Source organism: Streptomyces sp. NPDC096311, assembly GCF_044763085.1.
Taxonomy (GTDB): Bacteria; Actinomycetota; Actinomycetes; order Streptomycetales; family Streptomycetaceae; genus Streptomyces.
This window is the reverse complement of the sequence record NZ_JBIWFN010000004.1, coordinates 1-113,700: the sequence shown is the minus strand read 5'-3', so window position 1 is coordinate 113,700 and position 113,700 is coordinate 1. Positions and strand designations below refer to the sequence as shown.

107 protein-coding genes and 1 pseudogene (1 of these 108 only partly in view) are annotated in these 113,700 nt (G+C 70.3%); 63 read left to right on the top strand and 45 right to left on the bottom strand.

What is annotated here, in order from left to right:
- On the top strand, nt 1-372 hold the 3' end of the coding sequence (locus tag ACIRA5_RS12115; protein WP_403689971.1) for a YihY/virulence factor BrkB family protein. Its footprint begins 588 nt before the window's first position; only the last 372 of its 960 coding nucleotides appear in the window; the start codon falls outside the window, past its left edge; it ends in the stop codon at nt 370-372.
- Here the strand turns inward: ACIRA5_RS12115 and ACIRA5_RS12110 are convergent.
- Nucleotides 326-1,636 carry a D-alanyl-D-alanine carboxypeptidase family protein gene (locus tag ACIRA5_RS12110; RefSeq protein WP_403689968.1) on the bottom strand — a complete coding sequence of 437 codons (1,311 nt, stop codon included), beginning with the start codon at nt 1,634-1,636 and terminating at the stop codon, nt 326-328. The two genes, ACIRA5_RS12115 and ACIRA5_RS12110, sit on opposite strands and share 47 nt — an antisense overlap.
- 202 nt (nt 1,637-1,838) lie before the next feature.
- Here ACIRA5_RS12110 and ACIRA5_RS12105 point away from each other — a divergent pair, with 202 nt between their 5' ends.
- From ACIRA5_RS12105 to ACIRA5_RS12090, 4 genes are all read left to right on the top strand, one after another.
- Nucleotides 1,839-2,081 carry an SCO4848 family membrane protein gene (locus ACIRA5_RS12105; protein ID WP_054233715.1) on the top strand — a complete coding sequence of 81 codons (243 nt, stop codon included), beginning with the start codon at nt 1,839-1,841 and terminating at the stop codon, nt 2,079-2,081.
- A gap of 60 nt (nt 2,082-2,141) precedes the next feature.
- Entirely contained in the window at nt 2,142-3,425 is a 1,284-nt protein-coding gene (locus ACIRA5_RS12100) for a metallophosphoesterase (RefSeq protein WP_403689966.1), read from the top strand.
- Between the two features lie 147 nt (nt 3,426-3,572).
- Entirely contained in the window at nt 3,573-5,129 is a 1,557-nt protein-coding gene (locus tag ACIRA5_RS12095) for an ABC transporter substrate-binding protein (protein WP_403689963.1), read from the top strand.
- A 112-nt stretch (nt 5,130-5,241) separates the two neighbouring features.
- Entirely contained in the window at nt 5,242-5,682 is a 441-nt protein-coding gene (locus ACIRA5_RS12090) for an ATP-binding protein (RefSeq protein WP_403689961.1), read from the top strand.
- 1 nt (nt 5,683) lies between these two features.
- Here ACIRA5_RS12090 and ACIRA5_RS12085 read toward each other — a convergent pair whose 3' ends face one another.
- The 3 genes from ACIRA5_RS12085 to ACIRA5_RS12075 all read right to left on the bottom strand — a co-directional run bounded on the left by ACIRA5_RS12085 (nt 5,684) and on the right by ACIRA5_RS12075 (nt 10,171).
- Nucleotides 5,684-7,756 (bottom strand): sulfatase-like hydrolase/transferase, encoded by a 2,073-nt coding sequence (locus ACIRA5_RS12085; RefSeq protein ID WP_403689958.1) that lies wholly within the window; start codon nt 7,754-7,756, stop codon nt 5,684-5,686.
- A gap of 178 nt (nt 7,757-7,934) precedes the next feature.
- Nucleotides 7,935-9,485 (bottom strand): ATP-binding protein, encoded by a 1,551-nt coding sequence (locus tag ACIRA5_RS12080; protein WP_403689955.1) that lies wholly within the window; start codon nt 9,483-9,485, stop codon nt 7,935-7,937.
- Nucleotides 9,482-10,171 carry a response regulator transcription factor gene (locus tag ACIRA5_RS12075; RefSeq protein ID WP_403689952.1) on the bottom strand — a complete coding sequence of 230 codons (690 nt, stop codon included), beginning with the start codon at nt 10,169-10,171 and terminating at the stop codon, nt 9,482-9,484. The genes ACIRA5_RS12080 and ACIRA5_RS12075 overlap by 4 nt, the downstream gene beginning before the upstream one ends.
- A gap of 187 nt (nt 10,172-10,358) precedes the next feature.
- Between ACIRA5_RS12075 and ACIRA5_RS12070 the strand changes: the two genes are divergently transcribed.
- Complete coding sequence (locus ACIRA5_RS12070; RefSeq protein ID WP_403690696.1) at nt 10,359-12,767, top strand: MMPL family transporter; 2,409 nt, start codon at nt 10,359-10,361, stop codon at nt 12,765-12,767.
- On the opposite strand, the gene ACIRA5_RS12065 is transcribed toward ACIRA5_RS12070, so the two are convergent.
- The 16 genes from ACIRA5_RS12065 to ACIRA5_RS11990 all read right to left on the bottom strand — a co-directional run bounded on the left by ACIRA5_RS12065 (nt 12,760) and on the right by ACIRA5_RS11990 (nt 27,602).
- Nucleotides 12,760-13,368, bottom strand: a complete 609-nt coding sequence (locus ACIRA5_RS12065) for a Uma2 family endonuclease (RefSeq protein WP_403689949.1) — start codon at nt 13,366-13,368, stop codon at nt 12,760-12,762. The two genes, ACIRA5_RS12070 and ACIRA5_RS12065, sit on opposite strands and share 8 nt — an antisense overlap.
- A 76-nt stretch (nt 13,369-13,444) precedes the next feature.
- Nucleotides 13,445-14,215, bottom strand: coding sequence for a TetR/AcrR family transcriptional regulator (locus ACIRA5_RS12060; protein WP_403689946.1), 771 nt, complete (start codon nt 14,213-14,215; stop codon nt 13,445-13,447).
- Between the two features lie 11 nt (nt 14,216-14,226).
- On the bottom strand, nt 14,227-14,733 hold the full coding sequence (locus ACIRA5_RS12055) for a thiol-disulfide oxidoreductase DCC family protein (protein WP_403690695.1): 507 nt from the start codon (nt 14,731-14,733) through the stop codon (nt 14,227-14,229).
- A gap of 5 nt (nt 14,734-14,738) precedes the next feature.
- Nucleotides 14,739-15,149, bottom strand: a complete 411-nt coding sequence (locus tag ACIRA5_RS12050; RefSeq protein ID WP_067366694.1) for a hypothetical protein — start codon at nt 15,147-15,149, stop codon at nt 14,739-14,741.
- 109 nt (nt 15,150-15,258) lie between these two features.
- Complete coding sequence (locus ACIRA5_RS12045; protein WP_403689942.1) at nt 15,259-15,672, bottom strand: VOC family protein; 414 nt, start codon at nt 15,670-15,672, stop codon at nt 15,259-15,261.
- A 4-nt stretch (nt 15,673-15,676) separates the two neighbouring features.
- On the bottom strand, nt 15,677-17,140 hold the full coding sequence (locus ACIRA5_RS12040) for a phytoene desaturase family protein (RefSeq protein WP_403689940.1): 1,464 nt from the start codon (nt 17,138-17,140) through the stop codon (nt 15,677-15,679).
- Entirely contained in the window at nt 17,137-19,227 is a 2,091-nt protein-coding gene (locus ACIRA5_RS12035; RefSeq protein WP_403689937.1) for a protease pro-enzyme activation domain-containing protein, read from the bottom strand. Before ACIRA5_RS12035 ends, ACIRA5_RS12040 begins: the two co-directional genes overlap by 4 nt.
- Before the next feature lie 148 nt (nt 19,228-19,375).
- Nucleotides 19,376-20,554: a M23 family metallopeptidase gene (locus tag ACIRA5_RS12030; protein WP_403689935.1), complete on the bottom strand. Its 1,179-nt coding sequence runs from the start codon at nt 20,552-20,554 to the stop codon at nt 19,376-19,378.
- The gene (locus tag ACIRA5_RS12025) at nt 20,547-21,587 is read right to left on the bottom strand and encodes a hypothetical protein (RefSeq protein ID WP_403689932.1); all 1,041 of its coding nucleotides are present in this window, start codon (nt 21,585-21,587) and stop codon (nt 20,547-20,549) included. Before ACIRA5_RS12025 ends, ACIRA5_RS12030 begins: the two co-directional genes overlap by 8 nt.
- Entirely contained in the window at nt 21,587-22,303 is a 717-nt protein-coding gene (locus ACIRA5_RS12020; RefSeq protein ID WP_403689930.1) for a DUF5819 family protein, read from the bottom strand. Before ACIRA5_RS12020 ends, ACIRA5_RS12025 begins: the two co-directional genes overlap by 1 nt.
- Nucleotides 22,304-22,506: 203 nt before the next feature.
- Nucleotides 22,507-22,872 carry a hypothetical protein gene (locus ACIRA5_RS12015; RefSeq protein ID WP_067366680.1) on the bottom strand — a complete coding sequence of 122 codons (366 nt, stop codon included), beginning with the start codon at nt 22,870-22,872 and terminating at the stop codon, nt 22,507-22,509.
- Nucleotides 22,873-23,507: 635 nt separating this feature from the next.
- Entirely contained in the window at nt 23,508-24,287 is a 780-nt protein-coding gene (locus tag ACIRA5_RS12010) for a succinate dehydrogenase iron-sulfur subunit (protein ID WP_075028383.1), read from the bottom strand.
- Nucleotides 24,287-26,041: a succinate dehydrogenase flavoprotein subunit gene (sdhA, locus tag ACIRA5_RS12005; RefSeq protein ID WP_403689926.1), complete on the bottom strand. Its 1,755-nt coding sequence runs from the start codon at nt 26,039-26,041 to the stop codon at nt 24,287-24,289. Before sdhA ends, ACIRA5_RS12010 begins: the two co-directional genes overlap by 1 nt.
- A gap of 24 nt (nt 26,042-26,065) precedes the next feature.
- Nucleotides 26,066-26,557 (bottom strand): succinate dehydrogenase hydrophobic membrane anchor subunit, encoded by a 492-nt coding sequence (locus tag ACIRA5_RS12000; RefSeq protein ID WP_054233701.1) that lies wholly within the window; start codon nt 26,555-26,557, stop codon nt 26,066-26,068.
- A 5-nt stretch (nt 26,558-26,562) separates the two neighbouring features.
- Nucleotides 26,563-26,943, bottom strand: coding sequence for a succinate dehydrogenase, cytochrome b556 subunit (sdhC, locus tag ACIRA5_RS11995; RefSeq protein WP_079064942.1), 381 nt, complete (start codon nt 26,941-26,943; stop codon nt 26,563-26,565).
- Between the two features lie 146 nt (nt 26,944-27,089).
- The gene (locus ACIRA5_RS11990) at nt 27,090-27,602 is read right to left on the bottom strand and encodes a 2-oxo-4-hydroxy-4-carboxy-5-ureidoimidazoline decarboxylase (RefSeq protein ID WP_403689923.1); all 513 of its coding nucleotides are present in this window, start codon (nt 27,600-27,602) and stop codon (nt 27,090-27,092) included.
- A 357-nt stretch (nt 27,603-27,959) separates the two neighbouring features.
- On the opposite strand from ACIRA5_RS11990, the gene ACIRA5_RS11985 reads away from it, so the two are divergent.
- The 10 genes from ACIRA5_RS11985 to ACIRA5_RS11940 all read left to right on the top strand — a co-directional run bounded on the left by ACIRA5_RS11985 (nt 27,960) and on the right by ACIRA5_RS11940 (nt 36,972).
- The gene (locus ACIRA5_RS11985; RefSeq protein WP_403689921.1) at nt 27,960-29,612 is read left to right on the top strand and encodes a glycoside hydrolase family 20 protein; all 1,653 of its coding nucleotides are present in this window, start codon (nt 27,960-27,962) and stop codon (nt 29,610-29,612) included.
- 121 nt (nt 29,613-29,733) lie between these two features.
- The gene (locus tag ACIRA5_RS11980) at nt 29,734-30,459 is read left to right on the top strand and encodes a DUF4328 domain-containing protein (RefSeq protein ID WP_403689919.1); all 726 of its coding nucleotides are present in this window, start codon (nt 29,734-29,736) and stop codon (nt 30,457-30,459) included.
- Between the two features lie 123 nt (nt 30,460-30,582).
- On the top strand, nt 30,583-31,086 hold the full coding sequence (locus ACIRA5_RS11975; protein WP_403689916.1) for a hypothetical protein: 504 nt from the start codon (nt 30,583-30,585) through the stop codon (nt 31,084-31,086).
- Nucleotides 31,087-31,161: 75 nt separating this feature from the next.
- Nucleotides 31,162-31,785, top strand: a complete 624-nt coding sequence (locus ACIRA5_RS11970) for a hypothetical protein (protein ID WP_403689913.1) — start codon at nt 31,162-31,164, stop codon at nt 31,783-31,785.
- A gap of 135 nt (nt 31,786-31,920) precedes the next feature.
- Entirely contained in the window at nt 31,921-32,316 is a 396-nt protein-coding gene (locus ACIRA5_RS11965) for a hypothetical protein (RefSeq protein WP_352049104.1), read from the top strand.
- Between the two features lie 112 nt (nt 32,317-32,428).
- Nucleotides 32,429-33,901, top strand: a complete 1,473-nt coding sequence (locus ACIRA5_RS11960; RefSeq protein ID WP_403689910.1) for an MFS transporter — start codon at nt 32,429-32,431, stop codon at nt 33,899-33,901.
- A gap of 149 nt (nt 33,902-34,050) precedes the next feature.
- Entirely contained in the window at nt 34,051-34,641 is a 591-nt protein-coding gene (locus tag ACIRA5_RS11955; RefSeq protein WP_403689907.1) for an RNA polymerase sigma factor, read from the top strand.
- A gap of 85 nt (nt 34,642-34,726) precedes the next feature.
- Nucleotides 34,727-34,930 carry a hypothetical protein gene (locus tag ACIRA5_RS11950; protein WP_403689904.1) on the top strand — a complete coding sequence of 68 codons (204 nt, stop codon included), beginning with the start codon at nt 34,727-34,729 and terminating at the stop codon, nt 34,928-34,930.
- A gap of 327 nt (nt 34,931-35,257) precedes the next feature.
- Complete coding sequence (locus tag ACIRA5_RS11945; RefSeq protein WP_101400261.1) at nt 35,258-35,932, top strand: RNA polymerase sigma factor; 675 nt, start codon at nt 35,258-35,260, stop codon at nt 35,930-35,932.
- Nucleotides 35,932-36,972: a hypothetical protein gene (locus ACIRA5_RS11940; protein WP_403689900.1), complete on the top strand. Its 1,041-nt coding sequence runs from the start codon at nt 35,932-35,934 to the stop codon at nt 36,970-36,972. The genes ACIRA5_RS11945 and ACIRA5_RS11940 overlap by 1 nt, the downstream gene beginning before the upstream one ends.
- Before the next feature lie 367 nt (nt 36,973-37,339).
- On the opposite strand, the gene ACIRA5_RS11935 is transcribed toward ACIRA5_RS11940, so the two are convergent.
- Nucleotides 37,340-38,197 carry a L,D-transpeptidase family protein gene (locus ACIRA5_RS11935; RefSeq protein WP_403689898.1) on the bottom strand — a complete coding sequence of 286 codons (858 nt, stop codon included), beginning with the start codon at nt 38,195-38,197 and terminating at the stop codon, nt 37,340-37,342.
- Nucleotides 38,198-38,425: 228 nt separating this feature from the next.
- On the opposite strand from ACIRA5_RS11935, the gene ACIRA5_RS11930 reads away from it, so the two are divergent.
- From ACIRA5_RS11930 to leuE, 3 genes are all read left to right on the top strand, one after another.
- Entirely contained in the window at nt 38,426-40,006 is a 1,581-nt protein-coding gene (locus ACIRA5_RS11930) for a methylmalonyl-CoA mutase (RefSeq protein ID WP_403689896.1), read from the top strand.
- A gap of 99 nt (nt 40,007-40,105) precedes the next feature.
- Nucleotides 40,106-40,678, top strand: coding sequence for a Uma2 family endonuclease (locus tag ACIRA5_RS11925; protein WP_403690694.1), 573 nt, complete (start codon nt 40,106-40,108; stop codon nt 40,676-40,678).
- Between the two features lie 50 nt (nt 40,679-40,728).
- On the top strand, nt 40,729-41,382 hold the full coding sequence (gene leuE / locus ACIRA5_RS11920) for a leucine efflux protein LeuE (protein WP_403689894.1): 654 nt from the start codon (nt 40,729-40,731) through the stop codon (nt 41,380-41,382).
- 101 nt (nt 41,383-41,483) lie between these two features.
- On the opposite strand, the gene ACIRA5_RS11915 is transcribed toward leuE, so the two are convergent.
- Nucleotides 41,484-42,911 (bottom strand): FAD-dependent oxidoreductase, encoded by a 1,428-nt coding sequence (locus tag ACIRA5_RS11915; RefSeq protein ID WP_403690692.1) that lies wholly within the window; start codon nt 42,909-42,911, stop codon nt 41,484-41,486.
- Between the two features lie 124 nt (nt 42,912-43,035).
- Here ACIRA5_RS11915 and ACIRA5_RS11910 point away from each other — a divergent pair, with 124 nt between their 5' ends.
- Nucleotides 43,036-43,686, top strand: coding sequence for a TetR/AcrR family transcriptional regulator C-terminal domain-containing protein (locus tag ACIRA5_RS11910; protein ID WP_403689892.1), 651 nt, complete (start codon nt 43,036-43,038; stop codon nt 43,684-43,686).
- Nucleotides 43,687-43,700: 14 nt separating this feature from the next.
- Here the strand turns inward: ACIRA5_RS11910 and ACIRA5_RS11905 are convergent, their stop codons facing one another.
- From ACIRA5_RS11905 to ACIRA5_RS11895, 3 genes are all read right to left on the bottom strand, one after another.
- Nucleotides 43,701-44,885: an acyltransferase family protein gene (locus ACIRA5_RS11905; protein ID WP_403689890.1), complete on the bottom strand. Its 1,185-nt coding sequence runs from the start codon at nt 44,883-44,885 to the stop codon at nt 43,701-43,703.
- A 165-nt stretch (nt 44,886-45,050) separates the two neighbouring features.
- Nucleotides 45,051-46,385: an alpha-2,8-polysialyltransferase family protein gene (locus tag ACIRA5_RS11900; protein WP_403689889.1), complete on the bottom strand. Its 1,335-nt coding sequence runs from the start codon at nt 46,383-46,385 to the stop codon at nt 45,051-45,053.
- Entirely contained in the window at nt 46,382-47,362 is a 981-nt protein-coding gene (locus ACIRA5_RS11895; RefSeq protein WP_403689887.1) for a glycosyltransferase family 2 protein, read from the bottom strand. Before ACIRA5_RS11895 ends, ACIRA5_RS11900 begins: the two co-directional genes overlap by 4 nt.
- A 198-nt stretch (nt 47,363-47,560) precedes the next feature.
- Between ACIRA5_RS11895 and ACIRA5_RS11890 the strand changes: the two genes are divergently transcribed.
- From ACIRA5_RS11890 to ACIRA5_RS11830, 13 genes and pseudogenes are all read left to right on the top strand, one after another.
- Nucleotides 47,561-48,868: a DUF6716 putative glycosyltransferase gene (locus ACIRA5_RS11890; protein WP_403689884.1), complete on the top strand. Its 1,308-nt coding sequence runs from the start codon at nt 47,561-47,563 to the stop codon at nt 48,866-48,868.
- A gap of 74 nt (nt 48,869-48,942) precedes the next feature.
- Nucleotides 48,943-50,175, top strand: coding sequence for an N-acylneuraminate cytidylyltransferase (locus ACIRA5_RS11885; protein ID WP_352049114.1), 1,233 nt, complete (start codon nt 48,943-48,945; stop codon nt 50,173-50,175).
- A gap of 14 nt (nt 50,176-50,189) precedes the next feature.
- Nucleotides 50,190-51,128 carry an N-acetylneuraminate synthase family protein gene (locus ACIRA5_RS11880; RefSeq protein ID WP_099920991.1) on the top strand — a complete coding sequence of 313 codons (939 nt, stop codon included), beginning with the start codon at nt 50,190-50,192 and terminating at the stop codon, nt 51,126-51,128.
- Nucleotides 51,129-51,208: 80 nt separating this feature from the next.
- Nucleotides 51,209-52,288 (top strand): hypothetical protein, encoded by a 1,080-nt coding sequence (locus ACIRA5_RS11875; protein WP_403689882.1) that lies wholly within the window; start codon nt 51,209-51,211, stop codon nt 52,286-52,288.
- Between the two features lie 184 nt (nt 52,289-52,472).
- Nucleotides 52,473-52,769 (top strand): annotated as a pseudogene (locus ACIRA5_RS11870) (phosphate ABC transporter ATP-binding protein); the annotation flags it as partial.
- A 229-nt stretch (nt 52,770-52,998) separates the two neighbouring features.
- A complete protein-coding gene (locus ACIRA5_RS11865) occupies nt 52,999-53,622 on the top strand; it encodes a Uma2 family endonuclease (protein WP_403690691.1) in 624 nt (207 codons plus the stop codon).
- A 93-nt stretch (nt 53,623-53,715) separates the two neighbouring features.
- Nucleotides 53,716-54,150, top strand: coding sequence for a WXG100 family type VII secretion target (locus tag ACIRA5_RS11860; RefSeq protein ID WP_403689879.1), 435 nt, complete (start codon nt 53,716-53,718; stop codon nt 54,148-54,150).
- A 66-nt stretch (nt 54,151-54,216) separates the two neighbouring features.
- Nucleotides 54,217-54,531 carry a WXG100 family type VII secretion target gene (locus ACIRA5_RS11855; protein ID WP_403689878.1) on the top strand — a complete coding sequence of 105 codons (315 nt, stop codon included), beginning with the start codon at nt 54,217-54,219 and terminating at the stop codon, nt 54,529-54,531.
- Complete coding sequence (locus ACIRA5_RS11850; protein ID WP_403689876.1) at nt 54,531-56,279, top strand: RNase A-like domain-containing protein; 1,749 nt, start codon at nt 54,531-54,533, stop codon at nt 56,277-56,279. Before ACIRA5_RS11855 ends, ACIRA5_RS11850 begins: the two co-directional genes overlap by 1 nt.
- A gap of 45 nt (nt 56,280-56,324) precedes the next feature.
- Nucleotides 56,325-56,924: a hypothetical protein gene (locus tag ACIRA5_RS11845; protein ID WP_403689874.1), complete on the top strand. Its 600-nt coding sequence runs from the start codon at nt 56,325-56,327 to the stop codon at nt 56,922-56,924.
- 40 nt (nt 56,925-56,964) lie between these two features.
- A complete protein-coding gene (locus ACIRA5_RS11840; RefSeq protein ID WP_403689870.1) occupies nt 56,965-57,324 on the top strand; it encodes an RNase A-like domain-containing protein in 360 nt (119 codons plus the stop codon).
- A gap of 13 nt (nt 57,325-57,337) precedes the next feature.
- Nucleotides 57,338-58,027 (top strand): contact-dependent growth inhibition system immunity protein, encoded by a 690-nt coding sequence (locus ACIRA5_RS11835; protein ID WP_403689868.1) that lies wholly within the window; start codon nt 57,338-57,340, stop codon nt 58,025-58,027.
- 1 nt (nt 58,028) lies between these two features.
- On the top strand, nt 58,029-58,526 hold the full coding sequence (locus ACIRA5_RS11830; RefSeq protein ID WP_403689867.1) for a hypothetical protein: 498 nt from the start codon (nt 58,029-58,031) through the stop codon (nt 58,524-58,526).
- 10 nt (nt 58,527-58,536) lie between these two features.
- Here ACIRA5_RS11830 and ACIRA5_RS11825 read toward each other — a convergent pair whose 3' ends face one another.
- Nucleotides 58,537-58,725, bottom strand: coding sequence for a DUF397 domain-containing protein (locus tag ACIRA5_RS11825; protein WP_403689865.1), 189 nt, complete (start codon nt 58,723-58,725; stop codon nt 58,537-58,539).
- A gap of 101 nt (nt 58,726-58,826) precedes the next feature.
- Between ACIRA5_RS11825 and ACIRA5_RS11820 the strand changes: the two genes are divergently transcribed.
- The 10 genes from ACIRA5_RS11820 to ACIRA5_RS11775 all read left to right on the top strand — a co-directional run bounded on the left by ACIRA5_RS11820 (nt 58,827) and on the right by ACIRA5_RS11775 (nt 70,566).
- Nucleotides 58,827-59,081, top strand: coding sequence for a type II toxin-antitoxin system RelE/ParE family toxin (locus ACIRA5_RS11820; protein ID WP_403690689.1), 255 nt, complete (start codon nt 58,827-58,829; stop codon nt 59,079-59,081).
- 536 nt (nt 59,082-59,617) lie between these two features.
- Nucleotides 59,618-60,904 carry an amidohydrolase gene (locus ACIRA5_RS11815; protein ID WP_403690688.1) on the top strand — a complete coding sequence of 429 codons (1,287 nt, stop codon included), beginning with the start codon at nt 59,618-59,620 and terminating at the stop codon, nt 60,902-60,904.
- Nucleotides 60,905-61,207: 303 nt separating this feature from the next.
- Complete coding sequence (locus ACIRA5_RS11810; protein ID WP_403690687.1) at nt 61,208-62,275, top strand: BMP family protein; 1,068 nt, start codon at nt 61,208-61,210, stop codon at nt 62,273-62,275.
- Nucleotides 62,276-62,745: 470 nt separating this feature from the next.
- Nucleotides 62,746-63,795, top strand: coding sequence for a BMP family protein (locus ACIRA5_RS11805; RefSeq protein WP_403689862.1), 1,050 nt, complete (start codon nt 62,746-62,748; stop codon nt 63,793-63,795).
- 264 nt (nt 63,796-64,059) lie between these two features.
- The gene (locus ACIRA5_RS11800; RefSeq protein ID WP_403690685.1) at nt 64,060-65,721 is read left to right on the top strand and encodes an ABC transporter ATP-binding protein; all 1,662 of its coding nucleotides are present in this window, start codon (nt 64,060-64,062) and stop codon (nt 65,719-65,721) included.
- Nucleotides 65,718-66,845 (top strand): ABC transporter permease, encoded by a 1,128-nt coding sequence (locus ACIRA5_RS11795; RefSeq protein WP_403689860.1) that lies wholly within the window; start codon nt 65,718-65,720, stop codon nt 66,843-66,845. Before ACIRA5_RS11800 ends, ACIRA5_RS11795 begins: the two co-directional genes overlap by 4 nt.
- On the top strand, nt 66,842-68,104 hold the full coding sequence (locus ACIRA5_RS11790; RefSeq protein WP_403689858.1) for an ABC transporter permease: 1,263 nt from the start codon (nt 66,842-66,844) through the stop codon (nt 68,102-68,104). Before ACIRA5_RS11795 ends, ACIRA5_RS11790 begins: the two co-directional genes overlap by 4 nt.
- Nucleotides 68,101-68,514 carry a cytidine deaminase gene (locus ACIRA5_RS11785; RefSeq protein ID WP_403689856.1) on the top strand — a complete coding sequence of 138 codons (414 nt, stop codon included), beginning with the start codon at nt 68,101-68,103 and terminating at the stop codon, nt 68,512-68,514. Before ACIRA5_RS11790 ends, ACIRA5_RS11785 begins: the two co-directional genes overlap by 4 nt.
- Before the next feature lie 88 nt (nt 68,515-68,602).
- The gene (locus tag ACIRA5_RS11780) at nt 68,603-69,886 is read left to right on the top strand and encodes a thymidine phosphorylase (protein ID WP_403689854.1); all 1,284 of its coding nucleotides are present in this window, start codon (nt 68,603-68,605) and stop codon (nt 69,884-69,886) included.
- Nucleotides 69,887-69,981: 95 nt separating this feature from the next.
- On the top strand, nt 69,982-70,566 hold the full coding sequence (locus tag ACIRA5_RS11775) for a Uma2 family endonuclease (protein ID WP_403690684.1): 585 nt from the start codon (nt 69,982-69,984) through the stop codon (nt 70,564-70,566).
- Between the two features lie 64 nt (nt 70,567-70,630).
- Here ACIRA5_RS11775 and ACIRA5_RS11770 read toward each other — a convergent pair whose 3' ends face one another.
- Nucleotides 70,631-71,551 (bottom strand): AEC family transporter, encoded by a 921-nt coding sequence (locus tag ACIRA5_RS11770; protein ID WP_403689851.1) that lies wholly within the window; start codon nt 71,549-71,551, stop codon nt 70,631-70,633.
- 145 nt (nt 71,552-71,696) lie between these two features.
- Here ACIRA5_RS11770 and ACIRA5_RS11765 point away from each other — a divergent pair, with 145 nt between their 5' ends.
- Nucleotides 71,697-72,083, top strand: a complete 387-nt coding sequence (locus ACIRA5_RS11765) for an STAS domain-containing protein (RefSeq protein ID WP_403689849.1) — start codon at nt 71,697-71,699, stop codon at nt 72,081-72,083.
- Here ACIRA5_RS11765 and ACIRA5_RS11760 read toward each other — a convergent pair.
- The gene (locus ACIRA5_RS11760) at nt 71,985-72,974 is read right to left on the bottom strand and encodes a sigma-70 family RNA polymerase sigma factor (protein WP_403689846.1); all 990 of its coding nucleotides are present in this window, start codon (nt 72,972-72,974) and stop codon (nt 71,985-71,987) included. The genes ACIRA5_RS11765 and ACIRA5_RS11760 overlap by 99 nt on opposite strands.
- A gap of 354 nt (nt 72,975-73,328) precedes the next feature.
- Complete coding sequence (locus tag ACIRA5_RS11755; RefSeq protein ID WP_403689845.1) at nt 73,329-74,618, bottom strand: MFS transporter; 1,290 nt, start codon at nt 74,616-74,618, stop codon at nt 73,329-73,331.
- A 62-nt stretch (nt 74,619-74,680) separates the two neighbouring features.
- Here ACIRA5_RS11755 and ACIRA5_RS11750 point away from each other — a divergent pair, with 62 nt between their 5' ends.
- On the top strand, nt 74,681-75,643 hold the full coding sequence (locus ACIRA5_RS11750; RefSeq protein ID WP_403689842.1) for a LysR substrate-binding domain-containing protein: 963 nt from the start codon (nt 74,681-74,683) through the stop codon (nt 75,641-75,643).
- Between the two features lie 90 nt (nt 75,644-75,733).
- Here ACIRA5_RS11750 and ACIRA5_RS11745 read toward each other — a convergent pair whose 3' ends face one another.
- Nucleotides 75,734-76,495, bottom strand: a complete 762-nt coding sequence (locus ACIRA5_RS11745; protein ID WP_352049144.1) for an alpha/beta hydrolase — start codon at nt 76,493-76,495, stop codon at nt 75,734-75,736.
- A gap of 112 nt (nt 76,496-76,607) precedes the next feature.
- Between ACIRA5_RS11745 and ACIRA5_RS11740 the strand changes: the two genes are divergently transcribed.
- Together ACIRA5_RS11740 and ACIRA5_RS11735 are read left to right on the top strand one after the other, a co-directional pair.
- Nucleotides 76,608-77,723, top strand: a complete 1,116-nt coding sequence (locus tag ACIRA5_RS11740; RefSeq protein WP_403689839.1) for an adenosine deaminase — start codon at nt 76,608-76,610, stop codon at nt 77,721-77,723.
- A 180-nt stretch (nt 77,724-77,903) separates the two neighbouring features.
- The gene (locus ACIRA5_RS11735; RefSeq protein WP_095852927.1) at nt 77,904-78,257 is read left to right on the top strand and encodes an ATP-binding protein; all 354 of its coding nucleotides are present in this window, start codon (nt 77,904-77,906) and stop codon (nt 78,255-78,257) included.
- Nucleotides 78,258-78,360: 103 nt separating this feature from the next.
- On the opposite strand, the gene ACIRA5_RS11730 is transcribed toward ACIRA5_RS11735, so the two are convergent.
- The 5 genes from ACIRA5_RS11730 to afsQ1 form a co-directional block, all read right to left on the bottom strand.
- Nucleotides 78,361-78,561 carry a PspC domain-containing protein gene (locus tag ACIRA5_RS11730; RefSeq protein WP_054233643.1) on the bottom strand — a complete coding sequence of 67 codons (201 nt, stop codon included), beginning with the start codon at nt 78,559-78,561 and terminating at the stop codon, nt 78,361-78,363.
- A gap of 118 nt (nt 78,562-78,679) precedes the next feature.
- Nucleotides 78,680-79,231 carry a VanZ family protein gene (locus tag ACIRA5_RS11725; protein ID WP_403689836.1) on the bottom strand — a complete coding sequence of 184 codons (552 nt, stop codon included), beginning with the start codon at nt 79,229-79,231 and terminating at the stop codon, nt 78,680-78,682.
- 141 nt (nt 79,232-79,372) lie between these two features.
- Nucleotides 79,373-80,011 (bottom strand): hypothetical protein, encoded by a 639-nt coding sequence (locus ACIRA5_RS11720; RefSeq protein WP_403689833.1) that lies wholly within the window; start codon nt 80,009-80,011, stop codon nt 79,373-79,375.
- A complete protein-coding gene (locus tag ACIRA5_RS11715) occupies nt 80,008-81,678 on the bottom strand; it encodes an ATP-binding protein (protein WP_403689830.1) in 1,671 nt (556 codons plus the stop codon). The genes ACIRA5_RS11720 and ACIRA5_RS11715 overlap by 4 nt, the downstream gene beginning before the upstream one ends.
- Nucleotides 81,576-82,253 (bottom strand): two-component system response regulator AfsQ1, encoded by a 678-nt coding sequence (gene afsQ1 / locus ACIRA5_RS11710; protein WP_352049150.1) that lies wholly within the window; start codon nt 82,251-82,253, stop codon nt 81,576-81,578. The genes ACIRA5_RS11715 and afsQ1 overlap by 103 nt, the downstream gene beginning before the upstream one ends.
- 309 nt (nt 82,254-82,562) lie before the next feature.
- On the opposite strand from afsQ1, the gene ACIRA5_RS11705 reads away from it, so the two are divergent.
- Nucleotides 82,563-83,315 carry a SigE family RNA polymerase sigma factor gene (locus ACIRA5_RS11705; protein WP_403689827.1) on the top strand — a complete coding sequence of 251 codons (753 nt, stop codon included), beginning with the start codon at nt 82,563-82,565 and terminating at the stop codon, nt 83,313-83,315.
- 219 nt (nt 83,316-83,534) lie between these two features.
- On the opposite strand, the gene ACIRA5_RS11700 is transcribed toward ACIRA5_RS11705, so the two are convergent.
- Nucleotides 83,535-84,161, bottom strand: coding sequence for a uridine kinase (locus ACIRA5_RS11700; RefSeq protein ID WP_403689825.1), 627 nt, complete (start codon nt 84,159-84,161; stop codon nt 83,535-83,537).
- A 221-nt stretch (nt 84,162-84,382) separates the two neighbouring features.
- On the opposite strand from ACIRA5_RS11700, the gene ACIRA5_RS11695 reads away from it, so the two are divergent.
- Nucleotides 84,383-84,799 (top strand): hypothetical protein, encoded by a 417-nt coding sequence (locus ACIRA5_RS11695; protein WP_403689822.1) that lies wholly within the window; start codon nt 84,383-84,385, stop codon nt 84,797-84,799.
- Nucleotides 84,800-84,836: 37 nt separating this feature from the next.
- Here the strand turns inward: ACIRA5_RS11695 and ACIRA5_RS11690 are convergent, their stop codons facing one another.
- The 3 genes from ACIRA5_RS11690 to deoC are packed head-to-tail and all read right to left on the bottom strand — an operon-like array spanning nt 84,837 to nt 88,142.
- Nucleotides 84,837-85,745 carry an aldehyde dehydrogenase family protein gene (locus tag ACIRA5_RS11690; protein WP_403689821.1) on the bottom strand — a complete coding sequence of 303 codons (909 nt, stop codon included), beginning with the start codon at nt 85,743-85,745 and terminating at the stop codon, nt 84,837-84,839.
- Nucleotides 85,738-87,186 (bottom strand): aldehyde dehydrogenase family protein, encoded by a 1,449-nt coding sequence (locus tag ACIRA5_RS11685; RefSeq protein ID WP_099920961.1) that lies wholly within the window; start codon nt 87,184-87,186, stop codon nt 85,738-85,740. Before ACIRA5_RS11685 ends, ACIRA5_RS11690 begins: the two co-directional genes overlap by 8 nt.
- Before the next feature lie 5 nt (nt 87,187-87,191).
- Nucleotides 87,192-88,142 (bottom strand): deoxyribose-phosphate aldolase, encoded by a 951-nt coding sequence (gene deoC, locus ACIRA5_RS11680; RefSeq protein WP_403689819.1) that lies wholly within the window; start codon nt 88,140-88,142, stop codon nt 87,192-87,194.
- 434 nt (nt 88,143-88,576) lie between these two features.
- Between deoC and ACIRA5_RS11675 the strand changes: the two genes are divergently transcribed.
- On the top strand, nt 88,577-89,218 hold the full coding sequence (locus ACIRA5_RS11675; protein ID WP_403689818.1) for a PH domain-containing protein: 642 nt from the start codon (nt 88,577-88,579) through the stop codon (nt 89,216-89,218).
- Between the two features lie 448 nt (nt 89,219-89,666).
- Here the strand turns inward: ACIRA5_RS11675 and ACIRA5_RS11670 are convergent, their stop codons facing one another.
- Entirely contained in the window at nt 89,667-90,428 is a 762-nt protein-coding gene (locus ACIRA5_RS11670) for a calcium-binding protein (RefSeq protein ID WP_403689816.1), read from the bottom strand.
- 600 nt (nt 90,429-91,028) lie between these two features.
- Between ACIRA5_RS11670 and ACIRA5_RS11665 the strand changes: the two genes are divergently transcribed.
- From ACIRA5_RS11665 to ACIRA5_RS11620, 10 genes are all read left to right on the top strand, one after another.
- Nucleotides 91,029-91,310, top strand: a complete 282-nt coding sequence (locus ACIRA5_RS11665; protein WP_403689815.1) for a hypothetical protein — start codon at nt 91,029-91,031, stop codon at nt 91,308-91,310.
- A gap of 233 nt (nt 91,311-91,543) precedes the next feature.
- Nucleotides 91,544-92,548, top strand: coding sequence for a phosphate ABC transporter permease subunit PstC (gene pstC / locus ACIRA5_RS11660; RefSeq protein WP_403689813.1), 1,005 nt, complete (start codon nt 91,544-91,546; stop codon nt 92,546-92,548).
- A 14-nt stretch (nt 92,549-92,562) separates the two neighbouring features.
- Nucleotides 92,563-93,879: a phosphate ABC transporter permease PstA gene (pstA, locus tag ACIRA5_RS11655; RefSeq protein WP_403689811.1), complete on the top strand. Its 1,317-nt coding sequence runs from the start codon at nt 92,563-92,565 to the stop codon at nt 93,877-93,879.
- Nucleotides 93,876-95,609, top strand: a complete 1,734-nt coding sequence (gene pstS / locus ACIRA5_RS11650; RefSeq protein ID WP_403689809.1) for a phosphate ABC transporter substrate-binding protein PstS — start codon at nt 93,876-93,878, stop codon at nt 95,607-95,609. Before pstA ends, pstS begins: the two co-directional genes overlap by 4 nt.
- Nucleotides 95,606-98,050 carry a hypothetical protein gene (locus ACIRA5_RS11645; protein WP_403689806.1) on the top strand — a complete coding sequence of 815 codons (2,445 nt, stop codon included), beginning with the start codon at nt 95,606-95,608 and terminating at the stop codon, nt 98,048-98,050. The genes pstS and ACIRA5_RS11645 overlap by 4 nt, the downstream gene beginning before the upstream one ends.
- Before the next feature lie 170 nt (nt 98,051-98,220).
- Nucleotides 98,221-99,219, top strand: coding sequence for a hypothetical protein (locus ACIRA5_RS11640; protein ID WP_403689805.1), 999 nt, complete (start codon nt 98,221-98,223; stop codon nt 99,217-99,219).
- Between the two features lie 176 nt (nt 99,220-99,395).
- Complete coding sequence (locus ACIRA5_RS11635; RefSeq protein WP_403689803.1) at nt 99,396-100,790, top strand: Ig-like domain-containing protein; 1,395 nt, start codon at nt 99,396-99,398, stop codon at nt 100,788-100,790.
- Between the two features lie 88 nt (nt 100,791-100,878).
- Nucleotides 100,879-101,820, top strand: a complete 942-nt coding sequence (locus ACIRA5_RS11630) for a sortase (RefSeq protein WP_403689801.1) — start codon at nt 100,879-100,881, stop codon at nt 101,818-101,820.
- 75 nt (nt 101,821-101,895) lie between these two features.
- Nucleotides 101,896-102,729: a phosphate ABC transporter ATP-binding protein PstB gene (gene pstB, locus ACIRA5_RS11625; RefSeq protein ID WP_382139711.1), complete on the top strand. Its 834-nt coding sequence runs from the start codon at nt 101,896-101,898 to the stop codon at nt 102,727-102,729.
- A 30-nt stretch (nt 102,730-102,759) separates the two neighbouring features.
- Complete coding sequence (locus ACIRA5_RS11620; protein WP_403689800.1) at nt 102,760-103,602, top strand: hypothetical protein; 843 nt, start codon at nt 102,760-102,762, stop codon at nt 103,600-103,602.
- 278 nt (nt 103,603-103,880) lie between these two features.
- Here ACIRA5_RS11620 and ACIRA5_RS11615 read toward each other — a convergent pair whose 3' ends face one another.
- From ACIRA5_RS11615 to ACIRA5_RS11600, 4 genes are all read right to left on the bottom strand, one after another.
- Nucleotides 103,881-105,119: a hypothetical protein gene (locus tag ACIRA5_RS11615; RefSeq protein WP_403689798.1), complete on the bottom strand. Its 1,239-nt coding sequence runs from the start codon at nt 105,117-105,119 to the stop codon at nt 103,881-103,883.
- Between the two features lie 187 nt (nt 105,120-105,306).
- Nucleotides 105,307-106,938: a phospho-sugar mutase gene (locus tag ACIRA5_RS11610; RefSeq protein WP_403689796.1), complete on the bottom strand. Its 1,632-nt coding sequence runs from the start codon at nt 106,936-106,938 to the stop codon at nt 105,307-105,309.
- A 260-nt stretch (nt 106,939-107,198) separates the two neighbouring features.
- On the bottom strand, nt 107,199-108,023 hold the full coding sequence (locus ACIRA5_RS11605; RefSeq protein ID WP_403689793.1) for a purine-nucleoside phosphorylase: 825 nt from the start codon (nt 108,021-108,023) through the stop codon (nt 107,199-107,201).
- A 163-nt stretch (nt 108,024-108,186) separates the two neighbouring features.
- On the bottom strand, nt 108,187-108,624 hold the full coding sequence (locus tag ACIRA5_RS11600; protein ID WP_075028313.1) for a gamma-glutamylcyclotransferase: 438 nt from the start codon (nt 108,622-108,624) through the stop codon (nt 108,187-108,189).
- 143 nt (nt 108,625-108,767) lie between these two features.
- On the opposite strand from ACIRA5_RS11600, the gene ACIRA5_RS11595 reads away from it, so the two are divergent.
- The 3 genes from ACIRA5_RS11595 (at nt 108,768) to ACIRA5_RS11585 (ending at nt 112,778) form a co-directional block, all read left to right on the top strand.
- The gene (locus tag ACIRA5_RS11595; protein WP_403689791.1) at nt 108,768-110,216 is read left to right on the top strand and encodes an NAD(P)H-quinone dehydrogenase; all 1,449 of its coding nucleotides are present in this window, start codon (nt 108,768-108,770) and stop codon (nt 110,214-110,216) included.
- Between the two features lie 167 nt (nt 110,217-110,383).
- Complete coding sequence (locus ACIRA5_RS11590) at nt 110,384-111,346, top strand: DeoR/GlpR family DNA-binding transcription regulator (RefSeq protein ID WP_403689788.1); 963 nt, start codon at nt 110,384-110,386, stop codon at nt 111,344-111,346.
- Between the two features lie 253 nt (nt 111,347-111,599).
- On the top strand, nt 111,600-112,778 hold the full coding sequence (locus ACIRA5_RS11585) for an AI-2E family transporter (protein WP_403689785.1): 1,179 nt from the start codon (nt 111,600-111,602) through the stop codon (nt 112,776-112,778).
- A 79-nt stretch (nt 112,779-112,857) separates the two neighbouring features.
- On the opposite strand, the gene ACIRA5_RS11580 is transcribed toward ACIRA5_RS11585, so the two are convergent.
- Nucleotides 112,858-113,700, bottom strand: an 843-nt coding sequence (locus tag ACIRA5_RS11580; protein WP_403689782.1) for a biotin/lipoyl-containing protein, incomplete at its 5' end; no start/stop codon positions are given.

Here is a 113,700-nt window from a genome sequence, read left to right as displayed (position 1 = left end):
ACCGACTTCCTGGTGCTCCTGTACGTCCTGACCCTGCTGCCCGGCGTCGAGCCGCCGCGCCACCGGCTCGTCGTCGCCGCGCTGATGGGCGCCGTCGGCTTCGAACTGCTCAAGCTGCTGCTCAGCAGCTATATGCGGGGCGTGGCGTCGAAGAGCATGTACGGCGCCTTCGGTGTGCCCGTCGCGCTGCTGCTGTGGATCAACTTCACCTCGAAACTGGTCCTGTTCTGCGCCGCCTGGACGGCCACGGGACATGCCGACACCGGCCCGAAGCAACGCGACCACGACCCCGACGAGCCCGCGGAGCCCGAGGACTCCGGGGAGGTCAGCGACGGCGGCGCATCAGGTCGGGGAGGGGCCAGCGACGGTTGACGAGGAAGACGGCCCCGGCGACCAGGGCGAGCAGACCGCCGGTGATGGCCAGGGCGGTCCCGATCCCGCTGGAACCGTCCTTCGCCGCCGCGGAGGCGGCCACCGGCGACGACGAGGCCTTGGCCCCCCGGTCTCCGGACGGCCCCGGCGTGTCGGCCCCGGCGGACGAGGTCGCACCCGCCTGCGCGCCGGTGTCGACGCCCTTCGGCGGCACCAGCTGACCCACCGGTGTGAGCTTGCCGGCCGCGCTGAAGCCCCAGTCGAGCAGTCGCGCGGCCTCCTTGTAGACCTCGTTGTGCTCGTCCTTCTCCGGGTTCATCACGGTGACCAGCAGCACCTTGCCGTTCCGCTCGGCGACACCGGTGAAGGTGGCGCCCGCGTTGGTGGTGTTGCCGTTCTTCACCCCCGCGATGCCCTGGTACGTGGAGACGTCGGTGTCACCGGTCAGCAGCCGGTTGGTGTTCTGGATCTCGAAGGACTCGCGGGTCTTCTTCCCCTTGTCGTTCTTCTTCGTCTCGCCCGGGAACTTAGCCCGCACGGTCGAGCAGTACTCCCGGAAGTCCTTCTTCTGCAGCCCGGACCGGGCGAACAGCGTCAGGTCGTACGCCGACGACACCTGGCCCGGCTGGTCGTAGCCGTCGGGGCTGACCACATGCGTGTCGAGGGCCTGTAGGTCCTCGGCGTGCGCCTGCATGTCCTTGACCGTCTGATCCACGCCGCCGTTCATCGCCGACAGCACGTGCACGGCGTCGTTGCCGGAGCGCAGGAAGACGCCGAGCCACAGATCGTGCACGCTGTACGTCTCCTCCTCCTTTATCCCCACCATGCTGGAGCCCGCGCCGATGCCCGAGAGGTCGGTGACGGCGACCTTGTGCTGCTCGGTCCTCGGGAACTTCGGCAGCACGGTGTCGGCGAAGAGCATCTTCAGCGTGCTCGCCGGGGGCAGCCGCCAGTGCGCGTTGTGGGCGGCCAGCACGTCGCCCGACTCGGCGTCGGTGACGATCCAGGAGCGCGCGGTCACCTCCTTGGGCAGCACCGGGGCGCCCGTGCCGAGATTCACCTGGGTCCCGGCCTCTCCCAGCCGCGCTCCGCCCACCGTCGACATGTTCGCCGGGGGAGTCGCGCTCGGGCTGGCCGTCGGTGACGGTGACGACGACGGCTTGTCGGCCGCGAAGACGGGGACCGTCGTCGTCAGCGAAAGGGACAACAGGGTGGCGGAAGTGACCAGCAGCGATCGCCGGATGGTCTTCTTGGTGGCGGGCACGGTCGAGAAATTACAGGGCGCGGGCCGGGAAGTCGCATCACCCGATGCTGGAGTCCCCTGGTCCCGGCCACCCCGACGGCCGGTCCCGGCCGGCGACGGCGATACTGGACCCATGCTGTGCCCACCCGGGGGACAACCCCCGGACCCCCGGCCGGTTGGGTCGGCTTCGGGTGCCCGGCATAGTGATGAAAGGTCCCTTCGCGTGAAACTCAGCCGCCCCGTCTCCTGGTTCCTGCTCGCCTTCGGAGTGTGGAGCTGGATCATCTGGGTCACTTTCGTCAAGAATTTGTGGAAGGACGGCAGCGGGCTCGCGTTCAACGACGCGGGGGATCCGACGGCGTACTTCTGGGTGCACCTGACGCTCGCCGTCGTCTCCTTTGTCTTGGGGACGGTCGTCGGTGGCATCGGGTTCCGCGGACTGCGCGCATTGCGCCAGACGTCATAACAACAGGGGACAAAAGAGGGACAACGGAACACAACGGCGGACAACGGGGGATACGGCGTCTTGGTCATCGTCTTCGTACTGGTGGGACTGCTCGCCCTCGCCGTGGTCGCGGGGCTGTACTGGTACGTGTGGCGCCGCCTGGTGCGCGACACGACGTCCGGTCCGGGTCTCGCCCGGCGCGCGGGCACGGTGGTCTTCGTCGCCGGGCCGGTGCTGATGATCGCCGCGGTCACCGCGGAGCGCGCCGGCGCGCCCTTCTGGCTCCAGCGGGTGCTGGCCTGGCCCGGGTTCCTGTGGATGGCGCTGTCGATCTACCTGCTGCTGGGGGTGGTGGCGGCGGAGGTCGCAGGACCGCTGCTGCGCCGGGTCATGGAGCGGCGCGCGGCCCCCGCGGCGGCCGTACCGCAACCGGCACCCGTACGGAACCCGGCACCCGTACCGCACACGGAGTCGGTGCCGACGGGAGCGGCGGCCCCCCAGGAGCCCTCACCCGCCGCACCGCCACGGCCCGTCAGCACCCCCTCGCGGCGGCTCTTCGTCTCGCGGGCCGTCGGCGGGGCCGCCGCGGCCGTCGCCCTGGGGACCGTGGGGTACGGGACGTACGGGGTGCTGCGCGGGCCCCGGGTGAAGCGGGTCACCGTGCCGCTGGCCAAACTGCCCCGGTCCGCGCACGGTTACCGGATCGCCGTCGTCAGTGACATCCACCTCGGGCCCACCCTCGGCCGGGACTTCTGTCAGCGGGTCGTCGACACGATCAACGGGACGCAGCCCGACCTGATCGCTGTGGTCGGGGACCTCGTCGACGGGAGTGTGAAGGACCTCGGACCCGCCGCGGCGCCCCTCGCGCGGCTGCGGGCACGGCACGGCTCGTACTTCGTCACGGGCAACCACGAGTACTACTCCGGCGCCGCGCAATGGGTCCGGGAAGTACGGGAACTGGGTCTGCACCCGCTCGAGAACGCCCGGACGGAAATGGCCGGATTCGATCTCGCGGGCGTCAATGACGTCGCGGGGGAGAGCGAGGGGCACGGGCCCGACTTCGGGAGGGCGCTGGGGGACCGGGACACCGCGCGGGCCGTGGTGCTGCTCGCCCACCAGCCGGTCCAGATCCACGACGCCGTCAAGCACGGTGTCGACCTCCAGCTCTCCGGGCACACCCATGGCGGGCAGCTCTGGCCGGGCAACTACATCGCGGAACTGGCCAATCCCACGGTCGCGGGCCTGGAGCGGTACGGCGACACGCAGTTGTACGTGAGCCGGGGCGCCGGTGCCTGGGGGCCGCCGACCCGGATGGGCGCGCCGTCGGACATCACCGTCGTGGAGCTGGCGTCCCTGCAAGCCTGAGAACCAGCTGTGAAACAGGGGCGAAACGGTCTTTCCCAATACCCCGTCTGATTCTTCGGACACCCCTTCCCTCAGACGAAACACCTGTGGTTGGGTGATCCGCGTCACTGGGGAGTGGCACGGGGCGTGGCCTGGGGAGGGGCGCCGATGCGATCGGTTCGCATACGGATTCTCGCGGTGCTGGTGGTACTGGCGGCCGTGGGTGTGGGCGGCTGGCAGTTACTGCCGTCGAAGAAGAACGACAACAGGACCATCACGGTCGGGACGACGGACGCCGTCACGTCACTCGACCCGGCGGGCGCGTACGACGCCGGCTCCTGGGCCCTGTTCAGCAACGTGTTCCAGTCACTGCTGACGTTCGAGCCCGGAGGCGCCGCCCCCGTGCCGGACGCGGCGAAGAGCTGCGGGTTCGTGGGTGCGGGACTGCGGACCTATGTCTGCACCCTGCGCGACGACCTGACGTTCCCGAGCGGGAGCAAGGTGACCGCCGAGGACGTGAAGTTCTCCTTCGACCGGGTCAAGGCCATCAACTCCGAGGTGGGGCCCGCGTCCCTGCTCTCCACCCTCGGCTCGGTGGACGCCCAGGGCCTCAAGGTCACCTTCCACCTGTCCTCGCCGGACGCCACCTTCCCGTTCAAGGTGGCCACCGGAGCCGGGTCGATCGTCGACCACACCCGCTACCCGAAGCACGCCCTGCGGGGGGACGCGGGCGCCGACGGCACCGGAGTGTACGTACTGAAGTCGTATACGAAGGGCAAGCGGGCCGTCCTCGCGCCCAACAAGTACTACAAGGGCTCCGTCGAGGGGAGCGGCACGCCCACCGTGCTGCGCTACTACGCCACCCCCAAGGCACTGCAGAACGCCTGGAAGGCGAAGCAGGTCGACGTCGCGACGCGTCAGCTGCCGCCCGCGACGCTCGCCACCCTCTCGCCGAGCGACCCGAACCAGCACGTCACCGAGTCCGACAGCGCCGAGACCCGCAACCTCGTCCTCAGCGTCCGCGCGAACTCGCCGCTGCACAACCGCCTCGTGCGGCAGGCCGTCGCCCTGCTGATCAACCGCGAGCAACTGGTCAGCCAGACCTACAAGGGGACGACCGATCCGCTGTACGGGCTGATCCCCACGGGCATCACAGGGCACTCGACGTCGTTCTTCGACGCCTACCCCAAGCCCGACGCGAAGAAGGCGAAGGCCCTGCTGGCCGAAGCCGGGGTGTCGACGCCGGTGCGCTTCACCTACGGGTACGCCGAGGGGCGGGGCGCCGCCGGCGAGGAGGCCACCGAGCTCAAGCGGCAGCTGGAGGCGAGCGGCCTGTTCAAGGTGGACATCAAGGGCTACGAGTGGACCGACTTTCAGAAGCGGTACGCCGAGGGCCGGTTGGACGCCTGGGCGGTCGGCTGGGTCGCCGACTTCCCCGACCCGGACACCTTCAGCACCGCGCTCGTCGGCACCGGCAACAGCATGAAGAACGGATACAGCGACAAGGACGTGGACCGGCTGATTCAGGACAGTCAGCAGTACGAGGACCGCAGCCGCACGTCCGACGACTTCCAGACACTGCAGGAAATCGTGGCCCGCGATGTTCCCCTGATTCCCCTGTGGCAGCGCAAGGAGTATGTACTCAGCAGTGAGGACGTCGGAGGCGGCCAGTATCTGTCGGACGGGACCGGTGTCTTCCGTCTCTGGCGGCTGAGCTGGATATGACACGTGACGTGATCTCGCGGGGTGGCCCCCCACCCCGGTGACATCGCGCTCTCGCCCAGCGCGGCACCATGTGCGCACTATGTGCCGGAGGTGTGTGCGGTGAGGAGCTGAGGTGTTGAGACGCAACGCGTTCCGGCTGCCCCGGCATCCGGCGTCCGTCGGACTCGCCCGGCGGCGGGTACGCGACCATCTGCGGGACTGGGGTCACAGCACCGACGACCCGGCCCTCGCGGACGTCGTTCTGATCGTCTCCGAACTCGTGACCAACGCCGTACGCCACGGACCCCTTCATGAAGGTCACGAAGGTCACGAAGGTCACGAAGGTTACGAAGGGGAGTTCGAGGTCGCGGTGACCGCCCTCGCCGACGGCTCCTGCTTCGTCGAGGTCTCCGACGAGGGCCTCGGCGCACCACGGCCGCGGCCGGTCTCCGTGGGGGAGGAGACCGGCCGCGGCCTGCACCTCGTGGAGGGCGTCGCCGTGGCGTGGGGGGTGTGGAGCCGGGGCCGCTACGGCAAGACCGTGTGGGCGCTCGTGGCGTCCGCGGCCCCGTGAATCATGGCGCCGGGGTCGAGCCGTACGCCGTCAGGAAACGGTCGCGGAAGGCGTTCATCTTCCAGACCGGGGTGTCCTGCTTCGGCTGCAGGCCGTCCGCCCAGTTCCAGTCGGCGATCTTGTCCAGGACCTTCGGGTCCTTGGCGACGATCGAGACCGGCACGTCACGGCTGGCGTGGTTGCCGCTGACCCGGGCGATGGGCTGGTGGTCGCCGAGGAAGATCAGCACGGTGTCCTTGCTGCCGTACTTCACCAGGTAGTCGATGAGGCTGGACACCGAGTACTGGATGGACTTGCCGTACTCCTGCTTCGACTTGGTGGAGTCGGTGATGATGTCCGCGGGCTTCTTGCCGGCCTTCTCGATCGCGTTGTAGATCGAGCCGTCGCCGACCTGGTCCTGCGGGACCAGCTTGGGGATCGGCGCCCAGGGCTGGTGGCTGGAGGTCAGGATGATCGTCGACATCAGCGGCTTGTCGTGCTTCTTGCTGTGCACCAGGCGCTCGAACGCGGTCAGCGCGTACTGGTCGGGCATGGTCGACCAGCTGAACTTCGGGCCCTTGTAGCCGAGTTTGTGGGCGTCGTAGAGCTTGTCGATGCCGTAGAAATTCTGCTCGGGCCAGGTCTTCTGGACGCCCGGCATGACGCCGACCGTGTCCCAGGCGCCCGTCTTCTTGAACGCGCCGGGGAGGGTCAGGCGCTCGCCCGCGGTGACGGTGCGGTAGCGCTGCTGGTTGCTGATCCACAGGCCCGACAGGAAGGTGGAGTGGCCCAGCCAGCTGCTTCCGCCGTACGTCGCCGAGGTCAGCCAGCCGCTCTTGGCGGCGAACCCGGCGTCGGTCAGCTTCTTGTTCTCGGCGGTGAGCGTCGCGTCGACCCCGGGCGCCATGACCGGGTCCTCGATCGCGCTGCGGCCGTAGCTCTCGATGAAGGTGATCATCATGTCCTTGCCGCGCAGCCCGGTGAGCAGCTGGTCGGGCGGCGTGTTGGCGAAGTCGTCCTTCTTCGCGATCTTCTTGAACGCGGCCTCGTCGCGCAGCGTCTGCCGCACCTGCTCCGACTTGAACTGGAGGGCCTGCATGGTGTGCTCCGAAGCGATGGGTATCCCCTCGGCGTACTGCACGCCCAGGGCCGCGCAGGTGACCCAGGTGATGGCCAGCACCAGCGTCGTGCGGGTCGCCGTCTCGGTGTTCCGGGCCGCCAGGTTGCTCAGTCGGATCACCGACATCGTCGTGAGGGCGAGCACGGCGATCACGAGCGTCACGGCCAGGGCCGCGATGCCGAGCGCGCCACCCCTGCCGAACGTGTCCTGGAGGTATCCCTGCGCATCACTGAAGAGCGACCAGTCGAGGACGACGTTGAAGCCTCGCCCGAGGTATTCGTTGAAACCGATGTCGAGGAAGTTCACGACGGTCAGGGCGCCCAGGCCGAGCCCGGCGAACGCCGCCACGGCGATCCGCGGCCTGCGGGGCAGGACGATCAGCAGGGCGGCGCCGAAGATCGCCTCCACCGGGAGACGCACGAAAGCGGCCAGCCGGAACTTGTCCACCTGGGTCGGCATGAGGAGCGCGGCGACGACGATGGCGAGGGCCACGGCCGTGGTGGTCCACGCGAGAACGCGGGCCGCGACCGGGTACTTCTCCCGCCACCCGCCCCAGACCCGCCGCCACCGGCGTGGGCGGGGGGTGACCGCGCCCTCCGGAGCGTCGACGTCCGAGGCCTCCGCCCCCGGGCTTTCCGCCTCGGGAGTCCCGCTCTCGGATGTCTGTGCCTCGGACGTCCGGGCCTCGGGAGTCTCCGCCTCCGGAGCCTCCGCTTCCGGGACTTCCGGGGCTTCCGGCTCGGCCTCCGGCGCCTCGGCCTCCGGTGCGTCCGCCTCTGCGGCGTCCGCCTCCGGTGCTTCCGCCTTCGGCGCGTCCGTCTCTGGAACGCTTGCCTCCGCGGTCTTGGCCTCCGGGGTCTCGGTCTCCGGGGTCTCGGTCTCCGGGGAGTCCAGGGGCGTGACCTCCTGCGAGGGCACGTCCTCCGGCGCCTCGTCCGTTTTCGACAGCTGTCGAGAGCTCGTGTTGAACGACAACCCGGCGGTCCTTCCGTGCGAAGCCCGGTGGTGGCGCGGCGGACCAGGCTGAGGTCGGGGCCGCCTTCATCTGTTGGGTACGAGGTCGTACCGGCCGGTGTTCAATCATCCGGGTTTGCTTATGTTCAAGCGAGTCACTGAGCTTGTTCAAGCACCTCACTGTGCTTGTTAAAGCAGCTCACCGCGCCGGAAGCGTCACCGTGACCTCGAGCCCCGCTCCCGGCGCCGTCCGTACCGCCACGTCACCCCCGTGCGCGGCCACCACTCCCTGCACGATCGCCATCCCCAGCCCGCTGCCCGCACCACCGCCCGCCCGGAAGAACCGGTCGAAGATGCGCGCCGCGTCCTCCTCCGTCAGCCCGGGCCCCTGGTCCGCGACGCACAGCCGTACGGTCCCGTCCTCCCGTTCGAGACCGAGCCGCACCGGCACGTCGGCGGGCGTGTGGGTGCGTACGTTGGCCACCAGGTTGCCCAGCACCTGCCGCAGCCCCGACTCGTCGGCGAGCACCAGCAGTGTCCCGTCGGCGCCCACGGTCACCGGACGTCCGGGCTGCTGGGCCCGCAGATCCTCGGCCGCGTCCCGTACGAGACGGCTCAGGTCGACGTTCCTGAAACGCAGTTCGGGGCTCTGGTCGAGGCGGGCCAGGATGAGCAGTTCGTCCACGAGGCGTCCCATGCGGTCGGCCTCGGCGTTCATCCGGTCCCAGGCCCGCCGGCGCTCACCGGGCTCGCGCAGCATCCCCTTCTCGTACAGCTGGAGGTAGCCCCGGATCGCCGACAGCGGGGTGCGCAGCTCGTGCGAGGCGTCCGCGACGAACCGGCGCAGCTGCGCCGCGCTGCGCTCGCGGGTCCGGTACGCCGATTCCACCTGGTGGAGCATGGAGTTGAGGGCGAGCCGCAGCTGTTCGACCTCCTGGGTCGGATGGTGGCTGGAGGGCACGCGCCGGGTGAGGTCTCCCTCGGCGATGGCGGACGAGGTCTCCACCATGTCCTCCAGTGGCCGCATCCGGCGGCTCACGCTGATCATCGTCAGCGCCGCGAGCAGCGACAACAGCAGAGTGCCGATGCCCAGATCGAGCTTGAGGGCCTTGGCGATGCCCTTGTGCAGGGCGTCGGTGGAGGCGGCGAGCAGCACGTACGTGCCGTCGTCGAGCCGGGCCCCGGTGACCCGGTAGGAGGCGCCGTGCACGGTGGTGTCGCGCAGGGCGGGGTCGTGCGCGAGGGCGCTCGGGTCGTCCACCGCGGCGACCAGCGCGCGCTGGATGTCGGTGGGTTTGAAACCGCCGACGCTGAGGGGGGTCCCGTGGCCGTCCACCGCCGCGAAGATCGAGTCCGGCTTGTCGGACCGGTCCGCGCCGGGGACCATCCGCTCGCGTACGAAGGCGAGCGCGGTGAGCGAGTCGATCTGGTGGAGGGTGAGCCGCGAACCGGTCAGCGACTCCCGCGTCTTGGACAGTTCCGTGTCGACCTGGTCGAGCAGGTAGTGCCGCATGCCCATCAGGCTGACGGCGGTCGCCACGATGATGCCCAGCGCCAGCAACGCCACGTTCGCGAGCGTCAGCTTGCCGCGCAAGGAGTGGACCCCGTGGTGACGCCGGGGGCGCCGCGCACCCACGTACGCGGGAATCCCCGCACAGAGGGCGAGCTCGGTCCGGGACGCGGGCTCCGCGCGGGGGGAGGGCTCCGCATGCGCCGCGGCGACCACGGGGTCCGGGGACGCCGGGGTCATGCGAGGCCGTATCCGACGCCCCGGCGGGTCTGGATCACCGGTGGGCCGAGGGGTTCGAGTTTGCGGCGCAGATAGCTGATGTACGTCTCGACGACGGTCGACTCGGCGGAGTGTTCGTACTGCCAGACGTGCCGCAGGAGTTGTTCCTTGGGCACGATCCGGCCGCCGTTGCGGACGAGGAAGCGCAGCAGGGCGTACTCGGTGGGGGTGAGCTCCACCGTGCGGTCCCCGCGGTGCACGGAGTACGTCGTCTCGTCCAGTTCGAGTTCGCCGTAGCGAAGGGGCGGGCGCTGGGGAAGGACGTCGTCGGGGCGTGTGCGGCGCAGTACGGCCGTGATCCGGGCGACGACCTCGTCGATGTTGAACGGCTTGGTGATGTAGTCGTCGCCGAACCCGAGCGCGCCGACGATCTCGGCGGGCGCGTCCCGCGCGGTGAGGAAGACGATCGCCAGGCCGGGTCGGCGCAGGCGCAGTTCACGGCCGAGCGCCCGGCCGTCGCCGTCCGGCAGCATCACGTCGAGCAGCGCTGCGTCGGGCCGGGTGCGTTCGGCGAGCGTGAGCGCCTGACGGACGGTGCCCGCGGTCATCACCTCGAAGCGGTGGTAGCGCAGCGCGATGGCGAGGACGTCCGCGATGCTCGGCTCGTCCTCGACGACGAGAACGGTGGCCCCCTCGTGAGCGGTCATGCCCCCAGTATCCGCACGCGGGTCGCGCCAGGGGGCGGCTCCCCCTTTGGAGTTCCTTGAGAGTCATGGGCGGTCTGTGTCGTCGCTCGAGCGTGCCGGTCGATGGTTGGTCCCAGGACCTGGGGGACCAACCGACAACCGAACGACCGGATGACCGGTCGACTAAGGAGCGTTGAGCGTGGCGACATTGGCACGGTGGTGCTATCGGCACCGGCTGGTGGTCCTGTTGCTGTGGGTGGGGGCACTGCTCGGGCTCGGGGCCGCGGCCTCGACCGCGGGCACGGATTACGCGAACGTCTTCTCCCTTCCGAACACGGACTCCAAGCGCGCGTACGACCAGATGGAGAAGGCCTTCCCGGAGCGCGCGGGCGACACCGACACGGTGGTGTGGAAGGTCGACACGGGAACCGTCCGGGACCAGTCCGTACAGTCCCGGATCCAGCCCGCGCTGGAGAAGATCGGCAAGATGGCGGGGGTCGGCGGCGTCACCGGCCCGTACACGGGCGACCGGGGCGCGGCGCAGATCAGCGCCAACGGCAAGATCGCCTACGCCCAGATCACCTTCGCCGAGCAGGCGAACGCGGTGCCCAAGCAGCTGGTGCAGGACGTGGTCGACACCGCACAGGGCGCCCGAAGCGGCGGTCTGCACGTCGAGCTGGGTGGTCAGGCGATCCAGCGCGTCCAGGAACCGCCCACCGGACTCGCCGAGATGATCGGCATCCTGGCCGCGGCGGTCGTCCTCTTCCTCGCCTTCGGCTCGCTCTTCGCGATGCTGCTCCCGATCGGCATCGCCATCTTCGGGGTGGGCACGGGCCTGTTCTCCACCCAGCTGCTCAGCCATGTGACGTCGGTGCCCGACCTGGCTCCACTGCTCGCCACGCTGATCGGCCTCGGTGTCGGCATCGACTACGCGCTGTTCATCGTCACCCGGCACCGGCGCGGCATCCTGCGCGGCATGGACCCGGAGGAGTCGGCGGTCACCGCCCTCAACACCTCGGGCCGCGCGGTGCTGTTCGCGGGCGGCACGGTGTGCATCGCGCTCGCCGGGATGCTCGTGACGAACCTGCGCTTCCTGGACGGCGTGGTCATCGGCACCTCGCTCACCGTCGTGTTCAGCGTGCTCGCGGCGGTCACGCTGCTGCCCGCGCTGCTCGGTTTCCTCGGCTCCCGGGTGCTCAGCCGCCGCCAGCGGCGCAAGCTGGCCGCCGATGGCCCCGAGCCGGAGCGGTCCAGCGGTCTCGCGGCGCGCTGGTCGGCGAGCGTCCAGAAGCGGCCGCGCTCGGTCGCCGTGATGGCCCTCGTCGTCATGGCGATCCTCGCGATCCCGGTGCTGTCACTGCGGCTCGGCGCGACCGACCAGGGCAACGACGACGCGTCGACGACGACCCGGAAGGCGTACGACCTCCTCGCGGAGGGCTTCGGACCCGGCTTCAACGGCCCGCTCCAGGTGGTCTCCACCAGCGGCGACACGAACAAGCTGGTGCAGGGCATCCGCGCGACCGACGGCGTCGCCCAGGTCGCGGCGCTGCCGCCCGCGCAGGGCGTCACGGTGATCCAGGTCGTACCGACCACGTCACCGCAGTCCGAGAAGACGGACCAGCTCATCGACACCCTGCGGGACAAGGTGATCCCGGAGGCGGGGGCGCAGGCGCACGTCGGCGGTGTGACGGCGATCTCCAAGGACTTCTCGACCGTCACAGGTGACCGGCTGCCGCTGTTCATCGCCACCATCATCGGCCTGGGCTTCCTGCTGCTGATGGTCGCCTTCCGCTCCCTGGTGGTGCCCCTGACCGCCGCCCTGATGAACCTGATCGCGGCCGCCGCGTCCTTCGGCGTCCTCGTCGCGATCTTCCAGTGGGGCTGGGGTCTGAGCCTGCTGGGCCTCGGCAAGGAGGGCCCGATCAACGCCTTCCTGCCCGTCATCATGCTCTCCCTGCTCTTCGGCCTCTCGATGGACTACCAGGTGTTCCTGGTGAGCCGGATGCACGAGGAGTGGGTGCACACGAAGGACAACGCGCGGGCGGTCCGGGTCGGCCTCGCGGAGACCAGCCGTGTCATCAACTCCGCCGCCCTGATCATGGTCTGCGTCTTCCTCGCCTTCGTCCTCAGCGGCGACTCGGGGGCGGCGATGGCGGGTGTGGGCCTCGCGGCGGCGGTCGCGCTGGACGCGTTCATCCTCCGTACGGCGCTGGTGCCGGCCGCGATGCATCTGCTGGGCAAGTCCAACTGGTGGCTGCCGGCGGGTCTGGAGAAGCGGTTGCCGCACCTGGCGGTGGAGCCGGCCGAGGAGGCGGAGTCGCTGCCGCGGGCCTCGGCGGGAGGACCGACGGTCGTGCACGGCTTCGTCCGCGACGCGGAGGGCGCGCCGGTCGACGGGGCGGTCCTCACCCTGCTCAGCAAGGGCGGGCGTCAGCTGGACCGGGTGACGTCACTGGCGGACGGTTCGTACATCGTCTCGGTGCCGGCTCCGGGCACGTATCTGCTGTCGGCGACGGCCTCGTCGTACGGCGCCCGCGCCCGGCACGTCATCGTGACCGACGAACCGCTGGTGCACGACCTGGAGTTGACGGAGGGGGAGGTGGACGCCGTCAACTAGCCTTCGGCTGCCCGGCCTTGAGGATCTGTTCCACATCCAGAGTGACCTTGGCCCCGATTGAGTCGGGCAGGGCGACGATTTCGCCGGGGGCGTGGACGCGGTGGGTCGCGTACGCGTCTCCGGAGAGGTCGGTGAGGACGTGGAGACGCTGGTGCTTGCGGTCGACGATCACGTAGACCGGGATCTTGGCCTTGGCGTAAGCGCTGAGCTTGTCGCGGAGATCGTTCTCGTAGTTGCTGGAGGTGACCTCCAGGACGAGACGGAACGCGATCGGGTCGTAGCAGTTGTTCTCGACGAGGTGATCTTCAAAGTCGACGTCGACGACTGCGAGATCGGGGATCGCATAGTCCTCGGCACCGGTCGGGAGCCAGAGCCCGAGTCCTTCGAGTACCTCGGTTTTGTCGCCGTCCAGACCGGCGGCGACGAAGGGGCGCCTCAACCTGGACAGAGCGCGGGCGTGGGAACCGTTGGCGGGCGGGGTCACGGTGATCGAGCCTCCGATGATCTCGACGCGGTACCCCGGATTGCGGTCCATGAGCCGGTTCGCCTCGGCGATCAGCGGCCGGTCCTCGTGCGGTCGCTCGACACCTGCTGCGGACATCACGTGCCTCCCATGGGCTGGTGTCGAGAACATCATCGTAGGCCGCATCCCTCCCCCATGCCCCGTATCACCGGCGTCACCCGCTCGTGGAGCCCCGCCCCGGATCCGGCAGCATCTTCGTCATCCCCGGCAGGAAGTCCGTGAACAGCTCGTGCACCTCGTGGACGAGCGGGCGCAGGACGCGGAAGCGGGCCAGTGAGACGCCCCGGGTGGTGATGCGGGCGCCGCGCTCGGCGAGCCGGTAGCTGCGTTCGCGCCCCTCCGTACGGTCGAAGACCCAGTACAGGACGAGCCCCATCTGCGACAGCCACATCAGCTCGGGCAGGACGTCCCTCAGCTCCTCGGGAACCTTCGCCTTCGAACCGGCGAGCACCTCCCGGTGTATGGCGATGGCCTCCTCGCGCGGGCCCGCCGAGTCGGGGGAGAAGGGACTGAGCGGGCTCTCCGGATCGGCGGCGTTCTTGAAGAACTGCGCCGCGAACTCGTGGTACGGCTCCGCCACGTCCAGCCACGCCTTCAGCACCCCCGCGATCCGCGCCTCCAGATCCTTCTCGCGCTCCAGGACCGGCCGGATCGCCGCCTGGTGCTCGGCGCCGATCCGGTCGTAGAACCCCTGGATGAGGTGCTCCTTGCCGGCGAAGTAGTAGTACGCGTTGCCGACGGAGACCCCGGCCTCCTGGGCGATCGCCCGCATGGTGGTCTTGTCGTACCCCCGCTCCTGGAACAGCCGCAGCGCGGTCTCCAGGATCAGGGCGCGGGTCTGCTCGCTCTTGGCGGGACTCTTTTCCTGGGCCCTTCCTGGCGCGCTCGGGTCGTCCGGGCCGGGGCTGTCTGTCGGTGCTGGCACGGGAACAGAGCCTAACGAGTCGAACAGGAGTCGCTGTCACAGCCGGGAGGCTCGTACGTCCACCCGATGCTCGGCTCGTACACCCACCCGTCGCCCCGCCGGTACGCGCCCCCGCCCCACCCCTGCGGGGCGTGCGCGGAGCGCCACTTCGCGGCGGCGAGCATCGCGCCCTTGGCGAGCCGGGCCCCGGCGGGGGTGCTCAGCCGGTGGGCGAGCGGCCGGTGCTCGCGCAGCGCCCACAGGCAGACGACCCAGGCGCCGGCCCCGCGATAGACCTGACCGCCGTCCCCGACGACGGTGATCTCGTCGAGGGTGGCCCGGTGGTCGAGGGCGGGAAAGAGCGCCCTGGCCTGCTCGGAACCGGCCGGCACGAGCCGCAGCGGCACCAGCTGGGGCTGCTTGCCCAGCCAGTCGCGCAGAAAGGTGCACAGCGAGCACGAGGCGTCGTAGAGGACGGTGAGCCCGAGGACCGGGACGCGCGCGGCGTCCCGGTCACGGGTGGCCTTGAGGCCGGTCATGGTGCTCACGCCCCGGCCGCCGGCGCGACCCAGTCCGTCGGCGCGACGGGCGGCAGCTGCTCCCGCTCCATGACGCCCCGCCGCCGGATCTTGTTGAGCACGTACACGTTGCCGAGGTGCATGACCCCGAGGACGAGCAGGACGACGCCGAGCTTGGTCGACAGGGCCTCGAAGATCCCGCGGGTGTCGGTGATCTCGCCGTCGTCGCCGTTCAGATAGAGCGCGACGAAGCCCAGGTTGACGAGGTAGAAGCCCACCACCAGGAGGTGGTTGACGGCGTCGGCGAGCTTCTCGTTCCCGTGCAGCACGTCGGCGAGGAAGATCCGTCCGTTGTGGCTCAGTGTGCGTGCCACCCAGACCGTCAGCGCGATGCTGACCAGCAGATAGATGACGTACGCGACGACCGTGAGGTCCATGTCCCCACCCCTTCTTGAACGCGTTCAAAACGCTGTCGAGAAGGAATGTAGACCTGCTTTTGAACATGTTCAAGTCAGGGTGGAGCGAGGCCGGGCGGAGTGAGGGGGGTCACGCCTGACGGCGGCCCAGCTCGGGCCGCTTGCCGTAGTCCGTGAAGCCGATGACGTTGCCCCAGGGGTCGGCGATCTCGACGGTCCAGCCGGTGGCGACCGGGAAGACGGGGGCGAGCGGCTGGATGCCCGCCGAGGCCAGCGCGTCGGCCGTGGCCCGCGCGTCCCGGACCTCCAGCCACACCCGCGCCGAGGCCCACAGGGGAGGCCGGAGGCCGAGCTCCTCCTCCAGTCGCAGCAGCAGTCCCGGCGTGTCCTTGCCCACCTTCAGCAGCGCGATCCCGGCCTCGTCCAGGCGGAACGCCACCGGAATGCCCGCCCGCCCGTAGAACTCCACCGCGACGCCGAGGTTCCCTACGGGCAGCAGTACGTTGTCGAAGCCGAGCAGCTCGTACGACACATCATCTGACATGCCATCAGATTAGGTACGGGTCGCGCCGGGAACCCGGTGGCTGACCGTGCGGGTCCCCCAGGTGGTGCAAGGCCGAGCGCGCCGCGTGGTAGCCGCACATGCCGTGCACGCCGGGGCCGGGCGGGGTCGCCGCCGAGCAGAGGAAGACGCCGGGGATGCCGGTGTCGTAGGGATCGAGGGCCGCGCGGGGGCGCAGGACCAGCTGGCGCGGGGTGTTGGCGCCGGTGAGGATGTCACCGCCCACGTAGTTGGCGTTGTAGGCCTCCAGCCGGGACGCGGACATCGACGCACGGGCGACCACGCGTTCCCGCAGGCCCGGTGCGAAGGACTCGATCCGGTCGAGTACGGCTTCGGTGGCGTCGCCGTCGTACCCGTGCGGGACGTGCGCGTACGCCCAGACGGGGTGCACGTCTCCCGCCGAGCGGACCGGGTCGGCGAGGTACTGCTGGGACACCAGCACGAAGGGACGCTCCGGCATCCGCCCGCGCGTCACGGCCCGTTCGGCGTCCACGACCTCTTCCAGCGTGCCGCCCAGGTGGACGGTCCCGGCCCGGCGGCAGGCCTCGTCGCGCCAGGGCACACCGCCCTCGACGGCCAGGTCGACCTTGAAGGCGGCGGGCCCGTGCCGCCAGCGGGCGTACGCGCGGCGGGTGCGGGCGGGCAGCCGGTCGCCGCACAGCGCCACGGCGGCACGCGGCGCGACGTCCAGCAAGGTGACGCGGGCGGGCGGCAGTTCGGCCAGCGACCGCACCCGGACGCCGGTCTCCACGGTGCCACCGAGTTCGGCCAGGCACGCCGCCAGGGCACGGGTGACGGCCCCTGAGCCGCCGTGCGCCACGGGCCAGCCGTGCCGGTGCGCCGCCGCGGTCAGCATGAGGCCGATGGCGGCGCTGCCCGGCGCGGTCAGGGGCGCCATCGCGTGCGCGGCGACGCCGGCGAACAGGGCGCGGGCGCCCGGCGTGCGCCAGCGTCGCGCGACGGCGGTGGCGCCGAGCGCCGCGTGCAGTGCGAACCGGGCCAGGGGGAGGGGATGCCGGGGCAGCCGCAGCGGTGGGCGCAGCAACTCCGCCGCGAGGGAGTCGTACTGGTACGTCAGCGGCCCGAACAGCCGCTCCCACGCGGCTCCGTCCGGGCCGAGGGAGCGTGCGGTGGCCTCCAGGGACCGGCGCAGGACGGCCGCGGGGCCGTGGTCGAGCGGATGGGCGAGGTCGATCTCGGGCCGCCGCCACTCCAGGCCGTGCCGCTCCAGGCCGAGGGACCGCAGGAAGGGCGAGGCGAGCGCCATCGGGTGGACGGCCGCGCAGTGGTCGTGGAGCAGCCCGGGCAGGGTCAGTTCGCTGGTCCGGGTGCCGCCGCCGAGTGTGTCGGCCGCCTCCAGGACGGTCACGGCGAGCCCGCGCCGGGCCAGGACCACGGCGGCCGCGAGACCGTTGGGCCCCGATCCCACCACGATGGCGTCCGGTGTCACCGCGGGATGCCGCCGGTACGCCGCATCCACCGCAGATAGGCGGGGGAGGGGGAACCGAGGCCGGTGGCGTCGTCGTAGCCGGGGACGGCGTGCAGGCCGTAGTCGCGGCCCAGGGCGTAGAGGACGTAGCGCTGCTGGTCGTCGGACGGGGCCTGGGCCGTCGGCGAGGGGCCGTAGTCGCGGACGACGGTGAGCGGGCCACTGCCCGCGGCGGCGGGGTGGTCGGTGACGTCGCGGAAGACCGGACTGCCGCCGAGCGCGTACAGCAGCGGGTTGGCGAAGCCCAGCGGACGACCGGTCTCCTGCTGGGCGTCGGCCTGGAGCGCGGCGAAGGCGGGGGTGGCGGCGGAGGTGCCGCCGAAGCCCACGAGCTGGAAGGTGCCGCCGTCGGTGAGCCCCACCAGGACGGGCAGCGCGCCGTCGCCCTCCATGGCCACGTCGGGGGTGGTGCGCCGCGCCGGGGTGCCGTTGCTGCGCGCGGGTGTGTGCCCGTGCTGGTACCAGGGCTGCGGGAAGTCGCTGGGGCCGCCTCCGCCGCCGAACGCGAACACTCCGGGGAGGGGGCCCCAGGCCTTGCCGGATGCCCCGGAGGCGGATGAACGGGCGGCGGATGAACGGGCGGCGGAGGTGCTGTCGGTGAGGACCGACAGCTCGTCGCCCATGCTGGTCTCCCAGGCGTAGTTCCCGTGCCGGTCGAGGGCCAGGGTGGTGCCTCCGACGGAGGTGACCCAGGGGGAGCCGCTGGGGAAGTCCGCCTGGGCGGCGGTGGTCTTCGGGTCGCAGTTGACGCCGGTCTCTGCGGCGCCGGGCGAGGAGTCGCCGCAGTCCCCGGCGGCGAAGTACACCCCGATGCCCTCCGCGGCGGCCTGCTCGAACAGCAGGTTCCAGGCGTTCACGAGGTCCGGGGTCAGATGTCCCGGGTCGGAGTGGATGATCTCGGCCCAGGAGTTGGAGATGGAGTCGGCCAGGCGGTGGTCGATGACGGTGGCCTCGGCGTCCATGAGGTCGGCGTCGAGACAGGAGTCGGCGCCCATGTAGAGGACGTGCGCGTCGGGGGCCAGACCGTGGGCCATGTCGACGTCCAGGGCCTCCTCGCCGGCCCAGGACGCGGGGGGCGCACACGCGGAGCCCACGTTCCAGTCCTTAGGGGTGACCCGCTGGCGGTACTGGCCCGGACGGAAGGGGCGGTCACCGGTGGCGCGGGCGTACCGGTCGGCGTCGGCGGGCATGGTGGGGGAGCCGTAGGCGTCGACGATGGCGATGGTGGTGCCCTTGCCGGTCGCGTGGGCACCGCCCGCTCCGTAGGCGTGACGCAGCTGCGCGGGCGTGTACGGGCAGGGCGCGTACGTGGGCGTCGCGCCGTAGGCGGTCGGCAGCCCGGTGGCCGGGGTCCCGCCGAAGGAGGGGGAACAGACGGCGCCGGCGTCGTCGGTGACGGTGGTGCCGGAGGGCCGTGGGTGCAGCGGGTGCAGCGGGTGCAGTGGGGTGGTGGTGCGGTGGGACTGCGGGTGGGCGGCGGCGGGCGCGGACAGCCCGGAGACGGCCACCACCTCGGTGCCGAGGGAGCTCGGGACGCTGAGGTCGCCGGACGGCGCGCTGACCGTCCCCCGGGCCGTGCGGTAGTGGTGGACGGGGCTTCCGAGCGCCTGCCGTACGGCTCTTTCGGGGCCGGAGACGTCCACGTAGTGCGCGGTGTCCCGGGTGACGGTGAGGCCGGCCCGGGTCAGCCAGTCGGCCACGGCCCGGTGGTCGGCCGGTCCGAGGGCGAAGCGCCGCTGGTAGGCGGCGGGAGTGAGGAAGTGCCGGTAGTGCGGGCTGTGCGGGTCGGTCACCTGCCGGAGGAACGCGGCCAGGCCGCCCGGGTCGCGGGAGCCGAGGTAGAGGCGGGCGGTGAGGCGCTGGTCGGCGGGCACCGCGCCCGCGTCCGCGTCGGCGGTGGCGTATCCGGGACGCGAGCCGGACAGGGTGTGCCGGTGCGGGGAGGGGTCCGCGGCGTGCGCGGCGGGCGAGGCCAGCACCGTACCCAGGAGTGCGGTGCAGACGGCGGCGGTGAGCGCGCCGGGGCGTATGCGCGGGTGTGCGGACATGGTGAGCCCTTCTGGGGAGCCGAGAGGGCGTCCGGGCCGGACGTACGGAGGTCACGGGCGGACGTGAAGAGTCGCGGGCGGACGTGACGAGGGGAGGCACAAGGGTGGTGCGGGGTGGTCCCCGGTGTGAGGGGCGTTCAGGGGCCCTTCAGGTACGCAGCGTGCGTCCCCGGTGCAGCGGTCCGGTGATGCCGGTGAAGCGGAGGTCGAGGCCGAGTCCGTCGCGCTCGGCGTGCAGGTGCAGATGGGGCTCGGTGGTGTTGCCCGAGTTGCCGACCTCGCCGAGGAGTTGGCCCGCGCGTACCCGGTCGCCGGTGGCCACGGTCACGGTGCCGGGCCGCAGATGCGCGAGTTTGACCAGCTCACTGCCGGTGTCGATGAACACGTGGTTGCCGTAGGGGGGTTCGTAGCGGATGGTGCCGGGGACCTGGTCCGCGTAGTCGTCGGCGGCGGAGACCACGTCCCCGTCGCACGGGGCGTACAGCTTCGCGCCGTAGATCACGTAGGCGTCCGGCGACGCACCGGAGCGCAGCCGGGCGCCGCGCGCCCCGACGCCGATGACGTCGATCGCCCCGCGCTGTTCGGGGTGGGGCGTGTGGTGGTTCAGGCCGGGGCCGCCGCCCTGGGCGATGAGCCAGGTGCCGTCGCGCAGCGGGAAGCGCAGGGGCGCGGACAGCTCCGCCCCCCAGCGGTGGCGTCGCGCCCGCACCAGGTACCCGGCGACACCGCCCAGCAGGACGAGACCGGTCACGAGCTCCGTGCCGGGGCGACCGGCGGGCAGCGAGGGCAGCCGCCAGGCGGAGGCGAGTGCCACGGGGCCGCCCGCTTCCATGGCCCGGCGCAGCCACCAGGGCAGCCGGGCGGGCGTGAGACGCCCCTCCATGAGGAGATACGCGGCGGCCACGATCAGGACGTCGCCGCACCAGCCGGTCACCGACGAGGCGGTCCAGCAGGCCGCGACGCGCACGGCCAGCAGTACGCACCACAGGGCCCAGCCCACGGCGATGCGTGCCCCGGCCGGGACGCGCAGCCGGGGCGGCCGGTAGGGGCCGGGGGCGAGACGGAGGTTGGTGAGGCGTCCGCCGGCGTCCGCGGCGGCGAAGGCCAGGGTCCGTCCCGCCGTTCCCTGGACCACCAGCCCGTCCGGGCCGTCCGTGACCGAGCGCAGGTCTCCCACGTGGGCGAGTGTCGCCCCGACCACTTCGTGCAGCCGCCGGTCGCCCACGGCGTCGACGACGCGCGGCGCCAGCTCGCCCCACTGCCCGGGGTCGGCCAGGAGGAAGCGCTCCAGGGCGCGGGCGGCTTCAGCGCTGTCGTGCCTAGGCATCGGCCGCCCCGTCCCGGGGCGCGAGGGCGGCGAACGCGGAGACCGTGGCGGGTCCGGCGCCGACGGTCCCGGCGGGGCGCAGCCGCTGGGCGAGGCGCGAAGTCGCTCCGACCGCACGCTTTTTGAGGGACCGGTAGTCCTCGTCCCGCAGACAGGTGCAGTCCGCGCCGATCATCAGCAGCCCGAAGCACACCAGTCCCATGCAGGCCATGATGCCCAGGTGCATGCCCTCCAGTGCCAGGGTGTTGGCCTTCCGCACCCAGGCGCGGGCGGACAGGATCGCGAACGGGAGCGCCAGTTCGGCGAAGACGGTGAAGTAGCTGACCGCGGTGCCGACATAGGCGTTGCCCATCATGTGCGCGTACGCCGACGACATCTGGAAACCGGTGATGCGGCTGATGTAGTACATGGCGACGCCGTCCTGCCACATCTTCCCGGTGATCTTCCAGTAGCCCGCGGCGAAGTACAGGACCGCGGTCTGGAAGACGATCAGATACGCCGCCAGGTTGTGCACGACCGTGCCGGCCGACGGGGCGCTACGGGCCCGCAGCGCGGCGCGCCTGGCCTTGGCCCCCGGCGCGAAGTAGGCGTTGGAGACGGTGAAGACCATGAAGATGACGAGGATCTGGGCGAGGTTGTCACCGCCCTCCAGCACGTCCTGGTTGCGGTTGTGCAGCGACCACATCAGCACGGCCTGGGCCACGGTCAGCACCCTGCCGCCGCACACCATGAAGGCGGCGGAGACCAGGATCGTGGCGTGGAAGACGATCTCGAACCAGACCGTGGAGTGGCTGAAGAGATAGAGGGAGAAGGCGCCGTGGGTCAGCGCCGCCTTCGCGGTGTGGATCGAGTTGTAGGAATCGGGGCCCCACAGGAACCGCCGGTTTCCGTAGTCGGCGAGGCAGTACATGACCGTCGCCAGCCCGATCACGATCCGCAGCAGCGCGATGCCGATCAGCCGGTGTTCACGGCTCGCCATCCGTAGCAGCCCGGCATCGATCCGCGCCAGCCCGTACTTGGCCCATCCGCGCATCAGCGGGCCACCCCCGGAACGTAGTCCATCCACGATGTCTCCAGAATTCCCTTGCTTTTCTCTTCGGGTTTCGGAGTCACATAGCGCTCCGAGAAAGGAATGATGGGCCTGGTCTTGAAAGCGGCTTTGACAGACACGATGTCCGCCCCCGGGTACATCGTGGCGGCGCGTGCGGAAAGGAAGCGCTGGATTTCCTGGAACTCCGGTACGTACTGCTTGTCCAGATCGGCCTGAGCCGCCTTGCGCTGCGCCGCGGGAAGCTTTTTGAAATCCGTCACCATACGTGCGTACCGATTGGCGGCGGCGTCGAATGCCAGCGGGATGCCCGGAAGCTTCGTCGGATTCAGCGGGAATGCGCGCGGGGCGCGGTCGATGGCCTGCTCGATTTCCACCGGGCTGGTCTGCACGACCTGGTCGGAACCGGCGGTCCGCAGGCGCACCGTCAGGTAGATGAGGTCGTCGTTGCTGCCCGGGGTGGGGCCGAAGAGCTGCCAGTCCTGCCAGAAATACGGCTGCATGACATGGGCGACCGCTCCCTGGATGCGGGACTTGGCCGGAGAATCGGGCGCGTTGTAGACCAGGCAGGCGGCCGTGTACAGGGCCACGGGCAGCAGGGCCAGGAAGGTGCAGATCCGCAGCCGCGCCGTGACCGCGTGAGCGTGCGCGCGAGGGCCGTTGCCGACGTCCGCGCGAGCCGGGTCGCCGGCGGCGTCCACACCGGCCGGGCCGGCGTCGACGTCCGCGCGAGCCGGGCCGGCGTCGGCGTCCGCGGGGACTCGCCCGAAGACTCTCATCGTGCGACATCTCCCTTTCGCTGAGGTGAAGGGGTGCGCCCGGCGGCCGGGAGGACCGCCGGGCGCGTGTGCGAGTGGTACGTCACCGGATGCCGGGGCCGGTCAGGGACGCGGCCCCGGCGCGGTCAGTTGGCGTCGTACTGGACGTCCCCGGGGATGACCCCGTGCAGGCCGTTCGCGCTGACGGCGGGGCCACCGCTGGACGACGAGGAGGACTCGCTGGAGGACGAGGACCGGAGCTTCGTCGAGACCTTGACCGCCGCCTCGGTGACCTTGACCGCGGTGGCGGCGACCACGCTCTGGGCGACGGCGTGCCAGAACTGCGGCTGGACTCCGTCGTTGACGACGGTGGCGGTGGCGACCGAGTGGTGGGCGGCGGTCCGCTGCTGCGGCAACGACGTTGCCGAGGCATTGGCGGCGCCGAGCCCCGCGGCCCCCGTTGCGGCGACCGCGGTGATGACGGTCGCCGCTATGACACGCTTGGCGTTCACGATGCTGAGCCTTCCTGTATGGAATTTGATGGTCTTCCGGGAATTTCCGGCATGGCGAAGCCGCACCGGAAACGTGAGGGATCCCTGGAATCGATTCGCTAGCGAGATGGTGCTCATGACGCGGCAGATCTCTGGCTGCCGCAGGAAGCAGTGAGGCCTCATCCGGGAGAGTGGTCAGCTCGGCCGGAGAGAAGAAGTTGCACCTGTCCCCCGTCGGGGCGCGCCGCCGAGCATCCGGGAATCTGCAGAATTCCCTACCGCGTACGCCGGCCGTCCCGATCGAAGGCCCCCGGTGGTCAGTCGGGGCGCCTTTCCCATGAGAAACCTATCAAGAGGCCAATCGCCCCTCAATGGCGAATTCGACTACGGAGAGCAAGGTCCATCCGTACCCTCAGGGGAACCTCATATCGATGAGGTTTTCTTTACTCTTGGACGCCTTCACCCGCCCAGACGGGGGCGATACACAACGGAACCATTGCTTCCCTTGGCAATCTTTTACCGGCGGCCCGGGCCCCGGCGCGTTCTGCACGCTTCGGGAAAGGCCGAAAAACACGGTCCGTCAACGACTGTGGGCCCCGCTCCCACAAGGGGAACGGGGCCCACGGCGCCGTACGACCGGAAGGCCGGCCGGAAGATCAGAAGCGACGCGTGATCAGCGCGCGCTTCACTTCCTGGATCGCCTTCGTGACCTCGATACCGCGCGGGCAGGCGTCCGTGCAGTTGAACGTGGTGCGGCAACGCCACACGCCGTCCTTGTCGTTGAGGATCTCCAGGCGCTGCTCGCCCGCTTCGTCACGGCTGTCGAAGATGAAGCGGTGCGCGTTGACGATGGCGGCCGGACCGAAGTACTGGCCGTCGTTCCAGAAGACCGGGCAGGACGACGTGCACGCCGCGCACAGGATGCACTTGGTGGTGTCGTCGAAACGCTCGCGGTCCTCGGCGGACTGCAGACGCTCGCGCGTCGGCTCGTTGGTGTCCTTCGTGATGAGGAAGGGCATCACATCGCGGTACGCCTGGAAGAACGGCTCCATGTCGACCACGAGGTCCTTGAGGACCGTCAGACCCTTGATGGGCTCGACCGTGATCGGCTTGTCGGGGTTGATGTCCTTGATCAGCGTCTTGCAGGCGAGGCGGTTCTTGCCGTTGATCCGCATGGCGTCCGAGCCGCAGATGCCGTGCGCGCAGGAGCGACGGAAGGTGAGGGTTCCGTCCTGGTCCCACTTGATCTTGTGGAGGGCGTCGAGGACGCGCTCCTTCGGGTCGATCTCCAGCTGGAAGTCTTCCCAGACCGCCTCCGCCGCGACCTCGGGGTTGAAGCGGCGGATGCGGAAGGTGGCGGTGATGTACGGCGAGTCGGCGAAGCCCGCCTCGGGCTGGCCGGCGCTGTCCGCCTTGTCGAGGGTCGGGGTAGCCATCAGTACTTACGCTCCATCGGCTGGTAGCGGGTCTGGACGACCGGCTTGTAGTCGAGACGGATGGACTCGGTGCCGTCGTCGCCGACCTCGCGGTACGCCATGGTGTGGCGCATGAAGTTGACGTCGTCTCGGTTCGGGTAGTCCTCGCGGTAGTGACCGCCGCGGGACTCCTTGCGGGCGAGCGCGGAGACGGCCATGACCTCGGCCAGGTCGAGCAGGTTGCCCAGCTCGATGGCCTCGAGGAGGTCGGTGTTGAACCGCTTGCCCTTGTCCTGGATCGAGACGTTCCGGTAGCGCTCGCGCAGCTCGGCGATCTTCTCGACCGCCGTCTTGATCGTCTGCTCGGTGCGGAACACCATCACGTTGGCGTCCATGCACTCCTGCAGCTCCAGGCGCAGCGTGGCGACCCGCTCCGTGCCCGTGGAGTCGCGCAGGTGCTCGACCTGCGAGACGACCTGCGAGGCCGGGTCCTCGGGCAGCTCGACATAGCCGGCCTTCGCCGAGTACTCGGCGGCGGCGATGCCCGCGCGGCGCCCGAACACGTTGATGTCCAGGAGCGAGTTGGTGCCGAGGCGGTTGGCGCCGTGCACCGACACACAGGCGACCTCGCCGGCGGCGTACAGGCCCGGCACGACGGTCGTGTTGTCGCTGAGCACCTCACCCTCGACGTTCGTCGGGATGCCGCCCATGGCGTAGTGCGCGGTGGGCTGGATCGGGATCGGGTCCGTGTAGGGCTCGATGCCGAGGTAGGTGCGCGCGAACTCCGTGATGTCCGGGAGCTTGGCGTCCAGCTGCTCCGGCGGGAGGTGCGTGAGGTCGAGGTAGACGTGGTCACCCTCGGGACCGCAGCCGCGGCCCTCACGGATCTCCGTGTAGATGGAGCGCGAGACGACGTCACGGGACGCGAGGTCCTTCATGACCGGCGCGTACTTCTCCATGAAGCGCTCGCCGTCCTTGTTGCGGAGGATGCCGCCCTCACCGCGGGCGCCCTCCGTCAGCAGGATGCCCATGCGCCAGATGCCGGTCGGGTGGAACTGGAAGAACTCCATGTCCTCCAGCGGCAGCCCGCGACGGTAGACGGCCGCCTGGCCGTCACCCGTCAGGGTGTGCGCGTTGGAGGTCACCTTGAAGAACTTGCCGGTGCCGCCGGACGCGTAGATCACGGCCTTCGCCTGGAAGACGTGGATCTCACCGGTCGCGAGCTCGTAGGCGACGACGCCGGCCGAGTGCTTGACCCCGTCGACCTCGACGATCAGCTGGTCGAGGACGTAGAACTCGTTGAAGAACTCCACGCCCTCCTTGACGCAGTTCTGATACAGCGTCTGGAGGATCATGTGACCGGTGCGGTCCGCGGCGTAGCAGGACCGGCGGACCGGGGCCTCGCCGTGGTTGCGGGAGTGACCGCCGAAGCGGCGCTGGTCGATCCGGCCCTCGGGCGTCCGGTTGAAGGGAAGGCCCATCTTCTCCAGGTCGAGGACCGAGTCGATGGCCTCCTTCGCCAGGATCTCGGCGGCGTCCTGGTCGACCAGGTAGTCACCGCCCTTGACCGTGTCGAAGGTGTGCCACTCCCAGTTGTCCTCCTCCACGTTGGCGAGCGCGGCGGCCATGCCGCCCTGCGCCGCGCCCGTGTGGGAGCGGGTGGGGTAGAGCTTCGTCAGCACGGCGGTGCGGCTGCGCTTCGTCGCCTCGATGGCGGCGCGCATGCCGGCGCCGCCGGCGCCCACGATGACGGTGTCGTACTTGTGGATCTGCATGAGTCGGTTACCTCAGCCCCGTGCCTAGCGGATGTTCGGGTCGAAGGTGAAGATCACCAACGTGCCCAGCAGGATGGTGAACACCGTGGCGGTGTAGAGCAGGCCCTTGAGCCACAGCCGGGTGTTCGCGCGCTCCGCGTAGTCGTTGATGACCGTGCGCAGGCCGTTGGCGCCGTGCAGCATCGCGAGCCAGAGCATCGCGAGGTCCCAGGCCTGCCACCACGGGGAGGCCCAGCGGCCCGCGACGAACGCGAAGCCGATCTTGGAGACACCGCCGTCGAGGACGAGCTGGATGAGCAGGTGGCCGATGACCAGGACGACCAGCACGATGCCGGACAGGCGCATGAACAGCCAGCCGTACATCTCGAAGTTGCCACGGGTGGACTTCGGGGTCTTCTTGGTGCGCTTGCGCGGGGCCTCGATGAACGGCGCCGGGTTGTCGACGCTGTACGCGGAGAACTCACCCGCGCCCTCGACGGGGCCGATACCGGAAGCGGCGGTCTCAGTCGTGGACATCGGCGTCAGCTCCCGAATACTTCGCGGAATGCGTGACCGAGGACCGGGTACAGGGCCCCGATCATCAGCACGACCCAGATACCGACCACGGACCAGAGCATCTGCTTCTGGTAGCGCGGGCCCTTCGACCAGAAGTCGACGGCGATGATGCGCAGGCCGTTGAGCGCGTGGAAGAGGATGGCGGCGACGAGGCCGTACTCCAGCAGCGCGACGATCGGATTCTTGTACGTGGACACGACCCTGTCGTAGTCCTCGGGGGAGACACGGACGAGAGCGGTGTCCAGCACGTGTACGAACAGGAAGAAGAAGATGAGGACGCCGGTGACTCGATGAGCCACCCAGGACCACATTCCTTCCCGGCCGCGGTACAGCGTTCCAGCCGGCACGGAAGAACCCTCCGGGAGCGGGGATTGGGGCCTGCCGGCTTCTGTGTCGGTCGGCCCGGCCGGGTACGGTCCACCGGCCCCGGCCATCGTAGCGACGACTTGTCGGAACGTTTACAGCGGCCCTATCTATGTGATCAAACTGGCAATCAATCAGGCACGTTCGGGCTATTCCGGACCGCCCAGGGCCCCTCGTCCCCGAGGAGGCGCGTCAGGCGGCCCCTGGCCAGACGGCGCAGCTCCTCCGCCGTGACCAGCCGCTCCTCTTCGGGATCGTTTGTCAATCGTGATCGGATTCCGATCAGCACCTGATCCAGTGATTCCTCCGGGGAGAAGTCGTCCAGACAGATGACGAACACGTGCCCGAAGCGGCTTTCGTATGCCGCGTGGGCCGCGCTCAGGGCCGTATGGGCGGCGGAGTACGCGCCGTCCGGGAGCAGCGTGAGGGACTCGCCCGCGAGGGCCTCGGTCAGGTCGGCCGGGGTGAGGTCGTAGGCCGCCTCGTCGGCCGCGGCGAGGAAGGCGTCCAGGTCCGGGTAGGGCCGGTGATCGGCCAGCCGGTGGGCCCAGCGCAGGCTGCGGCAGCAGGTCAGGAGCGCGCGCACGACGGAGTCGGCGGGCGCTGAGTTGAACGGCTCCAGGCGCGCCGGGGACGACGGCACGCTCTTCTGCTCGGGTAGGGCGACCTGGCCGGGGAGGCGTGGAAGACGGTGCGAAGGCAGCGTGGGTCCTCGACGGTGGGATGTCGACGGGATGCCGTGACGTCCTGTGGACGTCACGTGTGGTGCGGCAGGGGAACAAGTGAGAGTTGTGCTGCCACGTTATCCACGATTGACGGGAGGTGTCCGATGGATGCCCGAATTTCACCCGGACGGGAGAGTTTCGGAACCTGCGGTGGACGGGTGACGTGGAGAGGGGGACCGTGGAACGTCCGGGGGTGTACGACGTGAGGTGTACGAGGCGCTCGATGCGTAGGACAGGGCGTAGGCCTCGGTTACCGAAGCGAAGGGCGTGGTGCGGTGAGCACGGGCAGGCGACGACGGGCGCCGGTGCAGGACGGGAAGCAGCCGGTACTCATAGCGGTCGGCGTGGCGGTGGTGACGGGTGCCGTGGTGGCGACCGTGTCCCTGTGGCCGTCCGGTGACGCCGGCGCGCCGACCGGGGCGAGCGTCGATCCGAGCCGGACGGCGGCCGGGTCCGCGAATCGGACCGGGGCCGCGCCCCCACCGTCTCCCACACCGACCCGGACCTACCCCCTCTCCCAGACCCCGCGCACCATCCCCGCCGTACGCGAGCACACCCCGGCGCGCGGCCCCGGCTGGCGTCCCGCGGCGGGCGCCCGCGTGGTCGTCGACGACGCCGGTCTCGCCGACGAGGGAAAGCTGCTCGCCGACGAGCTGAAAATGTCGTATGCCGGACAGACGGCGGCCAAGGACGGTGACGTCGAACTCGGCCTGAACACCGGCGGCGCCGACCCGGAGTCGTACACCCTGACCGTCAAGAACCGCCGGGTCACCATCTCCGCGCCCGGCGAGGCGGGCGTCTTCTACGGCACCCGCACCCTCAAGCAGGAGGTGCACGGCGGCGGTACGGCGCCCGAGGGCGTCGTGCGCGACCAGCCCGCCAAGCCGCGCCGCGGGTTCATGCTCGACATCGCGCGCAAGCCCTACTCCGCGGCCTGGATAGAGGACCGGATCCGGGAACTGGGCGATCTGAAGTACAACGAGCTGGGACTCCACTTCTCCGACGACCAGGGCTTCCGTATCCAGTCGGACACCCACCCGGAGATCGTGTCCAAGGACCACCTCAGCAAGACGGACGTCCGCGACATCGTCGCCCTCGCGGAGAGCCGCCACATCCATGTCGTCCCCGAGATCGACTCGCCGGGGCACCTCGGCGCGGTGATCGCCGCCCACCCCGACCTCCAGCTGCGCAGCGTGTCGGGGACCGCCCCGCGCGGCACCGTCGACATCTCCAAGCCCGCCGCGGCCTCCATCGTCGACGATCTGCTGAACGAGTACACCGGTCTCTTCCCCGGCCCGTACTGGCACCTCGGCGGCGACGAGTACCAGGCCCTGACCGTGGCCAGCCCGTCGACCTCCTACCCGCAGCTGGCCGCCGCCGCCAAGCAGGCCTACGGCCCCGGCGCCACCGTCGCGGACCTCACCACCGGCTGGCTCAACGCCCGCGCCCAGGTGGTGCGCGGCCACGGCCGGACCGCACGGGCGTGGAACGACGGGTTCTTCCGTGGCGGCACGGTCCAGGCGGACAAGGACCTGGAGGTCGCGTACTGGACGGGCAAGGAGCTCGGCGCGCGCCCGCCCGTCGAGTACCTGAGCGCGGGCCGGGAGCTCATCAACTACAACGACGAGTACCTCTACTACGTCCTTGGTGAGCCGCAGACCTTCGTCTACCCGACCGGGCAGCGCATCTACGAGCAGTGGACCCCGCTCGTCGTCCGCGGCACCGCACCGGTTCCCGCGAAGTACGACGGCCAGATCCTCGGCGGGAGCTTCGCCGTCTGGTCCGACCGCGCGAACTCCCAGACCCAGGACCAGGTGGCGGCGGGGATCAGGATGCCGCTGCGCGCCACGATCCAGAAGCTGTGGGACCCGGGCCGGCCTGCGCTGTCCTGGACGGACTTCAAGAACCTGGCGAACCGGCTGGGCTGAGGCGTATCTTTCCTGTGATTCGTGTGCCGGGCGTGCCCCTGGGGAGGGGGCGCGCCCGGTTTCTTCCACCGGCACGGTCTCATGTGCCGGTGATTCGGGGGGTTTCATGTCCAGTACGCCCATGCCCGTGCCCGGGGGCACCATGGCGCCGCCGCACGGGGATGCCTGGCTGCGCTCGCCGGTGGGCCTCGGGCGAGCGGTCGCGGTGCTGCTCGGCGTGGTCGTCGCCGTGGATCTCTTCGCGATCTGGGCGGGCATCAAGGTGTACGACGCCGCGGGCACCATTCTGGACGGCGGGGTCGGCGAGGCCGTCCAGCGGGACGTGGACCACGCGGACTCGGTCATGACCGCGGTCGGGGTCGTGCAGCTGGTCTCCCTGGCCGCCACGGTCGTCGCGTACCTCGTCTGGTTCTACCGGGTGCGGATCAACGCCGAGGTGTTCGACCCGTTCGGGCAAGAAATGGGGCGCGCCTGGACGGGCTGGGGCTGGTTCGTGCCGGTGGTGAACCTCTGGTTCCCGCGCCGGATCATGCTGAACACCTGGGACGCGAGCCGTCCCGCCGGCTCCCGCACCTCACACGGGCTCGTCAACGCCTGGTGGGCGATGTGGATCATCACGCTGGTCGTCGGCCGGAGCGGGTTCGTCAGCTACCGCAAGGCCGAGACCGCCATGGAGCTCTACGTCTCCGCGGGCGACGTGTTGTTCGCGGACGCCACCGGCCTCGTGGCCGCCGTACTCGCCGTCCTCGTCGTCCTGCGCCTGACCCGGATGCAGAACGAGAAGGCCCTGCGCGGCCCGGTCCCGCCCGGAGAGCCGGTCCCGGCGCCCGTCAGGGACCACCGCTGACGGGCGTCGTTGGGCCGTTAGGGGCAGGCGGCGCGCCGGTTCGGCCGATTCCCTGGCCAAGTCACTTGCCCCTGTGGTGTATTCGGCGCGGCCGAACCGAAACACCACCGGGGGGAAACCGGCATGGGCTACTGGGGCTACTACGTCGTGGGCAGAAGCGAGCGGCCGCTCGCGGAGCTGGACGCACTGGGCGCGGCGCATGGGATGGTGCTGCGGACCACGGCGCCCGACGGCTGGCAGGTCTGGGAGTACCCGAGCGGTGACGGCGACGTCGGGAGCATGAACACGCTCGCCCAGGAGACCGGCGCGCCCGCGCTCTTCGGGTACGTCATGAACAGCGACTGCGTGGTCGTCGAGGCGGCCGGTCCCGGGAGCGGCGCGTGGACGACCTGTCTGGCGCGCACGGCGATGGCGGCGTACCTCGGGCAGAGCGAGGAGGGGCTCACCGTCGACGACTACTTCCTGGAGCCCTCCGACGCCGCCGCACGGGCCGTCGCCTGGGCCGCGGAGGCCGGGCACACGGTGGTCACCGAGCCCCTGCTCGCCGTGCTGAACGCGGACGCCGACCCCTTGGCCGAAAACCTGCTCTTCCGGTTCCTCGACCGGCTCGGAGTGGTGCCCCTGTGACACTCCCGCTCCGGAGCACGCAGTAAGGGAAAGTGCGGGCTCCGTAAGCGGGAGCGCCCTGTCGAGGGAGGCGTGATGAGCCTGGTGGACCTGATCGCTCAGGCCGACGAGCGTGGTCTGGCGGCGAGCGGGCTGGCTTGTTTGGATCGGTGCGTGCCGCTGCTGGGCGGCGATGACGAGGTCCTGCGGCCGCTCTGGTCGAGCCTCGCGGACGGCGGCGCGGACGGCGACGCCTGGGGCGAACGGCTCGCCAAGGCCCGGGCGGAACTGGACTCCGCCGACGCCTCCGCCGACGCCGACACCTCCGCCGACTCCGACCCCGTCGTCGGCCCCGACCCCGCCCCTGGATCCGGGTCAGGAGCCAAGAGCGAGACCGAGGCCGCCGTGAGTGACGAGTCCCGCGCCGCCGCACTCGCCCGCCGCATGCTCGCCACCGCCCCCGACGACCCCTGCGCGTCCGCCCTGCGCGTCTGGGCCGACGCCTGTTCGGCGGCGGCCCTGCAGATCCACCGGCTCCTCGATGTCGCCGCCGACGGCGACGGCCCCCTCGTCGCGGCCGAACTGCGCCGCCAGGTCGCCGTCCTGGAACTGCTCGCGGGCCGCGGCGCGGGCGGCCTGCGCCCCGCCCTGGAGGTGTCGACGGAGGGACGGCGCGTCCTGCGCGCGGTGGTGTCGCGCCGGGCGCGCGGACGGTCGTAAACCTGTTTCCCTGAGGGGTTCCTGTGACCGTCCTGGGGCCGGAGATGAGGGTCCTGGGCCGGTGTCGCGAAGGCGCCCGGGACGCGTGACGAATCCCGTCAGGAAGACGCTCTTCCGAGTGTGAACGCAACGAGTGTGAACGCAACGAGTGCGAACCCGATCCGGGCGACCAGGCCCTCCGCCGCGACCAAGCCCGTGCGCTGGGCCGCGGACACCGTCGCGACGATGCGCGAGGGCGCACGGCTGCGCCTCGACTACTCGGCGCAGAGCCTGTGGCGCGTCGACCGGCTGATCGAGGAGATACGCCGGGAGGGGGCGCCGTACGCCGCCGTCCACACCGTGCTGCGCGGCTTCGGCGCGTACGCCGGTGAGGTCGTCGTCCGGCGTGCCGGCGCCGAGTGGTGGGAGACGGGCGGCGAGCACTGGCTGCGCACCCCCGACGGGCGCCTTTGGGACCCCATCGACGAGGCCCGCCGCTGCTACGCGGGCGACGGCTCGCTGCGGCTGCTGTGCCGCGAGGCCGTGGGATAGCGGGAAGCGCGCCGAACGGCGGCGAGATTGCCGGTTCTTAAGGTACGCGACCGTTCCCAAACGGCGGTCTCCGGAGTGAACATGAGGACAACCGCCGGACCCGGGAGGCCTCGTGGCCGACAACCGCCGTTGGTGGGCGCTCGTCGTCATCGCGCTCGCCCAGTTGATGGTCGTCCTCGACATGACCATCGTGAACATCGCCCTGCCCTCCGCCCAGAGCGACCTGCACATGTCGGACGGCAATCGGCAGTGGATCATCACCGCGTACACCCTCGCCTTCGGCGGACTGCTGCTGCTCGGCGGCCGGATCGCCGACCTCGCGGGTCGCCGACTCACCTTCATGATCGGCCTGTTGGGCTTCGCCGCCGCGTCCGCGCTGGGCGGCGCGGCCGCCAACTCCGGGATGCTGTTCGGGGCGCGCGCCCTCCAGGGCGTGTTCGCCGCGCTGCTCGCTCCCGCCGCCCTGTCGCTGCTCACGACGACGTTCACCGACCCCGCGGAACGCGGCAAGGCCTTCGGCGTGTTCGGCGCGATCGTCGGCGCGGGCGCGGCGTTCGGGCTGCTCGCGGGCGGCTTCCTCACCCAGTACCTGGACTGGCGCTGGTGCCTGTACGTCAACGTCCCCATCGCCCTGGTCGCGTTCGCCGGCGCCCTGGCGGTACTCAGCGGCGGCGGCCGCTACGAGGACGCGCGCCTTGACGTACCGGGTGCGGTGCTCGGCTCCGCCGGCATGCTCTCCCTGGTCTACGGCTTCTCGGAGGCGGAGTCGAGGAGCTGGGGCGACGGACTGGTCCTCGGACTGCTGGCCGCCGGGGTCGTGCTGCTCGGCGTGTTCGGTCTCTGGCAGACCCGCGCCCGGGTGCCTCTGCTGCCGATGTCGGTGGTCAGGGACCGGCAGCGGGTCGGGGCGTTCCTCACCATCCTCTTCGTCACCATCGGGATGTTCGGGGTCTTCCTCTTCCTCACCTACTACATGCAGCGCGTGCTCGGGTACTCGCCGATGAAGACCGGACTCGCCTATCTCCCCATCACCGTCGGCATGATCACCGGCTCCACGCAGGTCGCGGCCCGCCTCCTGAACCGGGTCCCGCCGCGCGCCCTCATCGTCCCCGGGCTGCTGCTGGCCGCGGGCGCGCTGGCGATCATCGCGCAGGTCGGGGTGGCACCCGCGTATGCCTCGCACATCCTGCCCGGCATGCTGATGCTCGGCCTCGGCATGGGCACGGCGATGATGACCTCCATCTCGCTGGCCACGGTGAGCGTCGCGCCCCGGGACGCGGGGGCGGCCTCCGCCACCTTCAACACCGCCCAGCAGGTCGGCGGTTCGATCGGCACGGCGCTGCTCAACACCATCGCCGCGAGCGTGACGACCCGGTACGCGAACGCGCACGCGGCCCCCGGCGTCGACCGTCGCGCGCTCGCCTCCCGGGCCGCCGTGCACGGCTTCAACGTGGCCACCTGGTGGGCGATGGGAGCGCTGTTGCTGGCCGCGCTGATCGCCGGGATCGTGGTGAATGCGGACCGGATGCCGGCCCCGCAGGCACGGCCGGCACCGCTGCCCGAACCGGTGGAGACGGACGCCTGAGCCAGGACATGTTCCGAGGGACGCCCGGGGCGCCTGACGGGCTGTGACATTTCTGTGGGGCCCGACGCAGATGACCACGTGGGCGTCGACACGGCCGACCGTGTCGCACGGTGCGCATTCTGACCGACTCGGGGCGAACGAGGACAGCGTTGGGCCAGGGAGGGGAACCCCGCCGCGTACAGGCGTACGACGGTGAGCTCGGTGCGGCCGTGACGCGGGCGCAGCAGGGGGACGAGGCGGCCTTCGCGCTGGCGTACCGGATCGTGCAGCCCGGACTGCTCGGATACGTGCGCGGGATCGTCGGGGACGACGCGGAGGACGTGGCGTCCGACGCCTGGCTGGAAATCGCGCGGGACCTCGGGCGGTTCAAGGGGGACGGGGCGGGGTTCCGCGGCTGGACCGCGACCATCGCACGGCACCGCGCGCTCGACCATCTGCGGAGGCAGAAGGTACGGCCCCGGGCGACCGGGCTCGAGAACGACGTACTGGAACTGCCCGACACCCACAGCACTCACGACCAGGCGCTGGAGAGCCTCTCCACGGAGCGCGCCCTGGAACTGGTCGCACGGCTGCCCCGCGACCAGGCCGAGGCCGTACTGCTGCGGGTGGTGGTCGGCCTCGACGGTCCCGCCGCCGCCCGTGTCCTCGGCAAGCGCCCGGGCGCGGTCCGCACCGCCGCCCACCGCGGCCTCAAGCGCCTGGCGCGGCAGCTCGGCGCCGACGGGGAGCCCGGGGTGTGACGCCCAACGGCCTTCGGACGCTAAGGGATTCGGGAACGAGCATCAGGAAGCGGTCGGCCGAGGACAGGCAGGGGTGGGCAGGGACATGGGTGAGAACGGGTCCTCCCTCGACGCGCTGCTCGCCTTCGCCGTAAGGGGTGTTCCCGTCGACCCGGAGGCCGAGGGGCGGGCCGTCGCCGCGTACCGGGCGGCTCGCGAGGGCGGGGCGCACGGGGCGCGGACCCGGCGGCGTGACGACTGGCGACCGCGCGAGCAGCGCCGACCGGGGCGCGCTTTCAAGGAGAGTTAAGGGGCCGATGGCAACGGCCGGGGCCGCCACCCCCCACAGGAGAGGCCCCGACCGTCGCGCGGCACGGGCCGCGCGGCGACCCGTACTCTCTACAGCGCCGAGGCTGCGTTTTCTGTCACACCTCGCTGTGTCACCAGTTAGTTGCATCCTGTACGAACATGGACGGGGAGCGGTTTCAGGCCGTAACGTGCCATTCGCGCCGGGGTGCGGGGGACGGACAGCCGCAGCCATGAGGGGCCTAGGACCGCAACCACCGATTGAGGAACCACAACGGCGAGCAACCCGGTCCGCGAAAGCGGCGCCGGCTGAGGCGGAGAAGGGCGCGCGGTGCTGGGGGACGACGCGGAGCTGACCGCCGCGGTGCTTGCGGCACAGGACGGGGACGAGACCGCGTTCCGGACTGTGTACCGCTCGGTGCACCCACGGCTGCTCGGATACGTACGAACGCTGGTCGGTGACCCGGACGCGGAGGACGTCACGTCCGAGGCCTGGCTGCAGATCGCCCGTGACCTGGAGAGGTTCAGCGGTGACGCGGACCGCTTCCGTGGCTGGGCCGCCCGGATCGCCCGCAACCGCGCCCTCGACCACATACGCATGCGCGGGCGCCGCCCCGCGATCGGCGGTGACGAGACGGAACTGACCGCGAAGGCAGGGGATTCCGACACCGCGGGCGAGGCGATCGAGGCGCTGGCCACCGACAGCACCCTCTCGCTGATCGCCCAACTCCCCCAGGACCAGGCGGAGGCCGTCGTGCTGCGCGTGGTCGTCGGCCTCGACGCCAAGACCGCGGCCGAGACCCTCGGCAAGCGCCCCGGAGCCGTCCGCACCGCGGCGCACCGCGGTCTCAAGCGGCTCGCGGAACTGCTCGGCGCGGATCCGGAGTCCGCAGGCGGCCTCGGTGCCGTCCCCCCACAAAGAGAGTCACGAAGAGAGTCGCGCACACGCGCGGTGACGTCCGCGGGTGTGACGCATACGCGTTCGCGGACGCAGAAGGACATGTGATGGCCGACGAGCAGGACAAGTGGCTGGACCGTGACGCCGCGGAGCGTCTGCTGCGTGGTGAGCCGCTGGAAGCCGTCGACGCCGACACCCAGGGCCGGGCCAAGCGGCTCGCCGATGTGCTCGGTGCGCTGGCCCCCGAACCCGCGCCGACCAGTGCCGAACTCCCCGGCGAGGCTGTCGCGTTGGCCGCGTTCCAGCAGGCGCGAGCGGGCCGGAGCGGCGAGGTCGCCCAGTGCGGCGGACGGGTGCGTCCGGGGGCCGCGGCCCACTCCGCCGACGCGGGTCTCGTCCGGCTGGGCCGTCCGGCTCCGGCCCCGCGGGGGCCCCGTTGGGGCCGTCCGGTGCGCCTCGGGATCGTTGCCGCGCTGGCCGCGGGGATGATCGGCGGGGTCGCCGTCGCGGCCGGAACCGGAGTGCTGCCGACTCCGTTCCGTGACGACTCGCCGCACCCGGCCGCGACGATTTCCGCGGCACAGACACCACGTCAGCCGTCCCTCTCGCCGTCGCCGGGAGTGTCGAAGGCCGACGGTTCCCAGGCGCCGGTCCCGGGTGCCACCACGAGCGCACCGGCCGGTGCCGGCTCCGGCGACGACGAGGCCCAGGGCCCCGGCGCGCCGAGCGGGCAGCCCGACTCCTCCGACGCGGGGCGGTCGGCCCGCGCCCGCGAGTGGTGGGCCAAGACCCGTTCGTACTGCCGCGACGTGCTGGACGGCAAGACCCTGGAGTCCGGCCGCAGACGTGTCCTGGTGGACGCCGCGGGCGGCGGCCGGCGCGTGACGAAGTACTGCAAGGGCGTCCTGGGACGGACCGGCGCCAACGGGGGCGAGGACCGGGGCGGGCAGGGCGACCAGGGCTCGGACTCCGGCTCCGACCAGGGCGCCGGGGGCGGTACCGGCGACGGCTCGGGCAACGGCTCCGGTAGCGGGGGCAACGGCGGTGACGGCGACGGCCACACGGGCTCGGGGGGCCACCACGACCACAACGGGATCCTCGCCCCGTCGCCGAGCTCGGTCGTCGCGCCGCTGCGGTCGGCCCTCTGAGCAGCCGCTGAGGCCGGCCCTCTGGGCCGTCACTGCTGCGGTCGGCCCTCTGGGCAGTCGCCGCTGTCGGCCTTCAGGGCGAGCTTTCTGCCATCCGGCCCGGAATGTTCTCAGCCACCCGGACTCCGGGCACCCTGCACTCTTCCCCCTGACCTGCGGTTTCTCGCTCCCTCGGAATTTTCTTCCGCCCGGGTGTGACGTTTTCGGCCGCGCCGACGCAGTACTGGGTGAGCCGACTGGTCATCGGCCGTCGCACTGAGCCGGGGTTCCCCCCGTACCCAGGCCTGGTGCACACGGCGCGGGCGGGACACGTTCCCCCGGTCCCGCCCGCGCCCCATCACTCCTTGGGCCCCCTCCGGGCCGGCCGTCACCAGTAGACGACGACCTTGTCCCCGGTCCGGACCTGCGCGAACAGCGCCGCGATCTTCCCCTCGTCCCGTACGTTGACGCAGCCGTGCGAGGCGCCGTAGTAGCCGCGGGCCGCGAAGTCGGGGGAGTAGTGGACCGCCTGGCCGCCGCTGAAGAACATCGCGTACGGCATGGACGTGTGGTAGATCGTCGACACGTGGTAGCGCGATTTGAAGGACACGCTGAAGACCCCTTCCCGGGTCGGCGTGTACTGCGAGCCGAACCGCACGTCCATCTCCGAGACCGTCTTCCCGTCGATCATCCAGCGCAGGGTGCGGCTCGTCTTGCTGACGCACAGCACCCGGCCCGTCATACAGTGCGGGTCGGGTCGCGCGGCGGGCTGCCCGCCGTACGGGTACAACTCCCACGCGGCCGGCTTGTGCGTCATCCCGCGCAGCCGCTCCCAGGTGACGGCGTCCAGTTCGCCGGTCCGCGGCAGCCCGCGCTTGCCCTGGAACCCCTTCACCGCGGTGACCGTCGGGGTGTCGTACGTCCCCGTCGGCGCCGGGATGAGCCAGGCGAGCTGGTGCAGCCGGGCCTGGAGCTCACGGACGTCGTTCCCCTTGTCGCCGCGGGACCAGAGGACCCTGGGGGCGGCGGACGGTGTCGTGCCGCCCGGCTTGTCGTCCCCGGGCGTGGCCGAACGGTCCGGCTTCGAGGCGAACGGCGGCGTGTTGCCCCGCGTGCTGCCCGGCGTCCTTCCCTGCGTGCTCCCGTGCGTGTTCCCGTGCGCATCCACGGCCTCGGCCGTACAGCCGCTCACCGCGACGAGCGCCACGAGGGCGGCCAGTGATCTCCCCATACCAGTCGTACGCATTCCAACCCCCGGTGCGTCGTCGTGTCCCCTGAGATGCTCCCCACGCGCGCCCGGTTGCGAACGACGCGCCATCCTGGGGAATGAAGCGTGTGAACAATGAATCCTGAGAGCGATGAAGCCTGTGAGCAAGGTCCCAGCGCGGTCCTCTCCATCCCGCGCACGGCCGCCGCTACAGTCCGTGGCGAGGGTCGGACCTACCGGTAAGTAACTTCAGTGGGAGGCACAGCAATGGCGCGCGAGTCGGAGTCCGGACTGCCCATCGAACCGCTCTACGGACCCGAGGTTCTGGAGGGCTGGGACCTGGCCGAGAAGCTGGGTGAGCCGGGCGCGTACCCCTTCACCCGCGGTGTCTACCCGTCGATGTACACGGGCCGCCCGTGGACGATGCGCCAGTACGCGGGCTTCGGCACGGCCGTGGAGTCGAACGCGCGCTACAAGCAGCTGATCGCGAACGGCACGATGGGCCTGTCGGTCGCCTTCGACCTGCCCACCCAGATGGGCCACGACTCGGACGCGCCGATCGCGCACGGCGAGGTCGGCAAGGTCGGGGTGGCCATCGACTCGGTGGAGGACATGCGGATCCTGTTCGGCGGCATCCCGCTGGACAAGGTGTCCACGTCGATGACGATCAACGCCCCCGCGGCGCTGCTCCTGCTCATGTACCAGCTGGTGGGGGAGGAGCAGGGCGTCCCGGCCGATCAGCTGACGGGCACGATCCAGAACGACGTGCTCAAGGAGTACATCGCGCGCGGGACGTACATCTTCCCGCCCAAGCCCTCCCTGCGGCTGATCGCGGACATCTTCAAGTACTGCAAGGCCGAGATCCCGAAGTGGAACACGATCTCGATCTCCGGCTACCACATGGCCGAGGCCGGTGCCTCGCCCGCGCAGGAGATCGCGTTCACCCTCGCCGACGGCATCGAGTACGTCCGCACGGCCGTGGCCGCCGGAATGGACGTCGACGACTTCGCCCCCCGCCTGTCCTTCTTCTTCGTCGCCCGTACGACGATCCTGGAGGAGGTCGCGAAGTTCCGTGCGGCCAGGCGTATCTGGGCGCGGGTGATGAGGGAGGAGTTCGGCGCGCAGAACCCGAAGTCGCTGATGCTGCGCTTCCACACCCAGACCGCCGGGGTCCAGCTGACCGCCCAGCAGCCGGAGGTGAACCTGGTGCGCGTGGCGGTCCAGGGACTGGGCGCGGTCCTCGGCGGCACGCAGTCGCTGCACACCAACTCCTTCGACGAGGCGATCGCGCTCCCGACGGACAAGAGCGCGCGTCTGGCGCTGCGGACGCAGCAGGTCCTGGCGTACGAGACGGACGTGACGGCGACGGTCGACCCCTTCGCCGGAAGTTACGTCATCGAGAAGATGACCGACGACGTCGAGGCGGCCACGGTCGAACTGATGACGAGGGTCGAGGAGCTGGGCGGCGCGGTGTCCGCGATCGAGCACGGCTTCCAGAAGGGCGAGATCGAGCGCAGCGCCTACCGGATCGCGCAGGAGACCGACTCCGGTGAGCGGGTCGTGGTCGGCGTCAACCGCTTCCAGCTCGACGAGGAGGAGCCGTACGAGCCTCTCCGCGTGGACCCGGCCATCGAGGCCCAGCAGGCCGAACGCCTCACCAAACTCCGCGCCGAGCGTGACCAGTCGGCGGTGGACGCGGCCCTCGCCGACCTCAGGAAGGCGGCCGAGGGCACGGACAACGTCCTCTACCCCATGAAGGACGCCCTGCGCGCCCGCGCGACGGTGGGCGAGGTGTGCAACGCGTTGCGGGGGGTTTGGGGGACGTATGTGCCGACGGATGCGTTCTGACCTGGGTGAATACCCCGTTTGGGTGATCGGGGGCGGAATGTCGGTGCGGGCGGTTACGCTCGTGAAGTGTGGTCCCGAAAGGAGGGTGCCGTGGCTGTGATGATGCACGAGACGTCGCTTGCTGATGCTGCCGATCGCCTCTGGGAAGAGTTGCCCGGGCACCGGGTGGAAATCCTCAACGGGAGCATTGTTGTGACACCGCCGCCGGACGGGCCGCATCAAGAGACGTGTTTCGACGTCGGCTATGAGGTCAGACAGGCCGGAGGGTGGGACGCCGGGCTCAGGGCGATTCCAGGGATCGGCCTGTGGCTGCCAACCGGGTCGGATGACTACGCCATCCCGGACCTGTCCATCGTCGACGCCGACTACAAGGACGCGGTGGTCGAGAAGAACTGCTACGCGCCGCACGTCTTCCGTCTGGTCTTGGAGGTGACATCCACCAACTGGGCAATCGACCTGGTCATCAAAGCCGAAACGTATGCCAAGGCGGGTGTCCCGGTGTACATGGTCGTGGACCGGCGGCATGACCAGATCCTGGTCCACACCGAGCCCGAGGACAACAAGTATCAGTCGGTGACGCCTTATGAGCGCGGCACCAGCGTCCCGCTCCCCGAGTCAGTCGGCGTCACCCTGGAACTGTCAGCAAACCGCCTCCTCGACGGCGACGACTGACCCCGACACCCGAAGGTGCGGTGTCGTACTCCCGTGCGACACTCCACCTCATGCTTGGTGTTATCGACCTCCCGACCTATCTCGCGGGACTTGTGCTGATCGTTCTGCTCCCCGGGCCGAACTCGCTGTACGTGCTGTCCGTCGCCGCCCGCAAGGGCGTGCGCACGGGGTACACCGCCGCCGCGGGTGTCTGGTGCGGGGACACCGTGCTGATGACCCTGTCCGCGGCCGGAGTCGCCTCGCTGTTGCAGGCCAACGCCGTGCTGTTCGGGATCGTGAAGTACGCCGGGGCCGGATATCTGACATGGCTGGCGGTCGGGATGCTGCGCGCCGCGTGGAGCCTGTGGCGCACCCGGCACGAGCGGGCCGAGGAGAGCGAGGCCGCCCCGGCGCCGGCCGCCGAGGAGCGCCCCTACCGGCGGGCGCTGGTGATCAGCCTGTTCAACCCGAAGGCGATCCTGTTCTTCGTCGCCTTCTTCGTACAGTTCGTGGACCCGGACTACGCCTACCCGGCCCTCTCCTTCGTCGTCCTCGGCGCCTTCGCCCAGCTCGCCAGCTTCCTGTACCTCACCGCGCTGATCTTCAGCGGGACGAAGCTGGCGGCGGCCTTCCGGCGGCGCAAGCGGCTCTCGGCGGGAGCCACGACGGCGGCGGGCGCCCTGTTCCTGGGCTTCGCCGTGAAGCTCACCCTCGCCAGCGCCTGAGCGCTCCGCTGGAAGTACCGGGATGTGCCGACGATCGTCTGCGGCGCTGTCGTGGTTGGTCGCGCGGTTCCCCGCGCCCCTTCAGGGCGCGGCCGAACCGCCTAGGACAGAACCCGGCCGAGGACACCCAGGCGCGTCACGTACTCCCGCAGCCCCGAAGCCGTGTCGCCCGTCCACCCCACGTAACCGTCGGGGCGGATCAGGAAGAGGCCGGTGCCGTACGACTCGTGCGCGGGGATGGTGACCGTGCGGACGGGGAGCGCAGGCGCCTGGGTCTCCGGGCCGGCCGCGAGCAGGGTCCACTGGGGACCACGGAAGGCGTCGAAGAGCCGGGTGCCGTCGGGGAGAGGGCCGTCCGGGGCTCGGTCGCCGGCCCTCAGGGCGTTCTCCGGGAGGCCCTCGCGCAGGTCCGTCGAGAGTGACGAGTCCCGGTAGCCCAGGCCGAGTTGGCCCGTCGTCTCGGCGCTGCGCCGGGCCTCGCCGCGGTGGACGGCCGTGGACAGGCCGAGCATGTGCGCGGCGACGGGCCGCCGTTCCTCCTCATAGGAGTCGAGGAGTGCCTCGGGGGCGCCGTCGCCCAGCACCGCGCCCAGTTTCCAGCCCAGGTTGTAGGCGTCCTGGACACTGGTGTTGAGGCCCTGGCCGCCGGCCGGGGAGTGGATGTGTGCCGCGTCCCCGGCAAGGAAGACCCGCCCCGCGCGGAAGCGGTCCGCCAGCGCCGCCCGCGGGCGGAAGTCCGAGGCCCAGCGCACCTCGGTCACGGCCTCGGGGGCGAGATGCGAGCGGGCGGCGACGACCTTCCGTACGCCCTCCAGGGACAGATCGGGTTCGGTCCCCACCGGGAACCGGGCGGTGAGCTGGAAGTCCTCGGTGCCGGCGAGCGGGCAGATCGCCAGGAAGCCGTCGTCGTCGTCCCGGGGCGGGAACACGTGCCAGTGATCGCGGTCCAGGCCCGTGACACGGACGTCGGCCACCAGCGCCGGATGCGGGTCGACCGTCTCGCCCGTCATGGCGATCCCGAGCGCGCGCCGCACGGTCGAGCGGCCGCCGTCGGCGCCGACGAGGTACCGCGCGCGGACGGGGGAGCCGGCGGCGAAGTGGGCCATCACCCCGTCCGGGTCCTGGTCGACCGTCAGCAGTTCGCGCCCGAAGGCGACGCGTCCGCCCAGTTCGACGAGGCGCGCGAAGAGGATCTCCTGCGTACGCCACTGCGGCACCATCCACGGCTCGGCGTACGGCGAACCGTCGCTCGCCTCGGCCGGGTCGAACATCCGGTGCTCGCCCTGCGGCTTCCCGTCCTGCCAGATCAACCCGACCGGGTAGGGGCCGCCGGCCGCGCGGATCGCGTCGAGTACGCCGAGGTCCTCGAAGACCTCCCTCGTGCGCGGCTGGATGCCCTTGCCGCGCGACCCGGGGAACAGGCCGTCGGTCCGCTCCACGACGAGCGCGTCCACCCCGCGCCGGGCGAGGTCGACGCCGAGGGCGAGACCGGCGGGGCCCGCCCCCACGATCAGAACGTCGACGTCCACGTCCGAGCCGCTCTTGCGGCCCGCGCCCGTCACCGTTGCCTGTGCTGCCATGACCACACTCTCCTTAACGCTGTTAAGTTCCGGCGTTTCCGAGCGTGGCCTTAACGGTGTTAAGTTGTCAAGTGTGAGTACGGAACGAAGAGCGCCGCTCGACCGCAAGCGCGTCGCGGACACCGCCCTGAGACTCCTGAACGAGGGGGGACTGGAGGGCCTGACCCTGCGCGCCATCGCCAAGGAGCTGGACGTCAAGGCGCCCGCTCTGTACTGGCACTTCAAGGACAAACAGGCGCTGCTCGACGAGATGGCGACGGAGATGTACCGCCGGATGACCGAGGCCGCGCCGGTCGACTCCGGCGCCACCTGGCAGGAGCGGCTCCTGGCGGCCAACCGCGCACTGCGCGCCGCGCTGCTGAGCTACCGCGACGGTGCCAAGGTCTTCAGCGGCTCACGCTTCACCGGCACTCTGCACGCGGTCGAGATGGAACAGCACCTGCGCCTGCTCACGGACGCGGGGTTCACCCTCGCCCAGGCGGTCCGGGCGGCCACGACGGCCTACTTCTACACCCTCGGGTTCGTCACCGAGGAGCAGGGCGTCCAGCCGCTCCCCGGGGAGCGCCGCGCGGGATACGACGTGGACGACCGCGCCCGCCGGATGGCCGACTTCCCTCTGTCGGCCGCGGCGGGCGCGGAGATATTCGAGGACTACGACCAGCACTTCGAAGAAGGGCTGGCCCTGGTGATCGCGGGGATCGGGACGCGGTACGGGATCGGCTGAACCCGCGGTGCGCCCTACGGCCGAGACGCCCCCACGGTCGGCCGGGGCTTCGCCAGCGCCGTGCGCAGTTTGGGCGTCAGCCAGTTCTCCACGTACCGGTTGAGGAGCCAGGCCAGGACCAGCATGCTCGCGGCCGTCAGCAGGAACGTGGCGTACGACGGGATGTGCAGCCCCTGGTGGAGAGCCTTGATGACGACCCAGCCCAGGTGTTCGTGGACGAGGTAGAAGGGGTACGTCAGCGCGCCCGCGACCGTCAGCCAGCGCCAGTTGGCCCAGCGCAGCCAGCCCAGGGCGATCGCGGCGACCGCGACGTAGCCGAAGGTGACGACGAGGACGATGCCGTAGGTGGTGCGGTAGGAGAAGCCGTTGGCCTGCGGGGCGTGCCACAGCCCCTGCACCGCGTAGTGCTGGCCGATCAGCCAGCTCACGGCCACGATGCCCCAGGCGTACACGTCCTTGCGGTCGCGGTGCACCAGGTAGAGGCCGACGCCGCCGATGAAGTACGGCGCGTACTCGGGCATCAGGACGATGTCCAGCAGCGGCATCTTGGCGCCCTGCGCGATGACGTAGGCCAGCGTCCAGCCGGCACAGAACATGATCACGCGGCGGCGGTTCGCGCCGGGCAGCACGATGCACAGCGCGAAGAGGGCGTAGAAGCGGACCTCCGCCCACAGCGTCCAGCACACGCCCAGCACCCGGTCGACGCCGAGCGGGTACTGCAGCATCGTGAAGTTGACCAGGGTGTCGCTCGGCGAGACCGTCTTGAACGCAACCATCGGCAGCGCGAACACCACCGTCACCAGGATGATGGCGGCCCAGTACGCGGGCAGCAGCCGGGAGGCGCGGGAGGCGAAGAACGAGCGCAGCGGGCGGCCCCAGCCGCTCATGCAGATGACGAAGCCACTGATCACGAAGAACACCTGGACGCCCAGGCAGCCGTACGCGAAGTACCCGTGCAGCACGGGGAACTGGTGGCGCGGCGAGCTGCCCCAGGCTTTCGCGACCTCGCCGTCGCGCCCGCCGTAGTGGTACGCGGCCACCATCAGCGCGGCGACCAGCCGCAGTCCGTCCAGTGCGCGCAGCCGCGTCTCGCGGGGCTTGGCCGGTTTCGCGGGGGGCGGTGCGTCCGTGGGCGGCAGGACGGTGCGGGCCACGGTGCCCGTGGAGGCCACTTGGACGGCCTCGCGCGAGTCGATCACAGGTTTCCCCTCAACGGGACTCAGTGGACCCACAGCACACTAATCCGATTAATAAGGTTTACCTGGCCGTCTGGCCGACGATTCGCCCGACGGTCTGTGCGTGTTCACCTGTATGTCGTTTCGGGTTCCCGGACCGGCCCGCGGCGGCCCGGCCCAGGAACCGGATCAGCGACCTACCGCCCGCTTCAGCGAGCGGGCGCGGCGTGCCACGCGGCGCACGGTGGCGTTGCGCGGGATGAACGCCAGCTGCGCCGGGACCGCGCCGGGCAGCGCCAGCGAGGTGAGGCGCTTGCGCTTGAAGTAGCGCCGGGTGTGGTGGTTCAGATGCCTGGTCAGGTAGGCCTCGGCGGCCGGGCGCAGGTCCGGGTAGATCTTCGGCTGCATCGCGAAGCCGACGGCCCGGACGAGGTCCGTCAGTGCCGTCACGTCCATGCCTTGGCGCTGTTCGTTGACCGCCGACTCGTCCGTCAGTTCGGGCAGCAGTGCGTCCACGATCGTGACGGGGACGCGGTTGCTGTTCTCGTACGGCGTGAGACGGTCGAGGAGGGGGCCGGTGCCGACGCGGGCGACCGGCAGGCCGTACAGCGCCGACGCGGTGAGCAGCGCGGTGGAGAAGCAGCCGACCACCAGGGCGGGGCGCATCCGCTGGTAGAGCACCTCGGCGAGGACCGGGGTGTCGAGCACGGTGAGGTCGGCGCCGAGCTGCTCGGCCTCCTTCTCCAGCAGGCGTGACCAGCGGGCCGGGGCCGAAGGATGCGGCTTGAACACCACGCGCGTGTGGCCGAGCGCGAGGGCGCCCTTCAGCATCCGTACGTGGAGGTTCTCCTCCTCCTCGGCGGTGAGGATGTCCAGCGCGGAGAGGTACTGGCCGAGCAGGAGGGCCGGTTCGTCGACGAAGGGCAGCTCGTCGCCGGTGTCGACCAGCTCGGCGAGCACCTTCGAGAACGCGTCCGTCGGCACGATCTCCGGCTCGACGCCGAACTCGGTGAGGAGCAGCGGCTTGAGGCCGGGGACGAGGTCCAGGTGGAGCAGGCGGGTCACGCGCGTGCCGACCAGCGGGTCGATCTTGTTGCGGGTGGGGCCGTAGCTCATCAGGCCGTCCGCGTACACGGTGACGGGCGCGCCCATGAAGATCTGCGAGATGCCGAGCGCCGGGTTGACCTGGATCGACTCGACGGCCAGCTCGATGTCGTCGTCGCCGAGGTTCCACGCGAGCCGCAGGTGCCGCTCCCACAGGGGGACGTCGTCGGGCCGCGGGGCCCAGCCGCCCGGGTGGAAGGGGGAGATGGTCTCGTTCCACGAGATCACGTCGTCGAAGCGGCCGCGCAGCTGTTCGAACCCGGGCATCTCGTCGAGGCCGGGCGTCGTCTCGGGCGTCGCCGCGTTGTTGGAGACGAGCAGGATGCGCCGGTCGGCGGGGCGGAAGCAGTCGGTGTCCAGGGCCGCGGCGAGCGTGGCCGTGCCGTACAGCGTGGACGCCATGAAGATCTGGGTGGTCACGCGGCCACCCCCGTGGTGGAAGCCGGACGGCGGCGCAGCCGGCGCAGCCGCGTGGCGCGCTGGAGGTCCATCGAGTCGAGGGCGTCGTCGAGCACGTCCTGCGGCATGTTCCGCAGAGCGACGGCGCTCATCGACTTCAGTTTCCGTGCCACTGCCGGCTCGAACCTTTCGATGGATCCCAGATGATGGGAAATAATCGCGCAATACGTGCGCACGGCCTTGGGCAGGAGTTTTTCGGCGTCGCGGTCCGCCGCGGTTTCCGCCACCACCTGGTCGAACGCGCGAATGAAGTCGAGCTGGCGCACGTCCCCGATCTGGGTGAGGGAGGAGGCCACACCACGCCGGTAGAACACACCGAGAAGGCCCACGGTGGCGAAGGATTCCGCCTCCCGGTGCAGCTTCCAGATCCAGGGCCGGTCCTCGGCCGTCCGCAGGCCGTCGGTGAAGTGCAGCAGCCCCCGGTCGACCAGCCGGCGGTGGTAGATGCCCGCCCAGGCGTAGGCGTAGTCGACGGAGGTGGAGCGGTCGGCGGGCAGTATCGCGTCGCGGGGGTTCAGTACCACTCCGCGCCGGCCGTGCGGGACCCTGTGGATGGTGCGGGCCCGCGCGGTGCACTGGACATGGTCCGTACGGACGAAGTCGCAGCCCAACTGCTCGATGGAGGCAACGAGTTGCTCGTAATAGCCGGGGGCGAGCCAGTCGTCCCCGTCGAGGAACGTGAGGTACTCGCCGTGCGCCGCGTCGATGCCCGTGTTGCGCGCGGTCGCAAGTCCTCCGTTCTTCTCGTGTCTGACATACACCGCGCCGGGGAGCTCGCGCTCCGCGCGCGCGAGAATGTCCGGTGTCTCGTCTCGTGAACAGTCGTCCACGAGAACGAATTCGAAGTCCTCACGTGCGTTCGCACGCAGGCTCTTCAAGGTGTCGGGTGCATATTGCTGCACGTTGTAGAACGGCACGATGACGGAGAGCTTGACCACCCACGTGACGTTAGGCGGCGGCCCGGCATTCGTCTTGACCGTTGGTGAGATGTCAGGTGAACGACGCGTGGCGAAGCAGTGAACCCAGCTGATTTCCGGCTGGATCATGGCCCGATTCGCCATTCGTCGATGTGCTGTTAACCGTTTGTTGTATTCGGGTTGGGCCGCTACTCGGAATGGCTTCCTAGCGTCTTGGACGTGCCAGCAAGTACCAGGAAGTCCCTGCGGGTCGCCGTTCTCGCGGATTCCGACACCCGGTGGAAATGGGGTTCGCTCACCGCGAATCGCATTTCACCGGCTGAATCGGACATTCTGCTCGACGGCTATCTCCTGCGCGGCCGAGCCACCCCCACCGCCCGCCAGCTCGAAGAAGTCGGCGTCCGCGCGGATTCCCTCCGCGAGGTCACGGCCGTCGAATTCCTGCGCGCCATGGAAGGGGAGCCGTACGACGTCCTCGTCATCGCCCTCGTGGGCGGCGGTGTGCAGGCGATCCTGCACGGCCTGGCGCATGTGTGGGAGGGACGGAGCAAGCGGCCCGTGGTCGTCACCGGCTATGTCGGCGTCGTCTACGAGAAGCTCGCCGACGGCCTGCTGCTGCGGCACGGCGCGGACCTCGTCCTCGCGAACTCCCGGCAGGACGCGGAACGCTTCCGGGCCGTGTACGAGGGAGTGGGCGCCGACGCCTCCTCGGTCACGGAGGTGGCACTGCCCTTCCTGGGTGGCGCCGCCTACGAGAAGCACGACCCGTACACGGTCGTCTTCGCCGCCCAGCCCTCGGTCCCGGAGAACCGCAAGGACCGTACGTACCTGCTGAACCGGCTGATCCAGCACGCCCGCCTCCACCCGGACCGCGAGGTGCTGCTGAAGCTGCGCTCCAAGCCGGGCGAGCACACCACGCACATCGAGGAACTGCCCTACCAGAAGCTGGTGCAGAAGACCGACCTGCCCGCCAACTTCCGGCTGGTGTACGGCCACATGGGTGAGGTGCTCGACCGCACCGATCTGCTGGTCACCATCAGCTCCACGGCGGCCCTGGAGTCCCTGCACCGTCGCATCCCCACCGTCGTCCTCAGCGACCTCGGGGTGCGCGAGGCGCTCGGCAACCACCACTTCGTGGGCTCCGGCTGCCTCGCCTCCTGGGACCAGCTCGACGCCGGACACGAGCCGGCACCCGACCCGGTGTGGGTGGCCCGGCAGGGCGTCGCCGCCGACGGCCAGTACGAGACGGCCTTCGACGAGGCGCGCGCCCGGATCACCGGCCTGCTGGCGGCTCCCGGACTGCTGCCCCTCGCCCCCTACTACACGCCCGTCACCGCCCCCGGCTACCTCCCCGGGATCCTCGCCCGCCACCACCTCGCCCCGGACGGCAGCCCGCTGCCCGGCGCCCCCGCGGCCGACAAGGAGCCCAGCCCCGTACGGCAGATCGTCCGCCGGGCGGCCCGCGGCGCCTACCGCCACGGAGTGCAGCGCGTGGCCCCCGTGATCCGGCGGATGGGGGAGCTGTGACCACCGTCGATCCCTCAGGCCTTCCGCCGGTCCCGCAAGCCTTCCCCCGTGTCCCTCGTCAAGGAGAACAGCGCATGACCAACTCGGAAGCGGGTCACGCGGCGCCGGTGCGCCGGGTGCTCGCGGTGATTCCCGCGCGCGGCGGCTCCAAGGGCGTCCCCGCCAAGAACCTCCTCCCGGTCGGCGGAGTGCCGCTGGTGGCCCGCGCGGTGCGCGAGTGCCGGGCGACGCGGCTCGTCACGGACGTCGTGGTCTCCACCGACGACCAGGCGATCGCCGCCGCCGCCCGTGAGGCGGGCGCCGAGGTCGTCCTGCGCCCCGCCGCCATCGCCGGCGACACCGCCACCTCCGAGGCCGCCGTCCTGCACGCCCTGGACGCCCACGAGGCGCTGCACGGATCCGCGGTCGACGTGGTCCTGCTCGTCCAGTGCACCAGCCCGTTCATCACGCGGGAGGACATCGACGGGGTCGCCGGGGCGGTCGTCGAGAACGGTGCCGACACCGCGCTGACGGTGGCCAACTTCCACGGCTTCATCTGGCGCGACGCCGCCGACGAGTCCACCGAGGGCGGCAACGGCGTCAACCACGACAAGTCCTTCCGGCCCCGCCGCCAGGACCGGCCCCAGGACCTCCTGGAGACCGGCGCGGCCTACGCCATGGACGCGGCGGGCCTGCGCAAGCACCAGCACCGCTTCTTCGGCCGCACGGAGCTCGTCCGCACCGACCCGGCACGCGTGCTGGAGATCGACGACCCGCACGACCTCGCCCGCGCCCGCGCGCTGGCCCCCCTCTTCGACGCGAACCGGCCTGGTTCGCTCCCGACCGCGGAAGACATCGACGCGGTCGTCCTCGACTTCGACGGCACCCAGACCGACGACAGGGTGCTGATCGACTCCGACGGACGGGAGTTCGTCTCCGTGCACCGCGGGGACGGCCTCGGTATCGCCGCCCTCCGCAAGAGCGGGCTGACGATGCTGATCCTGTCCACGGAACAGAACCCGGTGGTCGCCGCCCGGGCCCGGAAGCTCAAGATTCCGGTCCTGCACGGCATCGACCGCAAGGACCTCGCACTGAAGCAGTGGTGCGAGGAGCAGGGCATCGCGCCTGAGCGCGTGCTCTACGTCGGCAACGACGTCAACGACCTCCCGTGCTTCGCCCTCGTGGGCTGGCCGGTGGCGGTCGCGAGCGCCCACGACGTCGTGCGCGGCGCCGCACGCGCGGTCACCACCGTCCCCGGCGGCGACGGCGCGATCCGAGAGATCGCCAGCTGGATCCTCGGCCCTTCTCTCGACTCCCTCGACAAGTAAGGAACTTCTCCACCATGAGCACCAACTCCCGTCTGCGCCAGTTCGGTTCGAAGACCGCCGGTCCCGGCCACCCCGTCTACGTCGTCGGCGAGATCGGCATCAACCACAACGGCGAGCTCGAGAACGCCTTCAAGCTGATCGACGCCGCCGCCGAGGCCGGCTGCGACGCGGTCAAGTTCCAGAAGCGCACCCCGGAGATCTGCACCCCGCGCGACCAGTGGGACATCGAGCGCGACACCCCCTGGGGCCGCATGACCTACATCGACTACCGCCACCGCGTGGAGTTCGGTGAGGACGAGTACCGCCAGATCGACGAGTACGCCAAGAGCAAGAACATCGACTGGTTCGCCTCCCCGTGGGACACCGAGGCCGTCGCCTTCCTCGAGAAGTTCGACGTCCCCGCCCACAAGGTCGCCTCCGCGTCCCTCACCGACGACGAGCTGCTGCGCTCCCTGCGCGCCACCGGCCGCACGGTCATCCTCTCCACGGGCATGTCGACCCCGAAGCAGATCCGCCACGCGGTCGAGGTCCTGGGCAGCGACAACATCCTGCTCTGCCACGCCACCTCGACGTACCCGGCGAAGGCCGAGGAGCTCAACCTCCGCGTCATCAACACCCTCCAGGCCGAGTACCCGAACGTCCCGATCGGCTACTCCGGCCACGAGACGGGCCTGCAGACCACGCTGGCCGCGGTCGCCCTGGGCGCCACCTTCGTCGAGCGTCACATCACCCTCGACCGCGCGATGTGGGGCTCCGACCAGGCCGCCTCCGTCGAGCCGCAGGGCCTCACCCGCCTCGTCCGCGACATCCGCACCATCGAGGCCTCCCTCGGCGACGGCGTCAAGAAGGTCTACGAGTCCGAGCTCGGCCCCATGAAGAAGCTGCGCCGCGTCACGGGCGTCGTCGCCGAGGCCGAGATCGCCGCGGCCGCGGGCGAGCCGGTCGCGGTCTGAGGTCCTGACCTCCAGAACCCCCCACGCGTTACCTCCCACCTCCCTACGACAACTCCTTACGACAGGACGGTCGTACGTCGATGAGCCCCCGCGCCGGATCCACCGGCCCCCACACTCTCGCCTTCGTCGAGAGTCCGGTACAGCTCCTGAACGTGCTGGAATGGGCACATACCACTGTCCAACACGGCACGGCGCCCGGCGCGGGGCTCACCCTCGTCGTCCTGTCCCCCAATGACCCGATGACCCGTGGCCAACTGCGCCGCATGGCCGAACTGGCCCGCGACGAGGGCCACTCGGTCCGCTGGGAGGAGGCGCGCGGTGGCACCACGGCGCCCTTCCACACCATCGGCGGCCTCGCCCCGCTGCTGCGCAGGGCCCGCCGCATCGTCATGGGAGACCCGTTCTCCCGCTATGTGCAACTCCTCCTGACCATCACCCGCGCCCCCGACCTGGTCGTGGTCGACGACGGCACGGCGACGATGGAGTTCGTCGCCCAGCTCGCCCGTGGCGAACGCCTGGTCCGCTGGCACCGCAAGGGTGGCCGCCCGGGTCCGCGCGACCTGCTCTTCGCCCCGGTGTCCTCCTCGGCCAGGCGCCGGCTGACGCCCAGCGAACGCCGTACGGTCGAGGTGTTCTCCTCGATGCCGATCGACGAGACCCCGATCGGTGTGCGCGTCACCGCCAACGACTTCTCCTGGACCCGGGCCCGCTTCGGGCCGCCCCGCCTCACCAAGGGCGCGGACCTGGTCGGCACGTCCCTCGTCGAGACGGGAGTCGTCGACGGGGACCGGTATCTCCAGGCGGTTCGCACCCTCGCCAAGTCCCACGGCGCCACCCGCTACTTCGCCCACCGCCGCGAGAGCGCCGAAAAACTCCACCGGCTGGCCGCGGAGACGGGTCTGGAGATCGTCCGCCCCGACCTCCCCCTGGAACTGATCGCCCGCCGCGGCCCCATCGGCCGCACGATCCTCAGCTTCCCCTCCACGGTCGTCCACACGCTGCCGCTGGCCCTGGCCGGCACCGAGGTCCGCGTCGCCGTCTGTGACATCGACCCGGCCTGGCTGACGGATCACGCCTCTCCGCGCGCCCAGGGCTTCCTGTCCGGGGTGACGGGGACGGCGCGGGACGTACACCGGTTGTCGTCGGTGGCGGCGATATAGGCGATACGGCAGAGAGAGAAACACAGGAGATACGGAACTTTCCGGGCCCGGGGGCCCGTCGGGTGTTCACCGCCCGGCGGGCCCCCGGGCTTTCCGCGTTCCCGGCCCGGGTGCGCCGCGACGGCACGAGGCGCGGCGGCGGATCGCGGCCGCGGTGGAGGCGCGACACGTCTGCGCACCTCCTGCCCGCGCCCTGGCCGTACGCCCTCGAGTGCTGCTGATGGACGAACCGTGCTCGGCGCTCGACCCCACGTCCACCCGCCGGGTCGAGGAGACCATCCACGAACTCGCGGGCCAGGTGACCGTCGTGATCGTGACCCACAACATGCAGCAGGCGGCCCGCGTCTCGCAGCAGTGCGCGTTCTTCCTCGCCGAACAGGGCACCCCCGGCGGCATCGTCGAACGCGGTCCCACCGAACACATCTTCGGCGACCCCGAGGACCAGCGCACGGCGGACTATGTGGCGGGCCGCTTCGGCTGACATCCTCGGCTTCTGTGATGATCAGAGCTCTCGCGGAGGCGGATGGTGACCTGCTCGGGGACGACCTGTTCGGGCGGCGCGGGAAGCTGCTGTGGTTCGAGCGGTGAGCGTCACTCTGAGTTACCTCATAGGGCTGAACAAAGAACTGAGCCCGGCGGGGCTCTCCGTCCGGCGCTACCGTGGAGCCAGCGATGCGCCCTGTAAACAGCGGAGGACCGCGGTGACCAGCATGATCGAGCGGCCGATGGCCATAGGGCCGACACCGGCAGCCGGAGCGTTCGAGGACCTGCTCCGGACCGTCGAAGAGCTGGAGACACCTGACGGCTACAAGGCCGAGCTCATCCGGGGGAAGATCGTCGTGTCACCGTGGTCGAAGCTGCGCTACAAGAAGGCCATGAAGTCGCTGCGCCGGCAGCTGGAGCCCCACGCGCCGGAAGGGCACGACGTCGACGTGGCGCCGTTTCTCTATGTGTTCCCCGGCACGGAGCGCGCCTTCGGCCCCGACCTGCACGTCGCCGACGAGTCCGCCTTCGAGGCCGAAGGCCGTCACGCCGATGGCGAGGCTCTCTCCCTCGTCGCCGAGCTGACCTCCACGTCCACCAAGGACGTCGACTGGCTCGACAAGCTGGACACGTACGGGCGAGTCGTCCCCGTCTACCTCGTCCTCGACATGCAGGCCGAGGACATGACCGCCTTCTGGGACCCGTCCGAGAAGGGATACCGATCCCGCACCACCGTCCCGTTCGGGCGCCCGCTCCACGTACCCGCCCCGTTCGACTTCGACCTGGACACCTCGGGATTCGTTGCGCGCGCGAAGGAAACGGACAAGGGCGAGACGGACGAGGCTTGTTGAGTGGCCTGCCGCACGCCTTGTTGCACCCACTCGTACGATTGCCCTGAGAGCAGCGGGACTTGTGATGCCGGTGCGACGGGGACGGGATGAGCCATGGGGGCACAGGGAAACAGCGGATCCGGTCAAGGCGGCCGTTCTGATCTGCGCGTATCGAGCCACGATCTGACGAAGCTGGCCGACGATCTCGACGACATGCAGGACCACCTGGACCAGCAGGTCAAGCGCATGGATGCGATCGTGGACCGCATCGAGGCGGGTTGGCGCGGCCCGGCGGCGACGGCGTACCGCGAGTTCCACCGGGCGGCGGCCGAGGACGCCGTACGCATCCGTGACGTGATGAAGCACCTCGAACAGGCCGTGCGGATGAGCCGGGACGGCTTTACCGAGCGGGAGTTGGACGTGCTCCAGCAGATGCGGCAGATCCGGGTGGACGTGGCGAGCGAGGTGGCCAGGCTGTCCACACCGAATCCGGACGCGGCCCCGGCCACTCCGTCCACGCTGGCGCGCAGCAGCCTCGACTCCTTCTGAGCCGTCTGCCACAGGCCGCCGAGGCGCCTACTGCACAGCCGTAACGACCAACGACCAAGGGGGACCATGTCGACCGGGAGCTCCGACGACGACCACATAGCCGTCTCGTTCGCCACACTTCACGACCTCGCCGCCGAACTGGAGGACATCCTCAAGAAGCTCAACGGCAAGCTGGACGGCCTCTACGACCGCGTCGTACCGGTCGTGCTGTCCTGGGAGGGCGAAGCCCGCGAGGTCTTCGTCGACAAACTCGACGAGTGGGACCGCTCGGCCCAGGACCTCCAGGCAGCCCAGAAGTGGCTGCATGCGTATGTGACCACGGGCCATACCAACTACGCGGCGGCGCATCGGGCGGTACTGCGGGGCTGGGGTGCCGCCTGATGGCGGACCGTCCCAGCGATGCCGAACGCAAGCAGGAACGGGACCAGCTGAAGCCGGCGGCGCCCGACGCCGGTGGGGGGTTCGATGTGCAGCCGGCCCACCTGTACTACTCGTCGGTGGTGGTGCGCGACGGGCAGTTCGACTACGACAAGGCCGCCACTCAGCTGATGAGTGCGCTCAACGAGTACAGCCAGTCGGCGGGCACCGGTTGGGGCCCGGACTCCTTCGCCAACGTCTACATGCAGATCGCCGAGAAGTTCATCCAGGTCTGGTCGGTCAGCGTGGTGAGCGTCGGCGGCGTCGCGGTCGGCCTGACCCTAACGGCCAACAACTACCAGGCGGCGGACTGGGCTTCGCGCGGCATGTACGGGCCGCCGCCGCGCCGCACCCTTCCGGTCGTCATCGACAAGAAGCCCGACTACGGGAAAATCAACGACATCAAGTGGTCGGGGACCGGCGAGGACGCCGACTCCTGGGCGATCTCCGGGGCGCTCGGCGAGATCCCGGACTTCCTCGCGGACGTCATCCGGCCGGCCATCGAGTACGGGCTCAACCTCGGCAAGACCCACGAGATCACCCCGGGCGCCCGCGAGGACGACCTCAAGGGGATGGCCACCGCGTGGCGCCAGGCCGCGAGCACGGCCCTGAAGGCGGGCGACAACTTCACGTCCGCCATCAGCTATATGACGGACCCGCAGGGTAACAGCGAGTGGCAGAGCGCGATGAAATCGTTCTGCCAGGCGATCTGGGGGACCACCGCCTGGGGCCGCAACCGTGACGCGCAGGGCAACATCGCTCAGCAGGGCGGCCGTAGCTGGAAGACCTCGGGAACGGTGGCACCCGCCCAACGCCGTCCGATCCTGGAGGTCCTTCACCACACCGCCGACACTATTCAGAAGACCTGCGACGACCTGGCCCAGGTGGCGAAGACCTGCCGGGAGACCACCACCAACCTGGCCAAGACCGCGGCCAAGGGGATGGTGGCGGACCTGACGACAGGGCTTGACCCACTGGAACTGCTCGAACTCGCCGGCAGCGCCATGTTCGGCAAGCTGGTCATGACCTTCCGCCAGCACATGGACCGGGCGGCCGTGGACAAGGCCGTCGGGATCTACCAGCAGGCCTTCAGTGACGCCGCTTCCAAACTCCTCGAACTGGAATGGGAGTTGGACGAGGCGCTCAAGAGCGCACCCACGTTCATCGCGGAGGAGGCCAGGGCCGAGGCCTTCGGTGGCCGCTCGTTGAACGAGTTCAAGAAGGAGCACAAGCAGCTCAACGGGGAGAACCCGGTCCCGTACAAGTACACGATCGACCTGGCGATGGAGGAGGACCTCAGCGGCGGCCACACCATCGACAAGCACGTCGGCAAGACCGACGACCAGCTCCTGCAGCGGCTGCGCGACCAAGCCAAGGGGAACGGCGAGCCGAAGATCCCGGCGGCCTCCACCTTCACGGACCTGACCTCGGCCCAGAAGTACACCCAGTACTGCATCAGGCAGAACAGTGGTGCCATTGACGCCTGGCTGGCGACCGGTCCCCCGCCCACCCCGAACAGTGATGTCTTCACGGTCAACTCGGTGGGTGACGCAAACAACCCGCTGGCCGTGGCCCCGGTGACCGGGCGCATCTCGAACGTGGTCAACAAGCAGGCGACCCCGGTGACGGACGCGCACGGCGTCTCCACGCGCCTCACATACGACGCCAGCCTCGACCCGCCCTTCGTCGTGACCACCTCTATGCCCAAATAGGCTGAACCCTTCCCTCAAAGAACACGACCATCAAAGGAAGCAGCGATGTCGACGCCGGATGCTGAAGCTTGGGCTGAGGCGCTCACCATGTACGAGCAGCGGTACTCGTATGTCCTGGTGGGGTCCCGCGCGCACCAGGACTGGGAGCAGGACGTAGCGGCCATCATGCGCAGGGAGGCGGTGGATCCCCGGTCCTGGAGGTGGATCGACGTCGACGAAGGCGAGGAGGAACGTCTGGAGGACCCGTTCTTCCCCTTCATCCTGCCGCCATCCGACCCGGAAGGCGCGGCGGCGTGGCGGGCCGGACTGCGGACGGTGCCCCGGACATCGGTGGAAAGGCTGCTCGTCATGCTGTCCACCACCTGGCTGGATGTTCCCAGCGAACGCGCCCGGAATCACTTCGAGGCCCGTCGGCCGGAACTCGAGCGGAAGGCCCGGGTGATCCTCTCCCGGTTCCCGGAGGGGACGTCCTTCTACGCGAACACCGGCTTCCCGGACGTGAGAACCGGCAACCGCGTCGACGACCCGGACTTCTACGAAATGACCACTGGATGCAACCCGAGATCCCAGTACGACTGGGATCTCGGCTTGGTCGCAGTGTCCGAGACTGAAGTCGGCGTCTTCTGGTCCTTCGACGCCACCTGAGTGCGCGACCCCTTCACCCGATGCCATCCGAACGGACCCCATGAACAACATCGGTAACACCGACGAAAGCGCGAGGTTCGGGCCCGAAGCCCCCGCGCTGGTGCTCACCCGCAGCGCCACCTACCCCGACCACGAGACCGCCCAGTGGGCCACCCAACAGGTCGTGACGGCCAACGAGCAGCTCATCCACCGCTGGCTGGCCCAGTCAACGCGGCCGCGTCTGACCATCGAGGCGTCCTGGTCCTCCCGTCCCGAGCCGGTCGGGCGGGTGCTGCTCCAAGCGATGATGCTGGCAGGGCGTGACCCCGTCGACGTACGGGCGGCTCGTGTGGTTCTGAAGCGGGACGCGTCCCGGCCGCACGGCTTCGTCGTCCACGCCACCTTCCCCGTCTACCTGTAGAAGGCCGACCGCCGTGCCCCTGAGCCCCCTAGAACACGACCGCCGCTACGGCGAACTGGACCAGGTGATCCGCGCCTACGCCGGGCAGCCGGCGGACGACACCCCGGACAAGCCCAGTCAGGCCCTGACCGCCTACCTCCGCCACACCTGGCACACCCGCCCCTGGGCACTGGCCTCGGCGGAGGCCCAGCTGCGGGAGTACGCCCGCAACCCGCCCGGCCGACTCCGCCTGCGCCTCGGCGAGTTCTACGCCATCCCGGACGTCGGGCTTCCCGAGTCCGACATCCAGCAGTGGCTGACCTGCCTCGCCGACCACATCAAGCACAGCGTCGAGACCGGCGAGGCCCCGCCCCCGGCCACCCCCGCCACCCACTGGGAATGGCGCGCCCGCTTCCCCGAACTCGCCCAGTTCCTCGGCGGCTGGTTCTCCCAGGACATGCCGGACGAGTTCGACGACCACGATGCCGCCGTCGACGACTACCGGTCCTCCACTGCCCCGCAGCTCGTGGCCCGCCTCGTCGGAGAGCTCCACGAGCTGCTCGCCCTCAGCCTGGAGGAGTCCGACTACGCTCTCGCCGTCGCCGAGCTGGGCATGGAGGTGGACCCTCCGGCTCCGTACGCGCCGAGCGGCTGGCTCGCGCTGATCGCCGAGAGGCTCAGTGGGCCGCGGGCCCAGTACGGGTCCCCGCCGCAAGGGGAGTGAAGTGACCGCGCCCGTCGATGAGTTGCCGGTCCTGCTCAAGAGCCTCTCGTACGATCTGCGCGTGTACGTCAGCGCGGGCCGACTTCGGCCGGCCGACGGGTCGGGCGGGCTCACGAAGGCCGTCGCCGAGGAAGTACATGCTCTTGTCGTCGAGTTGTACGAGGGCTACTGGCACCGGTACGCCTACGGCACGGCCGGCCCGGTGTCTGCGTCGCAGATCGAAATGTCGCTGCACCCCAAGTCTCTGGCAGAGGCCACCGTCCTCATGGGCGAACTCGCCTCGGCGGACCTCATGTTCCCTGAGTTCGCTCTCATGGACCGCGCCGAGGCCACGTCGATCGCCGCACGCGTGGCGGGGTTGCTCGGTCCTGGCGCGCGCTGGTGGTCCAACAGGGACGACCTCGGCGTGGACGGTGTCACCAGCTGCTCGTTCGACACGTTTGTCGTCGGCAGCGACGGCAACCGCTTCGCCCTACTGATCCAGGTCGGCGACGACTGAGGTGGCTCGCTCACCGGCCCATGTGCACCGCGAACGCCGCCCAGGCCGAGGAGTCGACCCGCAGGACGGGCCCGTCCACGTCCTTTGAGTCACGGACGGCGACGGTGCCGGGGATGTTGCGGGCGACTTCGACGCACTCCTGGCCGACATCGCCACCGCTGTAGCTGGACTTGACGAACACGAAATCGAACTCGGCCACCGGGGCTACATCTCCTTGCGCTCCGTGTATGCGCGGGCCGTGGGCGGCCCGACTGCCACGCAGGCGGAGATCGAGGATCTCGTCACCGGGGCGGAAGCCTCCTGAGTCACACGATCATCTGGGAGCGAGCGGCCTCCGAAGGCCTCAAGCGGCTCCGGGCTCGCGACGGCGACGCGGTCAAATCCCTCGTGAACGCGATCAACGCGCTCGCCCGGAACCCCGAACCCGCTGCCGGCAGCAAGCTTGGCAGCACCAACCTGCGGCGGCTGCGCGTCGGCATCTACAGAGTTACGTACGAAATCGACGGAGACACCGTCGCGATCAAGATTCTCATGGTCGGCAGCACGGCTGCCTGACACCGGCGACTGTTCAGGAGCCCAGGGTCATCCCCTCGCCCCCGGGACCGGGCCCCGGTGGCCCCTCGCGCCCGGGTCGACAGGGAGTGGTGTTCAGGCATTCGTGCGCATGATCTTGGTCAGGTCTGTGGGACCGTAGAGTACGGGAATGGGTTCGGACACCCCGAGCGTTCCCCTATGGGAGTGCGCCGGCAGCGCCGGCGGACTGGATCTGGAGAGGGGCGGCGGCCCGCATCAAGGGCCCGCGTCACCCCGTGGTCACGGGCCGTCACCGCAGTCGGCCATCGTGGCGGACATGGCAGTCGGCCATCGTCCCGGACGCGACCGGCGGCCTTCGGCCCGGATGCGGTCCGGGCAGGGCGCGCATACCGTCTGGCTCAAGATCCCATCGTCCGGAAAGGCGGGCGAGCATACCCATCCCACCGGAAACCTATGCGGCGCGTGGCCAAGTTTCTTCCCCTAACGGGCTGAAGTTTTGTTGATCGTGGGTCAGTTGGCCGCCCCGCCGCCCTACCCTTCAAAGGGTGAACCAATTGATGTCCCGAGAGTACGAGGCCGATGTCCCCGGGGGAGCACCGCTCCCCGGCACCCTGCCCGACGCCCTGCGTGCCGAGCTGATCGCGTTCCGGCGCGACATGCACATGCACCCGGAGCTCGGCAACCAGGAGTTCCGCACCACCGCGGCACTCAAGGCACGCCTGGAGCGAGCGGGCCTCAAGCCCCGCGTGCTCGACATCGGAACCGGGCTCATCTGTGACATCGGGATCGACGTCGGCGAAGGTGTGGGGGCGGGCGAAGGGGACGGCGCACGCGACCGCGTACGGGACCGTGCGGTCGACGGCGGACGCGGCATGCTCGCCCTGCGCGCCGACATCGACGCGCTGCCCATCCCGGACACGAAGAGTGACTGCGCGTACCGGTCGACCGTGCCCGACCGCGCGCACGCCTGCGGCCACGACGTGCACACGACCGTCGTCCTCGGCGCCGGGCTCGTCCTCGCCGAGCTGCATCGCCAGGGACTCCTGCCGCATCCCGTACGGCTGATCTTCCAGCCCGCCGAAGAGGTCCTGCCCGGGGGCGCGCCCGACGCCATCGAGTCCGGAGTGCTGGACGGCGTGGGGCGGATCATCGGCGTGCACTGCGACCCGAAGGTCGACGCCGGACGGATCGGACTGCGCCACGGTCCCATCACCTCGGCCTGCGACCGGCTGGAAGTCTCACTCGACGGCGCCGGCGGCCACACCGCGCGCCCCCATCTCACCACCGACCTCGTCACCGCCGCCGCCCGCGTCGTCACCGACGTGCCGTCCCTCGTCGCCCGGCGCGTGGACGCCCGCAGCGGGCTCGCGGTGACCTGGGGACGCGTCGAGTCCGGGCACGCCTGCAACGTCATCCCGCAGCACGCCGAACTCTCCGGGACCGTCCGCTGCCTCGACCTCGAGGCCTGGCGGCAGGCGCCCGACCTGGTGCACGCGGCCATCGACGAGATCGCGAACCTGTACCGCGCCAAGTCCGAGATCAACTACATCCGGGGCGTCCCGCCGGTCGTCAACGACCCGGCGGTCACGGAGCTCCTCCATGACGCCATGACCTCGCGGCGCGGCTCGCACTCCGTCGAGGACACCGAGCAGAGCCTCGGCGGCGAGGACTTCTCCTGGTACCTGGAGCACGTGCCCGGCGCCATGGCGCGCCTCGGCGTGCGTACGCCGGGCGAGCGCACCACCCGTGACCTGCATCGCGGCGACTTCGACGCCGACGAGTCGGCCATCACGGTCGGAGTCGAGCTCTTCACCGCGGCGGCCCTGCTGGACGCGATCCGCTAGACGCGCCGCCATGAGCGCGGGACGCTCAGTCGCAGACGCTGCACAAGTGACGTAGGGGTACCCGGGCCGCCGGTCCGCCCGATGCCCCGATCGGCACCCCTTCGTCCACTTGCGTCACCCCGCCGTAACGGGTGGCGGGCAAACGTAACCCGGTGGCGGCACGGTTCGATAACGGCCCGGAGAAACCCCGTTCCCCTCCCCTTCTACGCGCGTTACTGTGCGCCGAAATCGCTGCGTCGGCGGCGTGTTGGGGAAGCGGACCGGCGACGGCCGTGGGGATGAAGGGTGCTTGCTGTGCGTCTGATATCTCGGAGGACCAGGTTCTCCCAAGCAGCGGTGGCCGTCTCGGTCATCGCCCTCGCGGCGGTCGGTTGTGGCAAGTCGAGCACCGACACGAGCAGCGACTCCAAGAAGAGCTCGTCGGGTTACAGCGGGAAGGGCATCGGTCTCGCGTACGACATCGGCGGCAAGGGCGACCAGTCCTTCAACGACGCCGCGTACGCCGGTTTCCAGAAGGCCGAGACCGAGTTCAAGATCGGCGGCCGGGACATCGAGCCGCAGGACGGCGAGTCCGACGCCGACAAGGTGCAGCGCCTGGAGCAGCTCGCCAAGTCCGGCTACAACCCGGTGATCGGCGTCGGCTTCGTGTACGCGCCGGCCATCAAGGAGGTCGCGGCGAAGTACCCGAAGATCACCTTCGGCATCATCGACGACGAGCAGGACAAGGCCGCGAACATCGCCGACCTGGTCTTCCACGAGGAGCAGTCCTCCTACCTCGCGGGTGTCGCGGCGGCGAAGGCCACCAAGAAGGACCACATCGGCTTCATCGGCGGCGTGGACATCCCGCTGATCCACAAGTTCGAGGCCGGTTTCGACCAGGGCGCGAAGTCGGTCAACCCGAGCATCAAGATCGAGTCGCAGTATCTGACGCAGACGCCCCAGGAGGGTGGCTTCTCCAGCCCCGACAAGGGCAAGGACGCGGCGGCCGGCCAGATCGAAAAGGGCGCCGACGTGCTCTACCACGCGGCCGGCCTGTCCGGTCAGGGCGTGATCTCCGAGGCCGCGTCCAAGAAGGTGTGGGCCATCGGCGTCGACTCCGACCAGTACGCGCAGAGCTCTCTGGCCAAGTACAAGGACTGGATCCTCGGCTCAGCGCTGAAGAACGTCGGCGGCGCGGTGTACGACCTGGCCAAGTCCGTCGTCGACGGCAAGCCGCTGAGCGGTGTCGTGCGCGGTGACCTGAAGTCGGGCGGCGTCGGCTTCGCCGACTCCAACCCGAAGTACAAGGCCCTGACGGACGTGGTCGCGGCGGTCGACAAGGCCAAGCAGGACATCATCGACGGCAAGATCACCGTCAAGACGACCCAGTGAGTCGCGCCTGTCGTCACTGATCACCGGCCTGGCGTCACTGATCACCGATGAGGGAGCCCCCGCCCGATGTACGGGCCGGGGGCTCCCTCATTCATGCGTGCAGGCGTGCAGCGCGTGCATGCGTGCACGCGCGGGGTCGTTCCGGCTCGATGGTGATCCTGGCGAAAAGATCCAAACGAGGCGGAATCTCGCAAAGTAACATGGTCTGGTACATGGCATCGCATACGTGGATGCCGCGTCGATGGTGTGTCGACACCGCGTCAGCACCGCGTCGACACCGCGCCCGGAGGCCGGGCGCCTTTGCCGAGTAGAAACCCCAGGTGCGCCCTAGGTGTTCGGAGATTGTTCGCCGAGGGTTCAAAACGGTCGGATAACACTCTGGCGACGTGGGTTCTCTGCTATGTCTACGCGCGTTACGCTGCGGCGGAATCAGCGCCTGGTTTGGGCGCCTGCACAAAGGAGTCACGTTCATGCGCCGGGTGTCCCGAATCGCGGTTGCGGGCGTTGCGACCGCATCCCTCGCCGTTGCTCTCTCCGCCTGTGGCGGCTCGTCCACCGAAGCCTCCAGCGGCGGCTCGGCCAAGACCAAGGGCATCGGCCTTGCGTACGACATCGGCGGCAAGGGCGACCAGTCCTTCAACGACGCCGCGTTCGCCGGTTTCCAGAAGGCCGAGACCGACCTCAAGATGAGCGGCCGGGACATCGAGCCGCAGGACGGCGAGTCCGACGCCGACAAGGTGCAGCGCCTGGAGCAGCTCGCCAAGTCCGGCTACAACCCGGTGATCGGCGTCGGCTTCGTGTACGCGCCGGCCATCAAGGAGGTCGCGGCGAAGTACCCGAAGATCACCTTCGGCATCATCGACGACGAGCAGGACAAGGCCGCGAACGTCGCCGACATGGTCTTCCACGAGGAGCAGGCCTCCTACCTCGCGGGTGTCGCCGCGGCGAAGGCCACCAAGAAGGACCACATCGGCTTCGTCGGCGGCGTGGACATCCCGCTGATCCACAAGTTCGAGGCCGGGTACGTCCAGGGCGCCCAGTCGGTCAACCCGAAGATCAAGATAGAGAAGCAGTACCTGACCCAGACGCCCCAGGAGGGTGGCTTCTCCAGCCCCGACAAGGGCAAGGACGCGGCCGAGGGTCAGATCGAGGCGGGCGCGGACGTGATCTACGCCGCCGCGGGCCTGTCGGGTCAGGGTGTCATCCAGTCCGCCGCCTCGCACAAGGTGTGGGCCATCGGCGTCGACTCCGACCAGTACAAGCAGGACGCGCTGGCCAAGTACAAGGACTACATCCTGACTTCGGCCACCAAGGACGTCGCCGGGGCGGTCTACAACCTCGCGAAGTCGGTGGCGGACGGCAAGCCCGAGACCGGCGTCGTCCGTGCCAGCCTCGCCACCGGCGGTGTCGGCCTGGCCGACTCGAACCCGGCGTTCAAGAACAACGCCGACCTGCAGGCCGCGCTGAAGAAGGCCGAGGCGGGTATCAAGGACGGCTCGATCACGGTCAAGACCTCCTGACCGGAGCCCTGATCCCGGCCCAGGTCACGACGTCATCACCAGACGTCGAAACCATGGCCATGGCAACGCTGTAATGGCAGCGTTACGGCCACGGAACGGGGCGTGGGGAGGATGACCTCTTCATGCCCCGTTCGCGCGGCAGAATGCTCGGATCGGATCGGACCGGACCGAAAGTAGTCCGAAAAGAACCCGGTCCGTCCGAGTGCAATTCAAAGCAGGGGCGCTACGCGCGTAGATAGGCCCCTTTTCCAAGGAGAGTGCGCCATCGACGCGTCCAGCAGCCCTCCGCTCACCGCGCAGTCGACCGCGGTCGAGCTGGCGGGGATCACCAAGCGTTTCCCCGGTGTGGTGGCCAACCATGACATCCACCTGACGGTCCGCAAGGGCACGGTCCACGCCCTCGTCGGCGAGAACGGTGCCGGCAAGTCGACGCTGATGAAGATCCTCTACGGCATGCAGAAGCCGGACGAGGGCACGATCGCCATCGACGGTGAGCAGGTCAGCTTCTCGTCGCCCGCCGACGCCATCGTGCGCGGCATCGGCATGGTCCACCAGCACTTCATGCTCGCCGACAACCTCACCGTCCTGGAGAACGTGGTCCTGGGCAGCGAGAAGCTGTACGGCATCGGCGGCGGCGCCCGTAAGAAGATCAAGGAGATCTCCGACCGGTACGGCCTGAACGTCCGCCCGGACGTCCTGGTCGAGGGCCTCGGTGTCGCCGAGCGTCAGCGCGTGGAGATCCTCAAGGTCCTCTACCGCGGCGCCCGCACCCTGATCCTGGACGAGCCCACGGCCGTACTGGTGCCGCAGGAGGTGGACGCACTCTTCGACAACCTGCGCGAGCTCAAGTCCGAGGGCCTGGCCGTCATCTTCATCTCGCACAAGCTGGGCGAGGTTCTCTCGGTCGCCGACGAGATCACGGTCATCCGGCGCGGTACGACGGTCGGCACGGCCGTCCCCGCCGAGACGACCCCTCGCCAGCTCGCCGAGATGATGGTCGGCAGCGAGCTCCCGACCCCGGAGACCGCCGAGTCCACCGTCACGGACAAGCCGGTCATCCAGGTCGAGGGCCTCACGGTCTTCGCCAGCGGTGCCCCCTCCCTCGGCGAGCTCGCCGAGCCGACGGGCGCCGGTCTGCTCAGCGAGGACACCGCCGAGACCGCCGCCGCGGTGCGGCGCATCCTCGACGACGTCACCTTCACCATCCACGCGGGTGAGGTGATGGGCATCGCCGGTGTCGAGGGCAACGGCCAGACCGAGCTCATCGACGCGCTGATCGGCCTCAAGTCCGCGGACGCGGGAGCCATCACCTTCCTCGGCGACGAGATCACGGGGTGGGCCACCCGCAAGCGCCGTGAGAAGGGCATCGGGTACATCCCCGAGGACCGCCACCGCCACGGCCTGCTGCTGGAGTCCCCGCTCTGGGAGAACCGCATCCTCGGCCATGTCACCGAGGCCCCCAACGCGAAGGGCTTCTGGCTCGACATCAAGGGCGCCCAGGAGGACACCAGGCGCATCGTCGAGGAGTACGACGTCCGCACCCCCGGTATCGACGTCACCGCCGCCTCGCTCTCCGGCGGCAACCAGCAGAAGCTGATCGTCGGCCGCGAGATGAGCCACAAGCCGCGCTTCCTGATCGCCGCCCACCCCACCCGTGGTGTGGACGTCGGCGCGCAGGCCGCGATCTGGGACCAGATCCGCGAGGCCCGCCGCGAGGGCCTGGCCGTGCTGCTGATCTCGGCCGACCTGGACGAGCTGATCGGCCTGTCGGACACCCTGCGGGTGATCTACAACGGCAGGCTCGTGGCGGACGCCGACCCGGCGACCGTCACCCCGGAGGAACTCGGCTCGGCCATGACCGGCGCCGCCTCCGGACACCTGGAGCACGTAGCGGAAAGCGCCGCCCCGGAGGACGAGGCCCGATGAAGAAGTTCGACAAGGAGCGCGTGCTCCTCGCGGTGGCCGGCCCGGTCATCGCGCTCGTCGCGGCGATCGCGCTGACCTCGGTCGTGCTGCTCGCCTCGGGCAAGAGCCCGTTCGAGCCGTACTCGCTGATGCTGCAGCAGGCGACGTACTCCGACGTCCAGGTGCTGATCCTCAACCAGGCGTCGCTGTACTACCTGGCGGCGCTCGCGGTGGCCATCGGCTTCCGCATGAACCTGTTCAACATCGGTGTCGACGGTCAGTACCGCCTCGCCGCGATGATGACCGCGGTCGTCGGCACGCACATCGCGCTGCCCGGCGTCCTGCAAGTGCCGCTGCTGCTGCTCGTCGGCATGCTCACCGGCGCCTTCTGGGCCGGCATCGCCGGTGTCCTGAAGGTCACCCGGGGAGTGAGCGAGGTCGTCGCGACGATCATGCTCAACGCGATCGCCACCAGCCTCATCGGCTACCTCACCCTCGACAACATCTGGGGTGTGCAGGTCGGCAACAACAACACGACCGGCGTCATGAAGAAGTCCGGCTGGGTTCCCGGCATCAACCTCGGCTCGGACGTCGGCGAGATCTACGGCCTGGTCTTCCTCGCCGTCCTCATGGGCGTCCTGTACTGGGTGGTCCTCAACCGCACCCGCTTCGGCTTCGACCTGCGCGCCACCGGTGCCTCCGAGACCGCCGCCGCGGCCTCCGGTGTCGACGCCAAGAAGATGGTGCTCACCGCGATGCTGATCTCCGGCGCGGTCGCGGGCCTCTCCGGTCTGCCGCTGCTGCTCGGCGACGCCCACAGCTACAGCCTGAGCTTCCCGACCGGACTCGGCTTCACCGGCATCACGATCGCCCTGCTCGGCCGCAACAACCCGGTGGGCATCGCCTTCGCCGCCCTGCTGATCGCCTTCCTCGACAAGGCGTCCCCGGCGCTCGACTACGCGACCCCGGTGGCGTACGAGAAGGAGATCGCCACGATCATGCAGGGCCTGATCGTCTTCGCGGTCGTCATCTCCTACGAGGCCGTACGTGTCTGGGGCCAGCGCCGCCAGCAGAAGCGGGTCGGTGAGGAACTGGCCGCGGCCGCCGCCAACAACAACTCCCCGAAGGAGGTGGCTGCCCGATGAGCACCGCGACCGTCGCCAAGCCGCAGGCGCAGCAGCCCGGCAAGGGCAGCCGCCGATTCTCGCTCCCCGTGCTCCTGCTGATCATCGCGGGCGTGCTCGTCCTGACCTCGGTCGTCCGCCTGATCACCGGCGCGGACGGCATCACCTCGACCGGACAGATGTCCACGGCGCTGCGTCTCGCGGTGCCGATCGGCCTCGCGGGCCTCGGCGGCCTGTGGTCCGAGCGCGCGGGCGTCGTCAACATCGGCCTCGAAGGCATGATGATCCTCGGCACCTGGTTCGGTGCCTGGGCCGGCTATCAGTGGGGTCCGTGGACCGGTGTCGCCTTCGGCATCATCGGCGGCTGCCTCGGCGGCATCCTGCACGCCATCGCCACGGTGACCTTCAACGTCAACCACATCGTCTCCGGTGTGGCCATCAACATCCTGGCGCTCGGCACCACCCGCTACCTCTCGAAGTTCACTTTCGAGAACGCGCCGCAGGGCTCCTCCAAGCAGTCCCCGCCCATCGACTCGCTCGGCACCTTCGACATTCCGGGGCTGTCGAGCGGCCTGGACACGCTCAACGGGAAGCACTGGTTCCTGATCTCGGACATCGCGGGTCTGCTCGGCGGGCTGGTCACCGACCTGTCGCCGCTCACGGTCGTCGCCGTGGCCCTCGTACCGGCGACGTGGTGGGTGCTGTGGCGTACGTCCTTCGGCCTGCGGCTGCGCTCCTGCGGCGAGAACCCGATGGCCGCAGAGTCCCTCGGCGTCAACGTCTACAAGTACAAGTACCTCGCCGTGATCATCTCCGGTGGCTTCGCCGGCCTCGGCGGTGCCTTCCTGTCGATCGTCGCGTCCAACGTGTACCTCGACGGACAGACCGCGGGGCGCGGCTACATCGGTCTCGCTGCGATGATCTTCGGTAACTGGATGCCGGGCGGTCTCGCCCTCGGAGCGGGTCTGTTCGGTTACACCGACAGCCTCAACCTGCGCGGCGGCACCACCAACGTGCACGCGCTGATCCTGCTGATCGCGATTCTGCTGGTCTTCGGCGCCGCCTACCTCGCGTGGAAGAAGCGGCTCGTGCCCGCGCTGATCACCGCCGCGGTGTCGGCGCTGATGTTGGTCTGGTACGCCACCACCAGCGATGTCCCCAAGCAGGTCGTGAGCGCGACGCCGTACATCGTGACGCTGCTCGTTCTCTCGCTGTCCGCACAGCACCTGCGGATGCCGAAGGCCGACGGCATGCCGTACCGGAGAGGACAGGGCAAGTGACGTCCGCCGACGCCGGGCCCGCGGCCGTCGACTGGGAGGCTCTGCGGGAGCACGCGCGGGACGCCATGTCCCGGGCGTACGCCCCCTACTCGGGCTTCCCGGTCGGCGTCGCGGCCTTCGTCGACGACGGCCGGACCGTCACCGGCTGCAACGTCGAGAACGCCTCGTACGGGCTCGGACTGTGCGCCGAGTGCGGTCTGGTCTCCCAGCTGCTGAACACCGGTGGCGGTCGGCTGACGCACTTCACCTGCGTCGACGGACAGGGCGAGATCCTCGTCCCGTGCGGACGCTGCCGTCAGCTGCTGTACGAGTTCGGCGGGGCCGAGCTGCTCCTGGAGACCCCGGCCGGAATCGTGCCGCTCTCCGAGATGCTGCCGCAGGCCTTCGGGCCGGAGAATCTCACCAAGTAACGCCTGCGCGGCCCCTCCCGACGACCGGACGATGAAACGACCGATCGGGAGGGGCCGCGGATTTTCGGAAGTCTTCGGAAGGAAAGCCATGGCCATGGACGCCGTCTCCGTCATCCGCACCAAGCGGGACCGCGCCGAGCTCAGCGACGCGCAGATCGACTGGGTCATCGACGCGTACACCCGCGGCGAGGTCGCCGACTACCAGATGGCCGCCCTCAACATGGCGATCCTGCTCAACGGCATGAACCGTCGCGAGATCGCCCGCTGGACCGCCGCGATGATCGCCTCCGGCGAGCGCATGGAGTTCTCCGCCCTCTCCCGCCCGACCGCCGACAAGCACTCCACGGGCGGCGTCGGCGACAAGATCACCCTCCCGCTGGCGCCGCTGGTCGCTGCCTGCGGCGCGGCGGTCCCGCAGCTGTCCGGACGCGGCCTCGGCCACACCGGCGGCACGCTGGACAAGCTGGAGTCGATCCCCGGCTGGCGCGCCCTGCTGTCGAACGAGGAGATGCTGAACGTCCTCGACACGACCGGTGCGGTCATCTGCGCGGCGGGCGACGGCCTGGCCCCGGCCGACAAGAAGCTCTACGCGCTCCGTGACGTCACCGGCACGGTCGAGGCGATCCCCCTCATCGCCTCCTCCATCATGTCGAAGAAGATCGCGGAGGGCACGGGCTCGCTGGTCCTGGACGTGAAGGTCGGCACCGGCGCCTTCATGAAGACCATCGAGGACGCCCGCGAACTCGCCTCCACGATGGTCGGGTTGGGAACCGACCACGGCGTGAAGACGGTCGCGCTCCTGACGGACATGTCGACCCCGCTGGGCCTGACGGCGGGCAACGCGCTGGAAGTACGGGAGTCGGTGGAGGTCCTGGCGGGCGGCGGTCCGGCCGACGTCGTCGAACTCACCATCGCCCTGGCCCGCGAGATGCTGGACGCGGCGGGCATCAAGGACGCCGACCCGGCGAAGGCCCTCGCGGACGGCTCCGCGATGGACGTCTGGCGCCGCATGATCGCCGCGCAGGGCGGTGACCCGGACGCCGCGCTGCCCACCTCCCGCGAGCAGCACGTGGTGACGGCCCCGTCCTCCGGCGTCCTGACCCGTCTGGACGCCTACGACATCGGCATCGCCGCCTGGCGCCTGGGCGCGGGCCGCGCCCGCAAGGAGGACCCGGTGCAGGCCGCCGCGGGCGTCGAACTGCACGCCAAGCCCGGCGACACCGTCACCGCGGGCCAGCCCCTGCTGACCCTCCACACCGACACCCCCGAGCGCTTCGAGTACGCCCTGGAGTCGGTCGAGGGTTCCTACGACATCGCGGCCGCGGGCACGGACTACAAGGCCACGCCGGTCGTGCTGGAACGTATCGCCTGACCTGCGCTTTCCTCGTACGGGTGAACGGGATCGGTGGACGTCCGCCGATCCCGTTCGGCATGCTGGACTCGGTGACGCACCGATTGGAGACCGCCGTGAGCGCACTCACCGTCGACCACGACCCCGAGCAGAGCTGGGACGAACTCGTCCGGTTCTGGGAGGAGATGGAGTGGCCGGAGGGCAGCAAGGTGGAGATCATCGAGGGGATCGTCACCGTGTCACCCGCTCCCGCATACCACCACAACGTGATCGCGGCGCGAATCCACCGCCGCCTGCTCTCCGTCATCCCCGAGGACTGGGAGGTCTTCCAAACCCTGGCGGTCGCGGTGCCCTCCCGGTTGGGCATGTTGATCCCCGACCTGGTCGTGGCACCTGTGGTGGAGGGGGATGGCCTGAGCAGTCACATCCCCGCAGACATGGCGGAACTCGTCGTCGAAGTCACCTCGAAGTCCAACGCCGTGCATGACCGCGTCAGCAAGCCCGCCGCCTACGCCGCCGGAGGCATCCCCCTCTACCTGCTCGTCGACCGATGGGCGGCCGGCGGCCCGACGGTGACGCTGTACGGCGAACCCACGGGCGACGTCTACCGCGTCCTGCGTGCCGGAAAGTTCGGCGACGCGATCACGCTGCCGGCCCCCTTCGACCTCACCCTCGACACCAGCGTGTTCCCCGTCGACTGACGTACCCGAGGGGCGGCGCCCATTTTTTGTGCGCCGACCTCTGTCGAACGCTGGCTGGCCCCCGTCAGCCGAGCACCGTCGCGATCACCACCAGCACCGGCACCGACAGGATCGTCGACAGGAGGATCGACTCGCGAGCGAGGGTTTCGCCGACCCGGTAACGCGAGGCGTAGGTGAAGAGGTTCTGGGCGGCGGGCAGCGCCGAGGTGACCACGACGTCGAGCAGCGGCGCGCCGTGCAGCCCGAACAGGCCCACGGCCAGGGCCCAGGCGGCCAGCGGCTGGCCCACCGACTTCAGGGCGACGGACAGCAGCACCGGGAAACGGTCCGCGCCCCGGCCGGGCAGCGTGCTGCCGCACAGCGAGATGCCGAACGCCAGCAGCACCGCGGGCACCGACATGTTGCCGATCAGCGTGAGCGGGTCCATGACCGGTCCCGGCAGCGTCAGACCGGTCGCCGACACCGCGACCCCGCTCAGCGAGCCGACCGCGATGGGGTTGCGCAGGGGAGTGATCAGCCGCTGCCACAGGGGGCCCTTCTCGCCGTCCCCCGACAGGTCGAGGACGGTGAGTGCGATGGGCGTGACCATGATCTGCTGGAAGAGCAGTACGGGCGCGACGAGCGAGGCGTCCCCCAGCACGTACACCGCGATCGGGATGCCGAGGTTGCCCGAGTTGACGTAGCTGGAGCAGAGGGCGCCGATCGTCGTCCGGCCCACGCCCCAGCCGCGTACGACCCCGATCGCGACGAAGACCCCGGCCGCCGCGGCCGTGCTCATCGCCGTCACCAGGAGTCGGCTGGAGAAGATCACCGACAGGTCGGCCCGGGCGAGCGTGGTGAACAGCAGGGCGGGGGAGGCCACGTGGAAGGCGAGCTTCGTCAGCACCTCCCGCCCGTTCTCCCCGAGATAGCCGCGGCGTCCGATGACGTAACCGACCCCGATGACGACGGCGATGACCGCGAAGCCCGTCAGCACGCCTTGCACGGTGCCTCCTTCGATCGGAGGAGGCCGTCGGGTATCACGGAAGGCGCTGATTCATGGGGCATACACCCAACCCTCTGGGGCGGGACGGGCGCAGGTCAATGTGATCCTTTGCGGGCGCGCGTCTCGAACGGTTCGGTCCCGCGCGATGAGTTCCGTGCCACCGGCCGGTCTACTGACTGTGGACGCCACGACACCCGCCGTACTCGTGCTGCTCGGCCCCGTCACCCGTGACCAGGTGCCGGGGCTCTGTGACGACGTGCGCGCGCGGCTGGCGGCGACCGGTGCCGGGGTGGTGGTCTGCGATGCCGCGGGCCTCGGTCCACCCGGCCTGGCCACCGTCGACGCCCTGGCCAGGATGCAGCTCGCCGCCCGCCGGGCCGGGGGCCGCGTCCGGCTGCGCGCCCCGGCGCCGCCTCTCCTCCTGCTTCTCGATCTAGTCGGACTTTGCTTCGAGGTGGAGGGGGAGGTCGAAGAGCGGGAACCAGCGCTTGGTGTCCAGGAAGCAGTGGAACCCGGTGATGCGGCCGTCTGAGATCTCCAGCGCCTGGATCGCCCAGGCACTGAAGCCGCCCTCCTCCGGATCCGGCTTGTAGTGCGCGAATCCCGGCAGACCGTTGACCGCGACCGGCAGCAGGCGCGAACCCGCGCAGGAGGCACCGAGGGTCGTCATGAAACCGGTGATGTCGCCCGTGCCGCGCAGCCACAGGTCGAACGGCGGCATCGTCATGATCGCGTCCTCGTGGAGCAGCGCGGTGAGCGCCGTCATGTCGTACCCCTCGAACGCGGCGACATAGCGCTCGAGCAGCTTCTGCTGCTCCTCGTCGAGCGGGTCGGAGACGGCTGCCTCGGCGCTGTCGCTCTCCGCGAGGGTCGCGCGGGCCCGCTGCAACGCGCTGTTGACCGAGGCGACCGTCGTCCCGAGCAGCTCGGCGACCTCCGACGCCTTCCAGGCCAGGACCTCGCGCAGGATGAGCACGGCGCGCTGCTTGGGCGGCAGCTGCTGCAGGGCGGCCATGAAGGCAAGGCGCACCGACTCCTTGGCCACCGCGGCTTCGGCGGGGTCACTGACCGTGGGCAGCATGCGCGCGTCGGGCATCGGCTCCAGCCAGGTGTTGTCCGGGCGCGGGGTGAGCGCCGCCTGAGCCAGGGGTGAGGGACCGGTCAGATCCATCGGACGTGCCCTCCGGTTGCCCGCGTTCAGCATGTCGAGGCAGACGTTGGTGGCGATCCGGTACAGCCAGGACCGCATCGACGAACGGCCCTCGAACTTGTCGTAGCTCCGCCAGGCGCGGACCATCGTGTCCTGCACCGCGTCCTCCGCCTCGAAGGAGGAGCCGAGCATCCGATAGCAGTACCCGGTCAGCTCGACCCGGTGCTTCTCCAGCCGCACGTCCAGATCTGTCGTCGCCGTACCGTCGCTCATAGCCAACCCACCCCTGTGGCCGTTCCCGTCGCACCGTCGCTTCGTTGCGCCGGCACTTCGGAAGCTACCGCAGCCCACTGACAATGGCCCCCGGAGTGGGAAAAAGCGGAGCTCAGACCAATTGCTTCACGGACATGAGCACATGCCGGTGCACACCGCCCACTTCACCCCCGGTTCAGTCCCCCACTTCGGCCCTGGTTCCGTCCCCCGCCTGGCCCGGGTGGTGGGCCGGGTTGATCGACGCGGAACTCCATGAAAGATCCCCCTGTTCGGGCCGGTTGACCGGGTGGAGGCTGGGCGCCTCCACGGTCAACAGGGTCCGACCAGGGGGATGTGAGGAGCGTCCGGGGGCGCTCAGTGCGCCAGGGCCGGTTCGCGGCGGGCCTGGGTGCGGGCCGCGTGGGAGCCGAGCAGGGTGATCGTGACGACGCCCAGGACCGCGAACAGTCCGAGTGCCACCGTCCCGGCCCACCCGCCTGTGTGGAAGGCGACCGCGCCGAGCGTGCTGCCCGCGCTGGAGCCGATGTAGTACGCGGACTGGTAGAGGGCGGAGGCCTGGGCGCGGCCCTGCTTGGCCGTGTGGCTGACCGACGAGGACGCCACCGCGTGGCCCGCGAAGAAGCCCGCGGTGATCAGCACCAGGCCGAGCAGGACGAGGGGGAGGGAGCCGACCAGGGAGAGGAGCAGGCCGGCGGTCGTGGTGCCGCCCGCCAGGTACAGGGAGCCGCGCCGGCCCAGGCGGGCGGCCAGCCTTCCCGCCGTGGACGCCGACACCGTACCGACCAGGTACACCAGGAAGATCGAGCCGATGATGCCCTGCGGGAGGGAGAACGGGGCCTCGGTCAGGCGGTAGCCGATCACCGTGTAGACCGCGCCGAAGACCATCATGAACAGCGCGCCGATCGCGTACAGCCGGCGCAGCAGGGGGTTCGCGAGGTGGTCACGGACCGTACGGGCCAGCACCCGCGGTCGCAGCGAGCCGGGCGTGAAGTGCTTCGGCGCCGGCAGGAGCATACGGAAGGCGACCGCGCAGGCCACCGCGATGATCCCGATCGTGGCGACGGCCACCCGCCAGCCCCACTCCTGCGCGACCCAGCCGGTGATGACCCGGCCGCTCATCCCGCCGACGCTGTTGCCCGCCACGAAGAGGCCGATCGCCGTGATCAGGGCCTTGGGGCGGACCTCCTCCGCCAGATAGGCCGTCGCGGAGGCCGGAAGGCCCACCAGCGCCGCACCCTGCACCGCCCGCAGCGCGACCAGCGCGCCGATCGACGGGGCGAAGGGGACCAGGAGACCGACCGTCACCGCGACCGCCAGCGACGCCGTCATCAACGTACGCCGTCCGAACCGCTCCGACAGCGCGCTCATGGGGAGGACGAACAGTGCCAGCGCACCCGTCGCCGCGGACACCGTCCAGCTCGCCTCGCTCGCGCTGACCCCGAAGTCCGTGGAGACGAGCGGGAGGAGGGCCTGCGTGGAGTAGAGGAGCGCGAAGGTCGCCACACCCGCGAGGAAGAGCGCGAAGCTCATGCGGCGGTAGCCGGGCCCACCCGGGGTGAGACGGGAGTCGACGGCGGCGGTGGAGGACGTGACGGAGGAGGTGGCACCCACGGTGGTGGACGCCCCGGTACTGGCGGAAGGCATACCTCGAAACTAAAGAGCCGCCGTTCATCCGTCCAATGCATGGAATCGTCATAATCGTTCCCATGGTGCATCAGCAAAGGTCACAGCCTCACCTGTCACCGTTCAGTGACACAGAAGACAGCGCGGGCATGTCGAGGCTGCTCGCCCCACGCCTCGTGTACTTCGCCGGGGTCGCCCGCACGGAGCACGTCACACGCGCCGCGCAGGAGATGCGGGTCCCCCAGTCGACCCTGTCGCGCGCCATGGTCCGGCTCGAACAGGACCTGGGCGTCGATCTGTTCGCGCGCCGGGGCCGCACGGTCTCCCTCACCCCCGCGGGCCGTACGTTCCTCTCCTCCGTCGAGCGGGCCCTCGCCGAGATCGAGCGCGCCGCCGAGGAGGTGCGCGCGGACGCCGACCCGGCCACCGGCAAGGTCGCGTTCGGCTTCCTGCACACCATGGGCTCGGAGACCGTCCCCGGCCTGATCCGCGCCTTCCGGGCCGACCACCCGCGGGTCCGCTTCAGCCTCGTCCAGAACTACGGCGAGGCGATGCTGGAGGGACTGCGCTCGGGCGAGCTGGACCTGTGCCTCACCTCTCCGGTGCCGGACGCGCCTGACCTGGTGGGCCGTCTCCTCGACGAGCAGAAGCTCCGGCTCGTGGTCCCGGCCGACCACCGCCTCGCCGCCCGCAAACGCATCCGTCTCGCCGAGGCCGCCGACGAGACCTTCGTGACCCTCGAACCCGGCTACGGCATGCGCCGCATCACCGACGATCTCTGCCAGGAGGCCGGCTTCAAGCCCCGCATCGCCTTCGAGGGCGAGGAGGCCGAGACCCTACGGGGCCTGGTGGCCGCCGGCCTCGGAGTCGCCCTCCTGCCCCCACCGGCCGTACCCCGCCCAGGGGTGGTCGAACTGACGGTCACGGCCCCGAGAGCGGTCCGCGAGATCGGAGTGGCATGGCTGGACGGCCACCCGGACACGCTGCCGGTGGCGGCCTTCAAGAAGTTCCTGCTGTCGAGGAGGGGGCACCTGCTACCGGACTGAGGGGCGCAGGCGCCCCGTCTTCAGGGGCGGTTCTCAGGGGCGCGAGGAACTGCGCGACCAGCCCCCACCACGCCGTAGACGAAACACGGCCTAGCGACGCAACGCCCGCCCGAAGCCGGAGGCGAGCGGCATCCGCAACCCCAACGGCGGCGGCGCGGCCAACGCGTCCTCCAGTGGGCGCGACACCCCGTGTCCGAACAACGCCCCCATCACGAAGTCCTGCGACAGCGCGTGCACTTCGGACCGGTACTGGTGCAACCCGTGCCCGTCGGAGTGGACCTCGAACCGGCAGATGTCCCGGTTGGACTTCTTCGCCCGTGCCGCGAGCCGGAAGGACAACTCCGGGTCGGTGCGTTCGTCGTTGGTGCCGTGCACGATCAGCACGCGCCGCCCGGCGAGCTGCTTCACCGGTTCGGGTGGCGCCGCCACGTCGTCCTCGGGCAGCCAGGGGGCGAGCGCCAGAACGGAGTTGACGGCGGTGTGCCCGGCCGCACGCAGCGCCGCCCGGCCTCCCATGCCCACACCGGCGAGGCACACCGGCACGTCCCCGTAGCGGCGTACGACCTCGTCGGCGGCCCAGGACGCGTCGTTCGCGAGATGCGCCTCGCTGCCGTTCCAGCCGCGGAAGCGGTAGTGCACGACATGGGCGGCCAGGCCTTCCGCGTGTCCCGCGCGCATGAGCCTGCGGCCGAGCGCGCGTACGGAGGCGGTCGCCAACATCGGGGACGGTCTGCGCGCGGAGACCTCGTCGCCGCCCGGAAGCAGCAGAACCACTCCGCTGACGGCCGTCGGCTCCGGGCCGATCGTCCTCCCCAGCCGGGCCCTGCGAACCGGCGTCGCTTGCTGTGCCATGACAGAACAGTGTCAGAAGTGACGGTGTACGCCACCCGTCCGCCTGGTCACCGTTACATATCGACGGACGGCTCGACAGGAGATCTACGCGCGTAGGGGCTACAGTGCGAAAATGACGAGCCAGATCCAGAACACCCCGAGCTCGGAACAGATCCGCCGGGCGCCCAAGGTCCTGCTGCACGATCACCTCGACGGGGGCCTGCGCCCCGGGACGATCGTGGAACTCGCCCAGGAGACCGGCTATTCCGGGCTCCCCGAGACCGACCCCGACAAACTCGGCGTCTGGTTCCGCGAGGCCGCCGACTCCGGGTCCCTGGAGCGGTACCTGGAGACCTTCGCCCACACCTGTGCCGTCATGCAGACGCGCGAGGCGCTGGTGCGGGTCGCCGCCGAGTGCGCCGAGGATCTCGCCGAGGACGGAGTCGTCTACGCCGAGGTGCGCTACGCGCCCGAGCAGCATCTGGAGACCGGGCTCACCCTCGAAGAGGTCGTCGAGGCCGTCAACGAGGGCTTCCGTGAGGGCGAACGGCGCGCCCGGGAGAGCGGCCACCGCATCCGGGTCGGCGCCCTGCTCACCGCCATGCGGCACGCGGCCCGTGCCCTGGAGATCGCCGAACTGGCCAACCGCTACCGCGACCTGGGCGTGGTGGGCTTCGACATCGCGGGTGCCGAGGCGGGCTTCCCGCCCACCCGTCACCTCGACGCCTTCGAGTACCTCAAGCGCGAGAACAACCACTTCACCATCCACGCCGGTGAGGCCTTCGGTCTCCCCTCCATCTGGCAGGCGCTCCAGTGGTGCGGTGCGGACCGGCTCGGCCACGGTGTGCGGATCATCGACGACATCCAGGTCGCGGCGGACGGCTCGGTGAAGCTCGGACGGCTGGCCTCGTACGTCCGTGACAAGCGCGTCCCGCTGGAACTGTGCCCCAGCTCCAACCTCCAGACCGGTGCCGCCGACTCCTACGCGCAGCACCCGATCGGTCTGCTGCGGCGCCTGCACTTCCGGACGACCGTGAACACGGACAATCGGCTCATGTCAGGGACGAGCATGTCGCGCGAATTCGAGCACCTGGTCGAGGCGTTCGGTTATTCGCTCGAAGATATGCAGTGGTTCTCTGTCAATGCTATGAAGTCAGCATTCATTCCTTTCGATGAACGACTGGCGATGATCAATGACGTGATCAAGCCTGGATATGCGGAACTCAAATCCGAATGGCTGTTCCAGTAGGCCGCCTCCACCAGCGGTTCCTTGGGGGAACAGGGCTGATCGAAGGAGCGAAAAGCAGCCGGGTCTTCACTTGTTCTCCATGAATCGGCTGCTTTCTTATGTTTGCGGAGGGTGGCTCTGCGTGTTTACGTTTTTGGACCGCTCACATCCCCGTCACACGGATCCAAGGACGCATTCAATATGAAGCAGTCTGCTGCCAAGACCCTCGGTGTCGCCGCTCTCGGTGCCGCATTCGCCGCCGTCGGCGCGGGCGCCGCGAACGCCGCCCCGGCCGTGCCGGACGCCTCCCAGGCGCTGGACACCGTTACCCAGACGCTGCCCGCGCAGAACGCCGCGGCGGCGCTCCCGGGTGCGGGAGAGGCGCTCACCCAGGGGCAGGGTGCGCTCGGCGCGGGGGTGGCCGCGGCCCAGCCCGCCGTCGCGAAGGTCCTTGCCGACGGGCCGGCGGCGCCGGTGGCCGGGCTGCTCGGGGGGCTGCCGCTGCAGGGCCTGCCGACGCACGGTCTGCCGGTGAACGGGCTGCCGCTCGGCTGACGCCTTCCGCTTGTTTCGCTCTTTCGCCTGTACGAACGCCGGTGGGGCGCACCCTGATGGGGTGCGCCCCACCGGCGTGTCATGCCGTGGGTCCGGCCGGGGGTCACCAGGCCGTGCGGGCCTTGTCCTCGGAGGGGAACAGGATCCACAGCGCTATGTAGAGCAGGAACTGCGGGCCCGGGAGCAGGCAGGAGAGAACGAAGATCACGCGCATCGTGGTCGCGGAGGTGCCGAAGCGCCGCGCCAGCGCTGCGCACACTCCGCCGATCATGCGGCCGTTGGTGGGGCGGGCAAGGGCGGTCATGATGGCTCCTTCGTGAACCGTGGCGGGATGCCGGGGTGTGGGGACATCGACGTCTTCTTCGAGGTCTCCGGCTTCGATGTCTTCAACGCTACGGTGACGAAGGGGGCGAAGCGTCGCTCTATGGGGCGATGCCGACCCTGGGAATCGTCGGGGTCCGACCCTGAGCCGTGTCCTCCCGGGGGAGGGCCGCGCGGCGCCGGGTCTCGGCCCGGCGGCGGAGCCCGACCCTGGCGGCCGGCACGATCGCGAGATGGGCCAGGGCGACGCCGACCGTGTTGAGCAGCAGGGAGTCGACGTCCACGACCTGGCCGGGAACGCCGGTCTGCAGCAGTTCGATGCCCATCGAGATCAGGGCGCCGGCGGCGACCGTGCGGACGAGGGAACCGAGCGGGGACGCCGTCAGCTTGCCGCCGGCCATGGGGAGCAGGACGCCGAGTGGGGCGAGCAGGCCGAGGCCCTCGCCCATCCGGCGGGCGGCTTCCGCCGGGCCCAGCACGAGATCGGCCCTGATGCCGGCGAACGGGCGGAGGTTGGCGGGGCTCACCCAGGGGACGTCCAGGGGACGCAGGGTGAGCCAGGCGACGAGCGCGAGATGTGCGACGAGGAGGAGAGCTCCTGTCGCACGGACGCGGGTCACGGCGCTGCCGCCGCCTTCGCCTTGACGTTGCACGACTCCCAAGACGCCGGGGTCGGCAGGATCGGTTCCGGGTTGTTGGTGAGCTTGGGGCTGAGGGGTGAGGGATGCGCCACACGTACGGTGCGGAGCGGGAACCGGCTCGGCGTCCAGGGGCCGTTCAGGCCGGCAAGACGGCTACGCGCCGCCGACCGCCGTGGACGGCGGGGACTTGGTGGTGGGGTTGGCGCGGACGTCGGTGGGGCACTCGTAGCTGCGCAACGGGGTGGCGTCGGGGCCGCCGAGGATGACCGAACCGTCGTCCTGCGCGGCGGCGGAGTCGGAGAAGGTGCAGATGATCTGGGCGAGGGCGGCGGAGGTCAGGTCCTGGGGAGGGGTGCTGAGGCGGAGCGCGTCCTCGGGGTCCTTGGGCCGAGGCCCGCTCACCGTCATCCCGCCCCGCACGTCGGTCGTGTAACCGGCCTGCTGCTCGGGCGTGGAGGGCGTCTCAGCGAGCTCGTCGAGGAGCCCCTGCGCCACCAGGACCCGCCGCGCCCGCTCCGCCGTACCGTCGGGAATCCGCACGGACCGGTCGACGGTCACCAGTTGCCCGGAGCAGATCAGGAAGACCTGGACCGGGACGCCACGGGAGGACTGGGTGGTGACGTCCTGGCCGGACAGCGCGCACGGGACCCGGGACGGCGCCGGGCCGAAGTCCGTCGGGACCTGGGTGGAGCGGATACCGCAGCCCGCGAGCAGGACGGTGAGGAGGGGGAGCGAGAGGAGGGCGAGAGGCGTCCGTCGGCGCCCGCCCCGGCCTCGTACCAAGGTCGTCATCCGGCGCTGCCCTCCATACCGTTCCCGTTCCGTCCGCGCTCGTCGTCGGCGAGCAGCTCCGACGCGTCCTGAGGGAGGCGGAGCGTGAAGACGGCGCCCCCCTTGGGCGCGTTGGCCGCGGTGATCTCGCCGCCGTGGATGTGCGCGTTCTCCAGGGCGATGGACAGGCCCAGACCGCTGCCCTCGGAGCGGGGGCGGGAGGCGCTCGCCTTGTAGAAGCGGTCGAAGACGTGCGGGAGGACGTCCTCGGGGATGCCGGGCCCGTGGTCCTGGACCTCGATGAGAAGGTCGTCGGCCTCTTCCCGGACCGAGACACGGACCGGACTGCCGCCGTGCTTGAGCGCGTTGCCGATGAGGTTCGCGAGGATCACGTCCAGGCGGCGCGGGTCGAGGCGCGCCATGATGCCGCGCTCGGCGTCCAGGTCGACGGCGTCCAACCAGGCGCGCGCGTCTATGCACGCGGTGATCTGGTCGGCGATGTCCACGTAGTCGAGGACCAACCGGGCGGTGCCCGCGTCGAAGCGGGTGACCTCCATGAGGTTCTCGACGAGGTCGTTGAGGCGGCGGGTCTCGCTGACGACCAGCCGGACGGCCGGTTCGATCATCGGGTCGACACTGCCGGTCTCCGCGTCGAGTTCCTCTTCCAGGATCTCCGTCACGGCGGTGATCGCGGTGAGCGGCGTACGGAGTTCGTGGGACATGTCCGCCACGAAGCGGCGGGACGCCTCCTCGCGGGCGCTCATGTCGTCCACGCGCTTCTCGAGGGACTCCGCGGTGTGGTTGAACGTACGGGAGAGGTCGGCGAGTTCGTCCGTACCCGAGACGCGCAGCCGGGTGTCGAGCTTGCCCTCGCCCAGACGGCGGGCCGCGATGCCGAGGCGGTGCACGGGCTTGAGGACCGTCGTCGCGGCGGCCTGCGCGAGCAGTGCCGAGCCGATCAGGGCCAGGCCGGTCGCGATGCCCAGTGACCAGGCCAGCGAGTTGAGGTCCTTGGCCTCGGGCTCCAGGGACTTGAGCATGTAGCCGGTCGTCGTCCCGCCGATCACCTTCGCGCCGCCCACCAGGTACGGCTTGTCGTGGTCGGTGATGCGCTGCCAGTACAGGTGATAGGCCGACTTGTTGTTCGAAGAGAGCGACTGCTCCTTGTTCACGGCCTTCTGGAGGGACTTGGGTACGTCGTCCAGCGTGAAGGTGTCCAGCGCGGAGTTGCCGATGACCGTCTTGCCGGTGCCGTCCTGGGCGACGAGGAGGACGCTGAAGCGCTGGCTGCTGTTGGCCATCTGGCCCGCCGTGCGCTGCAGTTCGTCCTGTGCCGGGTGCACCGGCAGCATGCTCGCGTGGTTGCGCATCTCCTGCTGGAAGTCGCGCAGCACCGCGTCCTGCGTACGCGTCAGCACCGCCTCGCGGTTGAGCCAGTACGCGATGCCCGACGCCGAGACGGCGGCCGTGAGCGCGACGAGTCCGAACACCACGACCAGCCGCAGTCTCAGGCTCGTGAAGCGCAGCCCCGCCAGGATCGCCCGGCGCGCCGCGGCCCAGCCGCGGAGCTCGTCGTGCGGTGGGGTCACTGAGGAGTGTCCAGTCGGTAGCCGACTCCGCGGACCGTACGGATCAGGGCGGGCGAGGACGGAACGTCCTCGATCTTCGCGCGCAACCGCTGGACACACGCGTCCACCAGCCGCGAGTCGCCCAGGTAGTCGTGCTCCCACACCAGTCGCAGCAACTGCTGGCGGGACAGCGCCTGTCCGGGCCGGCGGCTCAGCTCCAGGAGCAGCCGCAGTTCGGTGGGCGTCAGCTGCAGATCCTCGCCGTTCTTGGTGACCGTCATGGCCGCACGGTCGATGACGAGGGAGCCGAACGTCGCCGAGTCGTTGGCCTCGCGCTCCCCGCGCCGCAGCACGGCCCTGATACGGGCGTCGAGCACCCGCCCCTGCACGGGCTTGACGACATAGTCGTCGGCGCCGGACTCGAGTCCGACCACGACGTCGATGTCGTCGCTGCGCGCGGTCAGCAGAATGATCGGCAGCTGGTCCGTGCGCCGGATGCGCCGGCACACCTCGAATCCGTCGATGCCGGGCAGCATCACGTCCAGCACGATCAGATCCGGCCGCTGCTCACGCAACAGTTTCAGACCGTCCTCGCCGGTGGCAGCGGTGGCCACCCGGTGTCCCTGGCGCGTCAAAGAGAGCTCCAGGGCCGTCCGGATGGCGTCGTCGTCCTCGATCAGCAACAGGGAAGGCACGAACGTCATTCTGGCCCATGGCGAGGGACTCTTTCGACAGTTGGAGCGCTCCCACCCATCTCTCGCACAGAACGGGGCGCCCGAAGGCCATCCGCGTAGCCGTACCGCTCTCCTCTGTGACCGCGCTGTGATCGTCCCGTGACGCGCCTGGGGAGGGGCCCTGTGACAGGTCTGTGACAGTCGGCGGACACGGCCATGAAGTGGCCCGGGCAAGCTTTTCGACACAAGCAAGAGAGCACGACGGCAAGACAGCGGCACAGCACGACGGAACGAACCGAAGAACCGGAACTCCACGACGGGGGGCGCGAGATGAACACGCTGCACAGCACCAGCACTAGCGCAGTTGTCACGCGGCTCCACGACGTCAGGGGTTCGGAGAAGTCCGGTGCCGTGAGCGGGCGGGGGTGCGCTCGCGGCACCGGGCGTCAGCACACCACGTACATGACGGTGGTTGACGCCTTCACGGGGGAGAACGGCGGTAACGGGGGAGCTCACGGGGGAGCCGCGTACAGGGAGGCCACGGGGGAACGTCGCTCGGTGTCGGAGGCGGAGTTCACCGCCTACGTCCAGGAGCGCCGCGCCTCCCTGTACGCAACCGCCTACCACCTGACCGGGGACCGCTTCGAGGCCGAGGACCTGCTGCAGAGCGCGCTGTTCTCGACGTACCGGGCCTGGGACCGGATCAGTGACAAGGCCGCGGTCGGGGGCTACCTCCGCCGCACCATGACCAATCTGCACATCAGCGCGTGGCGCCGCCGCAAGCTGAACGAGTACCCGACCGAGGAACTGCCGGAGACCGCCGGTGACACGGACGCGATGCGCGGCACCGAGCTGCGCGCCGTGCTGTGGCAGGCGCTGGCCCGGCTGCCCGAACTCCAGCGCACCATGCTGGTCCTTCGTTACTACGAGGGCCGCACGGACCCGGAGATCGCGGAGATCCTCGACATCAGTGTCGGCACGGTGAAGTCGAGCATCTGGCGGTCGCTGCGCCGGATGCGTGAGGACGATGTCCTCAGCTTCGGCCGTGACGAGGAGGAGTCCTTCGGGGAGCTCGTCGCCTGAAGGTCTGTGGGGGAGCAGGCAACCGGTAGTACCGGTTGGTACGGGGGAGCAGTACCGGGGGGAAAACCAACGGGGTCGGGGGACCCCTGAGGAGCACGGGGGAGCACGGGGGAAACGAGAAAAGGTCCGGGCGGACGGGGGGTTCGCCTGGGCCTCTTTTCGTGTGGTGGCCCCTTTCGGTGAGTGGCCTCTTCGCGCGTCTTCGCGCAGGGCCCCCGACTACGCCGGTGTCGTGCAGCGCCCGGCGGCCGCCGCGGCCAGTCGGCCCAGGGCCTCGGCCTTGTCGCAGGGGTGGGCGCCCAGCGCGCTCTGCCGGGCCACGATCGAACGTTCGGTGCGCATCAGGCGCCAGCCACGACGCAGCAGGAACGGGACCGACTTGCGGCCCTCCCGCAGATCCCGCAGGAAGCGGCGGCGGAACGTGGTCAGCGGGCCGCGCGACAGACACAGCGCGTCGGCCAGCATCCCCAGCTCCCGGCAGCGCTCGACGATCTCGGCGGCGAAGATGCCCTCCGCGATGAACAGCGGCGTCCGCTCGATGTGCAGCGCCTCCGCGCCGGTACGGGCGCTCTGCGCGATGTCGTAGACGGGGACGGTCGTACGTCCCGTACGGCACAGCTCCTCGATCGCCGCGACCGCGATGTCAGCGTCCCACGACTGCGGATGGTCCCAGTCGATGTCGGAGCTGCCCTCGACCTGGGGGAGCGTCGGGTCGGTGGCCTCTTTGTAGAAGTCGTCGAGGCGGAGCACGGGAAGTCCGGAGTCGGCCGCGAGAAGGGACTTTCCAGAGCCGGAGGGGCCGCAGAGCAGCACCACACGGGTGGGTATCGGAGGATGGGAACCCAATTCTCTGTACCTTCTGTGACTCGGCCGGGCCACGCCGCGCTTCGGCAGGCCTCCGGAACATTATCCCGAAGGATTATCGCGGTTACGTCCGTATGTCTGTTGACCCGCACAGGGGAATCCGCCGCCATCGCCGCACGGAACGGCACCCGGGTCAACTACTCTGCGTGCGAGTCCCGTTGCTCTCCGCTCGCATTCGTTACGTTCACCGAAGAGGACATCCGATGGCGCGACACGCACACCAGCAGACCCCCCCGGCCCGGACCACCGCGCGCATCGCCGTCGCGCTCGGGGTGGTCGCCGCCGGTGCGGCCGCCGCCGCGAGTCCGGCCGTCGCGGACACGGCTCCCGCCGTGGATCTGATGCGCACCCAGCCCACCTCGCTGGGCAACCTCGACCCGCAGTCGGGTCTGAGGGCCGTGACCGGCGCGGTGGGATATGTCACCGGTCCGGTCGCGGGCCTCAAGCCCAACCCGCTCGCCGGCACGGGGGTCGACCCGCTCGACAACGGGGTGGGCGCCCAGCTCGCGGACTTCAAGCCGCTGGCCTCGCAGGCCCTGACGGGGCCGATGGCGCAGGCGCCGTCGGTGGGGAGCGTGCCGGTGGTGGGGCGGGCGTTGGGGTTGCTGGGGGGTGCGTGAGCTTCCCCGTGCCCCGGGACGGGGCACGGGGAACCACTCAGTAGGACGAGCCGGAGGCGCCGAGCGCGCCCGTCGGGTGCCAGACCGTCTTCGTCTCCAGGAAGGCCGTCAGGCGCTCGATGCCGGGCGTCCGTGAATAATCCACAGCCTGTGGACGGACGACCCGCTTCAGGTTGTCGGCCGCGGCGATCTCCAGCTCCTTCGCCAGTACGTCGTCCGCGCCCGCGAGGTCGATCGCGTTGACGTCCTGGTGCGCGGCGAGGGGAGCGGCGATCTCCGCCGCCTTGCCGGAGAGGACGTTGACGACGCCGCCCGGCAGGTCGGACGTGGCCAGCACCTCGCCCAGTGACAGCGCCGGGAGCGGGGACTTCTCGCTCGCGATCACGATCACCGTGTTGCCGGTCGCGATCACCGGGGCGATCACCGAGACCAGGCCCAGGAAGGACGACTCCTGGGGCGCGAGGACGGTGACGACGCCCGTCGGCTCCGGGGTGGACAGGTTGAAGAAGGGACCCGCGACCGGGTTGCCGCCGCCCACCACCTGGGCGATCTTGTCGGTCCAGCCCGCGTACCAGACCCAGCGGTCGATCGCCGCGTCGACGACCGCGGCAGCCTTGGACTTCGACAGGCCCTCCGCGTCGGCGACCTCACGGACGAACTGGTCCTTGCGGCCCTCCAGCATCTCGGCGACGCGGTAGAGGATCTGACCGCGGTTGTACGCCGTCGCACCGGACCAGCCGCCGAACGCCTTACGGGCGGCGACCACCGCGTCACGGGCGTCCTTGCGGGAGGAGAGGGGCGCGTTGGCCAGCCACTTGCCCTTGGAGTCCGTCACCTCGTACACCCGGCCGCTCTCGGAACGCGGGAACTTCCCGCCCACGTACAGCTTGTAGGTCTTGAAGACGCTCAGTCGCTGCTGCTCGGTCTTGTCGGTCTTCTCAGACATCGAGGTACGCCTCCAGGCCGTGGCGACCGCCCTCGCGGCCGAAGCCCGACTCCTTGTAACCGCCGAACGGCGAGGTCGGGTCGAACTTGTTGAACGTGTTGGACCAGATGACGCCCGCGCGCAGCTTGCTCGCGACGGCGAGGATCCGGGAGCCCTTCTCGGTCCAGATGCCGGCGGAGAGGCCGTACTGGGAGTTGTTGGCCTTGGCGACGGCCTCGTCGGGGGTCCGGAAGGTGAGGACGGACAGGACAGGGCCGAAGATCTCGTCGCGCGCGATGGTGTGCGCCTGGGTGACGTTCGTGAAGAGCGTCGGGGCGAACCAGTAGCCGGAGGAGGGGAGTTCACAGGCCGGGGACCAGCGCTCGGCGCCCTCGGCCTCGCCCTGCTCGACGAGCGAGGTGATACGGGACAGCTGCTCGGCGGAGTTGATCGCGCCGATGTCCGTGTTCTTGTCCAGGGGGTCGCCGAGGCGGAGGGTGGACAGGCGGCGCTTGAGCGAGTCCAGCAGCTCGTCGTGGATCGACTCCTGGACGAGGAGACGGGAGCCCGCGCAGCAGACCTGGCCCTGGTTGAAGAAGATGCCGGTGACGACGCCCTCGACGGCCTGGTCGATGGGGGCGTCGTCGAAGACGATGTTCGCGCCCTTGCCGCCGAGTTCGAGGGTGACCTTCTTGTCCGTGCCCGCGACCTGGCGGGCGATCGCCTTGCCGACGGCGGTGGAGCCGGTGAAGGCCACCTTGTTCACGTCGGGGTGCTCGACGAGCGCGGCGCCCGCGTCGCCGTATCCCGGAAGGATGTTGACGACGCCCTTGGGCAGGCCCGCCTGGCGGCAGATGTCCGCGAAGAACAGGGCGGACAGGGGGGTCGTCTCGGCGGGCTTGAGGACGACGGTGTTACCGGTCGCCAGCGCCGGGGCGATCTTCCACGCCAGCATCAGGAGGGGGAAGTTCCAGGGGATGACCTGGCCCGCGACGCCCAGGGGGCGGGGGTTCGCGCCGAAGCCGGCGTGGTCGAGCTTGTCGGCCCAGCCCGCGTAGTAGAAGAAGTGCGCGGCGACCAGGGGGAGGTCGGCGTCGCGGGTCTCCTTGATCGGCTTGCCGTTGTCGAGGGTCTCCAGGACGGCGAGCTCGCGGCTGCGCTCCTGGATGATCCGGGCGATGCGGAAGAGGTACTTGGCGCGCTCGGAGCCCGGCAGGGCCGACCACTTCTCGAAGGCCCTGCGGGCGGCCTTCACGGCGCGGTCCACGTCCTCCGCGCCCGCCTGGGCGACCTCGGACAGGACCTCTTCGGTGGAGGGGGAGACGGTCTTGAAGACCTTGCCGTCCGCCGCCTCGGTGAACTCGCCGTCGATGAACAGACCGTAGGAGGGTGCGATGTCGACGACGGAGCGTGACTCGGGCGCCGGTGCGTACTCGAAAGCGGATGCGGATGCGGATGCCATGGTGATCAGTCCACCGTCACGTAGTCGGGGCCGGAGTAGCGGCCGGTGGCCAGCTTCTGACGCTGCATCAGCAGGTCGTTCAGGAGCGAGGACGCGCCGAAGCGGAACCAGTGGTTGTCCAGCCAGTCCGCGCCCGCGGTCTCGTTCACCAGGACCAGGAACTTGACGGCGTCCTTGGTGGTGCGGATGCCGCCGGCGGGCTTCACGCCGACCTGGACGCCGGTCTGGGCGCGGAAGTCGCGGACCGCCTCCAGCATCAGGAGGGTGTTCGCCGGGGTCGCGTTGACGGCGACCTTGCCGGTCGAGGTCTTGATGAAGTCCGCGCCCGCCAGCATGCCGAGCCAGCTCGCGCGGCGGATGTTGTCGTACGTCGAGAGCTCGCCGGTCTCGAAGATGACCTTCAGGCGGGCGCTGGTCCCGCAGGCCTCCTTCACGGCGGTGATCTCGTCGTACACCTTCATGTACTTGCCCGCGAGGAACGCCCCGCGGTCGATGACCATGTCGATCTCGTCGGCGCCGGCGGCGACGGCGTCGCGTACGTCGGCGAGCTTCACGTCGAGGGCCGCGCGGCCGGCCGGGAAGGCGGTGGCGACCGAGGCGACCTTCACGCCGGAGCCGGCGACGGCGTCCTTGGCGGTGGCCACCATGTCGGGGTACACGCAGACGGCCGCGGTGGTGGGCGTCGTACGGTCCGTGGGGTCGGGGTGGACCGCCTTGGCGCCGAGCGCCCGGACCTTGCCGGGGGTGTCCGCGCCTTCCAGCGTCGTCAGGTCGACCATCGAGATGGCGAGGTCGATGGCGTACGCCTTCGCGGTCGTCTTGATGGAACGGGTGCCGAGCGAGGCGGCGCGCGCCTCCAGGCCGACCGTGTCGACGCCGGGGAGCCCGTGGAGGAAGCGGCGCAGCGTGCTGTCCGACGCGGTTACGTCGCCGAGTGCGGGTGCAGTGGTGGGCATGGTCACGAGCTGAGCATATCTACGCGCGTAGCGGCTGTACAGCCCCGGGGGTGGGTGTGGGGGAGCGCACGCCGGGCGGTTTCCGCCGGAGGGCTCGCTCTCGAACGCCGGGGGCGCTGAGGCATTTGGGGGCGCGGGGAACCGCGCGACCGGCCCCCACTCGCCCGCAGCCGGGCGACCAGGAGTGGCCGGGGATTCGGGGCGCAGCCCCGCCCGGGTGCGGGGACCGTGCGATCGGTTCCCGTCGACCTGTGGGCAAGGCACTCGGACCGGACGGGGTTCGGGGCGCGGCCTCGTCTCCAGGGGCGCGGGGAACTGCGCGATCAGCCCTCCTCCACCCGCGGACGAACGAATCCCCGCCCGCCCGTGGTGACGCGGCGGCGTGGGGCGGGGGTGACGGAAGTGTTCAGGGGGCGTCGGGCAGAATCGGAGGCATGACGACCCCGGATGACCAGCCACCCGTGCCGGACGCCTCGCGACCCGAGTCGCAGGACCGGATCTACCGGTCCCACGCCGGTATCGCGGGCGGCGTACTGCTGCTCGCCATCACGGGCTGGCTCGGCATCGACGCGCTGGTCTCCGGTCACGGCCGCACCCCCTGGCTGGCACTCGCCGCGCTGATCCTCCTGGTCCCGCTGGTGGCCGCCTTCACCCTGCGCCCCGCCGTCTACGCCAACGAGGACCGGCTGCGTGTCCGTAACCCGTTCCGTGTCGTCGTGCTGCCCTGGAGCAAGGTCGCCTCACTGCGCTCCGGGTACTCCAACGAGGTGGTCGACGCCGAGGGCAACAAGTTCCAGCTCTGGGCGATCCCCGTCTCCCTGCGCGCCCGCAAGGCCGCGGCCCGACGGCAGGCGCGCAACGCCGCCGCGGACAGCAGCGGGCGTACCTCCTCGGTGGCGAGCGGGCCCACCCGTTCGCACTCCGACCAGGTCATGGACGACCTGCGCGAACTCGCCGAGGCCCGGGCGGCCACGGAGGGCGCGCAGGGCGAGGTGAGCGTGCGGTGGGCGTACGAGGTCATGGGTCCCGCGCTCGCGGGGGCCGTGGTCCTGGCGATCCTGCTGGCGGTGGGGTGACGCCAGGGCGGTGCGGCGGCGGACCGGTGTCCGTCGTTGCGCAGGGCGGACCCTGACTCGTCGCCCCGTTCGGCGTCAGGCCGGCCCGTGTTCCGGGTCCCGTTCGGCATCAGGCTGCCCGTGCTCCGGCCCCCGCACGTGGTCAGGCCGTCCGCGGTCCCGGTCCCGTACGCCGTCAAGCCGTCCGCGTTCCGGCCCCCGCACGCCGTCATGCCCCCCGCGCCCCCGGTTCCGTACGCGGTCAGGCCGCTCGTGCCCCGGTTCCGTACGCGGTCAGGCCGCCCGCGCCCCGGTCCCGTACGCCGTCATGCTGCTCGTGCCCCCGGTTCCGTACGCGAACAGGCCGTCCGCGGTCCCGGTTCCGGTTCTGCACACCGTCAGGCCTCCCGCCCCCGGTCCCGTACGGCGCCGGGCCGCCCGTGAGGGGCCCGGCGCCGCTTGCTCGGGGTCAGCGCACCACGTCGACGAAGGTGCCCGGCGACACCGCGGCCGCGGTGTCGGCCGTGGCGGCGTAGGACCAGCGGTAGGAGCCGTCGGTGTAGGCGCGGACGGTGGTGGAGAGGGCGCCGCCGGCCGCGGTCGGCACGGTCTTGAGTGTGCAGTACGTGCTGCTGCCCTTCGGGCGGAACTGCAGGCTCACGGGCCGGCCGGCCTCGGCGCCGACGGACGTGCCGGTCGCCCAGTCCGCGTTGCGCACGCCGCCGGTGACGGTGAGGACGCGGCCCCACTTCACCGGCTTGGGGGTGGCGTCGACGGTCACCTGGCTGTCGCGCAGCACGCTGACGGTGGCGGCGCTGTCCAGGAACACGGCGTCGCTGTCGGGAGCGATCGCGTAGGCGCTGAGGTGCCAGTCGCCGGCCAGCGAGTTGTTGGCCGGGGCGGTGCCGGGGGTCAGGGTGAAGGTCAGGGTGCAGGTGGTCGTGGTGGCGACCGTCGGGCCGCAGGCCGCCGTCGAGGCCACGGTGTTGTCCGGGGTGCCGAAGGGGCCGTGGTAGAGCGTGGCGTTGACCTGCTGGAGACCGGACGGGTCGGTCGCGGTGATCTCGGCGGTGACGGTTCTCGCGCCGCTGCCGACGACGACGGGGTTGCCGTCGTTGACGACCACGCCGGTGATGTCGGTGTCACCGAACCTCTCGTCCGCGTGCGCGGCCGGAACGGTGAGGGCGGACAGGGCGACGACGCCACACGCAGCGGCGACAGCTGAACTCATACGCATGCGAATTCCCCAATGTGAATGCCGCGGCCTGTCAATTTCACACCGGCAGGCCCGAATTGACGTGTGCAGCGTACTCGGTGCCATGGGATTTCGGAACGTTTGTATGAGGGCCGAGTGAAGTCGCTGATTTCCTGCCGAAGGGAATGCGCGCGAATATCGAGTGTGCCGTTTCCGTGGAAAGCCGAAGGGGAAATTCGGTTCAAATTTCAGCGGACCTGGAGGCCACCTACGTGTACCGCCCCTCTTCGTGGCGGGCCGGGAGGGCGGGCGCCCCGGGGGCGGCACCCCGCCGACGCGTCGGGGAATTCGCCCACTCTTGAGGTGACCTGTTGGTCAACTGCATGAACGAGGGGCAACCTTCGCGTGAAATGTGTTTCACGTGTGGATCAAGTTTCTCTTTAGTCTCACTAATCTGCGTGTGCCGCATGACCGACGAATCCGCGTCGACTCATGCGGCTTCCTGATATGGGGATACAGGAGTGGGGATGGATGGCGGCAAGAATGGGGGGCGCGGCCGTACCGGGCACGCGCTGCCAAATAGACATAGGTGCAGACGGCACTTACTCGTGGCGGCTCACTGCCACGAACGGGCGGGTGATCGCCGTGGCCGCGAGGACGTACCGGAACTACGGCGAGTGCCGTGCGGCGTTCGAGCGCTTGTGTGCCGACATCGGGAAATTACCCGGCGCGGTGCACCACACCGCGGAAGGCAGTGGATGGGTCTGGCGGCTGCGTGACGGCACCGGCGGCACCGTGGCCGTGTCCTCGCGTGCCTACGAGCGGCACTCGACGTGCCAGGCCGCCTATGAACGTTTCCGGGCTCTTCTGGCCGAGCTCGGGTCGGGTGGGGTGATTCCGTGGGACGACGCCGAGTGAGGGGACGACGCCGAGCGACGGGACGACCCCGGGCGAGCGGACGGGGCTGACGGCTCGACCAAGCAGGTGAGGGGCTGGGGTGCGCCACAAGAGCGCACCCCAGCCCCTCACGCGTTCTTCTGTCGCCGCGTTCACGTCAACATCGGAAGTTGCCCCTCGGGGGCGTCTCGTTCACGTTCGTGTGCGCGTGCGTCCATCACGCGTCAGGAGTGTCGTCCCATGTGACAACGCGAATGTTTGAGCGAGCTGTGGCCCCGGCGGACGACCCGCCGAGACGCCTGCACCCCGATCGGGGGCTGCCCGACCGCGTGTTCAGGGGCGTCCTGCGCGGCGGCGGCGGGCTGGTCCTCGCGATCATGCTGCTGGTCGGCGGCTTCCTGACGTACCGGGCCTGGCAGGCGCTGTCGGTCGCGAAGTGGGACTTCGTCACCACCGAGGCGTGGGAGCCCGAAGGCGGGCACTTCGGCATCGCGGCCGTGCTCGTCGGAACGGTGCTGATCGCCATGGTCGCCATCGTGTTCGCCGTACCGCTGGCACTCGGCACCGCGCTCTACATCTCCGAGTACGCGCCGCCGCGGATGCGCCAGACCCTCATCAGCGTCGTGGACCTGATGGCGGCCGTGCCGTCGGTCGTCTACGGCCTGTGGGGCCTGTTCTTCTTCCAGGGGCACGTGGTCACGGTGTCCCGCTGGATCTCGACCTACTTCGGCTGGATCCCCCTTTTCAAGGTCGACGGCGCCGATCCGAAGGACCCCCTGGCCACCGCGACGGTCTACACCTCCTCCACCTTCATCGCGGGCATGGTCGTGTCCCTGATGGTCGCGCCGATCATCTGCTCGGTGGTGCGGGAGGTCTTCTCGCAGGCTCCGGTCGGCGAGCGGGAGGGCGCGTACGCGCTCGGCGCCAACCGCTGGGGCATGATCCGCAGCGTCGTCCTGCCCTTCGGCAAGGGCGGCATGATCGGCGGCACCATGCTGGGCCTGGGCCGGGCACTCGGCGAGACCATCGCCGTGTACCTGATCATCTCGCCGGTGTTCGTGATCCAGCCGCACATCCTGCAGAACGGCACCAGCTCGGTCTCGTCCCTGATCGCCCTGCGCTACGGCGAGGCGAGCCCTATGGGCATGTCGGCGCTGATGGCCGCAGGCCTCGCGCTCTTCCTGATGACCCTCGTGGTCAACTTCGCCGCTTCGTCGATCGTCGCCCGCAGCCGTTCCGGCGCGACGAGCGACTCCTGAGGAGACCGAGCCCGATGACCGTCACCGCTCCACAGAGCCCGCCCGGCGACCAGGGGCAGGGGGCCGATCCGAGCCCCGCGGGTCCGCCGAAAGCGCCGTCCCCGGCCCCGGCCACCCACCTGCCCGGACGCCGGCCCGGCGGGAGTTCAACGCGCGCAGACTCGCGCCGGAACCTCTCCACGCTGCGCGCCACCGACGTGTACGCCATGGTCGGCGCGGGCGCCGCGTCCCTCGCCCTCACCTGGCTGTTCTTCGACCGGCTGCTGCCCTTCAACGGCGCCCTGGGCTTCGTCGTCATCGCCTACGCGCTCTTCATCGGCCTGTACGCGCTGCTGGTCTCCTTCGACGAGGACGGTCCCGCGGTCCGTGACCGGGTGGCCGCCGCGATCGTCCAGAGCCTCGGCCTGGTGATGCTGACCGTGCTGGCCTTCGTGGTCGTCTACACCCTCTACGAGGGGCGCGAGGCGCTGCCGCACCTGAACTTCTACACCCAGTCGATGGCCGACGCGGGTCCGCTGGAGCCCCTCAGCGTCGGCGGCATCGCGCACGCCATCGTCGGCACGCTGTGGCAGATCTCCATCGCCCTGGTGATCTGCATACCGACCGGGCTGGTGTGCGCGGTCTTCCTCAACGAGGTCCCGGGCGCCTTCAGCCGGTTCGTCCGCACCATCGTCGAGGCGATGACAGCGTTGCCATCCATCGTGGCCGGCCTGTTCATCTACGCGACCTTCATCCTGAGCCTCGGTTTCGGCCAGTCCGGCCTCGCCGCCGGGCTCGCGATCTCCGTGATGATGCTGCCGATCATCATCCGCGCGGCGGACGTGGTGATCCGGCTGGTCCCCGGCACGCTGCGCGAGGCGTCCTACGCGCTCGGCACCTCACGGTGGCGCACGGTCTGGCACGTGGTGCTCCCCACCTCGCGGTCCGGGCTGACCACGGCGGTCATCCTGGGCACCGCGCGCGGTGTGGGCGAGACCTCGCCGGTCCTGCTGACCGCCGGTTTCACCCAGGAGCTCAACACCAACCCGCTCCACGACCCGATGGTGTCGTTGCCGCTGGCGGCCTTCAAGCTCGTCGAGTCCCCCGAGCCGACCTACATCGCCCGCGGCTTCGGCACCGCGGCGGTGCTTCTGGTGCTGGTGCTCGTCCTGTTCGTCACGGCCCGCGTCGTCGGCGGCCGTGGGCCGGGCAAGCTGACCCGCCGCCAGGAACACCGCCGGGTCAGGGCGTCCCGCCGTGACGCGCAGCGCTTCGACGTGTACGCAACCGCCGGCCGGCCGTCGGCCGGCCCCGCCTCGACCAGTCCCGCATCGACGAGGAGCACCCCGTGATATCCGCACCCGTCCGTCGTCCGCGCAGCGTGCGCGTGTACCAGGCGCTGGCGCTGGTCGTCGCACTGGTCTGCGCGCTCATGGCCGTACATCCGCCAGGTGCCTTCGCGGTCACCTACGTGAAGATCAGTGGCTCCGGCTCGACATGGAGCGCCAACGCCATCGAGCAGTGGCGACGCAACGTACGCCAGCAGGGCATGACCGTGAACTACGCGTCGGTGGGCTCGTCGGTGGGACGTACCCAGTTCGCGAACGGCACGTCCGACTTCGGTGTGTCCGAGATCCCCTACGGCCTCAAGGAGTTCGGTACGACCGACACTCCGCCGCAGCGCAAGTACGCCTACATGCCGATCGTGGCCGGCGGTACGTCGTTCATGTACAACCTGAAGATCGGCGGCAACAAGGTCACCAACCTGCGGCTCTCCGGGGAGGTCCTCAGCAAGATCTTCACCGGCAAGCTCACGATGTGGAACGCGCCGGAGATCAAGGCGGACAACCCCAAGCTGGCCCTCCCGGCCCGCCGTATCGTCCCGGTCATCCGCTCCGACGGCTCCGGCACCACCGCGCAGTTCACCCTGTGGATGTCCAAGCAGTACGGCACCCTGTGGGACGACTACTGCCGTCGGGCGGGCAAACCCACGCCGTGCGGTCTGACGTCGTACTTCCCGAACATCCCCGGCTCGGGCTTCGTCGCCCAGTCCGGCTCGCTCGGCGTCGCGGGCTACACCAAGCAGCCCCAGGCCGAGGGCGCCATCACCTACGTCGAGTACTCCTACGCCAGGAACGCGGGCTTCCCGGTCGTCAAGGTCCTCAACAAGTCCGGGTACTACGTCGAGCCGACCGCCTCCAGTGTGGCCGTCGCCCTGACCCAGGCGCAGATCAACAACGACTCGCGGTCCGCGAACTACCTCACCCAGAAACTGGACGGGGTCTACACGTACGGCGACCGGCGCACCTACCCGCTGTCCAGCTACAGCTACATGATCGTCCCGACCAAGGAGGAGATGGGGTTCACCAAGGCCAAGGGCGCCACGCTGAGCGCGTTCGACAACTACTTCCTCTGCGAGGGCCAGCAATTGGCCGACCGGCTCGGTTACTCGCCGCTGCCGATCAACCTCGTGCAGGCGGCCATGGAGCAGGTGCGCAAGATCCCCGGCGCCGTGACGGACAGCATCAACATCAAGAACTGCAACAACCCGACGTTCTCCAGTGACGGGAAGAACCTCCTGGCCCAGAACGCCCCGTATCCCGCGGCGTGCGACAAGCAGGGTGCGGACCAGTGCGCCACCGGCACCGGCGGCGCCAAGCAGTCCACCTCGCCGAGCGGCTCCGGTACGTCCGGCGGCGGTTCGGGCTCGGGCGGCTCCGGTACGTCCGGCGGCTCGGGCGCGTCCGGCGGTTCCGGTTCGACGGGCGGCTCGGGCGCGACGGGAACGGCCGGTACCACCACCGGCGGCAGCGGTACGGCGGGCAGCACCGGCGGTACGGGCGGGACGACGGGAGGCAGCGTCGTCGACCCCGACACCGGCCAGGTGCTCAGCGGCAACGGAGGCACCGGCGACACCTCGGTCGCCGCCAGTCCGGTCTCCCTCGGCGTCGGCGACGCCCTCGGTCTGCGCACCGCGCTGATGGCACTGTCGGCCGTGCTCCTGATCGGCGTGGTCGTCGGGCCACCCCTGATCGGGCGCATGATGTCCCACCGCGCCCGCCGCAAGGGGGGTGTGGCATGACCGCCATCACCGCCGTGTCCCGGTCTCGGCGGCGTGTCGTCGCCGCCGTGAGCGCGCTGCTGGCCGCGCTGGTCCTGGCCCTGCTCCCGCTGCCGTCCGCCACCCCGTCCGCCGCGGCGGCGGACGGCACGGGGGAGGACTCCGCGGTCACGGTGACGGGGAAGCAGGGCAGGTACGACGACTTCTCCAAGCTGAAGGTGACCGTCCACCAGACGAAGAACCTGCGGTCGCAGGGCGTGCGGGTCACCTGGCAAGGCGGGGCGCCGACGATCGACGGGCAGAACGCCGCCGTCAACTTCCTGCAGATCATGCAGTGTTGGGGCGACGATCCGGCCGGGCCCGATCGTGATCAGTGCGTCTTCGGCGGCGACGGCTCGATACTCGGGGCCGGAAACGGCCGACTGGTCGGCACCGATCCGGGGGAGACCCAGTACCCCGGTGGCTTCGTCCCGTTCCGCCCGGTCGGTGACCTGCCCCCCACCAAGTCCTCCCACGACTTCACCTACTTCGGTCCGCTGGACACCAACGAGCAGCGGTTCGCCAGAACCTATGCCGACGGCACGGGCGAGGTGACCTTCGAGGCGCAGGACGGCATCCAGGCGTCCCACCTGGGCTGCGGCATGAACACGGCGCGTGCCGCGAGTGACCCCGTTCCTCGGCACTGCTGGCTGGTCGTCGTCCCGCGCGGCACGCACGACGCGGACGGCACCGAGATCACCAAACCGAACCAGTCGGGCAATTCACTGCAGAGCTCGCCGCTGTCCGCGACGAACTGGGCTCAGCGGATGGTCGTCCGTCTGGACTTCCAGCCGGTCGACGCGTTCTGTCCGGAGGGCCAGCCGGAGCTGCCCACGGTCGGCTCCGAACTGATGACAGACGCCGTCACTTCCTGGCAGCCGAAGCTGTGCTCGTCCACGGGGAGCACGTTCGCCTTCACGCAGGGCGGCGAGGAGGAGGCCAGGGGCCAGGTCCTGAGCACGTCGGCCGACGCGCCCCTGCTGGGCTTCACCGTCGACCCGGTCGCCCGGCCGGAGGACGGATCCAAGGTCGTGCACGCGCCGGTGGCGGTGTCCGGACTTGCGATCGCCTTCTTCATAGAAGGTCCCTCCGGCGTGGTGCAGGGAATGAAATTGAATCCGCGGCTCGTGGCGAAGATGCTCACTCATTCCTATGTGGAAGACGTGACGCTGGGCGCCACCCCTGATTATCTGAAAGGGAACAGCGCTTCCCTCGTAGAGGATCCGGAATTCAAGGAGTTGAATCCAGGATTCCCTCAGCTGAGCAATCACCAGCTGAGGAGCCTCATGGTTCCGCTGCAGTCCTCCGACATGACGCGGATCGTCTGGAACTGGCTCCAGTCGGACACGGACGCCCGGGGCTTCCTCTCCGGGACGAAGGACCGGTGGGGGATGCGGGTGAATCGCTATTTCCAGGACCTGAAGCTGGCGGAGAACACCACGCTGACCGACTACCCCAAGGTGGACCCGACGACGACGCCGGCCCTCGGCAACGGGACACCCCCTCTCAGCTACGCGATCACCGACCTGGACCCGTACACGGCCGACCTGCACGACGGGGCCCTGCGAACCCGCCGGGGCAACAACACCCGCACCATCCAGTGGCAGTCGGGGGACACCGCCCAGTCGCCGGCCAAGCTCATCAACGACGCGCCCATGTCGGGCCAGCGTGCCGTGATGGCGATCGTCGACGCCGCGTCGGCGGAGCGTTACGGGTTGACGACCGCGGCGCTGCGCAACGCGGACGGCAACTTCGTGAAGCCCTCGGCCGCCACGCTCACGGCCGACGTCGCGACCATGCGGCCGTCGTCCGCAGACGCTTCGGTGCTCAAGCCCGACCCGGCGCGCGCCAAGGGGCAGGCGTACCCGCTGACGGCCGTCGCCTACGCCGCGGCCTCGCTGAACCAGGACGCGAAGGCCCGCAAGGCGTACGCCCAGTTCATCAGGTATGTCGCGGGATCGGGCCAGACGCCCGGCGTGTCGGCGGGCCAGCTGCCCTTCGGCTACGCGCCCTTGCCTGCTCAGCAGCGTCTGCAGGCCCGGACCGCCGCCGACGCCCTGGAGCGCGGGGAGACCGTGACCAGCTCTTCGTCCGACGGGTCGAACCAGGGTGCCTCGGGCGGGCTCGGATCCGGAGCCGGCACCGGAGGTTCCGCCTCCGGCGGGGGCACCGGCGGAGCGTCCGCGGGCGGAACGGGCGGCGGCGCCACCCCCTCGGCCTCGGACTCCGCCGCAGCCGTGAACAGCTCCGCGCCACCCTCCTCAGGGCCGCAGCAGAATGTCGCGGAAGCCAAGGCGGGATTTACCCCCGGAGAGATCCTGGGAGTTATTCGCTGGATTCTTCTCGTCGTCCTGTTCCTGGGTGGAGCGGCAGGACTTTCGGGTCCAATAATGCTGCATTTCGCGCAGCGTCGGACTCCCTAGGAGACACCTAGGAAGCCTGCCCGTAACCTTTCTCTCACGGGGAATTGGTTGGTCACCGCGCGGAAATCCTGGAATTGTTTGCGGTGGCCGACCGACGGGCCGGCAGGAAAAAGATCCGGATTTTGCTTGAACGGCCAGCCTTCGAAATCCAGAAAACAAGGGGTTCAGAAGTGAACGTCAAGTCTCGCGCCAAGGTCGGCGCTGCTTTCGGTGTCGCGGCTCTCGGTCTCGGCATCCTGGCCTCCCCCGCTTCGGCGGACCCGAGCCCGGTCACTGACTACCGTCAGCTGGCTGGTGTCGGTTCGGACACCACGCAGTACGTCATGAACGGCATCGGCGACGCTGTCACGAACGCCAACGGCAAGATCGTCGCGTCGTGGAACGCCACCGGCACCGCCACCGTGAAGACCAAGGCGACCGGCTGTGACACCGTCGCCCGCCCGGACGGTTCCTCGGCCGGTATCAACGCGCTGAACGCCGACATCACCGCCGGCACCCACTGCATCGACTTCGCCCGCTCCTCGCGTGGCCCGGTGGACACCACCACCACGGACCTCACGTGGATCCCGTACGCCAAGGACGGTGTGACCTACGCCACCGACCTGGGCAGCACGCTGCCGACGAACCTGACGAAGGCGCAGCTGGCCGCGATCTACCAGTGCAACTCCACCGAGTTCCCGAACGCGCAGCCGCTGCTGCCGCAGTCCGGCTCCGGTACCCGGACCTTCTGGCTGTCGGCCATCGGCATCACCGAGGCGCAGGTCGGCTCCTGCGTCAACGGCACCATCCAGGAGCACAACGGCGAGGCGATCGTCAACGGCAACCAGCTCATGCCGTACTCGATCGCCCAGTGGATCGCCCAGGGCAAGGGCCTCTCCGACGTCCCGAACCGTCGCGGTGAGTCGCGTCTGCGCAGCATCAACGGCCTGGCCCCCACCACGGGCACGGGCTCCGCGATCGCGCTCAACACGGCCTTCGACCCCGGCTTCCTCCGTGACGTCTACAACGTCGTCCCGACCGCCAACCTCTCCGACTCCGTCATCGCGCAGACCTTCGTCGGTACGGGCTCGAAGGTCTGCACCGCCTCCTCCACGATCGCGACCTACGGCTTCGGCGCCGCGTCCAACTGCGGCGACAGCACCACCGCGTCCCTCAAGGGCGAGCGCTGATCCGTGATCGTCTGCTGATCCTCGCGTGACGGCCGGGCACCCTCCAGGTGCCCGGCCCCACGCGCTGTCGTCCGTCAACGTCATCCGTCAACCGTCCCCCGGGGGGCATCGCCGTGACAGTGCTACCACCATTTCGAAGAGCGGCCGCGATCGTGGCCGCCTGTGCCTTACTCGCCATGGGCCTCGTGGTCCTGGCCATGTCCCAGTCCCAGCCTGCCCGGGCGGCGTCCGTCGGCGAGTTCACCATGGCGCCCACCGGCGGCAAGCTGAGTGACCCGCAGCCCATCGCCGGCTCGATCGCGATCCCCGGCGCATGTCCCGCCGCCACCATCGAAGACCTCAACTGGAACAGCGTCCTCGCCCTGTACGTCGTCAAGGCCGACGGCACCGAGGTGAAGGCGCTCAACGGGATCACCAGCAAGGCCCCCTACACCGCGGCGACCTCGGCGGTCTCGCTGGTCGCGGCGGACAACCCGGGGATGGCGGTCAGCAGCCTGTCGAACGTCATCACGGGCGACGGCACCTACGAGTTGCGGCTGCGCTGCGTGGACAACTACGACTGGGCCGTTCCGCCCGACTCGATCGTGCCGGGCGACCCGTACTGGACCCAGAAGATCACCGTCACCGGCGACAACTGGGTCGTCGGCGAAGGCGCGGAGGCCACCCAGGTCGCCCTGACCGCCGCCCCTGCCGTGGTCGCGCCCAGCGAGGAGACCACGCTCACCGCGGCGGTGTCGCCCGCGGCGGCGGCCGGCACCGTCACCTTCCTGGAAGGCGCGACCACGCTGGGCCAGGCCACGGTCGCAGGCGGCAAGGCCGAGTTCAAGACGTCGACGCTGGCCGAGGGGAACCACACCGTCACGGCCCGCTTCACTCCGGGGAACACCGCCGAGTGGGGAGCCTCGGAATCCGCGCCCGCCGAGGTGACCGTGCAGCTGCCGAGGTACGAGATGCGCGACGCCGCGGGCAAGCTGCTGGCCTACAACCCCGAGTTGCAGCGCGGCCAGACCGTGAAGGTCCTCATCCGCGGCTGCCAGCCGAGCGCGACGTACTCGATGACCATGTTCCACAACGACGCCACCTTCCCCGCCGCCACGGCCGACGCGAGCGGAACGGTGACCTGGTCCACTCTGAAAGTGCCGGACGACGCCGTGGCAGGGGCGAGCAACTGGGACTACAGCCCGGACTGCACCGGCGGTAAGAACCCGGTGCCCGCGGTGGACTTCACCGTCCCCGAGCCGTCCTCCGAGTCCCCGTCACCGAGCCCGAGCAGCTCCTCGACGGACGATCCCTCCGACGAGCCCACGGACGGTTCCAGCAGTGAACCGACCGACGGCTCTTCGGGCGACTCGTCCGGCACCACGTCCGGCACCACCACCTCCGGCGGCAGCGGCACCGGCGGCGACTCCACCTCCGGCGGGACCTCGCCCACCGGGGGCCTCGCCTCCACCGGCAGCCAGATCGCGCTGTTCTCCGGCCTCGGAGCCGTCATCCTCGTCACGGCCGGCGTCCTCGCCGTGCGGTACGGCCGCCGCGAGGGGCTGCTGAAGTTCGGCGACCCCCGCTCGTAGCGGCTCGGGAGCACGGGCGGCGGGGCCCCCACCCCGCCGCCCGCGCCTTCGTATCTCCACCACACACCTCTGCACAGGAGTGCTCCCCGTGACCGTGTTGTCCCCGCCCCCGCCGGCCGACGCGCCGCCGGTGCCGGCGCCCGCACCCGAGCCCAGGCCCGCCGCGGGGCCGCCGCGGGCCGAGCGCCCCGGCTTCGCGTTCGCCGGGGCCGCGCTGTGCGTGCTCGCCGCGCTGCTGCTCGGCTTCGCCGCCAACCTCACCATCGTCGGCCACCTCCAGCACGCGCGTGACCAGCAGACCGCGTACGACGAGTTCCGCCGTCAACTCGCCCTCGGAACCGCACCGGTGGGCCAGCGGGGTTACGACGGCAAGATGCTGGAGCCCGGCGCGCCCGTCGCCCTGCTGCGCATCCCGGCGCTGGGTCTGAAGGAGGTCGTGGGGGAGGGCACCACCTCCGGGGTGCTGATGTCCGGCCCCGGCCACCGCCGGGACACCCCGCTGCCGGGACAGGCCGGCACCAGCGTGATCATGGGCCGTCAGTGGGGGTACGGCAGCCCCTTCAACGACGTGCACCAACTGCCCCTCGGCACCGAGATCCGGCTGACGACCGGTCAGGGCACCGCCACCTACAAGGTCTCCTCCATCCGCCGCAAGGGCGACCCGCTGCCGCCCACACTCAAGGACGGCCAGGGCCGGCTCACGCTCATCACCGCCGACGGCGCGCCCTACACCCCCTCCGGCACCCTCCGCGTGGACGCGACCCTGGCCAGTGCCGTACAGCCCGCCCCGCCCCGCCCGCTGACGCTCGGCTGGATCGACGAGTCCGAGCAGGCCCTGGGCACGGAGAACGCCGCCTGGCTCTCGGTCTTCCTCTGGTCGCAGGGGCTGCTCGGCGCGGCCCTGCTCACCATGGCCGCGTACCGCGTGTGGGGTCGCTGGCAGACCTGGATCGTCTGCGTGCCCGTGCTGACCGCCCTCGGCCTCGCCGTCTCCGGCGCCGCCACCCGCCTGCTGCCCAACCTGCTCTGACCGACGAGGAGTTCCACCATCATGTCCGACACGAACCCGACGCTCGTCGACGAGATCCTCGACCCGACGGTGAAGATGCGGAGCACCAAGGCGAGCAGGCCCGCCGTCTCCGGCGCCGGCCCCGGCGAGAGCAACCCGGCGACCCTGGAGGCCGACTCCATCTCGGCCTGGTTCGGCGACCACAAGGTCCTGGAGCACGTGTCGCTCACCATGCCCGCCCGCAAGGTCACCGCGCTCATCGGCCCGTCCGGCTGCGGCAAGTCCACGTTCCTGCGGATCCTCAACCGCATGCACGAACTGATCGGCTCCGCCTCCCTCGCGGGCCGGGTGCTGCTGGACGGCGAGGACATCTACGACCGCGGCCGCCGCATCACCCACGCCCGCCGCCAGATCGGCATGGTCTTCCAGAAGCCGAACCCCTTCCCGGCGATGTCCATCTACGACAACGTCACCGCAGGCCTGAAACTCGGCGGCATCAAGGCCGGCCGGGAGAACAAGGACTGGCTCGTCGAGGAGTGCCTGACGAAGGCGGGCCTGTGGAAAGAGGTCCGGGACCGGCTCCGGCAGCCCGGCGGCGCGCTCTCCGGCGGCCAGCAGCAGCGTCTGTGCATCGCGCGTTCGCTGGCCGTACGACCGCGGGTCCTGCTCATGGACGAGCCGTGCTCGGCGCTGGACCCGACCTCGACGCGGCGCATCGAGGAGACGATCCACGAGCTGTCCGAAGAGGTCACCATCGTGATCGTCACCCACAACATGCAGCAGGCCGCCCGGGTCTCCGACCAGTGCGCGTTCTTCCTCGCCGAGCAGGGCACCCCCGGCGCCATCGTCGAACACGGCACCACGGACGCGATGTTCAACAACCCGCAGGACCCGCGTACGACGGACTACGTGAACGGACGCTTCGGATAGGACGACCGACCACACCAACGGAGACGCCGGATGCCAGACACCCTCCGAGCGACGAGCGAGGGACGATCCCGCCGCGCGGTGGCCCGTACCGCGGCCGTCCTGGCCGCTGTCGCCTTCGTCGCCTCCGTCACTCTCGCCGGCTGCGCCGTCCCCGGAGCGCCCGAGAAGGCGTTGGCGGACCCACCCGCGTCCGTTCCGTCCGCCGAGCGGACTGCCCCGGACCCGGCCGGGCCCACCCCGCTCGGGACATCGGCCCGCCCCCGCACGCCCGGACCCACTCCCACTCCACCGCCCCGCGACCCCGCTCCGGAGGCCTCGCCGTCCCCCAGCGCGCCCACCGTGTCGCCGACGACGAAGCTCCCGGACCTGTCGCGCACACCACCCCCGTCCCACTCGCCGCGCCCCGGCGCCACGCCCGCGAAGCCGTCACCGAAGCCGTCGGCCGGTGCCGGTGCTGGTGCCGGTGCCGGTGCCGGTGCCGAGACGTTCGGTCGGCGTGGCCAGGACGGTTCGACCACCCTGCGCATCGGCTCCTGGTCGGCCCGGGTGGTACGCGGTGGGCAGGAGGCGGTGGACGCGTGCCGCGACGCCGTCCAGTGGACGGGGCCCGACCTGGGGACGGAGGACGGCTACGCACTGCGTACCGCCGTCGTCGTCGGCCACGACTACTGCGGCTTCGAGCGGTTCGCCAAGCTGCCCGTGGGCACCCTCGTCACGGCCACGACGCCACGCGGCACGTTCGAGTACCGCGTGTACGCCCACTACGTCAGCCCCGGCCGCGGCACCCCGTCCCAGGGCCTGTACTGGGGCGACCTCACGCTCCAGTCCTGCGTCGGCCCGAACACGGGCTTCAGCTACCTCGTGCGCGTGTGAGGCGGCGCGGCCGGAGCCCGACACGGGGTTCAGTTGCCTGGGGGGCGGGCTGAACCCCGTGTCCGGCCCATGCGCGGCATCCCGCCAATCGCAGTGATGGGGGCGCGGGACACCTGGCGGGCGGATGCGTCCAAGGGGGGGGTGAGGAGCACATCCGCGCTTCCCTCCAGCGTGAGACGCGCGGGGACGGAGCAGGCAGCCGAGGAGCATGCGACAGCCCAACTCCCCGTGAATCGAAAGACGTTTGAATCCAGGGGTGGTGCCGTACGGGCGCCCGCTCAGGGCGCGCTCGGCCAGACCAGCGCCATGTACGCGCTCCAGTACGCCGAACCCAGCAGCGCCGTGGTCACGGCGAGGGCCCGGAAGCGGGGTGAGGCACGGGACAGATGGAGGGCCAGCGGGAGCAGGAGCGGGAAGCCGGGCAGGAGGAAGCGGGCACGGGGGAAGTAGACGCCGCCGCTGCCCAGCACGATCAGCAGCAGGACGCCGGTGAAGACCAGCAGAGGGAGCGGCTGCCGGTCCACGGCGCCCAGGGCGTAGAGGACCACGGACACGATCAGCGTGACCGTCACCATCACCAGGAACAGCTCCGGCCTGGAATCCTGAGAGAGGACCTCCCGCATACGGCGCAGGGTCTCCGCGCCGCCGTCCCAGTCGTTGTGCCACAGGCGCTGCACGGCGAAGTAGCCGTCCCATCGGCCCAGGCGCACGCCCACCCAGCCGACGTAGGCGAACCAGCCCGCCGGGGCGAGGGCCGCGGCCGCGAGGACGCGGGGCGAGAAGCGGTGCCGCAGGGAGAGCAGGGCCGTGACGGTGACCGCCGCCGCCGCCGCGATGCCCGTCGGGCGGGTCAGGCCCGACAACGACGCCAGGGCGCCCGCCCAGAGCCAGCGGCCGGTGAGCACCGCGTACAGCGACCAGGCGGCGAACGCCGTGAAGAGGGACTCCGTGTAACCCATCCACTGGACCAGGCCGACCGGGAGAGCCGCCCACAGGAACGTCAGCAGCAGGGCCACGCGCCGGCCGTGGAGATGGTGGCCGACGGCGAAGACCCCCCACGCGGCGAGGAAGGAGGCGACGATCGAGATCGCCAGGCCCGTCGTGGCGCGCGTACCCGGGGTCAGGACCGCGGCCGCCTTGACCAGGAACGGGTACAGCGGGAAGAACGCGAGGTTGTTCGCGTCGTACCGGGTGCCCAGGTGATGGGTGTAGCCGTGCTGGGCGATGCCCAGATACCAGTCCGCGTCCCACTGCGTGGCCAGGACGGGCCACACGCCGTGGTGTTGATGGTGCGCCCACAGGGTGAGGAGCAGCAGACTCACGAGGCGTACGGCCCCGTAGGCGAGCAGGGCGGGGGCCGCCCGGCGCAGCTGGGTGCGGAGGGAGCGCAGGATGCCGGTGCTCCTGCTCGTCCCCGCACCCGTGCCCGTACTCGCGTTCGTGTTCGCGGGTGCGGGGAGTTCGCCGGGAGCGTTCCGGGGTGGGGAGGATGTCGGCCGGGAAGCGGTCGAGGACACGCGGCAGCTCCTGGGGCTCGGCGGTGCGCTACCGCCAACCGTTCCTCGGTCGGATGGTGGCGCACCGGAGCGCTGCGTCAACTGCCGGGCGGAAATCACCCGTACGTGGCTGGGTCCCGTACTTGGGCCCTCGCGGAGCCGCGGCTCCGCGATGCGGGATCCGCGATGCGGGATCCGAGGCGCGGGATCAGATGCCGGCCGCCGCCGACAGGTCCCGCTTGATCCCCGCGAGCAGCTCGGCGGCCTTCGCGTGGGCCGTGGGCAGCTCGGTGTGCGAGCCGACCGGGACCACGACCTCCAGGTAGCACTTCAGCTTCGGCTCGGTGCCGCTCGGGCGGACGATGACGCGGGCGCCGTCCAGCGTGTAGCGCAGCCCGTCGGTCGGCGGAAGCGTGTCCGTGCCCTTCGTCAGGTCCTCGGACCTGGTGATGGACAGGCCCGCCAGCTCCGTCGGGGGCTGCTCGCGCAGCCGGCCCATCGCGTTCGCGATGACCGACAGGTCCTCCACGCGGACCGAGAGCTGATCGGTGGCGTGCAGACCGTGCGCCACGGCGATGTCGTCGAGGAGGTCGAGGAGGGTGCGGCCCGCTTCCTTCAGCTCGGAGGCGAGTTCCGTGATGAGCAGGGCCGCGGTGATGCCGTCCTTGTCGCGTACGCCGTCCGGGTCGACGCAGTACCCGAGCGCCTCCTCGTAGCCGTAGCGCAGGCCCTCCACCCGGGCGATCCACTTGAAGCCGGTGAGGGTCTCCTCGTAGGGGAGGCCCGCCTTCTCGGCGATCCGGCCGAGGAGGGAGGAGGAGACGATCGACTCCGCGAAGGTGCCGCGCGCGCCGCGGTTCACCAGGTGCTGGGCGAGCAGCGCGCCGACCTCGTCGCCGCGCAGCATGCGCCAGTCCGCACCGTCCCTGACGGCCACCGCGCAACGGTCCGCGTCCGGGTCGTTGGCGATGATCAGGTCGGGGCCGGTCTCGCGGGCCTTCGCGAAGGCCAGGTCCATCGCGCCGGGCTCTTCCGGGTTGGGGAAGGCGACGGTGGGAAAGTCGGGGTCCGGTTCCGCCTGCTCGGCGACGAGCACGGGCTGCGGGAAGCCGGCCCGGGCGAAGGCGGCGAGCAGGACGTCCTTGCCGACACCGTGCATCGCCGTGTAGACGGTGCGGGCGGTGCGGGGGGAGTCCTGGGCGAGGACGGCGTCCGTACGGGCCAGGTAGGCGTTCAGGACGCCCTCGTCGAGGGTCTCCCAGCCGGAGTCGGGGCGGGGGACGTCGGCGAGGCTGCCGACGGCGGCGATCTCGGCGGCGATCTCGGCGTCCGCCGGGGGGACGATCTGCGAACCGTCGCCCAGGTAGACCTTGTAGCCGTTGTCGCGGGGCGGGTTGTGGCTGGCGGTGACCTCCACGCCGGCCGCGGCGCCGAGATGCCGTATGGCGTACGCCAGGACGGGCGTGGGCAGGGGGCGGGGCAGGACGGCGGCGCGCAGGCCCGCGCCCGTCATCACCGCGGCGGTGTCCCGGGCGAAGTCGGCGGACTTGTGGCGGGCGTCGTAGCCGATGACGACGAGGCCGTCCGTCTCGCCCTGCTTCCTGAGGTACGCGGCCAGGCCGGCGGCGGCACGGATGACCACCGCTCGGTTCATGCGCATCGGGCCCGCGCCGAGTTCGCCCCGTAGGCCGGCGGTGCCGAACTGGAGGGTGCCGCTGAAGCGTGCGGTGAGCTCGGGGACGTCCTTGGCGACGATGAGCTCGGCGAGCTCCTCGCGGGTATCCGGGTCGGGGTCCTCGGCGAGCCACGCCTCGGCCCGTGCGATGAGTTCGTCCTGCACGTCGGGTGAACCTCTCTGTTTGTGCTGCCCTTGCTGTGTACCCGGCCAGGGGTGCGATGGTCGGCTGCGGGCGGGTGGGGGGTGCTCGCGCAGTTCCCCGTGCCCCAGAGGGTCCCCGCCCGCCCGTGGTCTTTCGGCCGAGGGCCGGTGGGGGCTGGGCGCGCCCACGCGGCGGAGCCGCATGGGTAACGGCGCCGTGCCCCTGAAGGCCTCGGGACGTCCGGCGTTCGAGGGCGCGGCCCCCAGAGGCGGCGTGGTCCTTACAGGCGGTCCAGGACCTGGGTGAGGAGGGCGCCCATGCGGGTCGCGGAGTCGCGGCCGGCCTGGAGGACCTCCTCGTGGTTGAGGGGCTCGCCCGTCATACCGGCGGCGAGGTTGGTGACGAGGGAGATGCCGAGAACCTCCGCACCGGCCTCACGCGCGGCGATCGCTTCGAGAACCGTCGACATGCCGACGAGGTCCGCGCCGAGGACACGGGCCATCCGGACCTCGGCCGGCGTCTCGTAGTGCGGCCCGGTGAACTGCGCGTAGACGCCCTCCTCCAGGGTGGGGTCGACCTCCTTGCAGAGGGCGCGCAGCCGCGGCGAGTACAGGTCGGTGAGGTCGACGAAGTTCGCCCCCACGATCGGGGACGTCGCCGTCAGGTTGATGTGGTCGCTGATCAGCACCGGCTGGCCGGGGCGCATGTCGGCGCGCAGACCACCGCAGCCGTTGGTGAGCACGAGGGTCTTGCAGCCCGCGGCGACGGCGGTACGCACGCCGTGCGCGACGGCGGCGACCCCGCGGCCCTCGTAGTAGTGGGTGCGGCCGAGGAAGACCAGGGCCCGCTTGTCACCGACCTTGTACGAGCGGATCTTGCCGCCGTGCCCCTCGACCGCCGGCGGGGGGAACCCGGGCAGCTCGGTGACCTGGAACTCGGCCTCGGGGGTGCCGAGGGCGTCCACGGCCGGAGCCCAGCCGGAGCCCATCACGAGCGCGACGTCGTGGGTCTCGGCGCCCGTGAGCTCCCGCAGGCGGGTGGCGGCGGCGTCGGCGGCGGCGTGAGGGTCGCCCTGGATGTCGTCCGGAAGAAGAGATGCGTTCACGCGCATGAGGGTAGCTGGTCCAGGCCTACGCGCGTAGATGACAGAGGTCACGGTCTTGCGATCGTTGTCTTGTCGTTTCCGACGAAGGGGTGGGAACGGGGTGGACCGGCCTTTCCCACGAGAGGCGTCGTCGGCAGGGTCGCCCGGGGCGCGGAAGGGCCCCTCAGCAGGGACGCTTGCGCAGTTCCATCACATAGTCGTGGGGCGCGCCCGCCGACTCCGCCGCGTCGGCGATCTCACCGAGGTAGCGCGCGGAGGGGAGTCCGCCCTCGTACCCGTTCAGTACGTACACCCACGCGGGTTCCTCGCCCTCCAGCGTGTGCACCCGTACGCGCATCCGGCGATATATGTCGAGGCCCACGCCCTCCCAGCGGTCCATGGAGTCCTCGTCCAGGGGGGCGATGTCGTACAGCGCCACGAAGACCTGCGAGCGGGGGGCCTCTACGAGGGTCGCCAGCGCGCCTTCCCAGCCCATGTGCTCGCCCCCGAACGTCAGCCGCCAGCCGTTCAGCCAGCCCGTGGCGCGCAGCGGCGAGTGCGGGGCGCGGCGCGTCATGAGCCGCGGGTCGAGATTGCCGGCGTACGCGGCGTAGAGCGACATGAGGTCGAGGGTACGGCAGGGAGCACAGGAGCCTCTTGCGTAACAGAACGCATCAGCGCATAACGGATGAGCGCATAACGGAAGGGGCTCGGATGCGGGCGGGCGCGGCCCCCGGGCGGAAGCATCTTGAAGCGTGCGGGACAATGGAGTACGTGACTCGGATCGTGATCATCGGTGGCGGACCCGGCGGATATGAGGCGGCGCTGGTTGCCGCCCAGCTCGGCGCGGAGGTGACCGTCGTCGACTGCGACGGTCTGGGCGGGGCGTCGGTGCTCACCGACTGCGTGCCGTCGAAGACCCTTATCGCGACGGCCGAGGTGATGACCACCTTCGACTCGTCGTACGAGGAGCTGGGGATCATCGTCGCCGACGACACCCCTCCATCGGAGCAGGCGGCCCGGGTCGTCGGCGTCGACCTCGGGAAGGTCAACCGGCGTGTGAAGCGGCTCGCGCTCGCGCAGTCGCACGACATCACGGCCTCCGTGACGCGGGCCGGCGCGCGGGTGCTGCGCGGGCGTGGGCGACTGGAGGGCATGCAGTCCCTGGACGGCTCGCGCAAGGTCGTCGTACGGGCCGCGGACGGGACCGAGGAGACGCTCGTCGCCGATGCGGTGCTGATCGCCACCGGCGGGCATCCGCGTGAGCTGCCCGACGCGCAGCCGGACGGCGAGCGGATTCTGAACTGGACGCAGGTCTACGACCTCGACGAGCTCCCGGAGGAGCTCATCGTCGTCGGTTCCGGTGTCACCGGCGCCGAGTTCGCCGGTGCCTACCAGGCGCTCGGGTCGCGCGTCACGCTCGTCTCCAGCCGCGACCGCGTGCTGCCGGGCGAGGACCCGGACGCCGCCGCCGTGCTGGAGGACGTGTTCCGGCGCCGTGGCATGAACGTCATGGCCCGCTCCCGTGCCGAGTCCGTCAAGCGGGTCGGCGACCGGGTCGAGGTCACGCTCTCCGACGGCCGGGTCATCAGCGGCTCGCACTGTCTGATGGCCGTCGGCGCCATCCCGAACAGCAGCGGAATGGGTCTGGAGGAGGCCGGGGTCAGGGTCAGGGACTCCGGGCACATCTGGACCGACAAGGTCTCCAGGACCACCGCCCCGGGTGTGTACGCCGCCGGTGACGTGACGGGCGTCTTCGCCCTCGCCTCCGTCGCGGCGATGCAGGGACGTATCGCCATGTACCACTTCCTGGGCGACGCGGTCGCTCCGCTGAACCTGAAGACCGTCTCGTCCAACGTCTTCACCGACCCCGAGATCGCCACCGTCGGCTACTCACAGGCCGACGTGGACGCGGGCAAGATCGACGCCAGGGTCGTCAAGCTGCCCCTGCTGCGCAACCCGCGCGCCAAGATGCAGGGCATCCGGGACGGCTTCGTCAAGATCTTCTGCCGCCCCGGCACCGGGATCATCGTCGGTGGCGTGGTCGTCGCTCCGCGCGCCTCGGAACTGATCCATCCCATCTCGATCGCGGTCGACAACAATCTGACGGTCGAACAGATCGCGAACGCGTTCACCGTGTATCCCTCCCTTTCGGGCTCGATCGCCGAGGTCGCACGGCAGTTGCACACCCGCAAGGCGGGCGACGGAGGCTGACGTCCCATCCCGACTTCCCGCTGGTCACGGGGAGTTGTCGACCATTCGTACGGCATAGGCGGCGCGAGTAGGCGCGTATACCACTTCGCGTACTGTCATGCGAACAACTTCTGTTATTCGGCGCAAACTGCTGAAAGCAGACGGTCGTTGGGGTTACTGTCAGTTTCGTGTTCGCTGCAGAACGTCGCCAATTGATCCTCGAAATGGTGCGAGCGAACGGGGCCGTGTCGCTCCGTGAGCTCGCCCGCGTCGTCCAGACCTCCGAAGTGACCGTACGGCGGGACGTGCGCGCACTGGAGGCAGAAGGACTCCTCGACCGCCGGCATGGCGGTGCGGTATTGCCGGGCGGGTTCACGCGGGAGTCCGGCTTTCCGCAGAAATCGCATCTCGCGACCGCCGAGAAGACGGCCATCGCCGATCTCGCCGCGGGTCTCGTCGAAGAGGGCGAGGCCATCGTGGTGGGCGCGGGCACCACGACGCAGGAGCTGGCGCGCCGGCTCGCGCGGGTGCCCGGGCTGACCGTCGTCACCAACTCCCTGCTGGTGGCGCAGGCGCTGGCCCATGCCAACCGCGTCGAGGTCGTGATGACCGGCGGCACCCTGCGCGGTTCCAACTACGCCCTGGTCGGCAGCGGCGCCGAGCAGTCCCTCCAGGGGCTGCGGGTCTCGCGGGCCTTCCTCTCCGGCAGTGGGCTCACCGCCGAGCGCGGGCTGTCCACCTCCAACATGCTGTCGGCGTCCGTCGACCGCGCGCTGGTGCAGGCCGCCGCGGAGGTCGTCGTCCTCGCCGACCACACCAAGCTCGGCACCGACACGATGTTCCAGACGGTGCCGACCGATCTGATCACCCGCCTGGTCACCGACGAGCCGCCGACTCACGACGACCGCGCGGTCACCGAACTGCAGGCCCTGGCGGACCAGGGCGTGCAGATCGCGGTGGCCGGGCAGTCGGGCGGCGGCACGGGAGGGGATACGGTCCCGGCGGGGCGCCAGTCGCGCCGGGACATGCCCCTCCCCGGTCCGCGCCGCGGCCAGGTGCCGGGTGCGGGACCGCAGTTGCGCAGCGCTACCGTCCTGGGCGAGCAGTCCCCGGGAGAGCGGGCGCGAGTGGCGGATTTGCGCCGCCGCTGACCGATTCGACCGGCGTGCACCGCCATGGGCCGTATGGCGTACGCCGGGCACCCTCCATGGGCACCCTCCACTCGGCCGTCCCCCGGCCGCGCTACGGGGAAGCGGCGCAGCTCACGGCGTACGGGTGCGGTTTGTCCGCATGCGTCCCGGCTTGCGACGCCTCCTCGTCCACCCGCAACCTGTCCCTGACACGGCGACGGGAGGCGGTGACGCACAGGTGAACGACGGATCGCGCCGTTCGCACCGGCGACGGATGCGGTACGTCGTCCTGGGGAGCCGGCCCGCCCGCGGGTCCGCCCGCGGGGTGAAGGCGGTGGCACGGGCCCGTACGGCGGGGACGGCGATCCGGCGTGCCGCGGAGCGCGACGACGTGCCGGTGAGCCAGGGGCTTCGGACGGCCGCGGCGTACGCATGGCGGCTGCTGGTGCTCGGGGTGGTCGTGTACGCGGCCTTCAAGATCCTGGGCCGGTTGCAACTGGTCGCCGTGGCGCTGTTCCTCGCGCTGGTGGTGACCTCGGTGCTGCGTCCTCTGGCCGATCTGCTGGCGCGGCGCATGCCCCGGTCCCTGGCCGTCGTGGTGAGCGTGGTGGGCAGTCTGGTGCTGATGCTCGGGCTGCTGGCGCTGGTCGGCAGCCTGGTCGCGGGCGAGTCGGACCAGTTGGGGCAGCAGTTCGCCGGGGGCGTCGGGCGGATCCAGCGGTGGCTGGAGGGCCCTCCCTTCCGCGTCCGCCACACCGTGCTGTCGAACTTTCAGGGCAAGGTGAGGACGTACCTCTCGGAGCACCGCTCCACGCTGATCAGCAGTGCCCTCAGCGGCGTAGGGCGGGCGGTGGAGGTGCTGACCGGAGCGGTGCTCGCGCTGTTCTGCTCGCTGTTCTTCATCCACTCCGGGGACAGGTTCTGGCACTGGTTCCAGGGCCTGCTGCCCGAGAGTGCCAAGGATCCCTGGGGCCGCGCGGGACGGGCCGCGTGGCGGACGTTCGCCGGGTACACCCGCGGCATCATCATCGTGGCCGCCACCAACGCCGTACTGGTCGGGATCGCCCTGTTCGCGCTGCGCGTGCCGCTGGCCCTGCCACTGACACTGCTGGAGTTCTTCGCCGCGTTCATCCCGCTGGTGGGCTCGCCCATCGCGCTGGCCGTGGCCACGGTCGTCGCGCTGGCCTCACGGGGGCCGGTCATCGCGCTCGTGGTGCTCGCCATGATCGTGGTCGTCGGCCAGATCGAGGGCCATGTCCTGCACCCGCTCGTGCTGAGCTGGGCGGTCCGGCTGCACCCGGTGGTCGTGGCCCTCTCCGTCATCTCGGGCGGCATCCTCGCCGGTGTGATCGGCGCGGTCGTCGCCGTCCCGATGGTGTCGGTCGCCTGGTCCGTGATCAGCGAGATCCGAACCCGACCCGACCCGGCCCATCCCGGCCGCTCACCCGGCTGAGGCGACGAACAACGCCGAAGCGCCCGGCGGACCGATTGCTCGGTTCGACGGGCGCTTCGGATGTCGTACGACCGTGTCGTCAGTCCTTGATCTCGCAGATCGCGGCGCCGGACGTGATGGACGCGCCGACTTCCGCGCTCAGGCCCTTGATGGTGCCGGAGCGGTGGGCGTTGAGGGGCTGTTCCATCTTCATGGCCTCCAGGACGACGACGAGGTCGCCCTCCTTGACCTCCTGGCCCTCCTCGACCGCGACCTTGACGATCGTGCCCTGCATCGGCGAGGCGAGCGTGTCACCGGAGGCGACCGGGCCGGACTTCTTGGCCGCGCGGCGCTTGGGCTTGGCGCCCGCCGCGAGGCCGGTGCGGGCCAGGGACATGCCCAGCGAGGAGGGCAGCGAGACCTCCAGGCGCTTGCCGCCGACCTCGACGACCACCGTCTCGCGGCCCGGCTCCTCGTCGGTCTCCATGTCCGCGGGAGCCGTGAAGGCGGGGATCTCGTTGGCGAACTCGGTCTCGATCCAGCGGGTGTGGACCGTGAACGGGTCGGCGGAGCCGGTCAGTTCGGGGGCGAAGGCCGGGTCCTGGACCACCGCGCGGTGGAACGGGATGGCGGTCGCCATGCCCTCGACCTGGAACTCCTCGAGGGCGCGGGCGGCACGCTGGAGCGCCTGCTCGCGGGTGGCGCCGGTGACGATCAGCTTGGCGAGCAGGGAGTCCCAGGCCGGGCCGATGACACTGCCGGACTCGACGCCCGCGTCCAGGCGCACGCCCGGACCCGACGGCGGGGCGAACAGCGTCACCGTGCCGGGGGCGGGCAGGAAGTTGCGTCCGGGGTCTTCGCCGTTGATGCGGAACTCGAAGGAGTGGCCGCGCAGGGCGGGGTCGCCGTAGCCGAGTTCCTCGCCGTCGGCGATGCGGAACAT

What these genes read in the sequence shown, in the direction of transcription:
- ACIRA5_RS12095 (WP_403689963.1), top strand. Translation starts at nt 3,573, where the DNA reads ATGCGATCGGTTCGCATACGGATTCTCGCGGTGCTGGTGGTACTGGCG.
- ACIRA5_RS12080 (WP_403689955.1), bottom strand. Translation starts at nt 9,485, where the DNA reads ATGACCCCGGCGTCCCCGGACCCCGTGGTCGCCGCGGCGCATGCGGAG.
- ACIRA5_RS12075 (WP_403689952.1), bottom strand. Translation starts at nt 10,171, where the DNA reads ATGACCGCTCACGAGGGGGCCACCGTTCTCGTCGTCGAGGACGAGCCG.
- ACIRA5_RS12065 (WP_403689949.1), bottom strand. Translation starts at nt 13,368, where the DNA reads ATGTCCGCAGCAGGTGTCGAGCGACCGCACGAGGACCGGCCGCTGATC.
- ACIRA5_RS12055 (WP_403690695.1), bottom strand. Translation starts at nt 14,733, where the DNA reads ATGACCGGCCTCAAGGCCACCCGTGACCGGGACGCCGCGCGCGTCCCG.
- ACIRA5_RS12050 (WP_067366694.1), bottom strand. Translation starts at nt 15,149, where the DNA reads ATGGACCTCACGGTCGTCGCGTACGTCATCTATCTGCTGGTCAGCATC.
- ACIRA5_RS12045 (WP_403689942.1), bottom strand. Translation starts at nt 15,672, where the DNA reads ATGTCAGATGATGTGTCGTACGAGCTGCTCGGCTTCGACAACGTACTG.
- ACIRA5_RS12035 (WP_403689937.1), bottom strand. Translation starts at nt 19,227, where the DNA reads ATGTCCGCACACCCGCGCATACGCCCCGGCGCGCTCACCGCCGCCGTC.
- ACIRA5_RS12030 (WP_403689935.1), bottom strand. Translation starts at nt 20,554, where the DNA reads ATGCCTAGGCACGACAGCGCTGAAGCCGCCCGCGCCCTGGAGCGCTTC.
- ACIRA5_RS12025 (WP_403689932.1), bottom strand. Translation starts at nt 21,587, where the DNA reads ATGCGCGGATGGGCCAAGTACGGGCTGGCGCGGATCGATGCCGGGCTG.
- ACIRA5_RS12010 (WP_075028383.1), bottom strand. Translation starts at nt 24,287, where the DNA reads ATGGCTACCCCGACCCTCGACAAGGCGGACAGCGCCGGCCAGCCCGAG.
- sdhA (WP_403689926.1), bottom strand. Translation starts at nt 26,041, where the DNA reads ATGCAGATCCACAAGTACGACACCGTCATCGTGGGCGCCGGCGGCGCC.
- ACIRA5_RS12000 (WP_054233701.1), bottom strand. Translation starts at nt 26,557, where the DNA reads ATGTCCACGACTGAGACCGCCGCTTCCGGTATCGGCCCCGTCGAGGGC.
- ACIRA5_RS11980 (WP_403689919.1), top strand. Translation starts at nt 29,734, where the DNA reads ATGCCCGTGCCCGGGGGCACCATGGCGCCGCCGCACGGGGATGCCTGG.
- ACIRA5_RS11975 (WP_403689916.1), top strand. Translation starts at nt 30,583, where the DNA reads ATGGGCTACTGGGGCTACTACGTCGTGGGCAGAAGCGAGCGGCCGCTC.
- ACIRA5_RS11970 (WP_403689913.1), top strand. Translation starts at nt 31,162, where the DNA reads ATGAGCCTGGTGGACCTGATCGCTCAGGCCGACGAGCGTGGTCTGGCG.
- ACIRA5_RS11950 (WP_403689904.1), top strand. Translation starts at nt 34,727, where the DNA reads ATGGGTGAGAACGGGTCCTCCCTCGACGCGCTGCTCGCCTTCGCCGTA.
- ACIRA5_RS11940 (WP_403689900.1), top strand. Translation starts at nt 35,932, where the DNA reads ATGGCCGACGAGCAGGACAAGTGGCTGGACCGTGACGCCGCGGAGCGT.
- ACIRA5_RS11935 (WP_403689898.1), bottom strand. Translation starts at nt 38,197, where the DNA reads ATGCGTACGACTGGTATGGGGAGATCACTGGCCGCCCTCGTGGCGCTC.
- ACIRA5_RS11930 (WP_403689896.1), top strand. Translation starts at nt 38,426, where the DNA reads ATGGCGCGCGAGTCGGAGTCCGGACTGCCCATCGAACCGCTCTACGGA.
- ACIRA5_RS11925 (WP_403690694.1), top strand. Translation starts at nt 40,106, where the DNA reads ATGATGCACGAGACGTCGCTTGCTGATGCTGCCGATCGCCTCTGGGAA.
- leuE (WP_403689894.1), top strand. Translation starts at nt 40,729, where the DNA reads ATGCTTGGTGTTATCGACCTCCCGACCTATCTCGCGGGACTTGTGCTG.
- ACIRA5_RS11885 (WP_352049114.1), top strand. Translation starts at nt 48,943, where the DNA reads ATGACCAACTCGGAAGCGGGTCACGCGGCGCCGGTGCGCCGGGTGCTC.
- ACIRA5_RS11880 (WP_099920991.1), top strand. Translation starts at nt 50,190, where the DNA reads ATGAGCACCAACTCCCGTCTGCGCCAGTTCGGTTCGAAGACCGCCGGT.
- ACIRA5_RS11875 (WP_403689882.1), top strand. Translation starts at nt 51,209, where the DNA reads ATGAGCCCCCGCGCCGGATCCACCGGCCCCCACACTCTCGCCTTCGTC.
- ACIRA5_RS11865 (WP_403690691.1), top strand. Translation starts at nt 52,999, where the DNA reads ATGATCGAGCGGCCGATGGCCATAGGGCCGACACCGGCAGCCGGAGCG.
- ACIRA5_RS11860 (WP_403689879.1), top strand. Translation starts at nt 53,716, where the DNA reads ATGGGGGCACAGGGAAACAGCGGATCCGGTCAAGGCGGCCGTTCTGAT.
- ACIRA5_RS11855 (WP_403689878.1), top strand. Translation starts at nt 54,217, where the DNA reads ATGTCGACCGGGAGCTCCGACGACGACCACATAGCCGTCTCGTTCGCC.
- ACIRA5_RS11850 (WP_403689876.1), top strand. Translation starts at nt 54,531, where the DNA reads ATGGCGGACCGTCCCAGCGATGCCGAACGCAAGCAGGAACGGGACCAG.
- ACIRA5_RS11845 (WP_403689874.1), top strand. Translation starts at nt 56,325, where the DNA reads ATGTCGACGCCGGATGCTGAAGCTTGGGCTGAGGCGCTCACCATGTAC.
- ACIRA5_RS11840 (WP_403689870.1), top strand. Translation starts at nt 56,965, where the DNA reads ATGAACAACATCGGTAACACCGACGAAAGCGCGAGGTTCGGGCCCGAA.
- ACIRA5_RS11815 (WP_403690688.1), top strand. Translation starts at nt 59,618, where the DNA reads ATGTCCCGAGAGTACGAGGCCGATGTCCCCGGGGGAGCACCGCTCCCC.
- ACIRA5_RS11805 (WP_403689862.1), top strand. Translation starts at nt 62,746, where the DNA reads ATGCGCCGGGTGTCCCGAATCGCGGTTGCGGGCGTTGCGACCGCATCC.
- ACIRA5_RS11795 (WP_403689860.1), top strand. Translation starts at nt 65,718, where the DNA reads ATGAAGAAGTTCGACAAGGAGCGCGTGCTCCTCGCGGTGGCCGGCCCG.
- ACIRA5_RS11790 (WP_403689858.1), top strand. Translation starts at nt 66,842, where the DNA reads ATGAGCACCGCGACCGTCGCCAAGCCGCAGGCGCAGCAGCCCGGCAAG.
- ACIRA5_RS11780 (WP_403689854.1), top strand. Translation starts at nt 68,603, where the DNA reads ATGGCCATGGACGCCGTCTCCGTCATCCGCACCAAGCGGGACCGCGCC.
- ACIRA5_RS11765 (WP_403689849.1), top strand. Translation starts at nt 71,697, where the DNA reads ATGAGTTCCGTGCCACCGGCCGGTCTACTGACTGTGGACGCCACGACA.
- ACIRA5_RS11760 (WP_403689846.1), bottom strand. Translation starts at nt 72,974, where the DNA reads ATGAGCGACGGTACGGCGACGACAGATCTGGACGTGCGGCTGGAGAAG.
- ACIRA5_RS11755 (WP_403689845.1), bottom strand. Translation starts at nt 74,618, where the DNA reads ATGCCTTCCGCCAGTACCGGGGCGTCCACCACCGTGGGTGCCACCTCC.
- ACIRA5_RS11750 (WP_403689842.1), top strand. Translation starts at nt 74,681, where the DNA reads ATGGTGCATCAGCAAAGGTCACAGCCTCACCTGTCACCGTTCAGTGAC.
- ACIRA5_RS11745 (WP_352049144.1), bottom strand. Translation starts at nt 76,495, where the DNA reads ATGGCACAGCAAGCGACGCCGGTTCGCAGGGCCCGGCTGGGGAGGACG.
- ACIRA5_RS11740 (WP_403689839.1), top strand. Translation starts at nt 76,608, where the DNA reads ATGACGAGCCAGATCCAGAACACCCCGAGCTCGGAACAGATCCGCCGG.
- ACIRA5_RS11735 (WP_095852927.1), top strand. Translation starts at nt 77,904, where the DNA reads ATGAAGCAGTCTGCTGCCAAGACCCTCGGTGTCGCCGCTCTCGGTGCC.
- ACIRA5_RS11730 (WP_054233643.1), bottom strand. Translation starts at nt 78,561, where the DNA reads ATGACCGCCCTTGCCCGCCCCACCAACGGCCGCATGATCGGCGGAGTG.
- ACIRA5_RS11720 (WP_403689833.1), bottom strand. Translation starts at nt 80,011, where the DNA reads ATGACGACCTTGGTACGAGGCCGGGGCGGGCGCCGACGGACGCCTCTC.
- ACIRA5_RS11705 (WP_403689827.1), top strand. Translation starts at nt 82,563, where the DNA reads ATGAACACGCTGCACAGCACCAGCACTAGCGCAGTTGTCACGCGGCTC.
- ACIRA5_RS11695 (WP_403689822.1), top strand. Translation starts at nt 84,383, where the DNA reads ATGGCGCGACACGCACACCAGCAGACCCCCCCGGCCCGGACCACCGCG.
- ACIRA5_RS11690 (WP_403689821.1), bottom strand. Translation starts at nt 85,745, where the DNA reads ATGTCTGAGAAGACCGACAAGACCGAGCAGCAGCGACTGAGCGTCTTC.
- ACIRA5_RS11685 (WP_099920961.1), bottom strand. Translation starts at nt 87,186, where the DNA reads ATGGCATCCGCATCCGCATCCGCTTTCGAGTACGCACCGGCGCCCGAG.
- deoC (WP_403689819.1), bottom strand. Translation starts at nt 88,142, where the DNA reads ATGCCCACCACTGCACCCGCACTCGGCGACGTAACCGCGTCGGACAGC.
- ACIRA5_RS11675 (WP_403689818.1), top strand. Translation starts at nt 88,577, where the DNA reads ATGACGACCCCGGATGACCAGCCACCCGTGCCGGACGCCTCGCGACCC.
- ACIRA5_RS11670 (WP_403689816.1), bottom strand. Translation starts at nt 90,428, where the DNA reads ATGAGTTCAGCTGTCGCCGCTGCGTGTGGCGTCGTCGCCCTGTCCGCC.
- pstC (WP_403689813.1), top strand. Translation starts at nt 91,544, where the DNA reads ATGTTTGAGCGAGCTGTGGCCCCGGCGGACGACCCGCCGAGACGCCTG.
- pstA (WP_403689811.1), top strand. Translation starts at nt 92,563, where the DNA reads ATGACCGTCACCGCTCCACAGAGCCCGCCCGGCGACCAGGGGCAGGGG.
- ACIRA5_RS11645 (WP_403689806.1), top strand. Translation starts at nt 95,606, where the DNA reads ATGACCGCCATCACCGCCGTGTCCCGGTCTCGGCGGCGTGTCGTCGCC.
- ACIRA5_RS11635 (WP_403689803.1), top strand. Translation starts at nt 99,396, where the DNA reads ATGGGCCTCGTGGTCCTGGCCATGTCCCAGTCCCAGCCTGCCCGGGCG.
- pstB (WP_382139711.1), top strand. Translation starts at nt 101,896, where the DNA reads ATGCGGAGCACCAAGGCGAGCAGGCCCGCCGTCTCCGGCGCCGGCCCC.
- ACIRA5_RS11620 (WP_403689800.1), top strand. Translation starts at nt 102,760, where the DNA reads ATGCCAGACACCCTCCGAGCGACGAGCGAGGGACGATCCCGCCGCGCG.
- ACIRA5_RS11600 (WP_075028313.1), bottom strand. Translation starts at nt 108,624, where the DNA reads ATGTCGCTCTACGCCGCGTACGCCGGCAATCTCGACCCGCGGCTCATG.
- ACIRA5_RS11595 (WP_403689791.1), top strand. Translation starts at nt 108,768, where the DNA reads ATGGAGTACGTGACTCGGATCGTGATCATCGGTGGCGGACCCGGCGGA.
- ACIRA5_RS11585 (WP_403689785.1), top strand. Translation starts at nt 111,600, where the DNA reads ATGCGGTACGTCGTCCTGGGGAGCCGGCCCGCCCGCGGGTCCGCCCGC.